Below are 115,343 nucleotides of genomic sequence, written 5' to 3'. Positions count from 1 at the left end.
ACGCTCTCCCCGTCACACATCGGCATTTTCGGAGTTTTGCTCGTTATCTGATGCATATGAAGATGCTAATCTCGATAGACGGGATGCAATGCGACAATGGTCGATACGGACTTGCCCGACCTTCAGTGCAGTCCTGCTTGCGTAGTACATCTTCGAACCACTTAATCGACGCCCCAAAGTGAAGCGGCAACGAAGGATATTCTCATGGTATCACTCACGAGAATCGGTGATCGAGCTTTCTCTCTTGGCCCCCTTAAGCCGACAGGCCAAGTTCGCCTCGGCGACGCGGTAGTAGCCGCAGCGTCGACCGGGGAATGGATCGACAGCGACACGGAAGTGGAAGTCCTAGGACGTGATGGAGACCGGCTAACGGTACGTCCCGTTCGTGACGGCGAACCGCAACTTACAAATCATGGTCAACCGCTGGCCGAGCGGCGGCAAGAATCAAAGGAACCAATAGAGGCTCCGCCCGCATGGGCTGAGAAAATCAACTCGGTCAAGATCGGCTTGGTTATCGGTGCGATCACTGGGTTCGTTGTCTGGCTCCAAGGTGCACCGCTTTCCCTTTCGGCCCTGAGCGTCCCTCTGGCGGGTGCGATTTCCGGTTGGGTATTTCGCCGACTCGTCGCAATCCCAGCCGAGGCTGCGGGACCTCGCAGCGACCATCGTCCCTTTGCAAACGCTGTCGCAGTCGGCGTTGGCTTCACAACGATGGTTGGTGCTTTCATCGGCTTTGGTGTATCGGGCACATTTTTGGGAACGAGCCTTGGCTTGGTTGTCGGAACGGCCGCCGCGGGGATGGTGATCTTTATGCTGTTCGTTTTTGCCCACCTTTGAGACTCAGAATCGTGGAAGCCCAACGATACTGCAAGAATGATGAGCACCCGGCTGGACCGTACGGTTTCTCCACTGACCAAAGATGAAATTAGACAAGCGAAAACTATCCGAATTGGCGGCGCGTGGCAAAGTCCGCTGGACACCGTCGCGGACTGCTGCGTTGGTCGGCAGTTGTATCGGCTTGGTTGTTCCGTTGCTTCACCGTCACACGCGAAAAGATCGGCCCTCTACTGGGAGCAATCGGCTCCGCGATCTTTGTCGCATTTGTTTCCGCTGCGTTGACGCTGCTCGTTGGCGGCATGACCTCGCCTCCCGGCACGGATGAACGTGGATCGGGCATCGGCCCGAATGCCGGTCACGCGATCAGTGTAGTCCTCGTCTACCTGTGCGGCGTGCTTCCCATTTCCATCATTGCGGGTTCAATCTTTGGATGGTTACGACACCGACGCGAAAGCTGCTCATCTCTGCCCGCTCCCCAGGAACCATGGTGAGAGCAACGGCAACCGCGGAAATGTATACTGCTCCGAATGAAGTCCAGCGATAAATCGAATCTGCAACGAAACAATGCTGACCAGTTCGCAACGACACAATGGAGTCTGGTGCTTGCGGCGGGAAATCGGAGTCACGAAGAATCCAATCGCGCGCTAGAGAAGTTGTGTCGAGCCTACTGGCCACCGCTCTATGCCTATGTCCGTCGCCGGGTCAGCGACGTTCACCAGGCACAAGATCTAACGCAAGCCTTCTTTGAGCGGCTTCTGGAAAAGGAGTATCTGGCCGATGCCGACCCCGAGCGAGGGCGATTCCGGTCTTTTCTGATTACTGCATTCAAACGCTTCCTGGCGAAAGAACATGGCAAGGCGACTGCGTATAAACGCGGTGGTGGACAGCGAACGTTCACGGTCGATTTTGAGCCGCAAGACCGAAACTGGGGTGAACGACAAAACTCGCTGACGGCCCAGCAAATCTACGAGCGGCAGTGGGCGGTCACTTTGCTGGACCGCGTCATGACACGCTTACGGCGCGAGATGGAACGTTCAGGTAAATCGCAGCAGTTTCATCTCCTGAAGGTATTCATCGGAGGATCGGAATCGGCAAACTATGCCACGATCGCGCCGGCGCTGGGCCTGAGCGAATCCGCGGCCCGAATGGCTGCCAGCCGGATGCGCAGACGTTACCGCGAGTTGTTGCGGGACGAAATTGCTCAAACGGTGGATTCACAAGAGGATATCGAAAGCGAAGTCCAGCAGCTTTTTGCGACGTTTTCGGAATGAATCCTGTTTTTTTGGTTGCGCATTTTGGAGTTTCCGTAAGAACAAATTGACGACCCAGGAAATAACCATGGTGCAACCAAATGAATGCCCGACATGCGGAAGAAGGCTTCCGCCGGACGCTCCGGCGGGGGTGTGCCCCCGCTGCTTGTTGAAAGCCGGACTGTCCGAATCGGAGCGCGGGACAGTGGACGACGCCACGCTCGCCCACAATGCCATGCACAACGAGGATCAATTCGATGGGCCTGCCACCGAATCTGAAATGAACCGGCAGGGAGTATCTCCTTCGGTCGGCACAGAGGTTCGCTATTTCGGCGAATACGAATTGCTAGATGAGATAGCTCGGGGTGGGATGGGCGTCGTTTTCCGCGCCCGCCAGACGCGTTTGAACCGGATGGTTGCTTTGAAGATGATTCTCAGCGGACGGTTGGCCACTGAGGCCGATGTGCGACGGTTTCAGACCGAAGCGGAAGCCGCAGCGCAGCTCGATCATCCGGGAATCGTTCCGGTCTTCGAAGTCGGTCAGCACGATGGCCATCATTTCTATTCAATGGCTCTAGTCGAAGGAGAATCGCTGGCACATCGCATTGCAGAAGGGCCTCTTGCTCTCAGCGAAGCTGCGGAACTTGTTAAATCCGTGGCCATTGCGGTTCACCATGCTCACGAAAAAGGAGTGATTCACCGCGACTTGAAGCCAGCGAATATCTTGATTGATCGCGATGGGCAAGCCCGTGTTACGGACTTTGGATTGGCTCGACAGAAAGCAACCGAAAGCAGTCTGACGGCCGACGGACAAGTGCTGGGAACGCCTGGCTATTTGTCACCCGAACAGGCAACCGGCAGCTCCGCCCAGGTTAACGAGGCTGCTGACGTCTACTCGCTCGGCGCTGTCTTGTACGCTGCACTCACTGGGCGTCCGCCGTTTCAGGCGGACACTGTAGTTGCAACACTGAAGCAGGTGGCTGAGTGTGATCCCGTCCAGCCATCGTCAATCAACGCCGACATCGACATTGATCTGCAAACAATTGTGCAAAAGTGCCTGGAGAAACGACCGGAAGATCGATATGCGTCGGCCGCAGAGTTGGCAGAGGAATTGGATCGATACCTGATCGGTGTCCCAATTCATGCTCGCCCCGTCGGCTATTCTCAGCGATTGTGGCGTTGGGGACGACGACGCCCTCTGGTTTTGGCGCTGGTTGCATCCGTGTGTGTAGCCATCCTTGCAATTGCAGGGCTGATCTACCAATCCTCAACTGGTAGCGTTTCGGATGACGAACTCACGCCAGCCCTTGCCGGACAACTCGTTTCCGAGGCAGCGTCAATCCGGAACGACGACTGGGCCGACATTGCGAGCGGATCAACGATGCCGTCGGCATCTTCATTCAGTAACCGCTCCTTGTCACTCATACTCTTCAGCCTATTTGGAAAGTCGCTCGACCAACTTGGTCATTCGAATGCCGCTGACGACTTTCATTATGCGGAACCTCGACCGAAGCCGTATCAGATCGCTCAAGCAATCTGGATCAGCAAGGAAAAAGGATACGCGTCCTTCATACAGCCGGAGTACATCACTGATTGTTCGGTTCAACAGGAAGGGGATACAGCTCACGGCACAGTCAGTTTTTCCGTGCATGAACTCTATGCCGGCAGGCTCAGCTATGTTGCCAGACGAATCGACGGCAGTTGGATTGTGGCAGAATTGCACATATCGGGCCTTGGTGTGTCGCTACAACGGGGCGGTGACGGAGATTGGGGGCCGCTGTCTCGCTCCCTCGATGGCGAAACACCCGAACAACAGAATGAACCACGGCAGGTTCCTGTTCCGTGAACAAACCTGAAACGATCAAATCCCCTCCACTGAATTTCAACGAGATCGCTGTGATCGGCGGAGCAGGCATGATTGTGTTGGGAACGCTCCTGCCGGCATTCAAACCTGGCTTCGGATCAGCACAGTCGCTTGCGGAATCCGCTGTCACAGTGACTGTTGCTATCTGGTCAATGGCAGCGGCCTCAATGTGGAAAGTCACGCTGCGACACGTCCATGATGCCGATCGCATTGGATTGCTCTGCCTGCTGTTTCTAGCGGCCTATGGCGTCTTTCTATGGAATGAAGAGGTCCGCGAGCCAGTCGCAACGCTCTTCGGCAATCTGCAATCCAGCTTCAAGCCGACGGCCTGGGTGGTGATCGGAATCGGAGCCGTATTGATCCTGCTTTCCGCACGGAGCGAGGCTCGAATTCACGTTGCATCAAGTGACGTATCAAACGGTCGAAGCCAAATGCAGTCGATCGGGGCCACGCTGGCGGTGCTTGGGTGCCTTCTCGGCCTCGCCATCGTCAATCCGTTTAGCGAGATGTCTCCTGCCGCTTTTAAACGCGGCGTGCTTGCCTGGGAGGACGAGACAAACGCGTTGAGATGGGTGGTTCTGGGTACGACCGCGTTCGCAATCGTTTCTTGTTTTCAATACCCGGCCAAGTCTCCGCTCATCTTGAGGCGTGTGATTCAGGTCTACGCGCTGCTAATTGGCATCTGCCTAATCCTGCTGCCGAGTCTGGCCGGCCTGCTGGCTTGGCACCACAGTGTGGCGGTGGCGATCGTATGGGGAATCACCAGCCTGATTTGCTTCGCGATGAGTCCGTCACAACCGTTGCCCCGTTGGCAGCAGCTCATCGTCTATTCGCCCTTCATCACGTTCTTTCTACTGCTTGTGGTCTCTGGCGAAATCCACGATGGCGCCTTGATGCTCTTTACGGCATTCACCGTCGCAGCGGGATTCGTCATGTGCAGAAACACGACTTACGTCGACGCTGCGACGTTTATCGCAGCGTTCGTGGCCGGACTCCCTGCCGGGCTGATGGCGTTGACGGGAGTGCCAAACGAATTCACAAGAATCGGCGGCATGTCGCATGCAGCATGTCGGGTGATTCTGCTGGCAGTGAGCGTCCTACTCGCGTGGGCTTTGTTTCTTTCGATTCGAGCCAGTGCGGTCACGTCTACCGAACCGGACACAGATACAACGACTGCCGTAACTACTTCGTCGAACCGAGAACATGCATGACGATGCGCTTTGGCCTATTAGTCGAACTCTCGGCGATCATTGCTTTGATCGCGGGAGTACCTGTTCCGATTGCGGGAACCGCCGCATTGATTGCGGCGACACCGACATCTGCAATCGCAATATTCAGGATAGCGAAGTCGGAAAAGACCGCCTCTGGTGCAGTTGATATGGCGTTTCTGTTTCTTACCTGGGGCATGCTTCCCTGCCTGCTCGTGCGGTGCGCGACGGACGGTGTCGGTGAGAACGTATTTCGATTCATCATCGCCGCTCGAGTGTTTGCTGTAGCGAGCATTTGGAGGCATGCTTCGCGGTGGGATAGATCAAACGATGAAATCAGCGAGTAGTGTGAAAATGCGAAAGTACAAGTCACGTGCACGTGATCCAGGTGCACGACCGCTAATACCCGCCAGGCATCCTGGAATTGTCATCCAGAAACTGAATTGTACTTCGATTCGGATTTCGTCTTTTGGCGTACGCATCATGCCGCTTTGTAAACACATCTTCATCACCTGTTGTCGGTTGCTGATTTTGACTGGTTGCGGGCGTTCGAGGGGAGAATCGCCCCAGCCGAGTCCGGAGATCCTCAGGCCGATGGTTGCGTTGGAAATAACGAATGCCAAGCTGAAAGGTACATATGGCCCGTAACGCTTTGCCGCCGAAAACGTCCGTACATTCTTTGTCTTGGTCATGGACAAGCAAGGGAACGCTCATTGGGGCGGTGTCCATTCACTTGGTTCTGTTGATCTGTGCGTGGATCCGGGGTGTCATCTGGGGAACGGTCGGGGATCCCACCGAGGTGCTACCCTGGGCGACTGAAGACACGGTCGAACCCGGTTGGCAAGGCGGCATGAAAAGCGCGAAGGAACTTTTTGGACTTTATGCGTTTTCACTGGGAGCGATTCCCCTCGTTCTCTCGATCATGGGAGCGACAGCAGGATTCGTGCTGGGGTCATCTCTACGTCGGCGAGTTGCGGATGACTCGAAAGTAGTTCCGCCGACCGCAAAGGCCTCCATCATCCGCAGCGTGCTCGTTTGCGCTGCAGCAGCCTACCTGGGGGACTCCTTCGCCAGGGTTCTGATCTTCAGCAGCCTCGGCCCCATGGGTTGGTCCGGCTCCGGCTCATTGCTATGGCTGAGGGAAACACTGGGCGCTCTTGTCTGGGGAACGATCGCCGCTAGTGCGTATATTCGACATCGGAACCGGAAGTCCGGTGCTGCGATCAGTGCTGGTATCGTTGGGATTGGTGTGTCGCTGCTTCTAATGCGTGTCAACTACATCGCGTTACCGCCGGGATTGACGTTAGGCTCGGTGCTGCTGCTTGTTTATGTCGCGGCAACCAATAAAGGCTGGTCCAAGACGACATCCAAGGCGTCTTCGATTTCGAACAACGCAAACAAAGCAGAAAGGCCACCGGTCAAATCGGACGGAGCCAATGGATTGGCCGTGTTTTTGTTCGGAGGTTTTAGCTTCTATGCCGTCGTTTGCTTACTCACTCTGCTTGCCGTCATGGGGAATCGAAATACCGACAACTGGGGCGTCTTTATGCCAATCGTGATCGGAGTTTGGGGGATTCCCATTTTTGGCACGGTCGCCGCAATCCTCCATGCATGGACAGGCCCATGGGAGTGGCTCAGCAACGGTCGAGCGCGGCGGAGTGCATCCTATGCGTTTTTGATCTGCCTTCTGCTCTGGGTACTCATCATCACATCGCAGTGATTTGACAACACGGCCATCATCGCGACGGGTGCACGCAAACTTACTCCAATGCTGTCGATCGAGTGCTGAGAACTAACGATTGCAGAAAGCGTCCGGACCGCTAGCGCGGCGATCGAAGTGATGCGTGTCACCGACTTTGCGGAGCACAAAGTCTGTATCTTAATTTTAGCGTTGTCGCGCAAACACATAGATTGCGGCAACCAAGAGGCCAATCAGAAGCCCGAGCAATGCGGGGACCAGTCCGAACCCTGAATCAAAGAGCAGTTTTCGGATCCAGCTCTCTTGGTTTCGCTTGTTGTCGAATCGCTCGATTGAGTCGCCAAGAAAGTACATGACGGAAGCTGCCAGCGAAAAACCGATTCTCAGTTGAGTCCGATCTGGAATCCGAAGAAGATCTCCCCTAGCGATTAAGACTGTTGGAAATGTAGTGCCAACGGTTTGGGCCCACACCGGAAAAAGCGGTGTTTGTGACGCGAACTGGGGAGGTCGGGCTAAACTGGACCGTCGCTTTTGCCGCCCACTCTCGCTGCGTAGCAGCGACCCGGAATCGCCTAAAGGCTAGACACCAACGGTCGCGGAATCCTCTTTTACTTGTGTCCGTGCCGATCGGTTCGTCAGAACCGGGAGGAAAGACGGCCGATGCGACACTTTAGAATTCGAGTCACCCAGACACTCGTTCTGCGACAATCGAGCTACAATGGGCGGCAGCCTGCCAACTCGCCCGCCTAGTTTCAAAGTGTGATGTCGCGACAAAGACTTTCCCCACTCGGTTGTTTTCTCGTCTGGTTCGCGATTTCGACCGCTGTCGCACAGGATCCCGGTGACGTCCGCCCCGTCGTGGGACTGCGCGAAAACCCGCCGGATCGCGTGTTTTTGAAAGACGCCCGCGTCGTCGTCCGGCCCGGTCAGGTCTTTGAGTCGGCGTCGGTTTCGATCCAGGGGACATCGATCGTCGACGTGGGCACCGGTCTCACACCACCGGCCGGCGCCGAGGTGATCGAATGCACCGGAAAAACGATCTACGCCGGACTGATCGATGCCTACAGCGAAGTTGATGTGCCCGAATCGCCGGCCGCCGGTGGCGGACATTGGAACGGAAACGTCTTGCCACGACGCGCGGCCGCCGCGGCAATTAAGTCGGTCGAGGATGTTGCTGCATCACGGACGCAAGGGGTGACGATGCGACTGATCGCCCCTCGCGGGGGAATCGTCAAAGGGACCAGTTGTTTGGTGATGCTGGACGGAAACCGCAGCGTCAGTGTGATCGACGACGACGTCGCGCAACACTTGCAGCTGACCGTCCCGCGGGACAAACGCCGCGACGGCTATCCGAATTCACCGATGGGCGCGATCGCGCTGTTGCGTCAAACACTTGCCGACGCGGATTGGTACACGCGAGCCTGGCGGGCCTACACCGCCAAGGGCGAATTGCCGCGGCCGACACGCAACGACGACTTGGCCCGGATCGCCGACGACCGCGGCGATGGAACCTTCATCGTTGACGCACCGAACGAGCGAATGGCCTTGCGAGCCGACCAGATCGCCAGTGAGTTTTCGCTCGACGCCATCATTCGCGGCTCGGGACGCGAGTATCGCGATCTCGATGCGATCGCCGACACGGGGAGGGCGTTGCTGATTCCCGTCGACTTTCCCGATGCACCGAACGTCAGCTCCGAGGCGGCTGCCGATGACGTGACGTTGTTGCAGTTGATGCATTGGCACTTTGCGCCCGAAAACCCGGCGTTGCTGGCCGAGTCCGGCGTGACGTTTTGTTTGACCTCCGACGGACTGGATGACCCGAAGACGTTTCTGAAGAACATCCGCGCCGCGGTCGAGCGAGGCTTGCCCGCCGACGCGGCCCTGGCGGCCGTGACCACCACGCCGGCTCGAATGCTGGACGTTGATGCGATCGCTGGTCAAGTCCGCCCCGCAGCGCTCGCCAATCTGGTCGTGACCGATGGTGACTTGTTCGACAAAGACACCAACGTCTTGGAAACCTGGGTCGCCGGGAAACGCTTCCAGCATGACGCCGCCTCCGAGTCGCAGCCCGACGCGTTGATCGGTACCTGGAAAACGAAGCTTGCCGTCAGTGGCTCGAACATCCCGATTCGGTTGGAACTAAAACGGGAAAAGAAGAAGTGGTCGGGCGAGTTCGTCTCTGATCGCGGCGTAAAAAAGAAACCGAAACAGGCAAACTCGACGGACGGCGACGCGGACGACAATGCGGGCGAATCGGACAAACAGGACGACAACGTATCAGCCAAACTCAGCAAGATCGCCCGCGCCGTGGATCGTTTGACCGCGTGGGCGGATCTCGGCAAGGTCGACGATCGGATTCCCCAAGGACCGTCGCGGATCACGATCCTGAGCGTCGCTGAAGGAGAGGACTTGAACGTGTTTTCGACACTCACTCTGCCCGGCGGGGAGACGCAAACACTGCACTGGCAACGCGTGGCGCCAGAGCCGAAAGACAGCGCCGATTCGGATCTCGAAGCGGGACAAGCTCGCGAGGAGGACGAAACCGAGCAGGTTGCCGATTCTGTCCTCGATGAAATCGCCATCAATTATCCGCTCGGCGGTCTCGGCGTGACCGAACCCGTTCCGGTGGCCCCCGCCGTCCTGTTTCGCAGTGCGACGGTGTGGACGTGTGGCGACAATGGCGTGCTGGAGAACACCGATGTGCTGGTCGTTGCTGGCAAGATTGCATCGATCGGTCGGTCTCTGAAACCGCCGCCGGAGTGTGTCATCGTCGATGCTCGTGGCAAACACCTTTCGCCGGGGCTGATCGATTGCCACTCACACATGGCGACCGATGGCGGTGTCAACGAATCGGGACAGGCGGTCACGGCTGAAGTCCGCGTCGGTGACTTCATCGATAACAGCGACATCAACATTTATCGCCAGTTGGCCGGCGGGCTGACGACGTCGAACATTTTGCACGGTTCGGCCAACCCGATCGGCGGGCAGAATCAGGTGATCAAGCTGCGTTGGGGCGACGGCATGCAGGCGATGAAGTTTGCCGAAGCCCCGGCGGGCATCAAGTTTGCCTTGGGAGAAAACGTCAAACGCAGCAACCGCAGCGAGCCAGCGACGCGTTATCCGGCCAGCCGAATGGGCGTCGAGCAACTGTTTCGCGATCGTTTTTTGGCTGCGAAGGAATACGACGAACAATATCGGCGATTCCGTAACGGCACGCACAACGGGTTGCCGCCGCGGGTGGATTATGAACTCCAAGCGATCGCGGAAATCCTCCGCGGCGAGCGTTGGATCCATTGCCACAGTTATCGCCAAGACGAAATCGTCGCGCTGCTGGACTTGCTGGACACGTTTGATGTCACGATCGGAACGTTGCAGCATATTTTGGAAGGCTACAAAGTGGCCGATCGGATGAAGCAACACGGCGCGATGGCCTCGGCGTTCTCCGATTGGTGGGCGTACAAGTTCGAAGTCTACGATGCGATCCCCTACAACGGAGCGATCATGCACGACGTCGGGATCGTCGTTTCCTTCAACAGCGACGATCGCGAGCTGGCACGCCATCTGAACACCGAAGCCGCCAAGGCGGTCAAGTATGGAGGCGTGCCGCCCGAAGAGGCGTTGAAGTTTGTGACGCTCAATCCGGCCAAGCAGCTTCGAATCGACGACCATGTCGGTTCGATCGAACCCGGCAAAGACGCCGACCTGGTGCTTTGGAGCGGTCCGCCGCTGTCAACACTCGCGCGCTGTGAGCAGACTTGGGTGGACGGTCGAATGATGTTTTCACTGGAACAGGATCGCGAGCGGCGGCGGCGTGATGCCCGTTGGCGGTCACTGCTGATCGCAAAGATTCTGGACAAGGACTTTGGAACATCCGGCAAAGCCGACGAAGAGGTCGCCGAGGAGGATCGCTGGCTGCGGTATGACGAATTTTGCCATGGACACGACCACCAGGACGAACAAGACCAACACGCCGGACACAACCACTCGGAGGTGCGATGATGAGCATTCGAAGACGACGATCTAAAGAGCATCAAACGACCTTCCTTCGCTTCGCTCGACCCTCCTACCAGGTATCGCTAGCGAAACAAGTCGCACACATGATTACGGGCTCCCCTTGCCCCGTTTCGGGGAGAGGGGCCGGGGGTGAGGGGCCTTCCACCCAGGGGGCGGAAGCCGATTCCTTGCTTTCATCACGCTGCATGCCCCCTCATCCCCAGCCCTTCTCCCCCGCAAAGCCGGGGGAGAAGGGAGCCAGTTTGAGATATATCGATAGCAATACCGGCCAGGGGGCGATCCTCGGTAGAACGTTGAAATCCGGCGGGCTCCATCGTCTGGCGACTGTAGCCACCTTTGTTGTTTTCATTGCCTCACACGCCACCGCCCACGACCAAATCCCCGGCGTTCCGCAAACCCAGCCGATCGCCTTGGTTGGCGGGACGATTCATCGCGTCGATGCGAAACCGATCGAAAACGGTACGGTCATCTTTGACGGCGGAAAGATCATTGCGGTCGGCAAAAATGTTGCCTTGCCGAAAGAGTGCAAGCGGATCGACACCTCCGGCAAACAGATCTATCCCGGTTTGATGGAATCGTTGTCCAACATCGGCTTGGCGGAAGTCAATGCGGTGCGTTCGACGATCGATACCGACGAAGTGGGAAATGAAAACGGAAACCTCCGGCCCTGGGTCGCGGTCAACGCCGACAGCGAGTGGATCCCCGTCGCCCGCGCCGGTGGCGTCTTGCTGGCCTCGATCGCGCCCAAACGAGGGGGCATCCGCGGCCAATCGGGCGTGATCCAATTGGACGGTTGGACCTATAAAGACATGCTGCTGGAGGGTGACACCGGATTGGTCGTCGATTGGCGTGGATATGATTCGCGTAAAGGTGACGCGGTCGATCGGGCAAAAGACCGCGACGAGCGTTTGAAGGCGTTGTCGGATCGGTTGGAAACGGCGGCCCGTTATGCCATCGCCAGGCAGGCTCGTCCGGACAGCACGCCGACGGATTTGCGTTTGGAAGCGCTGGTGCCGGTGCTTGAAGGGGCCACACCGATGATCATCGACGCTGATTCGCGTCGCGAGATCGAAGCGGCGGTTTCGTTTTGTGTCTCGCGCGGTATCCGGCCGATCATTTATGGCGGGTATGACGCGCCGCTTTGTGCCCCGCTGCTGAAACAGTACGACGTGCCCGTGATCGTGCATGCAACCTATCGCTTGCCCTTGCGGCGTCACGATCCATACGACCATCCCTACACGTTGCCGCGGCGGTTACTGGACGCCGGGATCTCGTTCGCGATCGGCGGTTCGGGCGCCGGCAGCCCTGGCGGTGGTGCGGCGGCCAGAAATCTGCCGTACCACGCCGCGGTCGCGGCAGCGTACGGATTGCCGGCCGACCAAGCGGTCCGCGCGATCACACTCGCGCCGGCCGAGATCATGGGCGTGGCCGACCGCGTCGGTTCAATCACGGTCGGCAAAGATGCAACGCTGATCGTCGTCGACGGCGATGTGTTGCAGACCGAATCAAACGTCACTGCAGCCTACATCGCCGGTGCGGCAGTGGACCTGGGCAGCAAACACAAAACACTCGCCGACAAGTACCGCCGCAAGTACGAACAACCGTGATGCACGGTGGGACAGGCATCTTGCCTGTCATTGAGGGGGAAGGATGGCAGAATGATGCGGGGCAGAATGATGCGGCGGATGGCGGTACCAAGTCGAGAATTAAACCTGCCGACAGGAGGGTCGAGCGCAGCGAGGGGAGGGACGATTGGTGGTGTTTGAGTGCTTTCGAGCCACAACCAACCCTCCCCGCGTCGTCGCTCACTCCTCCGCGACCCTCCCAGAGGGAGGGTTAATTCGACTCAGCGATGAATCGCCCGCTTAACTTGATGCGTATGGGGTCGAGCGTAGCGAGGGGAGGGTCGATTGCATGTGACGAATTTGATCGTCGCGGAGGTCGCCAAGACGTTCGAAAGCTGCGAGCCCTCTCTGGCGTTTGCTCGCTGTGCAAACGCCGTCTCTCCCTGGGGGAGAAGATTTCTGTTGATTGCAGATCAGACAGGCTGGAAGCCTATCCCACTATTTGCGCCAGGGTTCTCGGGCGTTGGCGGTGACTTCGGCGTCGAGTGCTTCCATCCTTGAACGCATCGAAGCGACGAGTTCTGGTTTTTGATCGGCCAGATTCGTTTGCTCGCCGATGTCGTTGGATAGATCGAACAACAGGATTTCCGGCGGCGGAACCTTGGCGTTGGGACGGTTGCGTGGCGGGTTCTTCTTTTTGACCAACAGTTTCCAGTTGCCTTTTCGTAGCCCTTCGATCGCGCCTCGTGACGTGTAGTACAGGTACTCGTCACGCGGCGTTTGGTCCCAAGCTCCGGTCAACAGTCCCGAAACATCCATGCCGTCGATCTTTCGGTCTTTGGCAAGCGGTGAATCGGTGATCGCGGCGATGGTCGGCAGCAAGTCGATCGTGCCGACCAACTGATCGCACTCGGTGCCGGCGGGAATGCGTCCGGGACCCCACATCACGCACGGCACGCGTTGGCCGCCTTCGAACGTCGTGCCCTTGCCGGCTCGCAGCGGTCCGGCCGATCCGCCGTGGTTCTTGAACTGCAACCACGGGCCATTGTCGGACGTGTAGATCACATAGGTGTTGTCGGCCAAGTCCAGTTCGCGGATCGTGTTCATCACCCGTCCGACTTCGGCGTCGATGTGCTCGATCACACAGGTGTACGCGTTTTGCGGATCGGGGTCATAGGCGTCTTCGGGGACGTACAACGGGATGTGCGGCATCGAATGCGGCAGGTACAGAAAAAACGGTTGGTCCTTGTTTGCTTGGATGAATTCGACAGCCCGGTCAGTATAGCGTCGGGTGACGGTGCGTTGATCGACCGGCAGTTCGACGATCTTTTCATTTTCCATCAACGGCGTGTTCCAAAGCGTGACCGCGCTTTCCTGGTTCTTCCACAATTCGTCCGACGGAACTTTCGGCTTGCCCTTGTTGTCGGGATGGTTCATGTCGTTGGAGTACGGGATCCCGTAATACGTGTCGAAGCCGTTTTGCTGCGGCAGCGTTTCGGGGTGGTGCCCCAAGTGCCATTTGCCGAAGCATGCCGTGGCGTAGCCCTGTGCCTTCAGATGATCGGCGATCGTGTGCTCGGTCGGATTCAGGCCTTTGGTCGAAGCGGGGAACAAGACGTGCTGGTGCATGCCGACGCGTTTGGGGTAACAACCGGTCAGCAAGGCGGCTCGCGAGGGAGTGCAGACCGGCGAGGCGACCATGAAGTTGGTGAACTTGCGGCCTTCGGCGGCCATCCGGTCAATGTTCGGCGTTTTGATCTTGGTCGATCCGAAGCACCCCAGGTCACCATAGCCCTGGTCGTCGGCAAAGATGATCACGAAGTTCGGTTTGGCGTCAGCGGCGTCGAGGATACGAGGCAGGAATAGGGCAAGGCTGATCAGCACGAGGCGGATCGCGGTCGCTCGGGGCATGGTTCGCTCTGCAGTAGGCGGGAAGAAGGATGACAGGCACCTTGAATTCAGGGTGCAGGGGAGGGGCCTACTAGGATAGACGAAATCGAGGCCGCGATGTCAGCGCGTGGCGTGCCCCCAATGCCACCTACTTTCGATCACAAACTGAGCCGTCGGCGCTAGCCTCAGGCCTTGCAAGTCTCGAAAAGCAATCCAAGGCCCGCGGCTAGCGCCGTCGGCTCATCGAGTAGGAACCAGTCGGTGTAAGAGGGTGGCGGGCGGTGATGGTGGGGTGAACGCGGGCCGCTCGCTGACGCTTCCCGCTGGCAGGGGATCCGCGTGCGGGAGCGATCGTGTCACCAGATCTCGTTCATCGGGACCCGCACCTCGGGGGCGATCGTCGGGCACAGGGGATCGGCAGCGGGCAGCAATTGATAACCGCCGGATTGCAAGACCCACTGTTCGATCGCGTGTTCGAACGGATCGGCGATCCAGTATTCGGTCACCCCGACTCGCTGATAAAGATCCTTCTTTAGCTTTCGATCGTTGTCCGAGGTCGATGGCGAAATGATCTCAACGATCAGATCCGGTACCCCTTTGATCTTGGTCGGTGTGATCATTTGGGTTTTGGCGCTAAGAATCACCACCAGATCCGGCTGGACGATGTCGTGTGCGGTCAATTGAACGTCCGCGGGAGCATCGAACACGAGCCCTTTTCCCGCTAATTCAAACTGGGTGTAAAGCTGATGCTGCAGTCGCTTGGAGACCGTTTGATGGTAAGTGCTCGGAGCCGGGTTCACGTAGTGGTCTCCATCAATGATTTCGTGACGGCGGCCATCATCGGGAAAGCACACGTAATGTGCGTAGCCCAGCTTGCCGGGGGTTTCCGCTTGAAACGACATTCAGAGATTCCAACGGGTTGCGCTGTTGATCGGATGATCAACGATTTTACTCCCGTCCAGTGACGCTCGCAAACCATCCGAAGACAGATGCGAGCGTGGGAATGCCGTGACAGGCTGGAAGCCGATCCCTCGCTTAGTGCTCAGCGTCGGGGGATTCGACGGTGACGGCCATCACGATCGGCGCGGTGCTGTCGGGGCCTTTGACCAATTCGATCGTTTCGATCACGTCGTGCTTCTTGGGGACGACGGCCAGATAGCGGATCTGCTGGTTCCCCAGGGCGAACGCGAACTCGCTTTCGGGAACATCGACACGACGAATGTAGTCGGCAAAGTGGACTGCGTTGACCAGTTCATGGTCTTCGGCTTCACCATCGGCGTAGTGCAACCGTACGATCATCGACACGGTCTTGCTGCGGTCATAGGGGAAACTCCAGCCGCCCACACCGCTTAGCAAATGAATTGCCTTGGCCGGGCTGTTGCAGGGCAGCGAAACCGACTTGGGCATCTTGGGCGGCAGCGGGCCGCGGGGGCCGTGCAGCAAGATGATGTTCGGCTTGCTTGTACCTTGCGGGTCGGTCAACAGGAACGGAATGCCGTTGTGCGTTTTCGCTTTCCAATCGGAAAACACCATCCGGTCCGGGCCGTTGTCAGAATTGCTGAACAGTCCCTTCGTGCTGATGGCGGTGGCGTGACGATCCAGTGGCAGCGGGACGAACTGGCCACGCTGGGTCAGAAATTCCAGCAAGTCAGCCATCGCATCGATCGAAATTGATTTTTCGAATCCCTCGGGCATGATCGACTTGGTCGACATCCGCAGCTGGTCGATGTCTTCCCTCAGCACGCTCTTCTTCTTGCCTTCGGTATCAACAAGCTCGACGGCGGTCCGCGATTCCGACGCCAGCATGCCGGTCAGCACGATCCCATCGACGCTCAGCAGACTGTACGCCCGAAAGTTGCCTTCCACGTTTCGGCTGGGGTCCAAGATATGGGTCAGCAGTTCCTTTTTGGGGTGCACCGCCATCCCGGTCAGGTTCGGCCCGATCGCGACACCGATGTTTCCGTGGACGTGGCATTTGGAACAATGTTCTTTGAAGATCGCCAGCCCCTTATCCGCGTCGCCCGATTTTTCGGTAGCGACGAGATAGGTGTCCAAAACCTTTTGACGATCCGCGTCGGGCAACGAGCCACCTTGTTCGAACAGCTTTTGGGCCCGACGGCGAAGTTGCCGGTCGGGGTGGGCGGCGAGCGATTGTTTCTGGTCGAGCGCCAATTCGTCCAATGAGACGTCGCCCGATTCCGCAGCGTCCAACAAGGCGGCGGTCGAAGCCGGACGTTTCAGCAATTGAGAAAACGTCGCCTTTTTCAGTGCCGGCGTCATCGTGGCGAGTCGGTCGACCAATTCGATCCCGACCTCGTCCCAACGACTCTTTTCCAGCGCGGCGATGATCCCCAACGAAACCGCCGGCGGCGTTTGCGGCGTGACCTCGTCCAGCAAGTCCAGCACGACGTCCTCGTCGTCTTGCATGAACTCCACCAGTTGTGACGCGGCGGCGATTCGATCCGCCTCGGCCGCGTCCGAATCACGGACCGTTTCCATCATCCCGTCGGCGATCTGTTTGCCATAGCGCGAGAAACGTTTGCTGCCCCAGCGGGTAGCCAATCGAACCAACACGCCTTTGGAACCCGGTGAAATCCGATCGACCAGTTTCTCCAGGTCCGCCTCCGCTTCATCGCCGAGCACGACTTGCTGCTCCGGTTTCCAGCCCTTATTGAACCCTTGCAACACCGCTTCGACGACGGCGGGACTAGCCGCGTTTAATCCGGCCAGCAATTCGGCCGCATCCTCATTGTCGCCGCGCGCATGGTGTTCGCTGACAACGGTGATCATCTGGATGGCTTGATCGGACACGTCGCCGACGGTTGCCAGCGATTCTAAGAATGATGCGCTGTGGTTGGCCGCGGCGCTGGTCAATGCGTCGCGTGTCCAGCGATCGGCCATCAACGCGGGATTGGTCATCACAGCGGTCAGTGCCGGTGCGGCGCCGCCTACGGCTGGCAAATCCGACAGCGCGAGCAAGGCGGCGACACGCACATGCGCGTTTCGGTCGGCCAGCAGGTTGGCGTCCAAGATGGCTTGGACCGAATCGGCGGATTCGGGCAGCACGGCGACGGCGTTGCGGCGAACGCCGGCGGAAGGGTGCCGGAGTGCAGAAACTGCGGACTGATTCGCCGCGTCGTTGTCTCCGTCCAGTAAACCCAGCCCGTGCATCGTCCACAGTGCATGAATCGCGCCGACGTTCAGCCCGATTTCGTCGGTCTGTTTGTCAGCGACAAGTTCCATCAACGCATCGGCGACATCGGTTTGTCCCCGTTCGACCAGCAACCGTTGAGCGTGTTTTCGCACCAGCATGGTGGGGTGCGAAAGCGCGGCGACCAGCCCGGCGGCGTCGGCTTTGGACAAGTCCGGCACCGGGGCTCCGGCGGATCCGTCCGGGACGACCCGATAGATCCGGCCGTGCTTTTTGTCTCGTAATTCGGTTTCGTACGCTCGTCCCTTGCCGGTCTTGAATCCTTCCGGCGTCGGGTTGTGTTGGACGATGTAGTTGTACCAATCGATCACCCAAACCTGACCGTCCGGGCCGACTTCGGCCATGATCGGCGCGCTCCATTCGTCGTCGCTGGCAAGCAGATTAAATGGGCTGGTCGATTCGAAGTCGCTGCCCTGGCTGCGGAGCACGAAGCTGCCGACCAGGTGCCCGGTCGGCCCGTTGACGAAGGCGACGCGGTTCCAATATTCCTGCGGGTACTCGCGGGCCGTGTACAGTGCGTGGCCGGCACCTGCGGTGTATCCGCCGTGATGATCGACTTGACGCACCTTGTCGGTGATCGGTTGGAAATCATTCGTGTCGGCGATCGATTGCAGCGTCAGCGACGGCGTCCAACCGCGGACCCGTTCGTAATAGCGGTTGGCAATCGGCATGAACACACTCGGGCACCCGTTGGCCGTGGATCCGAAGATCAGGCCTTCTTCGCTGATCCCCAATCCCCAAGTGTTGTTGTTGGTCGATCGGATGAATTCGATCGCGCTGCCGTCGGGTCGCATGCGGAAAAAACCCATGCGGAATCGCTCTTTCTGGTCTCCGGCGACCGGCTGGGAATTGTTGTATCCCTGCATCGCCCAGATCCAATTGTCCAGGCCGTATTGAAAGTTGCTGACTCCGCCGTGGGTGTCGCCGAGTTCCCAGCCGGAAATCAGCACCCGGCGCTCGTCCGCCCGGTCGTCGCCGTCGGTGTCTTTCAGGTACAGCGTTTCGACGGCATTCTGGACGATCGCCCCGCCACGATGAAACGCGATGCTGGTCGGGATACTTAAGTCCTCGGCGAACACCGTGAACTTGTCGGCCTTGCCGTCGCCGTCGGTGTCTTCGCAAATCCGAATGCGGTCGCGTCCCTTGCCGGGCGGTTGAAGCTCGTTGGGGTAATCAACGGTCTCGGCGACCCACAGCCGGCCGCGTTCATCCCAGGCCATGCAAATCGGTTTGCCACCGAGTTGCGGCTCGGAAACAAACAGTTCGACGTGAAAGCCCTCGGGGACGACCAGATGCTGCATCGCCGCTTCCGGTTCGAGTGGTTTCTGCATCAGGTTCAGCGGTTTGCCTTGGGTGCCCCACTGAGCCGACGGGGTGTAATTGGGGATCTGGCCGCCGACGTCGACGTAGTCAAAACCTGGCGCGTCGCTGGCGATCTTCGTCATTCCCGGAACCGGAAAGGCTTGGTCGTCAAGAAACGTCCCGGCCGCCGAAGGGTCTTGTTTGGCCGCCCAGCGAATCCCCCGTTCGACCAGGTTCTGGAATCCGGGATTGGTCCAGGTCCGCGAGTCGTGCCCCCAAGCGGTGTAGAACACCCGGCCTTGTCCCTCGGTACGGATCCAAGTCCAAGGCTGGCGACCTTCCTCGTCGACGCGATACTCCAACACCGTGCGGTTCTTGTCGTTGTGCAAGTGATGCACGTAGGTTTCGTCCCAACTTTGAAATCCTCCGTATCCCTGCATCAATTCATGGTTCGGCTGGGCGACCTCGGCTCGAAACACGCCGGTGCCGTGACGCTGGAACTGGGCGCCCATCAAGGCGACGATTTCCGGCGCGTTGCGAAAGCAGTACGACGCACAGTGCAGCGGGACAAAGCCTCCGCCATCGCGGACATAATCTAAAATCGCGTCGGCCCGGTCCGCTGCGATCTCGTCGATGTTGGCGTAAACCGCCAGCACATCGTATTGGTCCAGCTTGGCCACCGTCAGGTCCGAGACCTGGTCGGTGTAGGTCAACTCGATCCCACGCGTCTGCAGCACCGGTTGGAGTTCGCGGAAGCGGACGCCAGGTTGGTGGGGGCCGTTGTCACCGAGGAACAGGACTTGGATGGGATCGTCGCAGCGTGCGTTGCCAGCCAAGAACATGGCGCCGGCGGCGACGAGACAAGCGAAAGACGTCAAAGTTTTCATGGGAGCGCCGGTCAAGCTGCTTAGCGATTCGCAGTGACGGTATCGAAAAAGGGGGGGGAACCGTGGGAGTACATTTAGTGTAGGCTTCGCCGCCGTCGAGGGTATGTGATATCGCGCAATGATTCTGCGATATTTTACACGCGCGAGGTGACGGATTTTCCGGATCACTGCGTCTCAAGCGGTGTGGGGGATTCAAGCCAGCACCGCAAAGTTGAGCGTTGGGGGCGCCAGGATTCGGGTTTTGGTCGCCGGCACCGCCCGCCACCTTCGACTACGATGACCGCTTTGTTGGACTGAAAGACAACACGCCACGGTGGGGCACGATGAAGATGAAACAACGTCAACAAGATGACTTGGGGCGCGATTGCAGCGGTCGCGGCATCGTGTTTTGGGTCGGGATGTTGTCGCTGGCGGTTGCGACCATGCATGCCCCCGCCGTCGCACAAGACGGCTCGCAGCAACGCGATTCCGTTGACCGGCCGGCCGATGAAGGGCAAGACGAAAAGCGATTGAAAAAGCGTGGACGAAGGAAAAGACACGGCAAGCGGCCCAAGCAGGCGACGACTGCGCCCGCCGAGACTCCGATCCGCTTGCAGCTAGACGGTGCGTTCCAGTTGGATCTCGGCTTCGGCAGCACGATCCACGGCAAGGGCAGCATCACGGTTCAACTGGATCGGGCCACCGCCGAGCGACTGGGCGATGAATCAGCCGAGCGGCTTGATGAGGGCGCAAGCGTTGCTGACGAGTTCCTAGGGGTGGTGACGCGGATGCCGGAGATGCTTCGGCAGACGGCGGCGATTTTAGAACTGCTTTCCAAACCCGAGACACAAGAAAACCTCCGCCAGGTCGAACAAGTGTTACGTCTGCTACCCGGTGGTACGGCAACGGACCAAACGCCCTGATTCGGATGATGCAACACCGCCTTCGTAGCGACGTTCGCCAGAGCGTGGAAGTCGGCCTGCGGAGCGTCAAACGCTTCGGGTGGACCACCTTCTGGCAAAGGTAGCTACGTCTGAATGGCGATCGACCGAAATTACAACGGGAAACTCAACCATGCAATTTGACATCACCAGCTTGATCGTGGGTGGATTGATCGGGGCGACCATCGGAGTCGCGTTGGCGGTTCCCAGGGTCGGCCGAATCCTGGCATGCGTGATTTCGGTGGCCCTGTTTGTCACCGGGGCCGGTTTTTTGATCTGGGCGATCTCGGCGATGATCCGCGGCGACGAGCTGCGTCCGCTGGATTGGCATCAGCTCTACATCGCCTCGCCGGCAGAAGCCCTGGGCGTCGGTGGAGGTCTATTGATCGGCGGGATCCTGGTCCTGGTGCTCGCTTTGTCGCTGGGCGGAAAGGGAACGACGCGCAGACTTTAGTGCCCTGTCAGCGTCAAATTATCGGGTGACCGATGCGTTCGGAGAGTCGCCGTGTTCTCCGAACTCGGCGTCCCCAAAAAGCGAAGCTTTGCCCGCGTCGACCTCGGAGAGGACGGTGACTATCCAGGCCAACCCGAACACGAAGCTGCGGTAGAGTACTCGCGCCTACTCGGTCAAGCGTCCAGGACCTCACTCAGCGACGTCGAGCTGTCGGCGAACCGGTCGGCTTCGATTCCAAACTGCTGAAGAATAGTGACGTAAAGGTCCGCTAGGCGGTAACGCGACTCGTCGAAGCGTTTGTGTGATCCATGGTCGAACCCCATCGCTTTGCCACCGGCAAGGATCAGCGGGTAGTTGACGGATTGGTGGGTGCGACTGGTGCTGCACCCGTACAAGACGCAACTGTGATCAAGCAACGAGCCTTGCTGGAACGGATCGGAGGTCGATCGAAGACGCTCAAGGAAGTACGCGAACTGAGTCGTCAGGAATTGATCGTACCGTGCCCAGTTCTCGTAACCGTTTTCTTTGCCGGTTCCATGGCTGAGTGAGTGGTGTCCCGGCAGCCCGATCGCACTGGGAAAACGGTCGCCGATGCCTTTGGCGTCTTCGCTGGTGATCTGGTAGGTGATCGATCGGGTAGAATCGGTGAGAAACGCGACGTACATCAGATCGTAGATCACGCGGATGTACTCCTCGACGTCATCGCGCGGTGTGGCGGAAAGTTCAAAATCAGCCGGATCGATGTTTGGCCGTTGGATGTCTAACCATCGGTCGGAGCTTGTCAATCGCTTTTCAATTTCCCGGACGGATGTGGTGTACTCATCAAGGCGTTGGCGGTCGGCCGCAGATAATCCTTGACTGAGCGTTGCCGTCTCCTCCAAGACGTTGTCGAGGATGCTTTGATCTCGACCGAATTGTCGGCGTTGTTCGGCGAGCGTCTGTTCCTGGACGCCGAACAAACGGTTAAAGATGGCGCGGGGCTTGGAAAGACTCGGGATCGGACGCCCTGATGCGGAGAACGAAAGCGTTTGTGTGCGGCCGGGCGTTCCTACTCCACCGTCACTCGATAGCGTCAACGAAGGAAAACGGGTTTGAGTTCCCAGGTATTTGGCGATCAACTGGTCCAATGAAACACTGTTGGTGTACTCGCGCGACGAATCGGCTCCTGTCAAAAAGCTATCGGCGGTGATATGAGCGATCGACATTCGCATCGCGGGATGGGAAAGCCCGGACAGAATCGTCAGCTCGTCGCGAAGTTTTTTCAAGGGCTCCAGCGGGCGCGTCAGAATGTAGTCGCGGCCCACGCTGTGGGGAAACCAGTGCCAGTCGTCATGGGCTGGATGCCCCGCCGGCGGCAGACTGACTCCATTGGGGAAAAAGATGCAACAAAACCGTTTCGGCGACCGGCGTTGGGTTCCCGGGCTTGCGGATGCCGGTTCCGCTGCTCGCACTTCATGAATGAACGGGATGTCACGCAACGATGCCAACACAGGGAGCGCGATCGTATACCCGGCCGCACGCAGGACCCGGCGTCGTGACAAGCTGGGTTTTGATGTTCGCATTGCTGGTCTTCCAGAAAGTTTATTGCATCCGAAAAAGTTCACTGTCGACGATCGCCAGCACCAGTCCACGCAACGTGTGGCCTGATGCTTTGAAATCCTTTCGGATCGCGTCGATGGCTTGCCGATCGGAAATATCGGGTGAACGTCCCAACGTATACGTTAACAAGTGATGGACCAATGCGTCCGTCAATTGCTCGCTTCGTTGTTGTCGCAGGTACTGTTTCAACGCAACGATGTTCTCGATTCGCTGGCCATCGGGAAGCTCTGTTGCCGAATCAACGATCCGCTGTACCGGCTTGCCGCCCTGCAGCGTTTCCCTCTCGTTTCGCCAACGACCGGTCGCATCAAAGTTTTCAAAGGGGATGCCCCACGGATCGATCTTTGCGTGGCAATTGCGACAGGTTCCCGGTTCTCGATGGCGTTGGATCTTCTCTTTCAGCGACAGGCCTTGTAAATCGGGATCGTCGGCTTCGATTGCGGGAACGTTGGGCGGCGGTGGGGGCGGCGGTGAATGGAGCATCCGGTCCAGCAACCAAACGCCGCGACGGATCGCGTGAGAATCAACACCGTCGGAGTTGAGGGTCAGCACGCTCGCTTGCGTCAGCAATCCGCCTCGCACGGAATCCTGCGGCAGCGTGACCCTTCGCATCTCGCCCGTCGTCAGGGTCGACAGTCCGTAGTGTTCGGCCAACCGATCGTTCACGATCGCATAATCGGAATCGATCAGATCCAGCGCATTCGAATCGCTCTGAAACACCTCAACGAAATACTCAATCGTTTCTCGGATCGACGCTACGGCAAAGTCATCGTCATACGTAGGATAGGTTCGACGATCGACGGCAATGTTGTGGTACCTCTCCAGACGCAACCACTGGCGACAAAAGCTTTCCAGAAATCGGCGAGACCGGGGATCGGCGAGCATCCGTTCCGCTTCATCGTGGAACACGTCGGGCTGCATCAACGAGCCGTCGTTGGCGAGATTCATCAAGCGATCATCTGGAGGCGACAGCCACAACAGGTAGGACAATCGCGACGCCAATTGATACGGGCTGGGCAATCCGGATTGCCGCCCGGTTTGAGACGGAGAACCGATTTCCAAAAACAAAAACGCCGGTGAAATGAGGGTCGCCGCCATGGTCTCGCGGACGCTGTCGTCAAACGAATAGCCCTGCGTCCGCAAGGAGCGGAACAGTTTCAGCTTTTGTGCCACTTCGTCGGCAGTCACCGGCCGGCGGTAAGCTTGACGCATGAACTCGGCGAGCGGTTGCTCTGCGATCGTGGCTTCGTCTTGGTTTGCGGCAACGCCGGGAATCTGCCAACGATAGGAAGGTTTCGATTCGGAATGGCCCGGAAACATCTCGATTTCCATGCAATCGAGCATCAGAAAGTTGACGCCGTCTTGATCCATCGTTCGGATCGCATCGGCGATCCGTTGAGAGCCGATTTCGGGATTGGCATAGCCTCCGCGGCCGAGCGCAAAGACGGCGTGAGGGTCACTCGAGACGTTGGAAATGAAAATCTGGTCCATGTCGAACACGCTTAGCCGATCAAACGTCTCCTCCTGACGCTGCGGACCTTTGGTCGGCACATCTTCCAGGCGAATTCGGAATTCGTAAACTGCCGGGGCGTCACGCGGTGCGGTGACATCCGTCTCGCCGAGCAACCGTTTGTCAATCGAACAACCGTCGCCGAGCGTGATTCCAGCCTCGACGCGCATGCGGGGGAACCGACCGTTGCGGTCAGCGGCTCCGGCGGCCCGCACGCGGACGACCATTTCGCCGGTCGGCAGCCGGCGGGGAATCGCGACGTACTGTTGATTCAATTTGGGAATCGCTGCACGCAGTTTTTCATCGTCCGAATGGGCGCCCGGCCGCTTCGGTCCCAACGGGTCAACGTACGCTGGCGTCTGAGCAAGATTTCGTTCGCGGCGTGCCAGCATGGTTTCTCGATCAATTGCCACGGGCGCACGCTTGCGAGTTCCGTAGCGATCACCGGTTGCATAATACAGGTCCTCAAATTCGATGTGGTATCGGATCACATCGTCTTCGATCGGCCCAGATCGCACATAACGCTGGACCGCGCGGCGGGCGCTGTCCAAATAGGCCTCGACCTGAAGGGACGACAGACCAAGCTGAGAGCGGGCGTTTCGATAGCCCGATTCAGAGATCGGATCCGCCGGAAGCAGGTCAGCGAACTCGGCGTCAACGTCAAAAAGTGCCTTGAGTGTGAAGTTGTACTCTTCAGTCGTCAGACGCCGATGCGGGGCTGGCTCGGGCGAGTGTTTCGCGACCTCCAGGAGCCGGTTCCGGAGCAGGCGGAGCAACTGCCGTCGCGACGAAATCGCCAGAGGCTCGGCGTCCTCGGGCGGCATCTGACCGCTGTCGACTGCGTTGTACACCCTCGCCAACAACTTCCCCACAGCAGAGTGTTCAGTCGAGTCAGGCGCGAGCGAAAAATCCAGATTGTCCAATCGAAGATTGGCTTCCGGGGCGTCAGCGCCGTGGCACTGCTGGCAATGGTGTTCCAGTAGACTGCCAAGTGTGTCATCGGCGACCGATCGCAAGCTTGGCGCTAACGTCAACGCGGTCAACAGCACAGCACGAACCATGGTGAGATCTCTGCAAAACCACCGATCCATGAGAACTCGCTCGCCGGGAGTGTTTCTATTTCTGGGACGATCGCCACGCAAGGACAATCAGTTTCCGCTCGCGATTATCTTACCACGCACGACGCGGAAACTCACAAACCGACCGGCGCGACCGTGTGATGCTAGATTTTGCCGTTGTTTCAGCCAGTAATTGTGGCAGAAAACTCTGCCTGTCATTTGTTCGGGGATTCTGACCCTGGCTTACAAGCGGTTCATCATTCTGCCCCGAATCATTCTGCCCTCCCGCTGCCGAGGTTCACCGAATCGACAGGACAAGACAGCTGGGGGGGAGAGGTAGGAAAATTTTGGAGGTAGGAAAATTGGCGGAATCGCACCTCTAGTGCATTTCATTATTTCCTTACCTCCATCATCTTCTTACCCGCTTTCCGCACCGTCCCGGCGATTGCCCAGGTTTTGATGCAGCGTTAGATCGATACTGTACGATTGAAATCACGACGAGCAATTCGATCAAAGTGAATCCGAGCCGGTGGCAATTTCGACGCCCGACATTCGACTGTAGCCCCATTACATTTCACTCCTACGCCTTGGATCGGGATCGAATCTTCCGACCGACAAAGAACAAGCAAGTGGCAACCACGACGACGCCGAGTAACGTTGCACGAATCGGAAGACTGGATCGCTGGATATGATCGGGCAAATTCCAGTATTCGAGTGAAGCCTTCTGCTTCACCTCGTCTTCGCTGACCAAGCTGACTTCCGAGATGTCCACTTCAAACACCGCGCGGTCACCGCGTTTCCAATTGCCATCAAGACTTCCAGCGACGACATAGTTTCGGGGCACCCAAACGCCCGACAGCCACACATACTTGCTCATCAGAATGTGGTCGACATTCCTCATCCCCATGTTTTTCGGGTAGTCGGCGTTCACCCAAATCAACTTGCGATCCACACGTGTAGGCAACCAGTCCGAGTCTTTTTCAAAGACGACGGTCATGCCCTCTGATTCCAGGTCCGGATCACCGATGTCGCGCGCCGTTTCATTGAGCGGTGTGAACTGTACCTTGATCACGCCCGGCGATCGCGAAAGGATCTCCGATTCGAAAAGATTGTTGAGCGTTGTGTCCTTGAGTCCCTCGGCAACCGGATAATTCGAAAGGCGGGCAAAGCCGAAGTCTTTGGCACGTTTGCTAGGCGGGTGGGATTCTCTCACGCGCCAGGTCGACTGTATACTCGGTCGAGTTGGCTTCCTTCGGTGGGAACATACTCTCCGTGGGTGACCAGATAATCTGGCGGTGCCGCATAGACTTCCATCTGCTTATGATCGATGCCTTGATCCTGCATCTGGATTGCCTTGCGGGTCATCACCAGTTTTAGCGGTGGCAAGTTCAGTCGCCCCTGCTGATTCTCGACCCAGCGATCCCACAACATTTCGGCAGTGATGGACTCGGCGGGCACGTCCTTGAGCGTCTGGGCATTTCCGCGGGGGACGCAGGCAAGAACCAGCAGAGCACAAAGCACGATTCGAGGTGACACGTCAAATGTCAGTAGGCGGATTCGCATGGTGTTTGATTGCGTGGCGGGATCAAGCTGGACGACACATCGCGTGGGCGGAGTGTTTTGCTGCAACAGGGGAGTCACCACCGACGTTGTCCAATACCGAGATCCGGCGAACCGCCGTACCCCGAACGATGCAACACCAATCGAGCCCCTTGCCAAGCATGGAGTATAACGCGCCCCCCCGCCGGATCAAGTGAAGTCATCAGCTCAATCGCCAAGGAAAATTTGCGGAAATTGATTCGGCGCCACTGGAACGACTAAGACAACAAGAACCGATCGGTTGGGCCGGGTATTCGATTCGAATCTTTTCAGCGGCGCAGATCGAACGAGCCTTGTTGGATCGGACCGTTGTACAGTCACTTTGCGACCGACCAGATTCGGAGGTTGCCGCCGACGTCGCCGGTGACCATCCAGCGGGCGTCGTCGCTGAGCGCCAGATCACGAATGCTTACCGGATGACCGCTTTCGACGATCGCCCCGGAACGGCCGGTCACCAGATTGGAAAACGCGATCTGCTGGTCATGGCCGACGGTGATGACTCGCTGGCCGGAAGCTGAAAACGCGAGCGAGCTGATCGGGCCGGTGTGCACCTCGATGGTGCTGGCGACGGCCGACAGGTCACTCGGGTAAAGATGCACCGTTCCGCGGGCGTCACCGATCGCGATCTGGGACGAATCGCCGGACCATGTGACGCAGTGCAATGATTTGCCGAGTTCAACGCGCGCGAGTTCGGTTTGTCCGTCCACGTCGATCAGCGTGGCAACGCCGTTGGCTGACACAGCCACAACGCGCCGCCGGTCGCCTGATAATCGCAATCCGCGAACGACGCCGCCCAGGGCCACGACCCCGGTGCTGGCGTCGGCTTTGGTCAGGTCCCAATGCCGCACGCCACCGTCGAATCCACCCGTCCAGGCGCTCAAGCCGTCCGCGGCCAGTTCAATTTGAGCGATCGACTTGTCGCTCGCGGTGCCGTGCAAGCGAATTTCGCCGGTGTCGGATTCCCACACCAAGATCCGCCCGTCGCTGGTGCCGAAGCCGATCCGCTTCGGGTCTGGCGAACACGCCACGCAGGTCAGAGTCTCCGGCAGGGAGTGATTGCCGGGTGGAGAATCGGTTTCGCCGGGGATCATTCGCAGCGTTCGGCCGGAACCCCGGTGGATTAGGCTGGCCGGCCCTTTCGCATGACAGACCACGATGGACTGATCGACGAGTGCCAGATCCGTGATCGCCCCACGGGCGGATAGAACGACATCGGGCCGGATGCCGTCGACGTTGATCGAGACGACGACGCCATCACCGCCGCCGAGCAACAGTCGATTGGAACCCCGGGCGATGGCAAAGTGCCCGACGCCCTGAATGTAGTGATGGCGCTCTCGGACGGCCAACTCTGGTAGCCGCCAAACGCCCAACTGGCCGAACAGATTGCTCGTGACGACAGCGTCTTTTTCGTCCCAGAATTCGATGTCCATGATGGGACCATGCCTGGTCAGGACCCGCTGAACAGATTCGGGATCATCGACGGTTCCGATCATGAACCGGTTGTCATGCGTCCCCGCGGCAAATCGCGTGGCGTCGGCGCTGGTGTCCAGCGACAGAATCGGAAACGCGTGTTTCGCGATCTCTTCGCAACGCCCCGTCGGAAGGTCACAGCGGATGATTCGCCCGCTTTCATCGCCGGTCAGGATTCCCTCGCGGCCCAGGAAATCGGCGGCAAGGATGGTAGAGGTTGTGACCGAGTGGGCAACGTCCTTGGCTCCGGAATCGGACGTCCAGACAACAACCTTTCCGTTTTCACCGGCCGACAACAGTTTCGAACCGTCGTCGGAAAAGCGGATCACTTCCAGCGGCGATCCGTGGTTCAGGGTTCGCATCGGCGTTGTCGCGGCGCCGATCGTTTTCAAATAGACCCGCCCCAGCTCTCCGCCCCAGGCCAAGCGATGGCTGGATTTGGCGAAATCAACACAGCGGAGTTGTTTTCCTTTTTCGCGGAAACGATATACGATTCGTTTGGTTTCGGTGTCCCACACCAACAGCGTCCGCAGTCCCGTCGCGGCGATCAGCCGCTGGTCGTCGGAGATCGCGATGTCGGTGATCATTTCGATGTGACGCAGGATCTCTACGTAGCGGCTTTCGATGTTTCGCAGCAGGTGAAACTCCACGTCACCGAGTGGACGCAGCACGCTGAGCGATCGCTGTGCCAGACGATGATCACCGGCCGTCATCGATTGGAACGCCAACTTCGATTCGGCATCGTGCAGCATCTGTTTGGAATAGGCGACCTCCTCCTTGAGTTCTTCTCGCGATTGTTCGACTTCTATCCTGGCGATCACTTCCTGGCGCCGATTGTGCTCGGCGCGGCGCCATTGCCATGTCACCCCGGCCAACCCGATTGCGATCGCGGCAATCAATCCGGCCACACTTGCGGTCGTGCCGGGATAGCGGCGGCAGCGTCGAATGAAGTGCTCAAACCCTGACACGGGCCGCGCCAGGATCGGTTCACCGTTGAGGATCCGTTGTAGATCGTCGGCCAGATCCGCAGCAGTCTGATAACGCCGATCGGGGTCTTTTTCCAAACACTTCAAGCAGACGGTTTCCAAGTCCAGGGGGACGCTTTGATTGAGCATCCGCGGGGGCTGTGGATCGGTGTGGATCACATGGTGGATCAACATCCGCGAACTGCCGCGAAACGGTTTTTCGCCCGTCGCCAGTTCGTACAGGATCACGCCCAGGGAATAAATGTCGCTGCGGCGGTCCGCATCGCGCGAGTGCCCTGCGGCTTGTTCGGGCGACATGTAGGCCGGCGTGCCGATGATCGAACTTTCGTTGGAAATCGTCTCGTCGCTGTCGCTGTGTTTGGCGATGCCGAAATCATTGACGTATGGGTTTTCATCCTGGTCCAACAGGATGTTGCCGGGTTTCAGATCACGATGAATGATTCCCTTGCCGTGGGCATAGTCGACCGCCCGGGCGATCGACACCATGATCTCCGCGGTCCACGTGTGATTGGCCGGCCCCGACGTGAGACACTCCTTCAGCGTCACCCCGTCGATCAGTTGCGAGATGATGTACGGTTTGCCGTCCAGGTCGGCCACATCGTAGATCGAAACGATGTTGGGATGATCCAGTGCGGCGGCCGCGCGGCCCTCGTGAATGACGCGTTTGTATTGGCCATCGCGTCCGTCCGAAGAACGTGGCAGCGCGGCTTTGATCGCGACCAATCGTTCCAACCGCACGTCTTCGGCTTTGTAGACGGTCCCGAACCCTCCCGAACCGAGCTTGCTGAGGATGCGGAAGTTGCCCAGCACATGGTCGCCGTCCGCGTTGAGTGTGATGGTTTCTCCGAGCAGCGAATCACTGGCGTGGCTGAGCGTCTCCTGTTGCTGGTCGACATTGCGATGCGTCTGCTTGGTCAGATCAACAAAATCTTCGCTGCTGGAGGGCAGTTCGCTGTCGTGCAAGAAAGTCGATTGACCCTCGACCTCCGGATCGCCGGGATCGCCGGGATCGCCGGGATCGTCGTCGTGGCTCGGTTTAGCTGGCATGGCGGGTTACAGCGGTGGGAGCGGGCATTAGTGCGGAGACGATTCAGTGTAGCCGAATCGATCCCGCAATTCGCCCAAGATGCTTTCGGCGATTTCTCGTACCTGGCGGGTAAAATGCGGCGAATCCCGCCAGACGCCCGGACGGCCGTGGCGGCGAAATGCTCCCGGTCCGGTGTCTTTGTGACGGTCAAAACGAAACCGATCCACCACGCGATCGATTGCATCCACGTTGGCTGGCGTCCCCAAGAAGGAAGCGATCCGAACCAGTTCACCTGCCGTGTCATCGATCATCGATTCGTACCGGACCCGAAGCTTTTGAGAGGGCTCGAATGCGTCAAAGGCGTCGGCCGCGCGGCCGAACGCACCGGCGATGTGCGCCGCCAAATGTTTCGGGTCGCTGGACGCCCGGTCATGGGACGCTCGATTCCAACTGCCGGGCTGACGCATGTCGATGTAGGAGTCCAGGACGTCGAACGGATCGCGGACCAGAAACAACATTCGGCTAAGCGGAAACAGTTCCTCGACCATCGCAAACAATTCAGGCGTGTTGACCTCTTTGACAACTAACGTCTCAACGCCAAACCCCGGATAGCGTTCTCTTGCAACTTCATAGAACGCTGCCCGGATCGCACGCAAGCCGGCTTTCCCGTTGCCATCAAAGAAGAAGGCGGTGGGGCGTTTGCGTTCGTCCGGCCGGTCGGCCAGGTGTTGAACCAAACGGCCGAAATAGGGTTCGTGCCAACCTCGCATCTCGGGCAACGCGTCAAGCATCTCGCACAACCACGTCGATCCGGTTCGACCGCAACCGATCAGCCACGCCAAACGCTCTTCGGCAATTCGACCGGGTTGGATCGTGGCTCCCGATTCGTCAGGACTGTCGGCCGCATCGGGCGTGGCGGAGGTCACGCGAAGAGTCGTCTGCCTTGCCCGCTGGCGCGCCAATAACTTAAGCAGGGTTTCGCTGCGGTGGCGGTACAAGTGTGCCTGGTCGGTGATCGCTTTGGCTTGTGCGACACGGCTGCGACGGTCGGCATCATTGGCGAGCGCTCGATCGACTTGTTGACACAATTCATCGGCGTCGTCGAAGTGATAGACCGAATCGCCGAAGATTCGAGTCACCTCGTCGCGTCGCACCCCGGTCAACAACGCGGGGCCACCGAGCGCGGTGACTTCGAACACGCGAGGGCTGGGTGAGACCGCTTGGTCGGCCGCACGGAACAGGTTCAGCACCAATCTGCTGGCCGCGTACATCCGCCACTTCGCGTCGGGCCGGACCGTTCCGGAGGAAAAATCGACCGCTGGAATCCGTTTGAACTGTGTCGTATCGGCGGGAAAGTTGCCGGCCATGCGAAACCGCAGTCCGCGGCGCTCGCAATGTTCGGCAAGTTTCAACATCGTCGCCACTCGGTCTTCGAACAGCGTGCCGATAAAAACGATATCGCTTTCGGGGTCTTGCCCGACCAGTGAAGAAATTTCCGGCGCCGCTAATGTGGCGGTGGGCAGGTAGGCCTCGGCGTCGGGCTTTTGGTACAGCTCGTTGGTACAAACCAGATGGTACAGCCGCTGTGTGTCGGCGATCGGGCAATACGGGTCGTCGGTCTTGATGACGGCGGTCAGGATGTTCGAATCGCGCAGCGTCGCCGGCACCCATGCCCGCTCGCCGCTGAAGTGCATGCCGTCGATGAACACGACCGCATCGACGCCGTTGCGAACGTCATGGGCTTTGCCAATGATGTCGTTGCCGACCGCTTCGTGGCTGAGCACGCGCAGCATCGAGAACGTCGCGTAGGGAATCACGTTCACGCCGCATTGGGCCAGCCCCGCGCGGTAGCCTTCCCAAACATCACGGGTCGAGAAACCGGCCGAGCCGGCGACCAGCAAAACGGTCTTGGGTGTCATCTAGATGCCGTACGCGTATTCCGCACCCGGCGGCGGGCTGCCAAAGCTCTGCTGGGCCGCCGCATTGGCCGAACGGGCATCGACCGTGCCGTCGACCGTCTCGCTGAAATCGTCCATCACGCGATCCGGTTCCGTCTCGGGGCCTTGCTCCGGCGGCTGACCGGTCTCTTCGTCAGGTGTCTTCATGATATTTCCTCGGATTCATCATCGGGTGCCTCAGCCGAGTCGCCCAGCGTCCAGAGAGAATGATAGGGGGGATCGATGGCGCCTGTCTCGCCAAGCGGTACCGCTTGGGCGGCTGGGTTTTCGGCAACCCAGACTCCGGGCGCACGGCACACCATCACAACCGACGTTCGGTTCTTGTGGTCTTCCGTTCGGGTCGCTTCGATAGAAACCACCCGTTTGACGACCGGGGCGTCGACGACTCCGTTGGTCGGCCTGCCCCCGACCATTTGCACCGGATCAAGTTTCTGAGACTCTCTGATTTGAATCGCGTCACGGCCCTGGCAGGAGATTTTCAGCGTCCCACCATCGACGGTTGGGTTGACCGCGAAAAAGTACTCCAGACCGACGTTCGCCCGAGTGGCCCGAGGCAATGTCAGATTCGTCATCGCATCTGCGTTGACAAAACATTCAAACGCATCTGCGCGCGTCAAGGTTTTCGTGGAAACCGCCTCCGTGCTGAGTGTCGTCAGCGTGGTCACAACGCGAATCCGCGAGCGGACGTCGCCGCGTGAGAGGGCGGCAAATTCGATGTGATCGGCGCCCAACGCGGCTCGGCCAAATTGGAAACGCCGCATCCGCAAGTTGAAGTTGCACATGTTCTGGATCGGGGTGACCGAGACACTCGAGATGAACGTCGCGGCGTTGGGTTTGACGCCGATCAGGTTCGCGCCCCTGGGAACGACGCGGATGACCGTTCGCGTCAGATCTTCCCCCACGCCGACAACGGTCTGCCGCAACCGCTGGCCTCCCCGGTAGTCCGTCGCTAACAACAAGTCACAGGTGGTCGTTGCGGTGCCCTTGATTGGTATGCTCATGCTGCGTCCCCTTGGCTGATTCGATGCTGGTCCACTCTGGAGAGTGGATTAGTCTAGCGTTCGGGGGGTGTGCGATCAAGTCGTCCGGTGAAATGGGACTGATCGAACGTCCATCATGTGGCAGGCCTCCGTAGTGGACGAGGCGAGGAGTCCTTGCAGTTGGCAACCAAGCTGCAGCGGACGATTAATTCCCCAGCGGCAGATAGGCGTAGCCGTCGGATTGAAGATTGACGACGGCGGTCAGCGCGGAGACGGCGGTATCGATGAAGGCAGCGACGTCGTCGGGAGCGGATCCCTTGGAGATCAACGACTGGCCGCAGACATACAGTTCGACCCCCGATTCATGCAGCTGGTGCAACAAATCCAAGTTGGGATTCGATTTCACGTCGAAGGCGTCCGCATAGGCATCGGGATTGAGCACCGCGAGCGTCGCGTCGCCATGAAACACGACGGCGATTTTCACATCGGCCGGTTCCGCGCCGGCTCCGGCATAGATGTTAACGTACTTGGCCACCTTTTCGATCGCCCCATTCAACTTGCCCGGATCACCGCCACGCGTCACATCGACCAGCAACTTGGTTCCCGAACGCGGCTGATGCGCCGCCTGGGGCAGCCGGACGACCGATCCATGCCCTTGGATCGACGGATAGGCCGGCGTTGCTTTGGCGACCTTCCCCTGTCCGGTGCCGCCTTGAGCCAACAAGGGTTCGGCGATGATGAACGAAAGGGCGACGGTGAAGACCAGAAGTGCAGCTCGTTTCATGGGGGGCTCTGGGGGAGAAGGGAGGTTGCGAAGAGGGAAGGGGTCAGGCGTTTCCGTGTTGGTAGCGACACCATAGCGTGTATCCGCCGCTAAGGTTGACCACGTCGAAGCCGTGTTGCAACAGGACGCGGGTTGCCAAATAGCCGCGTTGGCCGACTTTGCAGTAGGCGGCGATCGGGCGGTCGCGGGGGAGCTGGCCGAGACGTTCGCGCAGTTGTTCGATCGGAATGTTGGTGGCATCGGGCACGTGCCCGGCGGCGAATTCACTCTCGCTGCGCACGTCCAACAGGAAGGGGGATTCGCGCGAATCGTCGTGCAACCAATCGACGAGTGAATCGACGTGAAGGATCGGTTGGTCGCCGCGGAGCACTCCGGCGGCGACGAAGCCGGCCATGTTGATCGGATCCTTGGCGTGCCCGAATTGGGGCGCGTAACAAAGCTCGGATTCCTCCAAGTCGTACACCGTCATGTCGGCTTGGATCGCCATGGCGATGATGTCGATGCGTTTCTCGACACCCTTTCCGCCGACGCATTGGGCGCCCAGGATCGCGCCGTCATCGGGATCAAACAACAGCTTCAACGTCATGCCCTCGGCACCGGGATAGTATCCGGCATGATCGGTCGGATGGATGTAGATTTTTTCGTATCGCGAACCGTCACGCAGCAACGCCTTTTCACTCTGTCCGGTCATCGCAGCGACCTTGCCGAACACGCCGACCACCGCGGTGCCCTGGGTGCCGCGATAGGTCGATGGGCGATCAAAGATGTGGTCGGCCGCGATCCTGCCTTGCCGATTCGCGGGACCGGCGAGGGGGATTTGGGCGGGCATTTTGGTGACGAAGTCGGAAACCTGGGTCACGTCGCCGACGGCATAGATGTCGGGATCGTCGGTTTGCATGTGATCGTTGACCACAATGCCCCCGCGTGGCCCGCAAGCGAGCCCGGCCTGGCTGGCGAGTCCACTTTCCGGCCGGACGCCGACGCAAACCACGGCAAAATCCGCATGCAAGGACGCGCCCGACTGCAATCCGATCTCAATCCCGTCGGGCGAATCGATGAACCGCTGGGCCGCTTCGCTCAAATGGACTTGGACGCCCTGATCACGAACGTGGGATTCCAACGGCGCGATCATCTCGCGATCCCAAGGCGACAGCAGTTGATTGTCCAGTTCGATGATCGTTGTCTCGATGCCGCGGCGCACCAAGTTCTCCGCGACTTCGATGCCGATGAAGCCTGCGCCGACGACGACGGCGCGCGTGGCTCCCCCGATCGCGTGCTCACGCATCGCGTCGGCATCGGCCAGATCCCGCAACTTCAACACCCGTGGACCGTCGATGCCTTCGATCGGTGGTCGAACCGGAGACGCCCCGGTCGCGAGGATCAGCTTGTCGTAAGACTCGGTGTACTCGTTGCCCGATTCCAGGTCACGCACCCGCACCCGCTTTTCGCCGCGTTGCAGCTCGATGGCTACCGACCGCGTGCGGATGTCCAACCGATGTCGCTGACGCAGCATTTCGATCGGCGCGACCAGCAGCTTGTCGCGGGACTGGATCTCTCCGCCGACGTAATAGGGCATGCCGCAATTGGCGAACGAAGGGTGATCGCCGCGCTCGAGCACAACGATCTGGGCTTGGTCGGACAGACGTCGGGCGCGGGCGGCCGCCGAGGCGCCTCCGGCAACGCCGCCGATGATGACGATCTTCATGGTTGGGGTTCCGTCGACGGTGAAGAACGAAGAAGCGAAACATCGCGAGTCGACGATGCGTTTCGGGAAAAAAGGGGCCGCTAGCGCCGCTTGCCAGTCGGTTCCAAGAAACGCCCTTCGACACAGGCCATCAATTGTTCCAAGTGCGGTTCGGCGACTTGATAATACACCCGCCGTCCCTCACGTTCACTGTTGAGGAACCCGCAGCGTTTGAGCAACCGCAGGTGTTCCGACGCGACGTTGTCGGGGATCTCGCAATCCTCGGCCAATTCGCCCACGGTGTAGCGACCGTGGAGCAACAGCTGGACGATCCGCAACCGGACCGGGTGGGCGAGTGTTTTCAGGCACTCGGCGGCGTCAGCGAATGCTTGAACGCTGCCGTGGGGTTTGGTCGAACGGTTCGACGTCGATTTGCTGGGCATGACATTTCCTCTGCGGTCGTTGCCTATCATATGTCGCAAGATCGCGAGGTGTCAAGTTCTGAGCTGGCGGCCATCGGACGATGAAACACGCGTGACATCAGCCGACGATCGATTGGTGCAGCAGCGGCCCGGCGGCGCGGACGGCTTTGCTGACGCCATCGGCGTAGGTGACAAAGTTCTTGTGGAACAGCTCCGCCAGTTTCCCCGCGGTGGCGTCATAGGCTGCCGGGTCGCTCCAGGTGTTGCGCGGGATCAACATCTCGTCGGGCACGCCGGGGCACTTGGTGACGACTTCCAAACCGAAGCAGGGCTCGGTTTCGGTCGGGGCGTGTTTGAGGTCACCGGAGTGAATCGCGTTGATGATCGCCCGCGTGTATCCCAGCTTCATCCGGCTGCCTTCGCCATAGGCCCCGCCACTCCAACCGGTATTGATCAGCCAGACGTGGGCCTGGTGCTGCGTGATTCGCTTGGAAAGCAGTTCGGCATACTTGCCGGGATGCCAGACCAGGAACGGGCCGCCGAAGCAGGGCGAAAACGTCGCTTCGGGTTCGGTGACGCCGACTTCGGTACCGGCAACCTTGGCGGTGTAACCGCTGATGAAGTGGTACTCGGCCTGTGCCGGGGACAGCTTGCTCACCGGCGGCAGGACACCGAAGGCGTCGCAGGTCAGGAAAATCACATCGGTCGGGTGCCCGGCGATGCAGGGGATTTTGGCGTTGGAGATGTATTCGATCGGATAGGCACCGCGTGTATTTTCGGTGATGCTGGAGTTGGCGAAATCGACGTGGTGATCGGCTTGATCGTAGACCACGTTTTCCAGCACGGCCCCATACCGTAGCGCGTCAAAGATCTGTGGTTCGGCATCACGGGTCAGGTAAATCGCTTTGGCATAACAACCCCCTTCGATATTAAACACGCCGTCATCGGTCCAGCAGTGTTCGTCGTCGCCGATCAGGTCACGATTGGGATCGGCCGACAACGTCGTCTTGCCGGTGCCGGAGAGTCCGAACAGGACCGAGGATTGTCCGGTCTTGGAATCGGAGGTCGCCGAGCAGTGCATCGGCAGCACATTGCTGCGTGGCATCAGGTAGTTCATCAGCGTGAAGACGGCCTTCTTCATTTCGCCGGCGTACTGCGTGCCCAGGATCACGACCTCGCGACGTTCCAGGCTGAGGTCCACACTGGTCTTGGACGTCATCCCGGTGGTGTAGCGGTTGGCGGGGAAGGCACCGGCATTGAAGATCACACAATCGGGGGTGCCGAAGTCTGCCAATTCCTCGCGGGTCGGCCGGATCAACATGTTGTGCATGAACAGGGCGTGGTAGGGACGCGCGCAGATCACACGGACCTTGATGCGATACTTCGGGTCCCAGCCGGCGAAGGCATCCAGGACATACAGTCGCTGGCGGGTGTTGAGGTAATCGATCGCACGCTCTCGGTTGACGAAAAACGCGTTCTCGTGCAGCCCGATGTTGACGCTGCCCCACCAGACGTCGTCGGAGGACTCGGGGTGTTCGACGATCCGTTTGTCCTTGGGAGAGCGACCGGTCTTGTCGCCCGAATAGGCGATCAACGCGCCGGTGTCGGCCAGCGTGGCCAGGTTCTCGTAGCGTAAGGCTTCCTCGTAAAGCGTCGCGGGGGAAGCGTTGCGGAACACGTTTTGGACATCGATTTGATATTCGGATAGATCAAACATTTTTCTGCTGCTGCACTTTGTTCCTGAGAATCCAAGCCTTGGGAAATGACGTCGTCCCGGAGATCGTCAACGCAACGCTTGACGCCGAAATTAATTTCAACGGCACACCGCGCGCCAAATCTGTGCACCGCATCATTTGTCCTTCGATCCGCCTCTTTGATGCGGTTCCGGCGAAGACTCTGGCAAGGGTTGATGACCTCGCAATCGTACCGCCGTCGGATCGCGCGCGATAGAGCACAGTGGTACGGCGTTGCCGTGCAAAAACCGCGCGCCGAGGCGGGCTGCCCGCCGTCGAGTGACCTGCGATAGACGCAGGCAGATGTGTTGGTCTTGGGCTTTAAGGACCGTCCAGCTTAGGGCTAAGACAAAACGCGACAAATCCGAATGATCTGTCTGATTGGGTAAGAGCTGGGCGGCGGAGGTTGCACGACGTCCTTTCTAGGCCGTCGCGCAGCGCCCCACGGGCGACAGCCCGGAAGGGCCATCGTACCTGGAACGCTGGAAGTGTTTCCGAAATAGACGTCAAGAACCGCGGACCAATCCAGCCGCTTCCTTCACGCCGGCCTCGGGATCGTCGAGCGGCCAGTATTCTAGCCCGACGTATCCGTCGTAGTCTGATTCACGGATCGCACGAAAGATCTCGGCATAATTCAGCTCGCCCTGTGTCAGTTCGTTTCGCCCCGGGTTTCCGGCGGCATGAAAGTGGCCGATCCGGTTGATATTTTCAGTAGCGTTGCGAATCACATTGCCTTCGCTGATCTGCTGGTGATAGATGTCGAAGACGACCTTCACGTTTTCGCTTTCAACCTGATCGACGATCGCAAACGCTTGCTCGCTTCGGACCAGGTAATACCCCACGTGGTCGATCAGGTCGTTGAGCGGTTCAAAGACCAATGTGACGCCGGCCTGCTCCAGCATCGGTGCCGCTTCGCGCAGGCCTTCGACCAAGCAATCGTGTTGGGACTCGTGGGAAGTGTCTGGGCGGAAGTCCCCGACCTGGGAAATCAGCGTCGGGCATCCGAGTCGCTTGGCCGCTTCGATCGACTCGCCCAGCCCGTCCAGGTATTCCGCCCGCGTCGCCGGGTCGACCAAGCTGATGAACTTGGTGCAGCAAGCGGCGATTTTCATTTCGTTTTCGGCCGCGGCGTCCTCGATCAGCTTTAGATCCTTGTCCCACCAGCCCCAAAATTCGAACGCATCGATCCCGCATGCTTTGACGCGGGCGATCGCATCGCGGTGCTCGACGCCTTCGAACACCGCGTCGATGCACACCGAGGGGCGGAGTGTGGATGGTTTGGATTGATCCGTTGTTGTTTCACCGGATAACGTTTCACTGCTCATGACATCACCGAGGCCACGGCCTCGCAAAGGGAGTTCATCTTGGTTTCGTTCATTCCGGCGACGTTGATCCGGCCGCTGCCGACGATGTAAATGCCGTACTTGCTTTTCAGCTCGTCGACTTGCAGCGGGCTGAGTCCGCTGTAGGAGAACATGCCTCGTTGGCGAAGCAGGAATGAAAAGTCGTGGCCGGCACCGGTCGACTTCATGGTTTCGACGAACTGCTCGCGCAGACGCGTGATTCGTGAACGCATCGCGTCGAGTTCTTCTTTCCAAAGCTTCGTCAGATCGCCGTCGGCCAGGATCGTGGCGACGATCGCCCCGCCGTGTCGCGGCGGGTTGCTGTAGTTGGTGCGAACGACCCGCTTGAGTTGGCTGAGTGCCGCGCCGCATTGCGGGGCATCGGCGGCGATCAACGAAACCGCACCGACACGCTCGCTGTACAGGCCAAAATTCTTGGAAAACGAGGTGCAAACGATCGCTTCGTCGACGTGCTGGAGAATGGTTCGCAAGCCGATCGCGTCTTGTTCGATTCCGTCGCCGAAACCCTGGTAGGCGAAATCGATCAGCGGCAACAGGTTCTTTTCGGCGACCACCGCTGCGATCTGTTTCCAATCCTCGGGCGTCGGGTCGATGCCGGTCGGGTTGTGGCAGCACCCGTGCAGCAAGATCGCGTCTCCGGGTTTGGTGTTTTCTTGGAACGCAGCGAGCATGCCGTCCAGGTCCAGCGAGGTGCGATCATCGCCCAGGTAGCGGTAGGTTTCGGTCGGCAGCCCGGACGCTTCAAAAATCGCCGGGTGATTGGCCCAGGTGGGGTTGGGCATCCAGATCCGTGCTGCGGGCAATTGGGTCCGCATGAAATCGGCGGCAACCCGCAATGCCCCGGTGCCGCCGGGGGTTTGCAACACGGCCACGCGATCGGCTGGCAGCGACTGACCGAACACCAGATTGCGGACATCGTCGCGGTACTCGGGCAAACCGTCGATCGACAGATAGCCCTTGGTCGCTTCGGTGTCGAGGATTTTTTGCTCGGCCGCTTTGACCGATTTTAGGATCGGGGTTTGTCCGTTTTCGTCCTTGTAGACACCGACCGACAGGTTCATTTTGTTCGGGTTCGGGTCTGCATTGAAAGCTTCGGTCAGCCCCAGAATCGAATCCGGGGGGGCGGTTTGGATGACGGAAAAACGATGGCTCATGAGGTTGGCTCGCACTCGGGCTAGGCCTGGGGCCTGAAAGGGACAGTGCCTGAAGGGGACAGTGCCGATTTCGGCGAATCGTAGTGCAACGGCGGCATTTCGGCTATCCTTCCCGCCCCCAATGGTATTTTTCTGTGGCGAAGTGGCCCCGCCGTACGGCGCGAATTAGACTCTCTGCTGCGGTCTGACGATGCGCCCCCCCCTTTCTCGGGTGTCGCGTGCGACATGCCGCCGATTCCCCCGCTTCGGTTTCCCGAACTGGCCCAGTGTCCCCCATGTCATTGCCCCCCATGTCATTGCATCTCCACACGTTTGGTCGCCGCTCCGCTCCGGTCTTCTTTGCCGCGGCACTGCTGCTGATTTCCGCCCCGAGTTTTGCCCAAGAACCGACGATCATTCCTGGCAAAGGCCCGGCGTACACGGTGCCGCCGACCGACGAGCCGAATTATCCGTTGATGGGTGAATTTGCCGGGCAAATCCGAGTTCAGGGCGAGAAGAAGAAACAAACCGTGGCGCTGCAGATCCGTCCCGTCGCCGGCGACCAGTTCCACGCGATCGCCTTCTACGGTGCCCTGCCGGGAGAACCCCAGCACGAGAGCGAAGAAATGCGGCTGATCGGGCTGAGGGCTAAAGAGAGCCTGGTACTTTCGGGCGGCCCCTGGGCGATCTTCGTCGACTCCAAAGGCTGCAACCTCGTCAGCTCGAGCGGCAAACTGCTCGGCCGACTTAAACGCGTCCACCGCGTCAGCCCCACCTTGGGTGCAAAAGCGCCCGAGGGGGCCACGGTCTTGTTTGACGGCACAGGCGTCGATCATTTCGTCGGTGCGGAAATGACCGAGGACGGGTTGCTCAAAGAGGGCGCGCTGATTTCTCCGATGTTCCAGGACTTCAACCTGCACGTCGAGTTTCGACTGCCCTACATGCCGCAAGCCGAAGGCCAGCAACGTGGCAATAGCGGGCTGTACCTGCAAAGCCGCTACGAGTGCCAGGTCCTCGATTCATTCGGCACCGAAAAAATGTTTAACGGACTCGGGGCGCTCTACCGCATGAAAGCCCCCGATGTGAACATGGCCTTTCCGCCGCTGGTCTGGCAAACCTATGACGTCCATTTCACCGCGCCACGCTGGGCGTCGGACGGCAAGAAGATTCGCAACGCTCGGGTGACCAGCTGGGTCAACGGCGTCAAAGTCCAAGACGACATCGAACTGCCGAGTAAAACCGGCGCCGGAAAGGCCGAGGAGCCGACGCTGTCGCCGATCAACATCCAAGACCACGGCGACCCGGTCCGGTTCCGCAACATCTGGATCGTCGACCGCGGCATCACCACCGCCAAGTTCCCGGTGATCGCGACAAAGAAACAGCGTCAAGAAGCCGCCAAACTGGAATGGAACGAAAAGCCAGAAGCGGCCAAAGAACAGGCTGAATCGGCCAAGGATTCAGAGCCAGCCAAGCAGTCGGAATCCAAAGCGACGTCCGAGAAAGCAGCGACGTCTGAAAAGAAGGATGATGCGGAATCAAAGCCGGCTGCCGAGAAAAAGGCATCCGAAGCTCCGGCGGCGAAACCCGCCAGCGATCCACAGGAGAAGCCCGCGAAGAAGAACGCTGAGCCACAGCAAAACTAGCGGCCCATGATGCAGAGGTCGTCGCGCGGTGGCTTGCCCACCACAACGACCTTGCCCGGAGATTGATTGGTCAAAAAATTGATTGGTCAAAAAATTGATTGGTCAAAAAATTGATTGGTCAAAAAATGGTGTGGGCTGGATGTTTCATTTTTTGACCACCCCATTTTTTGACCAACCGTTTCACCCCCCTCTGTTTCTCACCGCTGATACCGTTCAGGTCGCCTCCGTGTTCCCCAAGCCAAACTCATCGCCTGGGGGATGATCAACCCGATGGTCATCGCCGCGGCAATCTTCCCCGCTGGGAAAGCATTCAACGGACGTGACGGGGCAACTGCCCTGGAAACCAATTCGAGCGAATCGCCTCGCCAGGGACGGGGATGCAACGGAGTTCAGCGACCACGAGTATGTTAATCGATGCTCCAGCCCCCCGCACCTGTTTCGTCGCTCGGCACGCGATCAACGCCTCCGAATCAAAGTCTCCGATTCGCGTGGCAACAACCAATGCTGAACGTCTGTGTCGAAAGCATTGCTGAAACAGACGGTGTCGATCCGCGCCGCTCCGGCAAGCCGCTACCGAACCCAGGCTTCAAGGTGCAACTGTTGAAAAACCTGGCTGTCCTGCAGGATCGCGCGACGCAAGCTGGGCGGAATGGCATGGGCGCCGTCTGACATCAGCACGGCTTTGGCCTCGCAAACGTCAGCCGGATTCATCGCGATGATGGCGTTGCTCGCATCCTGGATTCTGCCATGCAAAACATTCAGCGCGGGATCCAACAAGAACTGTTCAAACAGTGGCCGACGATCGATCCGGTGGCGAACCGACTCGCCGCGGCGCAACGCGCTCTGGTGATATCGAATCACCTGGGCAGGTGTCTGCTCCTCAGCGATCAGCAGCAACCCCCAGGCTCGCAACCCCTGCCCCAGCGTCACGCTGCTGGCCAGCTTGGCGATCGGAATGGACAACAGCAGTCCGCCGGTCATTGGCGAAAACCATGGCAACAACGACGGCATCGCCCAGGCGATCAAGGCCAGAGAGGTGATGCCAAACAGCGTGAACCCCGCGAACTGCCTTGCAGCCTCACGCCACGTCAACACATGCTCATCTCGCTGCTGTGTCGACCAGCGAACGTTCACGCCCGAAAGGGCGGCAAGGACGAACCAGGAGTGAAAGCACGCCATGATGGGCGACAGCAGGACCGACGCAACGGTTTCGATCAGTACACTCAACGCATGTGCGATCCGGCCGTCGGCCGCGCGTGACGGATGTCGGATCACCAGCAAGACGCTCCATAGTTTCGGCAATAACAGGAACGCCATCGACACTGCGAACAGAGCCAACGCGATCTTGCTTGCGGAACTGAAAACGGTCGTTGCATCGGATGCACTGTGTCGCTCGACCGCGGCACCGACAATGCATAAGAAGGTGAATGCGATCCAAAGGGGAGCGGTGGCGAACGCCAGCACGCCACTGGCAAAGTGAAACCGACTGAGCGCACGGAAACCTTCGGCTGCCACCAACTTGGTGTGCTGAAGATTTCCCTGGCACCAGCGTTGGTCGCGAATGGCATAGTCCGCCAGCGTCGTCGGGCATTCTTCGTAACTGCCGCCCAGGTCGGTCGCCAGTTGCACCTTGTATCCGGCACGCAACATCAAGGCCGCTTCAACGAAATCATGGCTCAGGATCTCACCACCCAGCGGGGCCTTGCCGGGCAAGACCGGAAGATCGCAATGATCCAGGAATGCCTGAACGCGGATGATCGCATTGTGTCCCCAGTAATTCCCTTCATCACCGGCCCACAACGAGAACCCCTGAACATAGATCGGCCCGTAGGCTTGTGCGGCGAACTGTTGTAGCCGCGCGAACAACGAGTTTCTGCCGACCGGGGTGGGAGGAACCTGCAGAATGCCGATTTTGGAATCCTGCGAGATACGCGACACCATTTCGATCATCGTCGACGCGGACATCAGACTGTCGGCATCCAGAACAATCATGAACGGGTAGCCCTGTCCCCAACGCTCACAAAAATCTGCGATGTTGCCTGCCTTGCGGGCAACATTGCGCGGGCGACGTCGATAGAAAACCTTGCCCGTTCCTCCTAGTTCTTCGCTCAATCGCGCCCACGCGACTTCTTCCTGCAACCAGACTTCCGGGTCGGTGGTATCGCTGAGCACGTAAAAGTCGAAGGCGGAAGCCGCGTCGTGATCGGCCAGATCTTGGATCATCGCCTGGATCCCCGCAAAGACACGCTCCGGTGACTCGTTGTAGACGGGCACAAGAACCGCCGTCCGCGCTGTCGTCAAAGACTCACGTTGATGTGATGCCTCCCCACCCCGGTGACCCGCCAGCACAAGACTCGCAGCCCCCACGGTTGCCAGGCAAAACGAAAACGTAATCCAAGCGAACAACAACGCGAACAGCGGAACGGTCAACATTTCGACCCACTGAATCCCGCCCCCGCCGCGAATGACGACGAAGTAGCAGTTCGTCGCGATCACGGTGGCAACCAACGTCACCATGATCACGATACCGCGAAAAAGATGTGTACGGTCCATCACTTATTCGTCCGTGAGAGAGGGGCGGACGGATGCTGCCAGGCGTGTGATGCCACTTTGCTTGAATCGCTGCGTCGCCAACCCGGCCCAGAAGCCCGGTCGCAGCCACCGAACGGCATGGACCGCCTGCGCCTCGGCCATCGTCGTGGGCTTCTCCAGCGGTACCACGCTCGGAAACACAGCCGCTGCAATGGCATCAACCCTCTCGGCGGCCACCCCCAGCGCACTCCGTTTGAATTCGATTGCAGTGACCAACTGGCAATCGCCGAGTCGACGTTCGACGTGCGCAACGACACGCTCCGCTTCTCGATCGATCACGTCCGCCTTCACCGTTCGGCTTTCACGCAAGTAGCGTTGAACCAAACGCAACGTCTCCTCGCGATGCTCCGATCGCACTGCAGGCGTGTTCACCGCAGGTGGACGTGTGGATACAAACGATGAAACCGAGAGATCAGGCGTCCAGACGGGCGCCGTGGAATTGTCCAATGACATGGATACGCTTTTCTGGTTGAGAGAAGGGGCTACACCGCACTCGGTCCGTTACCGACCAAGTGAAAGCGGAGATAGCTTCGGTTGATAAGACGGTTCAAACGCTGTACCGAATCTCTTGGGCAATTCCAGAATTCCGTCGGTCGGATGGAACCAAAATTTGCTGCCAATGACCCCGAATGGGATTAGCGTGAATCGAAGCACCGTTGAAAGACAAGGACGGGGGAAACTTGAGTTCACGCTTCAACACAGCGTTCGGCTCCCGCGGGAGCCTTTTCATGAAAGTCACATGCGCGGTGGAAACAATTGATGTCAACGGCAAGAAAATCGAGCAGCCGTTGCGCGATTTCCGATCAGCATGAATAATCGCGACGAAGTCTTTATCGATTGAGACCCTTTGGGGTGCCGTTTGATCACGTAGTCGGCCGGTGATGTCGGGATGATCGCGATTGAATCAGGGAATCACATTTCCGATGGCACCGAGTCTTTGATGGCACGGAAACTGCAACCGCGCATGCCATCGCCAGCGTACGTACCCCATCGTTTTGCAACGCACGCATTTTTAGTCTGCTGATGGACGTTCCTTCGCTGGCTCGTGTTTCACTTCTTCTCTGGTCGTCTCAATTCCTGCGTAGGAGTCTTTCGGTGGATCTTTCGCAATGTTCCTCATTCGCCCTGGCCGTCGCGGTGATGCTCGGCGGCTTCGCCTGCCGATGCTCCGCACGTGATCCGCTTTCGACGATCCGTTGTTTCGGTGACCTTCAACAACTGGCTCGCCAGCGATCAACTCAACCGGCCCCGCCACGAACCACGTTGCCCGCGGCGCTGGCCGATCTGCCCTACGAGCAGTACGAGCGGATCGCGTACAAGCCCGAACTTGCGATCTGGCGCGAGAGTCGTCGGACTTATTTTGAGACCTTCCATCGGGGGTTTGTCCAGCGCGACAAGGTGCGTGTGTTTGCAATCACACCAGCAGGCAGCGCTGAAGTCCCGTTCCAGAAATCCAACTTCACGTATGGCGAGCAACTCGATCCCACTTTGATTGACGACGATGCGGGACACGCCGGGATCAAGCTGATCAGCATGCTGGACGGCATGCCGGGCGGGCAAGAGTTGTTGACGTTTCTCGGCGCGAGCTACTTTCGGGGCCGGAGTGCCGAGACACGCTACGGTACCTCCGCTCGTGCGTTGGCGATCGACGTGGCGCTCAATAAGGACGAAGAGTTTCCATTCTTCCACGCGTTCTGGGTCATTCAACCGGACTCGCCGGAGTCAAAGGTGCAGGTCCTGGCACTGCTGGAAAGCCCCAGCGTGGTCGGCGCGTACCGGTTCACGTTCACGCCCGATCGCTGGGAGTCTCGGCTGGACGTCCGCAGCACGTTGCATTTTCGCAGGCCCGTGGAAAAGGTCGCCTTGGCTCCGCTGACGAGCATGTGGATGTGGGGCGACGGTCTCGCCGGGCCGCCCAAGGACAAGCGTCCGGCCTGCCACGACGCGGACGGATTGCTGATCCGTCAAGCGAACAAAGACGGACGGTCGGAATGGATCTGGCGCGCTTTCGCGCGGCAGAGCTATCCATCGGTCAGCCGAATTGACGTGGCGCAGCTTCGCGGATTCGGCTTGCTTCAACGCAATCGAGCGTTCTTCCATTTCGACGACCACAACGCCCGCTACGACCTGCGGCCCAGTGTTTGGGTCACGCCGAAAGAAACCTGGCGTGACGGAGTCATCGAATTGCTGGAGCTGCCCGGGGCCCACGAGGGTGTCGATAACATCGGCGCCTATTGGGTGCCGCGCAATCAGCCCCAACCGGGCACTCCGTTCAACCTGGACTACACGGTCGGCTTTTTTGCCGGCGATCATGGGGATCAGACCTACGTCGGCCGGGCCACCAATTTCAGTCTAAAACGTAGTGAATCAAACCATGATGTTGAGATCGCGATTCGTTTCGCTGGCACCGCAGTGGCCCAGATGTCAGCAACCTCCGGTGTCCACGTCGACGTCGAAACGATCCGTGCAACCGTGGTGAAGAAGTCGGCAAAGAGAACCGACACGGGAGATTGGATCGTCACGGTGACGCTGCGATTGACCGAAGACGCACCGGCAGAGATAAGTGTCCGACTACTCGACGCAGGCCGAGCACTCACCGAGCAATTTCGCTACCTCTGTCCGCCACGAACACCCCAGTTCGTCTACCCCGCCGTTTACACGCGTGAAGAATAGTCAGCGTTGGTGTCCACGCTTTAGCCGCCGACTCTCGCTGCTCGGGGCGTCGATTGTGTTTCTCTTGCATTTCACGTCGAGCGGCGTTGCGCGAAACAATTACAACACCAACCGCATCGCGGTTGCACGCCAACGGCGTGGCACAACAAAGCTTGGGGTCGCGGTGGCGCACCCCAAGATCAGACTTCAAGACTCGTCGCCAGCGCGGGCTTTCGTCGTCGTCGGTAGCTGGCGGCGGCGATGCTCACTAGCAGCACGGTGGTGGTGGCCGGCTCGGGGATGGCGGTGACTTGGCCGGACAGAACCAGGTTGTCGATGCCGAAGTCCTGGTCGCTCGTCGCACCTTCGCTGCCGTACAGTCGCAGCGCGATCGTGTTGACTCCGGCCACCGCTTGCACCCCGCTCAAGTCGATCGGACCGGTGTTCCAACGCCCGGTCGAAAAATCCTCGCCGGTTGATTCGGCCTCGGTATCGCCCGCCGCGCCGTGGTCGTGTGCCACGTTGGTAAGAAAGTCGGTGTCGCCGAGCAACCCGTCAACTGCAGGATCGCCGGCCGGATTGACGAACAGGGAATAGGTGACGCGGGCATCGTCGGTGTTCGCCCCACGCGTCTTCAAGGAGTCGAAACTGATCGATTGCAGATTCAGTCGGAATCCGACGTGAACGTTGACGTCGAAGTAAACGACTTGATTGGTGAACTCAAGTGATCGATCGTCATTCTCGTCGGTGCTGAATCCGAGCGCATCGTCGTAATCATCGGCGGCAAAACCAAGTGCCGCGGTGGGATCCAGGTTACGTGAAAATTGCAGGTCACTGACCGTCACCCCCGCGACCGAGGCGTTGTTGGAAAGGTTCAGTCCCGTGTTGAATCCGCTCGGATTGCTCGTCTCGGTGGTGTAGTCGTTGCCTTGAAATTCAAAGCGTGCGATGACATCGGCATCCAGCGCCTGACTCGACCCGAGTAAAAAACAAAACAGACAGGTCGGGAGGAATCGGTTGAGCGTTCGCCGGGATAGACGATTCACGGGACGCGAGTTGCATTGACGCAGCGGCATGACAGTTCCGCAGTACAAATAGGTGCGGTTGGAAAGTAAGGAGTGTCGCAGCGCCCCGGTCGACGTCAGGCACTATAGCGAATGGGAGACGCTTTCGCGCCGGGATGCACAATGGCTCGACACTCGGTGCGACGACCGGGCGCACCTTCCCGGCTGAGCGCTGGTCTCGAAGGTTGGGCACTGAGCCCGTCGATCGATGCGCCCCTCAATCTCTGGTTGCTGGAATGGCGCAAAAGTGAGAACCCACGGATGGCAAAGCGTCCCCACGGATGTCATCCAGCCTGGGATCCGTGGGGACGCTTTGCCATCCGTGGGCCGATTTTCCCAAGCAGCACATTGCAACCCGACGCGCCGGGACATGTGCCTTTACCGCACACGCAACAAAGTCTCTGAGCCGGACTCTCCGCCGCCGGTTTCAGAATCTTTCGCAGTTGAAATGACCACCCCGCTGTCGGAACGCGTCCGTGACAATTAATCTTGTGCGATGGCGCGGCCGGTGAAAACGCTCTGCAATGACGCAGGCCACCGGTTCGCTCGGTTCTTGAATCGAAAAAGTCGATGTCCAAACCAGACTCCCTGCCCGACTATGGACGCACGTTCCCGCTGTACGTGCCGCCGATCGACTGGTTTTTTCTGATCGACGACAGCCCCGAGTACACGATGTCGTTCTTCTTGGACCTGGATTTTTCCGGCCGATTGAACCAAGACATCTTTCAGGCGGCTCTGGACGAGGCGTTGTCACGCCATCCGTTGCTGTTCTGCGTCATCGAATTGGCCAAAAAAAATCGTCTGTGCTGGGTCCTGGCTCCCGACAAAGTCCCGCCGGTCGATTGGGCCGACGGCGACATGCCGATGGAGTTCAAGAACAACGGCTACATCGACATTCGAACCGAAACTGGCCTCCGCATCTGGGTCCGACAGTCGGCCGATTCGGCCCGTGTCACGATGCAATTTCACCATTCGGCCTGTGACGGCACCGGCGCCTACCGCTTCGTCGGCGACCTGCTGGGATGTTACATGAAGCGATTGTCCAGCTGTGAAGGAAAGGTCGAGCTTGGCAATTACGACAGTGCTCTTTTGAAAGTCCGCCGTTCGAAAATGCGCAGCATCCGCATCCATGACAGCGGCTTCAAGAAACTGAAGATCGCTCTCGCCGAAGGCTGGAATCACCTCCGTACGCGAACCGCCCCGCTGCGACCGCCGGCCTCGCCGCCCGACAAATTCGTCTTGCCGGGGATGGTCAAGCAGGAGTTTTCCGCCGGCGACCTGGCGACGCTGCGGACCGCCGCGACCTCCCAAGGCGGCACGCTGAACGACCTGTTCCTGTGCAAGATGTTTCAGGCGGCGCTGAAGTGGAACGGGCCAACGACCGGTTCACGCAAGATCCGGATGCTCGTTCCGGCCGACATGCGCGACGGACAAGACTTTGGGATCCCGGCGTGCAACATGACCGCCTGCACCTTCGTCACCAAGTCGGCCGCCGAGATCGAAGACGACAAGCGGCTGATGGACTCGGTCATCAAAGACACGTTGGCGCTCAAAAACGGCGCGCCCCAATCGGCTTTCGTCAATGCGCTGACGTCGGCCATGGAAGGATCGGTGATGCAAAAGCTGCTCAAGCACGGCGGCTGCCTGGCCACCGGCGTGTTTTCCAATGCCGGGGACCCTTCGCGTCGATTCACCGGCCGACTGCCCAAGCAACGCGGCAAGATCGCTTGTGATGAATTCACGCTCGAAGCGATCACCGGCGTGCCCCCGCTGCGCAAACACACCCGCAGCACGCTGTCGTCCAGCATCTACGGCCGCAAGCTGTGTTTTTCACTCCGCTGTGATCCGTATCTGTTTGGTGAAAGCGATACGAAAGAGCTGCTGGAATTGTTTTGCGACCAGCTCAAGCCGTTGACGCAGAAGGGTGTGGGATAGGCTTCCAGCCTGTCGATGCTGGAATGACAGGCTGGAAGCCTATCCCACTTCCCCCCCACGCTTTACTTCCTCTTCGCTGTTGATTCCCAGCGAATAGGCAAACCGCCCCAGCATGGCGGCGTACAGGAACGCGATGGCGACACAAATCGCTGCACCGACGCCCGCATAAATCGGCTCGGGCGGGGCGAAGAAAAAATACACCAGCGGCACGGTCAACGTCGCTCCGGCGGCAAAGTAAAACAGCCGTGATTCGCGTCGGGAGCGCTGAAAGCCACGAAACACATCCAACGAAACCGGCGCCATCACGGTCTGGTTGTCCAGGATCGACAGCACCACATACGGAAACACCAGGTGTGCCCCCAGCAACATCAAGCCCACCGTGACCAGGGTGTGGGTTGAAAACAACGTCGCCAAAAACAACGCCGGTGTCACCGAGCAAACCAGCGCCGCACCAACGATCAAGCACGACTCCAGCCACGCGTACAAGTCGATCGTCGGCCAGTCTTCCACGGTCCGGCTGCCGTTAGCGACGGCATCGACGATCGCCAATCCGCAGGTCATCGCCAGTGAAAACCCGATCGCCATCACGGGAAAGGTTGCGAATCCGAGTCGCGGCCGTGCGACCGTCGCCGCGACCGAAACCGCCAGCAGCGAAGCGATGGCAACCAGATGAATCACGACACCCGGATCGACGAACACCCTGGCGACCGATTTGATCCAGCTGTTCATCGCGTTTTCGGTGCGGCTAAGATCCTCCGCCTCCTGCTCCACCACCACTTCGGCCGACTTCATCAAGTTGTCGATCACCAGCCCGGCGTTTTCGGTGCGGCGCTCGAAGGGGTGGAGTTCGCTGCTGGGAAACGAATCCGGTAGTGTCGCCGATTGGGAAGCAGACGATGGCGATGTGACAAGCTTCTTCGGCGGCCGAGGGACCCTGACCCTGCTGTGACAATCATTGCAGCGCACCGTGCTGCCGACCTGACGGACGCTGACGTACTTGACGCTCTCGCACTTGGGACAACGCAGGCGAAATTGCTCCGGAACCTGCGACGTCTGCGGCGCGAAGTTCGCATCGGAAGGCGAATCCTCCAGCCCCAGCCAATCTTCGTCCTGATGATCGCCAGCGGAGTTCTCGGCGATCGGCGCGGTCAGAAACGGCTGCGAGCACGCGGGGCATCGCACCCGCCGACCGGCCTGACGTTCACGGACCGAAACACGGGCGTTGCATTTCGGACAGAGAACGATTTGTGCCATGGTCGCCGGTGGTGATCGCGTTCAAGGATGGCTCGCGTCATCCCCATTCACTGCTGCAGGCGTTCATCATACAGCATGATCGAACGGAGGATGGGCAACAGGTTGTCGCTCCGCCGAATCGTCCGCACCCGCTTGCCCGCCCGGTCGTAAATGATCGCCCCGATACCATCGGATTGGCCGTAACGTTCCGTCACACGTGCCTGCGGGTTATCGATCGCGATCGGGAAGTCATTCTTCTCCAACAGTCGTTTTGTCGCCGGGGAACCAGCTTGTTGAGAACTCACGACGCCCACAACGGCCAACCCCTGGTCACCATATATCTGGTGGCAGAGCTGTGTCTCCGTGAACTGTCCCGGGTGCCAGGCAAACGAAATCAAGACGAATTGCCCCCGAAGTGCGTCGACATCAAGACTTCGGCCATCGAACCAGTCGACTTGGCCGAACGGCTGGATCTCCAGAGGTGCCTCGCGATACGAAGAAACGGTTTCGAGCTGGGCGATTAAATCCGGCGACACTTCGATTTCGATAGGCGCGGCAGGCAGATTCGGGACTGTATACCAATCACTGCGTGTGACGGTACGATCACCAAAACGTGCGCGCGAGCTGCCTTCGACCGCCAACCCATATTCCAGTCCTTCACTGAGTCCGGCGAATCGGACAAACCCGTATTCATCGGTAAAATCTCGCAGCAACGTGGTTCGAAAGCTTGCTCTGGCCCGGCTGCCCAGGTTGCCAGAGTGGACACCAAGACCTACCGGGACACCGGATAATGTTTTGCCGGCGCTGTCACGCAGGACGCCGGTGAGGACGCCTTCGGGTGCCAGCCGAATCCGCAGTGTCTCCCCGTCGGTCGGAGCGGCGACGACACGGGAGAGTCGCTGCTGGGGATGAAACGCTTGAATCGTCCGCATCCGTCTGGACGGCTCGAGTTCGAAGTCGCCGTTTTCATCGGCGATGACCGGCGCGTCTCGAAGGCTGGGAACGATGATCGCGCCCGGAACTCCTTCTCCCGATGCGAGCACGACGCGTCCCCGAATCATGGGCTGCGGCTGGACGGACATCGGTTCGATCGAGATCGTTTTCGACGCCACGACGTTGACGGTCACGTCCATCTCGGATGCATTCCACATACCGGAACTCTGGTTGGCAGGTGAAACGAGATACTTGCCTTCGGGAAGTGTGCTTCGATACTGACCGTCGGTGTCCGTTCTGACCTGTCTGATCACGCGGTTGTCCTTGACGAACCCCACGCTGACATCGGGAACACCTTCGCCACTGGTCGGATGGACGACCGTTCCCTCGACGACTCCGGTCCGGTGCAACGTAAACGGCATCTCGGGCTCCGCCGGACGATAGAAATACCACGGCAACCCTTCAAGCGTCGGGTGTGCGATGTTGATTGTGGTGTGTCGGTCGCGCAGCCTCCCTTGCACCACACCGCTTGCATCGACATCGAATGTCAACACGCTGTGGCCGCCATCTTCCGAGACGGTGGCTTCGATCGTCGCCTGGTCGATCAGATCAGGGTCGCTTTCACTGGTAACGACAAAACGCACTTCATCACCTTTTTCAATCACCGCTCGGAGCGGTTCGGATCCGAACTCGACTTTCCATACCGGCGTCGCAGCGTATTGGGGATGTGACAGCCGCAAGTCGTAGTTGCGTGATCGATCGATCGACGGAATGGTCAGTCGCCCCGCGGCATTCGAGCGGGGCGATTCCAGATCGAAGGCTTCCCAGTCTTCTGGAAAGATGTAGAGATTGCTGACGTGATCGCCGTTGGTGTTGATTTTTTCCAGCAAGACATCCGAAACCGGTTCGCCTTGTTCGTTCACGACATCAATCACACAATCGTCCGCAGCCACCAACGACACATCGATGTTCTCCAGTTCGGTGAACGAATCCGGTTGCGAGAGATAGCGAGTCACGTTTTGCTGTCCGATCGCATATCCGGATGCATGGACGCGTATGGAGATGTAAGGCAGTTCAGACGAACCGACCGGCAGATCACCAAACCGATAGCGTCCCGATTTGTCGGTCTTTGAAGTGGTCCGATGGAGTTGGCGGTCTTCGCCGACGCGGTACACCAACAATACCGTCGCGTCGGCGATCGGTTGCCCTTCTGCGTTTTGCACTGTCCCCTGGATCGGCGTATCGGGTTGGGGCGACTCTGTTTTCGTCTCGATTGAATTGGAATCGGCTTCGTCTGTCTCTGCGGAAACGGCTTCGTCGGCCGGCTGATTCGTCGGCGTTTGAGGATTCTCGATCCCCCACGCCATCGACGCCAGACTGCCCAGGCCGACCGCGATGCAGGTCGCCATCGCCACGGCGATCCATCCACGCGTGGAAACCCGCGTCGATCGATTGCGACGGCGATCCAGAAGCGACGCGATGCGATGTTCCAGCTTCCACTGCGATGAAAACAGTCCGGCGACGACCATCGGTGCACCATGTCCGCTGCGTCGCTGGGCAATGCCCAACAAGGTTTGACTGTATTGCACCCCATCGGTGACCGCCAACACATGGTTGTCACAAACGTCCTCGCGGGCCTGGGCAAGCCGCCGATTGACGCGGTGGACCAGGGGATGCCACCAATACAGTGCCGCGGCCAAGTGCTGAAGCATCACGACCATCTGGTCACGCCGCGCGACATGCGCCAGCTCGTGAGTCAAGACCTCCAGCAATTGCTGTCGCGTTGCGTTTTCCGACAATTCAGCAGGCAAAACAATGCACGGACGCAGGATGCCGGTCGCCAAAGGTGTATCAACGCGGTCGGACGTCGAAAGTGCGATTCGGTGCTTGTCCGCGCCCAAGTGCTTGCAGACCTCGGTAAAAACATCCAACGCGCCGGAATCACAGACCGGTCGCGCGCTCTGCAGCAGGAAACGCACACGCAACAAGCTGACCGTCATCCGAATCAGCAAGACCAAGCTGCCAAGACACCACGTCGCCAAGGCAACCGGCGTCAGGGCATACAGCCAGTCCATCCATCGCGATTGAGTTTCAGCTGCCGATGTCACCGACAGCGCGTCGGCTTGTTGCGCTGGCGATGCGGACGGATTCGCTCGGCTTGCATCGTCCCTCAAGTCAGTCCTCTCGGTTGGCGATTCAGCGAGTGCTGCGATGATTGGCGAGTCGTCCGTTTGATCTGTAGCGTTGTCCGGCAAGATTTGATGCGGCGTGGGCTTTGGTTGCGTCGTCACAGCCGGTTCGACCGGTGCCGGTTCAGCCGCAGCCCGGGACGGGCCGGCCCAACTGACACGCAGCCACCCCGAATCCAATCGCTGCAACAACACGATCGAGATCGGCGCGGCCAAGATCAAGGCGATCGCCGCGACGTTGATCCAGTGACGCAGCGCCGCAAGCCGAGCGGCCGCCATGTCGAAACCGATTGCAACGCCCAGAATGACGGTGACGTGCAAAACGAGACCGCCCATCCAAGAAACATCAAAGACGCTCATGATTGTTTTCCCCGTCGTTTGCCGCGTTTGGAAGTTTTGTTTTCGGATTCACTCGGACCATCGCCCGAGTCGCGTTCGGCGTCCTGAATCATCTTTCGGATCCGCTGCGATTCCTCGCTGGTCAGACCGCGATACTCGATCAGCGCGTTCACCATGTCTTCGGGTGAACCGGCAAAGAAACGATCGATCAGCTGTGAAACCTTCACACCGAGCGATCGTTTTCGCTGCCGCACCGCGGAATAGACGAAGGTTCTGCCTTCGCTGCGGTGTTGCAGCCATCCCTTCTCTTCCAGCCGCACGATCATCGTCTGCACGGTGTTGCGGGCGACGGAGCGACCTTGGGCCTCCAATTGCTCACGCACCTGGCTGACGGTGGCTTCCCCGTGCTGCCAGAACACTTCCATCAATTCCCGCTGTACATCGGTCAACGGCGGCGGCTCGGCCCGGTTCATCGGTTCTCTCCTCGATCGGCAAGTTGACTACAGATTGTAGGCATTGTTGCCGACAGCATGTCGGCAATGCAAGAGAAAGTTGGGAAAAAAAGATGCCAGCGGGACGCGTCAGCGAGCGGCCTCCGGTCACTCCACGATGCCCCTTGCTCACGCGACGGGCTGGCAATCGCGACGGGCTGGCATGTTCGGCATGCGAGTTGCGTCCACGCCGTTTCCGATACCGATATCCACGCGCCCTGGCTCCCTTTCATCCACCGCGTCGCGATTCGGTCAAATGCCGACCATTTGAATCAAACCCGTTGATCGAGAAACGACCAATGTCCACGAAACCAACCACAACTGATCCCGTTTGTAACCGGCAGACACCATCATCGCGGCGCTACCGCTGGACCCTCGCGGCTATGGTTTTCGCCGCGATCTTCACTCACGCCAGTCACAAGCCCGCCACTGCCCAGGAAACCATCGTTTCCGACGACCGTGGTTCACGATCGATCGACGCAATCATCATCGAACTGGACCAATTCAAGGCAGATTCGGTTACCGATCCGGTCGATGCGGAGGCGGTCGATGGGAAGCCGGTGCTTGGCGTCTCGCTGGAAGACTCTCCGCTGGGCGTCGAGGTGGTTCGTGTGATCGATGGGATGGCTGGCGACCGAGCGGGTTTGATCGAAGGCGACAAGATCGTGGAGATTGATGAAGCGGAGATCGAGACTCCGGCGGATGCCCAAAGCGCACTCATCAACCATCCCCTGGGCTCGCCTTTGAAACTGGTCTACATCCGCAACAATCGAGAGTACGAACGCGAAATCCGATTTAGCGGAGTCGACGACGCGGAGGGACAGATCCGCCAAGCGACAACGTCTCGTGTCGCCCGTCTGGAACGTGAAGTCGCGATGCTGCGCCGGCAAATGGTTTTGATGCGAGATGCGATTCGGATACTCGCGGCAGAACATCACCACGATGTCACCGAGTAAGCGATCAACATCATTCTGCCTCGTATCATTCTGCGCTTCCCCCGCGGCCAGTGCCCGGTGTCTCATGCTAGCGGGACACGTCAGCGAGCGGCCTCCGGTCAACCGCACCTTGCCCCTTGCTTACGCGGCGGGCTGGCATTCGCGGCAAGCTGGAAGCCTAACCCACGGGTTCACAGCCCGCCTTCGAAACGACTCGGTCGCCCGTCGCCGTTGCGTTCGGCCAGTCGGCGGTACAGTCCGGTCTTCCCCGTGGTGATCGCGACGCCCACGCACAGGCACATCAAACCCGACGCGATCGGCCAGTTGATGCGTCGCAGTTTCCCGGATCGGTGCCCCTGATAGCTGAACGTCCCGCAGAACAACACCGCTTGCAACACCGCGATCGCAAGCCAACCGCGGCGACGGATCAGGAACGCATAGATCAATGACAGGATTGCCATCCCCGCGACCGCATACAGGATCACACCTCGCGGATCTTGCAGGAAGCGGAACACGATCACCGTCGCCGCAAAGCTCATCACGCCGGCGGCCAGGTAGCGCAAGAACACCGCCAGCGGAGTCTTGAAGGTCGCCCCGATCACCAGCATCGCCAGCGTGGCAAGCGCGACTCCCGCGATCAGCCCGTCGGTCTGCCGCCCATACGCATCGCCGACCATCGCGATCGTCGTCGCCGCCATGCCCGCCAACGCCGCCCACAACCAATCGGCATCGACGCGCCGCAGCGTCATCACCAACAGGATCACGCACGCGGCGGCGGGGAACATCCACGACGCCAACCCATAACTCTGGCCGATCTCCGGGATCGGCGCGGCCAGTCCCGTCACCAGCAGCGTCGTCGCGACGGCCAACGAGGCATAGCGTACGCCGCGGAGCGTCATCCACGAATAAACCAAGAAGATCATGCCCAGGGTGACTGTCAGCGAAGATCCGAACCCATAGGCCAAGTCACTTTGGATCGGCAACCAGGTCGCGCCGCCGCGGGTCGACGCGCAAAGCAACAAACCCGACGTCGAAACCATCGCCACGCCTTGTAAAGTTTGGTTGCGCTGGCCCAATCCGGCTTCGGCGACCAACACGATCACGGCGGCCAGAATCGGCAGCAACAAAAACGGTTCAAATTTCCCGGCCACTCCGTAAAAGCCGAACGACATCCAGATCGCGTGGGATCGAATGCCCGCCAACACGACCAAGACCACAAACGCCGACAGCGGATACAGCGGCCAGTTCCAGGGCGTTCCGTTTCCACGCACCGACTGCTGACCACGCCGCACCGCCGGAATCAGCAGCAAGACACTCGCGCCGATTGCCGCCGAAAACAAGACCGATCCCCAGTTGGCCAGCGAGTCGTTGCGCGTCGCGACGGCATTTCCGAGCAAGAGGGGAAATCCGATCAGAACTGCAAAATGGGCGTACAAAGCGGTCCGATACCAGAAACTCAATCGGATCCCACACGACCAGAGCACGCTTTCGACGACCAGCAACACGAGCGCCGCGGCGGCACAAGCAAACGCCCTGGCCATCGGTTGCTCCCCGATACACAGTTCGTCAAAACCCGTGGTAACGGCGACCAAACTGATCACAACGACCAGGAAGATCGACCGCGCGTCATCCCAGACGTTGGCGATTCGCACCACGCCGACACACACCACGGCCATCAGCAGCGTGTAGGCGGCAATCCCTCCGGCCATGGACAGTGACTTGTCGATCAATCCGCCGCCGGAAACGGCGAGACTTTGGCAACCGTAGATGACCAACAAACAGCTGATCAGATAGAACGGATTCTGATTGTACAGAAACCGGGCGAAAGAATCCCGGCCGGGCGGAGCGACGTTGACCGGAGAGGCAAACTCCGGCGTGGCTGCAGAATCCTGGTCACCATCCATCACACCGACCCCCTGCTTGAAAACAATTCAGTCAGGTTCACTCACCAAGCAAGGGAACCGTCAGTCAACGTGAAGAGGTTCTACGACCCTGCGACAAAATGGGTTCGCAACGTGTGCGACGTTTTTTGCCGTCGCCGAATATCGCTACAATAGCTTTTTGCCGACGAAGTTTCGCAGTGGCTGGGGGTTTGGAGTCGAATACTTCGTTCCCATTCAGTGAAACACCATGCCCGACTCAGACGCCACCACCGCAGCACGCGACGAGCCGCACGGCCGCGAGGCGACTTCCGCAGCCGATCGCCGGTCGTTCGTCACCTGGGTGCCACTTCTGGCCGCCGCATCAACTTTTGTGACGGTGCTGCTCTGTGTCTACGTTCTGAACAAGAATTCGACCCGACGGTACCAACATGAAATCCGGGCGCGGACCATACGAGATCTCGCCAACGTGCGTGGGTCCGCCGAAAAGGCGATCAACAAACGGGTCTATCTGACTTCGGGGCTAAAAGCTCATGTCTCCGTGAATCCGGACATGACGCCTCAGGAGTTTGCTGCCATCGCCGAGTTGCTGATGCAGGAATCCGACGGCATCCGCAGTGTCACGTCGATCAAGGGCGACGTGATCAATGACGTGTTTCCCCGGGAGAACAACGAAGATGCCATCGGGTTCGAGTTGCTGGAAGATCCTATTCAGCGTGCCGCAGCGAAACGTGCGATCGAAACAGGCACGCCCTGGTTGTACGGCCCCGTCGAACTGATCCAGGGCGGTGAGGCGTTTGTCTATCGGGCGCCCGTGAAGGAGACCGTTCCCGGCCAACCACCCGGCAGTGGTGACCACTGGGGAATGGTCTCCATTCTGATCGAAAAGCAAAAGCTGTTTGACGAGATTTCGGACAGTGTCCCGGAGGACCTGTTGATCGCCATCCGAGGCCGCAACGATCAGGGAGAACCCGGGGAGATCATTCATGGAGACGACGCGATACTGGGAGCCGACCCGATCGCATCGGAAATCTCGCTCCCGACCGGTATCTGGAACCTGTATGGATTGCCGACCGACGGTTGGCCGACCACGTCACCCGACGCCGCAGCGTTGCACGCCTTGGGTTTGCTGTTGGCGTTGGTCGCCGCCAGCCTGGTGTACCTGGTCGTTCAATCCAACCAGCTTTATCGCGAGTATGCACATCAGTTGGAGGTCGCCCATGTGGCATCGCAGCAAAGCGCCAAAGAGGCGACGTTGGCCAAGCTTGCGGCCGAGGAAGCGAATCGCGCCAAAAGTCAGTTCTTGGCCAGCATGAGCCACGAGATCCGGACGCCGCTAAGCGCGGTGATCGGAATCACCGAACTGCTGCTCGATACGTCGCTGCAAAAAGAACAACGCAACTATCTGAATCTGGTTCACGAATCCGGTGAGTCACTGCTGGCGGTGATCAACGACATTCTGGACTTCTCAAAAATCGAAGCCGGCAAGCTCGACTTGAACCCTGCGGCGTTTGAGATTCGAGAAAGCCTGGGCGACACGATGAAGCCCTTGGGACTACGTGCCGGGGCGAAGCAGGTGGAGTTGACGTTGCGGGTCGCCGCCGACGTGCCGGCGGTGGTCGATGGCGATGCGCACCGATTGAGACAAGTCATGGTCAACCTGGTCGGCAACGCGCTGAAGTTCACCGAACAGGGTGAAATCGCAGTCGACGTGTCGATCGATTCGATGACCGGCAGCGCGTGTGAGCTTCACGTCCAGGTCCGTGACACCGGCATCGGCATCCCCAGCGATAAGCTGTCGCATATCTTTGAGGCATTTGAACAGGCCGAGGGCGGTACCGCGCGGCGTTTTGGTGGCACCGGGTTGGGCCTGGCGATCTGTCGGCGGCTGGTCGAAATGATGGGAGGCCGGATTTGGGTGGACAGCCAACTTGGTGTCGGCAGCACGTTCCACTTCACCGTCGTATTTGGTGTCGCGGATGACACGGACGTCGCCGACCGCGACGACTTCGCAGCCTTGCAAGACTCGCGGATCTTGATCGTCGACGACCTTCCCACCAGCCTCATGATCTTGGACGAAATGGTTCGCGGTTGGGGGATGAATGCGGTCGCGGTATCCAGTGCCGACCAAGCCCTCGCGACGCTGCGTGATGCCCAGGATCGCGACGACGCGTTTCAGCTCGTTCTGACCGACGTCCACATGCCCAACCGCAGCGGATTCGATCTTGTCGGCGAAATCCGCGGCGACGCCAAGCTGAAGGGCCTACCCGTGATCGCCTGCACCGCCTACGACCAACCCGGCGATCACCAACGCTGGGATGAACTCGGCGTCCACCGTTACCTGTTGAAACCGGTCAAGGAGACAGAATTGTTCGATGCGGTTTTGGGCGTGCTGGGAACGGCGACAATGGCGACCGCGGACGAATCGCTTCAAGCAGAGAAACAGGCCGACATTCGCCCCTTGAACATCCTGTTGGCCGAAGACAACCAAGTCAATCAAACCTTGGCGATCTCCCTGCTGCGGAAATGGGGGCACACGGTCAGCTTGGCCAGCGATGGCGCCGAAGCGGTGCAGAAATGCCTGGACGGGGCGTTCGAGCTGGTGCTGATGGATGTGCAAATGCCAGAGATGGACGGCTTGGAAGCGACGCGCAAGATTCGCGAGGCGGAAAAGGAACAGGGCGGCCACGTGCCGATCATCGCCCTGACCGCCCATGCCCTGACCGGAGACCAGGAGAAGTGTCTGGACGCCGGCATGGACGGCTATGTTTCGAAACCGCTGCGCATCAAGGAACTGCGGGAAGCGATCTCACGGTTCTTTGTTGATGATTCGTCAAAGGATCTGTCTTGCGACGAAGGCGGCGCCGATCTCGACGTTCCGGCAAGCTCCGAACCGACGGATTGGTCCGCGGCGTTGGGACTGTGCGCCGGCGACCAAGCACTGCTCGTCGATATCTTGGGCGCGTTCTTGGAAGAGACACCGCGATTGATGGACGAACTGGAACAGGCGCTTGTCGATGTTGACTGCCAGGGCGCCAAACGCACCGCCCACACGCTCAAGGGCGCTTTGAGGGCGCTCGGCTTGGAATCGATGGGCGAACTCGCCTTTCAAATCGAACAGCAGGCCAGCGATGGTTCACTCAGCGACACTGGCCCCATCGCGATCCGGCTTCGCAGGCAGCTCGATGTCGCGGTCGCCGACGCCCGCCGGATGGTTGATGGGGGGCAAGTCGCCAAGTGAATCTCAGGTGCTAGATCGATGTGATGCTGTCTGCCTGGACAACGCCACTTTGACGCAGCGACGCTCGTCAGAGCGTGGGGATCCGCGGCGATCCTGGCATCGCAGTCCGCTGCAGCTTCTTGTTCGGGTTCGTGTCGTAGCGGAAGCCGCCAAGGCTTTCGGCCTCCCAACGCGGCGTCGCCGCGCCGGCGCGAAACTCTTGGCGAGTTCCGCTACTCGAGAACCACGCTGCGGCGGACTACTAAAATCCAACTGAACCAACGCACTAGCGCCAGTCCATCGGAACATAATCGCGTGTCGTCGGCCCGCTGTAGATTTGTCGTGGCCGGTAGATCCGACTGTTGCTGTCGTGCACCTCTTTCCAATGCGCGATCCAGCCCGGCATCCGGCCGATCGCAAACATCACGGTGTACATGTTGACCGGGATCCCGATCGCTCGCAGCAGGATCCCGGAGTAGAAGTCGACGTTGGGATAAAGGTTGCGGCTGACAAAATAGTCATCGCTCAGTGCGATCTCCTCCAGCTCTTTGGCGATTTCTAACAACGGATCGTTGCGTCCCAATTTGCCCAGCACCTTGGGGACGTGGCGACGAAGGATCTCCGCCCGCGGGTCATAGCTTTTGTAGACCCCGTGACCGAACCCGTAAAGTTTCTCCTTCTTTTGCTTCACACGCTCGATTAAATCTTTGACGCTGACGCCGGAACTCTTGATCCGCTTCAGTTGTTCCATCACGGCCACATTGGCTCCCCCGTGCAGCGGCCCCCACAGCGCACAAACGCCAGCGGAACAGGACGCGAACAAGTTTGCCCCCGAGGAGCCCACCATCCGCACCGTCGATGTGCTGCAGTTCTGTTCGTGGTCGGCGTGCAAAATCAGGAACAAGGTCAATGCCCGAACGACGTCGGGATCCGGCTCATAATCCCGATGGGGTGTCGAAAACATCAGGTGCAGGAAGTTACGGCAATAGCTCAGATCCGGCCGCGGATACATCAGCGGCTGACCGAGCGATGTCTTGTAGGCATAGGCGGCGACGGTTCGGATTTTCGAGATCAAGCGGGCTGCCGCGTTTTCGAACGTCGCTTCGTCTTCCATCACCATCACGTCGGTGTTGTAACATGACAGCGTGTTGATCATCGACGACAGAATCGCCATCGGGTGGCCATGAGTCGGGTAACCCAAAAACGAGTTCCGCATCCCTTCATGAATCATCTCGTGCTCGGTCAACAGCGAGCGAAAGTGTGCCAGATGTTCGGCCGAGGGGAGTTCGCCATAGATCAGCAGCAGCGCGGTTTCGATGAAGTTGGATGATTCGGCGAGCTGCTCGATCGGGATCCCGCGGTAACGCAGCACGCCTTCTTCACCGTTGATGAAAGTGATCCCGGACCGGACCGAACCGGTGTTGCGGTAGCCTTCGTCCAGCGTGATCACGCCCGTCTTGCTACGCAGGGTGGAGATGTCGATCGCCCGTTCGTTTTCGGTTCCAGTGACCAGCGGCAATTCGACTCGAGCGTCGCCAAGGTTCAGTTCAGTGGTTTCCGCGGAATCGATGGTTTCTGCACTCATTGGGCCGGCTGGGGATGGTAAGGATCGCGATGGGAGACGAGTGAACGACAACAGAAAGCATCTCCCGTGCCGTTGCTCCGCCGTCCCGCCGGCCTTGCAGCGTGTGCTTTTACGCACACGCGAAAATGCCAGAAAAGACGCCCAGCGGGGTGATCTGCAGCCGCAGCTGAGCAACTGTGGCACACGTGTCGACCATCCGCGTTACCCCACGTCGCCCGAAATCTGTGCAACCGTTGCTGACGGACAAGGCAGATCCAAGCCGCTCGCTAACCGGGCTGTCGATTAAATCAACAGGCCGTAACGCTTCCCGCTGGCATGCCCTCCGCTCGTTCCGAGGCTCCACCCGGGCTGCGCAAAATCGTTCTGCCCCGAATCATTCTGCCATCCTTCTACTTATTCTCACCGGCTCGACAGGACGCCCTCTTTGACGGCTGCCTTTGGCTGAGCGAACAATCGAGCCAATTCGATCCCTTTCCCGGCCAGACGAATCAGCCATGAACTCGAACACTCGCATGCCCCGATTCTCGACGGTTGTCTTCTTCGTCACGGTCGCGGCCCTGGTAGCCGGACTCGGCTGGGTGATCGCCGCCCGCCGTGCACTGGACGATCGTGTCGAAGCGACGAAGGGAGAGCTTGCCGAACTCAATCAACAGAGTCGACTCAACCAGGAACAGGCTCGTCAACATGACCATGACAAGCGAGTGGTGTGGGCCGTGCTTCGGCAATGCCGTTCGGCCGATGATGTCGGGCCCTTGGGTGGCGACCGCATCCTTTCCATTATGAAAGACGGCGACTCCGTCACGTTCTATGTCCCCGAAGGTGGCCATCGATTGACCGTGGACATCTCGTGGACCGTCACGCCCAAGAGAGACCAGACGATCCGGGCACCGGCTTCAGCGGCCAAGGAAAGCGAGATTCAACCGGGCGAGAAAACGTGGTCCGTTCCCCTGCTGGCCGAACACGGTTATCGATTTCAGATTCTGGGTTCATTCTCGGAAGAAGCACCGATGCAATGGGAGCTGTCCAGCGACGCAACCGATTTTGAAACCCACCGCCAGACCGTGCCGCTGTTTCCGTTTCGATCCGTTGGCGGGGCGTGGAGCACCCATCGCAATGCCGTGTTTTCGAATCAAGTCGGGATTTGGCAACTGATCCGCCACCCCGGCGTACCATTCGTTCCAATTCCGCTTCGAATCGCCGCATGGACCAAGCACGGGCTCGGCGAAGATGATAACACCGATATCAAAATCAACTTCGGATTGTCACTCCACTCCGACAACCCACCGGTCCTGTCGGCGAGCGACGTGGAAACCAGTTGGAACCCTCAACGGGGCGACCGTGTCGGCGAATACCGTGTCGGCGAATACCTGGGCGGTGGACGGTATCGTGCCCAGCTGTGACAAGCGGGGCGGCAACGAATCGAACGGGCATCGGTAAAACGGAATGCAGCAACCGTTGGTGTTTAACCTTGAGGCGATTCCCGGTCGCTGGGGCGCAGCGTCCCAGGCGGCTAAAGGGACCGTCCAGCTCGGGGTGACCGTTTTCTGGTATGAGACAGCCCTTTCGGGCCATCGCCGGCAGGTCTCTCCGCCACGACCAACGAAACGAAGACCAACGAAACGAAGTCGAACAATCGTCGGCGCGGTGCGGAATTTCAAGTCGCAGCCTGGCAGCTGTTTTGCCAGCATGGACGTTTTTATGCCACGCCTTACCGGTGCACACCCGTTCTCGAATCGAGACGATTTAGGTGGCGGTGAACGACCTCATGCTGGGGACCGGTGGGAACTTGATGTTGCCCGACTTTCTGCCGGGGCGCGACTTTCGCAGCGAATTTCCTTTGCCGCAAGCGTGTCGGCGGCGAGCGTGCACCAGGTTTTTGATCAGTTTCGATTCTCTCAAATCGAGACGTTCATCGAGGATTGCGACTCGAATAGAATTCAAGACCAGCAAGAAACTGAGCAGAAATAGCGACGCGATCAAAATCCAACCCATGGTGTCCCTCCAGCCCAAGACGTCGTACCGGGAAGCTCCGCAAGGAGGTGCATTTTTTGTGCCAATTGTTAACCTTCCGTCCCTCTGTCCTTACTGAGACGCATCAACGTGTCCTCCATCGACACCCGGACGGCTAGTCGCGCGTTCACCGGTCGGTGCCCCACTGACATCCGGATTGACCATCGGTGAGAATGACGCTGACGCCCGATTCCTTCCGCCCCTTTCCCCCTGTCAATGTCTGAACAAGCTTTGCCCTACGATTCGTTCTTGCTGGTTTCCTTCGGCGGCCCGGAAGGCCCCGAGGATGTCATGCCCTTCCTCGAAAACGTGCTGCGTGGGAAGAACGTGCCACGTCAGCGGATGCTGGAAGTCGCCGAGCACTACAAGAGTTTTGGCGGCGTCAGCCCGATCAACCAACAGAACCGCGAGCTGCTGGCGGCGATCGAGACGGAGTTCGGAGCCAACGGAATCGATTTGCCGGTGTACTGGGGCAATCGGAATTGGCACCCGCTGTTCCCGGATACGCTGCGGCAGATGAAGGCCGACGGGTGCAAACGGGCAATCGCGTTTTTCACCAGCATGTTCAGTTGTTACAGCGGTTGCCGCCAGTACCGCGAAAACATCATCGCGGCTCAGCAAGAGGTCGGTGAGGGGGCGCCGATGGTCGACAAGGTGCGGATGGGGTTCAACCATCCCGACTTCATCAACACCCTGGCGGAGAGTGTTGGCAAGTCGCTGGCGGAATTGGAAGCCGAGCCCGAGGCCGCGACGGTGTTGTTTACCGCGCACAGCATTCCGATGGGGATGGCTGACAATTGTGACTATGTCAAACAACTGACCGAAGCGTCGCGTCTGGTCGCCCAGGCGGCGGGGGTCGACAAGTGGCGTTTGGTCTACCAAAGCCGTAGCGGTCCGCCGCAGCAGCCTTGGTTGGAGCCGGACGTGTGCGACACGATCGCCGCGATGGACGATGCGGGGGACAAGCCACAGTACTTGGTGATCATGCCGATCGGCTTTGTCAGCGACCACATGGAGGTGCTGTACGATTTGGATGACGAAGCTGCATCGCTCTGTCGAGAGCGCGGCATTGCGATGAGCCGTGCCGCAACCCCAGGCACGAGTACCAGTTTTGTTAGCATGATTCGCAAGCTGGTGGAGGAGCGAATCGGGCGCCGCGAGCAGCGGGATGCGGTCGGTGACCTGGGCCCTTGGCACGACGTCTGTCCGGCCGACTGCTGCCTTTACACGCCGCGGCGGCCACCGGTGCGAGCGTAGCGTTCCGTTCCCTTTCGACGTCCGGGGTTCGTGGTTGATTCGCGAGACGGCGTCAGGGCAAGCGGTAGTGGACCACGCGAGGAGTCCCCGCGGTGCGCAATCAGAATGGACCCGTCGCCTCGTCCACTACCCAAAACCGAGCTGCACCCGAAACGCTCTTGACTCGATCGGCCCGGATTTCTTATCGCCTGGGGCATGCTTTCTGATCGTATTTGCCGACTGAAATTTGCCCTGCTGGTGGTGTGTTTCACGCCGCTTTGTGGTTGTCGCATGGGAGCTCCGATTCATGTCTGGGCACCGCCGACGCTGCAATCAACGGTCGGGCATTCGGTGATGGTGCCAAAGATTGTCGGCCCCCGTGAGCTGGCCGATCCGATTCACGAGAAACTGTTGCAGGCGGCGCCGAGCGACACCGGACGATCGACTCGATTGGTTTCTGCCGAACAAGCCAGCCGATCGGCGACGGAGGGCGATTCGGGGATTTCCCTGGTATCCTACTGCGGCGACGACGAGAGTGATTTGGCGCTGGCAAAAACCGCGCAGCAAAGCCACATCGACTTTATCCTGCGCGGCGAGATCCTGCCGGACCCTCGGCCGCGATCGATCACCGAAGCGGGCAAGCGATTGACCGTCTCTTGGCGATTGAGTTCGGTCGGTGCGGACCGACAGGCTCAGTCCGCCGGGCGGCCGCTGGGCCAACCGATCGTCGTGGAATTGGAATCCGCCTTCAAACGCTATCCCGATTTGGCTTTGGCCGCTGATCAGGACGCGGCATTGCAGGCGGCGGTCGTTCGTGACACCCTGCCGTTGATCACCCCGACGGTCTGGCGTGATCGGGTGCAGTTGGAGATCCCCTACTTGCTGCCGGGCACGCAAGGCATTCGCCAGGGCAACGCGTTGGCGGTCGCCGGCCGCTGGGGCGAGGCGGAAGCGAAGTGGCAGGAGGTCCGTGATCGCTATCCGTTCTCCTCGGTCGCAGTCCACAATCTGGCGATCGCCGCGGTCGCCCGCCAAGATTTTGGCCAGGCCCGATCGCTGGCGCGGCGTGCCGTGCGGATGAAGCCGACCAAGCTGCATCAGCAAACCTTGGTCTGGGTCGAGCGCACCCAGCGCGCCTATCACGAAGCCTTCGGCTTGTCCGATCCGCCCGAGGGCTGGTCGGTGACGCGCGAGCCGTGACCTTTCGATCACAAACTGAGCCGTCGGCGCTAGCCTCGGGCCCTGCAAGTCTTGAAGGGCGATCCAAGGCCCGCGGCGAGCGCCGTCGGCTCATCGAGTCATGCACCACCTTCTGGCGAAGGTAGTTACTGTTTACTCGGGCAGATTCAGGCGATGCTTGTTTTGCTCGTAGAACTTGGTGATGTCCAGTGACGCCCGCCGCTCCTCTTCCATCAGTTGGATCCGCGCTTCCAGCCGTTCGATCCGCCGGGCCATTTGTGGAATCAATTCCTGGGTCGTGTCGGCCGGGGCGGGCTTGGGGACGGCGGGGTAACCGAGATGCCGTTGCAGGGCGCTGAACAGATACAGCGGATCTTTGCGGCGATTGGCCAGTGCAATCCGGCCTTCCTTTTGACCGAACAGGAAGGGGCCTTTGTCTTCGGTCGGTTTGCCGGCCGCGTCAAGTTTTTCGCGATAGTCTTCGCTGACCAGAAAGACCAGATCGGCGAAGTCGACCAGCCCGATCTGGGCTCTCAGCCCCAGGATCCAGCGGCTCCAGCGGTCGTCATAGATCGGGTCCCCACTCATCGCCGTCAAACCGCGATCGTAGGAGAGGCGGTTTCGGCACAGCACCTCGAACTGATAAAAGAACATCCCGGCCGGGGTGGCCTTTTCGACCCGGTACTCGGCCTCGGCCTGCATGACCTTGAAGGCGGTGTTCATCATGAACCGCCCGGTATCGAGTTCGCTTTGGTCGATCAGGTAGGTTTGGAACGGCGTGAAGTAGTGGGCCAGTTGCCGCATCGCCGGGCCGAGCAACCCGGAGTGCCGGACCTCGGTCAGCATGTACTCCATCGCCATCGGCAATCGAGTGGTCGCGAGGACCTCATGCCGCAGTTGTTCCAGCAGGTCCTGAATCGGGAATTGGCCGCCGGCTTGTTCGTGTAGCAGGTCGAACAGGTGGGCCTGTTCGATGTATTCCTCGCGATCGAGGATCTGGCCCCGCTCGGGCGGCCGGGTCGGCTGTTTAAGGTTCAGACGTGGCATGCCAATAGGGTAACAACCGATGCGGTGTTCGGGTCACGCCACGCGGTGGCGACGCTCGATGCGAGCGTGGAACTGGGGAACCACCTTCTGGCGAAGGCGGCTACGTTTTACCCGAACGTTAGGCGAGGATCGAAGACTAGCCGTCGAAGCGGCCAACAACGATACAGGCGTTGTGTCCGCCGAACCCGAAGCTGTTGCTCATCGCGATTTTGACGGCCCGCGACTTGGCTTGGTTGGCCGTGTAATCGAGATCGCAATCGGGATCGGGTGTTTCCAGGTTGATGGTCGGCGCGATGGTTTCCGACTCGATGGTTTTGCACAAAATCACCGCCTCGACGCCTCCGCTGGCACCGAGGGAGTGGCCCAGAGCGGACTTGGTGCTGCTGACGCTGACCTGGTAGGCGGCGTCACCGAAGACGCGTTTGATCGCGGTGGTTTCGGCTTTGTCGCCCAGCGGCGTGCTGGTGCCGTGGGCATTGATGTAGTCGACCTGTGCCGGCTGGACACGGGCGTCGGCGAGGGCCGCCGTCATCGCGGCGGCGGCGCCGATGCCGTCGGCGTCGGGGGCGGTGATGTGGCCGGCGTCACTGGTGGTTCCGTACCCGAGCACTTCGCCATAGATCTTGGCACCGCGTTTCTTGGCGTGCTCAAGTTCTTCGAACACCAACACGCCGGCGCCTTCGCCGAGCACGAATCCGTCGCGATCGACGTCAAAGGGTCGACTGGCCTTGGTGGGTTCGTCGTTCCGCGTCGAAAGCGCTTTCATGTTCTGGAAGGCGGCCAATCCCATTCGGGTCAGCGCCGCTTCGCTGCCGCCGGTGATGACCAGATCGGTTTCGTTGAGCCGGATGCTGCGCAGCGCATCGCCCATCGCGTTGGTCGCGCTGGCACAGGCCGTCGCGACGGCATAATTGGGGCCTTTCAGCCCGTAGGTGATCGACAGGTTCCCGCCGGCGGCGTTGACCATCATCTTGGGGACCGTGAACGGGCTGACCCGCGACGGGCCTTTGGTCAACATCCGTTCGATTTGGTTTTCGATTTCGATCAGGCCCCCGATGCCGCTGCCCAGGATGACGCCGCAGCGGGTGCGGTCGAGCGTGGCGAAATCGACCCCTGAATCCGTGACGGCTTGATGGCCGGCGTGGACGGCGAATTGGGTGAAGCGATCCAAACGCTTGGCTTCGCGGGGATCGACCACACCGTCAAGCGTGAAGTTCCAAACCTCGCCCGCAAAGTGGACTTTGTAATCCGACGTGTCCAGCAATTCGATCTTCCCCACGCCGCTTTCTCCGGCGACCAAGCGGTCCCAGGTCGTGGGAACGTCCAGGGCGAGCGGAGTGACGGCGCCGATGCCAGTGATGACCACACGGCGATCACCTCGGAAAACTGGTGGTTGTGACACGGTGTCGGATGAACCCTGGGTCATCGTGAGGCCTTCAAGTGATCAATACTGCGAACGTGCGACAGCGGCGACGTTCGAGGAGTCCGAATGAAAAAATGCCGCCCACGATTGATCGGCAAACGGGCCCGGTGGGCCGGTGTACCATCTGACCATGAGGCGGCAATGCGTATGAACAACGGTGTGCAAACGAGGGCGGAGAGAATCAGGCGTCTTCGCCCTTGGCGTTCTCGATGAAATCCACAGCCTCGCCAACCTTCTGAATCTTTTCTGCAGCTTCGTCAGGAATGCTGATGTTGAATTCCTCTTCAAGCTCCATCACGAGTTCGACGGTATCCAACGAATCGGCACCCAGGTCGTTCACGAAGGACGTTTCGCGGCTGATTTTGTCTTTTTCGACACCAAGTTGTTCAGCAACGATATCGACCACGCGTTCTTCGACGGTAGCCATAAGCAATCTCCAATGGTTTGATCGGCAAAGGGAAGTTATCGAGGGAACGAAACGCCCCTCATCTGTAGGGAGGAACGAGACGGCAAGGGTTGGAGCCCGGAGACGCTTCGTTGATTCGCCGAAAAGATAGGGGAAACAAGCAAAAGACGTCAATATCCCGGGATTCTGCACTCGCCAACTCGGTCGTGTTTTCAGGCGTGACAAGGGCGTCGATCACCGCCGCGACGCCCGCGGACGGGAATCGGGCCGTCGGATCGACCGGTTAGCCGGTGATGCCCCCGTCGACGACAATCGTTTGTCCGGAAATGTAACCGGCGTCGCGAGAGGCCAGGAAAAGCACTGCCGCGGCGACATCTTCGGGGTTTCCGATACGTTTAGCCGGGATCGTTTTGACGACTTCGTCCAAAATCCCGGTCGGAATCGCGTCGGTCATCTCGCTGGCGATGAAGCCCGGGGCGACCGCATTGACGGTGACGCCGCGATTGACCAATTCCTTGCTCATCGTTCGCGTCATGCCGATCATCCCGGCTTTGCTGGCCGAGTAATTCGCTTGGCCTTGGTTGCCCATCAGCCCCGAGATGCTGGCCATGTTGATGATCCGGCCGTATTTCTTCTTGCGCATGATCCCTGCCGCGGCGCGACAGCAGACGAAGCAGCTGGTCAGGTTGGTCGCAATCACACTGTCCCACTCTTCGTCGCTCATTCCACGCATCGTTTTGTCGCGGGTGATGCCGGCGTTGTTGACCAGGATGTCCAGTCGGCCGTGCTCCTTGGCGACCCCTTCGATCGCGGCGGCGGTCGCTTGGCGGTCGGTCACGTCACAGGCCAGTGGGATCCCCTTGCCGCCGGCGGCTTCGATTTCGGCGACCGTCGCGGCCAGCTTTTCGGCGTTTCGCGCCAGGCAGGCGACCGTCGCGCCGTTGGCGCCCAGGGCGACCGCGACGGCTTTGCCCAATCCTTGCGACGCGCCGGTGACGATCGCAACTTGGCCGGACAGGTCGGCTTTGAGTGTCAATTCCATGTTTCTTGGTTTGGGGGGGGAAAGGAATGTCGTGTGGGAGCGGGAAAGAGGCCGCGACGTTTATTCGTCGCCGAAGCCATCGGTGGGGATTTTACGCTGAATTCGCTTGAGCGTGCCCCGCAGCACACGCCCCGTGCCGGCTTCCAAAAAGCCTTCGATCCCGTCGGCGATCATGCGGCGGATGCTGGCCTCCCACATCACCGGCTGGGTGACTTGGCGGCTGAGCAGGTCACGGATCTCGTCGGCCGATTGGTGCGGTGCCGCGTCGACGTTGCTGTAGACCGGGATTCGGGTGTCACGAATGGGGATTTCGGCCAAGGCTTGCTGAAGCGACTGGACCGCCGGTTCCATCAGCGAGGTATGGAACGCGCCGGCGACCGACAGCGGCACCACCTTCATCGCCCCGGCTTCCAATGCGGCCGGTTGCAACCGCTCGATCGCCGTCAGGTGTCCGGACACGGCGATGTTTCCCGGACACAGCAAATTGGCCGGACGCAGCACTTCGTCTGCCTCGCGAACCTCGTCACAGAGCGTTTGCAGTGCCTCCAATTCCATCCCCAGCACGCTGGCCATCCCGCTCTTGACCGCATCGGACGCCGCTTGCATCGCTTGGCCGCGGCGTTGGACCAGTCGTAGGGCATCGGCAAAGTCCAGTCCGTCGGCAAAGCAAACCGCGGTGTACTCGCCCAGGCTCAGTCCCGCGGTCGCCGTGATGTTGCTGATCCGCTCGGGGTGCTCGGCGGCCAAAACGCGTGCCGCCGCGATGCCCACGGTGAACAACGCCGGCTGGCAGAATTCTGTCGCATCGAGCTTTTCCGCGGGGCCGTTCTGGCACAAGTCCGCCAGATCGTAACCGAGTACCTCGCCCGCCTCGGCGAACAAGTCTTTTGCGATCGAATAGTTCTCGCACAGCCATCGGCCCATGCCGACGCCCTGCGCCCCCTGGCCCGGAAATAGAATCCCGGCGGAATTTACGTCCATTGGTAACAGCCGCTCAAAAAGAAAACCGCCGAGCGAGATCGTGCGGCGCATCACAACAGGACACGATGCACCACGGCGCGGCGGAAGGCGTCAAAAAGAATCGATCAAACGCGACGGTCGACTATTCGTCGGTCGGCTCGACAACGGTACGCCCCTGGTAATAACCACATTTGGGGCAGATCGCGTGTGTCGGCACCGAGCTGCTGCACTGCGGGCAATAGGCAATTTGGCGTTTCTTGACGCGATCGTGGCTGCGGCGTTTGCCGGTTCGACTGTTGCTGTGTTTTCGCTTGGGGACAGCCATGGCTGCTTGGGGGGTAAGGATGGAGTGGACGCTAAAATCAATTTTTGGCTCAGCATCGTAGAAACGCCGAGCCAGTTTCGTCAATCCACGATCGGAAAAAAGGGCCGGCGAGAAGAAAAGTAGCCCTCGCGCCGCGATCCGCAGCAGGCCGCAATCCGGGGTCGCCCTGGCATTGATGCATCGATTGCAGAAGCACCCCCTACGGCCTTGCCGCGACCATCATGCCCAGCCCCGCTTCGCTGGCGGCCAGGTAGGTGAATTGGATTTCGCCCAGCCCCGCGGCCAAAAACATTGCTTGGCATTCGCGCAGATCCCGCACCCGGCCCTCGGGGGTCGCCAGGTGGACGGACAATCGCCCCAGCGATTCCTTCAATCCGGCTCGGCTGGGGCCGAGATAGAAGTCCGGTACGGCGATCCGGCCGCCCGGCTTCAAGGCTGTGGCAGCCTTTTGCAGCAGACCGGCGGCCTGGTCATCGGAGTATCCCGACAGCGATTGGGCCAGCACGACGAGGTCAAACTGTTGCTCGCCGACGGTCGCCGCCAGCGGATCGCTTTCGATCGTGCGAAATCGGTCGCTCAGCCCGATCGAATCGGCGGTGCTCAGGGCCGCCTTGAGCGCGGCCGCATCGTCAACGGCCACGACCGTCGCCCCCGCGTCGCGATGGGCAAACGCACAACTCCACACCGCCGAGCCACAGCCCAGGTCCAAAATCCGTGGGCCGGGCGTGGCTGATTCGCCGCCGATGTCCAAAATCTCCGCCGCCTGCATCGCCGCGGCGGTGTGAATCCACTGGGTCGCGGCGATCCGGGCGCGATAGGCGGCGGCGTCCGCCTCCGCCGGACCGCTGTTGTTCAATCGACCGACCAGACGTTCCCAGCGGCTGTCCCCTAGATCGTCGTCGTACTGGCAAAGCAAATGCCCGGCCCGGGCCAGGGCGAAATCCTCTTCATACTGCTCGACAAACCCGATCGCGACCAACCCGTCCAGCAACAGCCTGGTCGTCTCGGCCGACAGCGACAGCGATTGGCAAAGCTCGTCCAGCGTGTGCTGTTTTTCTCGCAGGCGAGCCGTGATCCCGGACTGCCGTGCCGCCCGCATCAAATGCGCCGCCGCGTTCGTCTGCATCCAATTCTCGTACTGCTGGATCGTGCGATCGCCGGCCGCACGGACGGCGGACGCCTGGTTCGCTTGGGCTTGTTCGGGGTTGGGGCTCTCGGGATTGGGGTTCATGGGGTGGATTTGATACTGCGGGGAAGAAACGCGTCACGCCCAACAACGGTAACCGATCAACGGCAGGATGCTCACCCCATGATCCGTAGCGGAAGCCGCCAAGGCTTTCGGCGTGATCCGCCGCGGGTGCGAAACTCTTGGCGAGTTCCGCTACGGGAGATCCCCCTCCCGCCACTCAGCGGACGAATTGCAGCAGCTGGTCGATGTAGACCGTTGGGGGCACACCGAATCCGCCGACGAAGGCATCGTCAAACGACTTGCCATTGTCGAGCAATCGTAACGTGGCATCCAAGCCTTTGCGGCGGTTGCGCTGGAGCATGGACATCGCCAGTGCGGTGCCGAAGGAGTCGGCTTGCTCGGGCGTCAGTTTGTTACTCAGGAAGGCCTTGGCATCTTTGACCGAGGACGCCGCCTCGACCGCCAGTGTCTGCAGCTTTTCTTTCTCGCTGCGGCTCTTGGCGTTTTGTTGCATCGCGGTGGCCGAGCCCAGGCCTTCGGCGAACCAGCGTGGGACGTCGCCGCCGCGGGTGGCGACCGCCAAGCTGACGATCGGTGCCAACAGCCGCGATTCGATCGCCTCTTCGTCTTCGGTTTCCGACGCCACGGTGGCGACGTAGGCATCGATCCCGTCGAATTTCCAGTGAGCCGACCAATCGCCGGGCACGCTGCGTTGTTCGGCCATCTTGGCAAACTCGCTGTAGTCGTATCGGCGTGGCAACACGAAGATCGTCGCGCGGCCGCGGAAGTAGTCTTCGGCGGCTTTGGATGACTGCGGCCGCGCCACCGACTTGGCGATCTTCAGATGTTTCTCGGCCGCCAGGCCGACGACTTTCAAGGTTTCCTGCGAACCGGAGCCGACGACGCGGAAGTGATCGGTTTGGTGCTCGGTCAGCGGGGCCGACGCATTGGCGAGTTTGAAGTTTCGATCGGCCAGTTCGGCCCGCTTGGCGGACATCTCGGCACTCGAGGCGCGGGAGGCCCAAGCCAGCTTGCTGATCACCTTGATCGGTTGTGACTCGCTGGCGTCCAGAGTCGCCCCTTCATCGATCCACTTGGAGATCAATGCAATCGCATCGTCCTTGAGCGGTGGTCTGCCACCGGCCGGCATCCGCTCGCCATCGGTCGCGGTGCCACGCAGTTTTTTCACCAGCAAGCTCGCTTCACCACGTCCCGGTGTGATGATCGCGCCGCTGTCACCGCCGCGCATCAGTTGCACGAACGAATCCATGCGTAATCCGCCGCGGACTTGCATCGCGTCGAGGTGGCAACCGCCGCAGTTTTCGACCAACAGCGGCGCGATGTCGAACGAAAAACTGACGGTTTCGTTGCCGGTCGCCTGGGTGATCACCGGCGGTTTGGTGTCCATGGCCGGAGCCGGCGCTGTGCCGGCGGCGAGCATTCGATTCGGATCGTCGCCATCAAATTTGGCGCCTTGGGTGATCCACTTTTTTAACGTCCCCAATTCGTCGGCGCTGACTTTCGCGCCGTCGCGAGGCATGTCACCGGTTTCGATCGTTTCGATCAGCCGGCTGCCGATGACGTCACCGGCGAACACGACGACGCCTTCCGGTGGCCCTTTCATCAACGCGGCATAGCTTGATGCGCTAAACCCGCCGCGGCGTTCATTGACGTGACAGCGACCACACTTCGCGGTCAAAATCGGCGCCACATCCTTGGTAAAGCTGACCAGGTTGCCGGAGGTGTCAAAGAATGGTGGGGCGGGTGAACCCGAGTCGGGAGTGCCGGAGGCGGACATCGACGGGGTGCCGGTCGGACGCTTGGGGCGTCGAAACGGCGGCAACGTCACGCCCTCGAGCTCCAGCATCGCGTGGGCCCGCGAGATTTTGTCGATGTGGACGGCGATCGCGTCGTACAGCTCGGGGCTCCCCAGATCGACCGCGCGTTCGACCTGCTCCAACGCCTTGCGGATCTCGTTGCCCGACGACTCGTATTTCCCCTCAAAGTAATCCTTGCCGGCCCGCGTGATGGTTGCGCCGATCGTCGAGACGATGGCTTTCTGGCGGCGATCCAGTTCCACCGCCTCGGCCACCCCAGCGCCCGGGATGGCACTCAGGATCACAGCCAACAACACGGCGTAGCGGGGCGGGATGATTCGATTCATCTTCATGGCAATCTTCGGCGGGCGTCGGTCGCGTTCTTGCGACGCTTGGAGGGCTAAAGGGGCGAACGAAGTTCGCGGCCGCAAGAGCCCAAAAATCTTAGTGCGCAGCGTCGGAATAGCCATTTGGGTGGCTTTGGTGCCACTTCCAAGCGGTTTCGACGATGCCTTTGACATCGTTGTACTGGGTCTTCCAGCCCAAGACCTCGGCCGCCAAGCGTGCATCGGCGACCAACTCCGGCGGGTCGCCGGCTCGCCGCGCCCCCATCACTTCGGGGATCGGATGCCCGGTGACCTCGCGACAGGCCTGGATGATCTCGCGGACGCTGGTCCCCCGTCCGGTCCCCAGATTGACGCAGATCCCCGTTCCCGGCTGCAGTTTGTCAAGCGCCGACAAATGGGCCCTGCCAAGGTCGTCGACGTGAATGTAGTCGCGGACACAGGTCCCGTCGGGGGTCGGGTAGTCGTCACCGTACACGGTGATCGATTCGCGTTGGCCGAGCGCCACCTGCAAGACGATCGGGATCAAATGCGATTCCGGCGTGTGGTCTTCGCCGATCGATCCATCCGGCCGCGCCCCGGCGGCGTTGAAGTAACGCAGCGCCGCATAACCAAACCCATATGCCGCCGCATAATCGGCCAGCGCCTGTTCAAAGACCAACTTGGTAAATCCATAGGGATTGATCGGCTGTTGAAGCGTGGTCTCGGCGATCGGAATCACTTCCGGTTCGCCGTAGGTGGCCGTCGTGCTGCTGAAGACGATTTTCTTCACGTCGGCTTCACGCATCGCATCGAGCAATTCGATCGCCGCGACGACGTTATTGCGATAATACAGCGCGGGATCGTTGACCGATTCGTTGACCAACGCAAAGGCCGCAAAGTGCATCACCGCGTCGATCTGTTTCTCTTTCAGCACGCCGACCAGCTTGGCACGGTCGGCCAGCTCGCCTTCGACCAGCATGCCCGGTGGGACGGCCTGGCGATGCCCGCGCGACAGATTGTCGTAAACGGTGACACTGTGACCGGCTTCAGCCAATAAACGCACGGCGTGCGAACCGATGTAACCGGCACCACCGACAACCAAAACATTCATGGAATTCACTTCAGGCAAAGAGGACAACGGGTGTGCCGACGCGGTGTGCCGACCCTAGACGTACGCAATGGTGACTTGAAAACGCCCCTTCAACAACGGAACCAATTGATCAGTGGCCAAACGAAAGACCAAGCTGCAACTGATCCGCGAATCGGGACCGCCTAAAAAACCGTCCCACTCGGCCGCCTCCATCCGAGAGGAATTCTTAAGCTATCTTCGCGGCGAGTGCCATCTGGCCGACAACACGATTCAAGCTTATGGACGCGATCTTAATCGGTTCATCGATTGGCTGGGAGACAAGCGGTTGGATTCCATTCGTGTCGGTGACCTGACGCGGCTGATGGGCACGCTGTCCGAATCAGGCCTCGCCCCGGCATCGGTCTCCCGCGCTGTCGTTGCGATTCGCACGTTTTTCAAATACCTGCAACTCGAAGGGGTGGTCACCGAGAACCCGGCCGAACTGCTGGCGGCGCAAAAGATGTGGCAACGCATGCCGGGCGTGTTGTCGCAGCGGCAAGTCGATGATTTTTTACGTGCCCCACGGCGAACCGATGCGTTCTGGTTGCGCGATGTTGCGATGTTGGAAGTGTTGTACGCGACCGGATGCCGGGCCAGCGAAGTTTGCTCGTTGCGCGTCCGCGACCTGTCGTTGGACCAGAAATACCTTAAATGCACCGGTAAGGGCGGCAAACAGCGCATGGTCCCGATCGGCAGCCAAGCCATCGCTGCGATCGAGCGCTATTGTGAAGAGTTGCGTGGCGAACTGGCGGCCAAGATGCCGCACCCGCCGGACGAACTGTTTCTTTCTCGTAGCGGACGACCGCTGGACCGCATCCAGCTATGGCGTCTGGTCAAACATTATGCCAAACGCGCGGGCATCGATTCGGACATCAGCCCGCACTCGCTAAGACACAGCTTTGCCACGCACCTGCTGGCCGGCGGTGCGGACCTGAGGCAGGTCCAAGAGATGCTCGGGCACGCCAGTATTCAGACGACACAGATCTACACCCACGTCGAGCACTCACGACTGAAACGCGTCCACCAGCAATACCACCCGCGGGCCTAAACCGGCCGCCTGATTCTTCCCCGGGTGCCTCTTCCTCGGGTGCCTGCCGACGCGCACCTCATCATTCTGCCCCGAATCATTCTGCCATCCCTCGCACGCCAACGCGATCACTCGCCGTCCCAATCCGGGTCGGCGATCTTGCGGTGCATTTCCCCCAACCGCGCCTGGACGCCCAACAATCGTTGCCAGGAACTCAGCTTCAACGTCACCGATTGGCTGGATTCGTCGATCTTGGCCGTTTCGACCAGTTTGCAAAGTCGATGTTGTAAAAAGTCCAAGATCTCACAGAGTTGTGCTTTCTGGCCCGGGCTCAAGTTGTCCGGGATCGAAGGGATCTCGCGGACTGAGGCGATGTCCATTTGGAAGGGCGATTTCTCCTGGCTCAGCTCCAACGCGACGGAGCTTTCCGAGGACGACATTTCGCGCGACATGGTCGGGTTTTCGCTCCCCAGTGCCGCCAACCGCTGAGCGATTTCTTCCTCCGAACCGACCAGCATCAAACTGCGGCCGACCGAGATCAAATCGCCGCTGCGAAGAATTTTCAGCGGATACTCCACTCCGTTGACCTTCGTCCCGTTGGTACTGTCCAAATCGGTCAGCACCAATCGGTCGTTGTCGCGCTGAATTTTAAAGTGGCATCGGCTGACACGTTCGTCGTTGAGCTGGATGTCATTGACTTCTTCTCGCCCCACCGTGAATGGTGGAATGAGATCGCCGAACACTTTGCCGCGATCAGCGCCGTGCAGAACTTTCAACGTCACACCCGACATGGGCAGACCCCGAGATGATGAGGATCGAGAGAGAGAATCGTCGTGATGCATTAATATATCTGGTTGTTTGACGTCCGTCTGCCAGAAATCTACGCCACTTGGGCGATCACACATTTTAAGTAGTCACTTTCCGGGCAACCCACGGCCAGCGGGTGATCCGGGGCGGGGCCCCGATTCTCCAAAATGATCAGATCGCGACGTCCGCGACGCCCCACGTCGACCAACATGTTTAAAAACTCACTGCGGGAAACTCGACCGCTGCAGCTGCACGTGACCAGGATTCCCCCCGCTGGAAGCAGTGCGACGGCCAGGCTGTTCAATCGCCGGTAAGCCCGCAGCGCCTGGTCGACCTGATGCCGCGAGCCGGCAAATCGCGGGGGATCCAAGATCACCGCGTCAAATTTCTGCCCCTCGTCACCAAGCCGTTTCAACGCGTCGAAGCAATCTTCCTGCAAAAAGGACATCCGCTCGGCCACGCCGTTGCGCTGGGCCGATTCGGTCGCCGCGGCGATCGCCGCAGCACTCGAATCGATTCCGATCACCTGATCGGCACCCTGCCGTGCGGCCACCAAGCCGAATCCGCCCGTGTAACAGCACACATCTAAGACGCGTTTTCCGCGCAAGTAACCCGCCGCCGCTTGATGGTTAAGCCGCTGGTCCAAGTAGCCGCCGGTCTTTTGGCCGCCGACCAAGTCGACTGTCAAATCCAGCCCGTTTTGACGGTAGCCGACCGGGGCGGTCAATTCGGCACCGGGGATCGCCAGCGTGGCCGGTTCGGGATCCAACCCCTCGTGCTTGGCCGTTTTCTCATCCACCCGGACCACGATTTGGCGGCACCCGGTGACCTGTTGCAGGTGTTCCAGGATCGTCGCACGCCATTTCATCAGCGCCCCGGCGGTGAACTGGACGCCCAAACAATCCGCGTAGCGGTCGACGATCAAACCGCTGATCAGGTCCGATTCGCTGAACACCAGCCGCTCGGCTTCGTCGTTTTCCGCCGCCCGCGTCAGCCGACGCCTGGCGATCGCCGCGTCAATCCGCTGCCGCCACAATCCGTCGTCGATCGGGGTCGTGCTCCCATAGGTGTACAGACGCACTCTTAGGCGGCTGTGGGGATTGACCAGGCCTCGGCCCAGGAAATTGCCGTCCATGTCAACCAGATCCACGACATCGCCGCGTTGCATGTCGCTGCCGTTGCTGAATCGACTGCCGTCACTGATCAACGCATGGGCGTGAACCCACGGGTGCCGAGAGAGAAACGGAAACTGACGCCCCGGTTTGACGCGGAGCTGTTGGGGGGTGGAGGAAGACACGGCGGGCCGGGGTGCGAGTCGAAAGGGGAGACGAGTCGATGGTTCGGGTTAGAATCTGGGCAGAATGACCGATCGTTGCCCGGTTGCACAGGTTGGGGTGCAGCCAATTGCTTGTCCGACCGATATATTGGTCAGAGACTGTTTCTTGAGTGGTTCCCGTAACGAAAGGTTTTTGAACATGGCTCACATCGTCGCCGAACCCTGCTCGGGTTGCAAATACACCGATTGCGTCGTCGTTTGCCCGGTGGAGTGCTTCTACGAAGGCGAACAAATGCTGTACATCCACCCCGAAGAGTGCATCGATTGCGAAGCCTGCGTGCCGGAATGTCCGGTCGAGGCGATCTTCCACGAAGACAATCTGCCTGAGGAGTGGAAAAGCTACATCGAACTCAATGCCAAGATGTCCGAAGAGTGCGAGGTGATCACGGAAAAGAAGGAACCGCTGGCAGACGATTGATCGGGACCGGATGGCCGACCAAGGTTGTTTGGCCAATCGGGGGCGACCGATTCAAGACGGCCGCGTTCCAATGCAGAAAGCCCAATGCAAGAAGCCTCGCCGGTGTTTCACCGACGAGGCTTTTTTTGGGTTTCCGCACCGATGTTGCCGGGCAGAACGATTCGTTCAATGGTCGATCGGTTCGATCAGCCGACTGCCGGCAGAAAGGTCTTCCAGCAATCGTAGCGTGGGTCATCGACCGAATGCGTCACCAGCGGGTTGAACCGCGGCTTGGACGGCGTGGTCCGCAATTTCATCCCCGCCTGCTTGGGCGTCCGTCCGCCTTTGCGGCTGTTGCAACGCAGGCAGCACGCGACGATGTTTTCCCACGTCGTCGGCCCCCCTTGGCTGCGCGGGACGACGTGATCCAGACTCAGCTTGTGCGTCGGGTAATCCTTGCCGCAATACTGGCAGGTGTGTTCGTCGCGGGCGAACAGGTTCTTGCGATTGAAGCGAACCGTTTGCAACGGCATTCGATCAAAACGCGTCAAACGTGCGATCCGCGGCACCTGCATCTCAAAGCCGACCGCCTGGATGAAATCATCACCGGGTTGCTTTTCGATCGCGTTGAGCTGGCTCATTTCACACCAGCTGTCGAAGTCATAGCTGATGAACTGGCCCGCCTCGTGACTGATCACTTCGGCACACTGGCGATACAACAGCGTCAACGTTCGCCGGACATCGACCACCCGGATGGCCATGTAGAACCGGTTCAAGATCAAAACGTGACTGTCAAGCAAACTCTGACTCATCTCAGCGAAATCCTTACACTTGTTGCAAGGCCCTGGGGCCATGCCGGGTGACACGGTCGGGATGATGTTGTGCGCTATCAGCATCCACATTCTAGTCAACGCGTCCGCGGTGATGGGCCCCCAATTGAGCATCAATCACGCTCTGAATCGCGGAGTTTTGCCAAACCTTCATTTCCAACGTCGGCTTTCGGCGGTGCCGCAGCACATCGGTGTGCCAGCGAGACACTTGGTGTCCCCATCCGGGTTCGCAGCCGAGCCCCCGGTTTCGCGGGATCTTTCAAGGGTCGTGCTTCGGCGTAGGGCTGTCGGTGCGTGCGGAGAGTCGCCGTGTTCTCCGAACTCGGCGCCCCGAAAGCGAAGCATTGCCCCGAGCCGACCTCGGAGAGCATGGCGACGGTCCCGCAAGGCCGGACACCAACATTGACCCCAGCCCGCGGTTTTTCGTAGTCAGTCGAGTTTGCAGCGGATTCCGGGACGCCCATCCCGGTCTCCATTGGAACGCGGCCTGGGCAATTGCTAGCGCCGCGGTGGCATCCGAACGATTCGACCGCCCCCCCTTCATGTCTCAACTTCGTCGAACCAATGATCGTCGGCGACGCGTGCTCTACCACTCGCACGTGTCCCCGCACACACCGTCGACGCCGGCGACACGCCGTGCCGCGGCGGAGTTGCGCGCCGCCCGGCAACCGGCGCAACCCTTCGGATCTCGCGTGCACCAGCATCTGCGGGGCCGTTGGTTTTCATTGGTCCCGGTTTCACGGTTGGCGATGACGACCTCGGCGGTGATCATCGCGTCGGTTTCAATCCTGCTGACATCGCTCCATCATCTGGCGTTTGCATGGCCGGCGCTCGCATTTCGCCAAGATCTCGCCCGCCCCTTGCTGATCAATCGACCGGACGGCTTTGCCGCCTGGTGGACGACGATGTTGTTGCTGTTGGCCGCCGGTGCCACGCGATTGATCTTTGTGCTTCGTCGGCATCGGCGCGATGACTATCGCGGTCACTATCAATTGTGGCAGTGGACGCTGATCGTGTTGTTGGCCGCGAGTGTTCATTCGACCGTCGACCTGGTCGGCTGGTTGGGCGCATCGTTGGACCTGTTGGTCGGTAATCGGGCGGTGCTTTCGGGTGCCAATTGGCTGCGAATCGTGTTGGACGTCGGCGGCATCATCCTGGCGATGCGGTTGATCGCCGAACTCTCGCGCTGTCGACCGGCCTTGGTCGCGCTGATCCTGGCGGCCGCATGGATCGGTTTTTCCGAACTCGCACACTGGCAGATCGTCGTCGTCGATGGCCCCGTGACGGCAACCTTGGTCATCGCCGCGCCGATGCTCGGTTGGACATGTTTCCTGGTGGCCGCCACGCTCTACCTGCGTTCGATGTACCGCCAGATCCGCAACATCCCCGATGCCGTTCCGATCCGCCAACGCATCACCGAGTGGATCGCCGAGCGGCGAAACGGCGATGCCGATTTCACGTCCGAGTTTTTCGATGCACAAGACGCACCGCGTCCGGCGGTCGCAAACGCCACCACCAAACGCGCCGCTGCCTCGAAGTCCAAGCCGAACGCAAAGCCAAGACCTGCCGCCAAGCCCGTGCGGACAACCGCTGCCGATCACAGTGAAACCGAGGAAGACGAAGCGGCCATCGACGACGCGACCACACAGGACCGACCGGGATGGTTGGCCCGGCTGAAACGCCGTCTTCGAAAACCCAAGCCTGAATCCGAAACCGAATCGAGCGAGTCAACCTCAGCCGACACGTCCGATCAAGACTCGGGCGATGATGACGCCTCGCCCGACCACGACGGTTCGGGCACTGACAAACCCAAACGGCGTTGGTTCGGCCTGCGCGCGGAACGCCGGATCGATCCGGGGGACGCCGACGCCGACGCCGACGGCGATTGCGACTCCGACGAAGAACTTGAGAACGATGCCGGCGAAACAGCGGAATCTCCGCCGAGAAAGAAACGCTGGTTCTCGCTGCGGTTGAAGCCCCAACCGGCCGGCGACGAAACTGCCGATCAGGAGGCGGACGTGACGCCCGAAGAGACTGAAGACGACGTCGACGAAGCAGACGCCGTGGCGAAGAAATCCTGGTTCAGCCGACTGCTTCGACGAAAGCACGCCGACCAATCCGACGAATCCGAGTCGCAAGGCTCGGACGAGTCTGCGGATTCGGGGCCCTCGCCCGCCGCATCCTCCCACCGGCGGTCCAGTCCAAACGCCGAGAAACCTCCGGCAAGATCTCAAGGGCCGCTCCATACCGCCACGCGGGACCGGCAATCTTCGTCGGCCCAATCCGCTGGAAACCCGTCGGCTGGAAAACCACGCATCACTCCGGCCGAGGTCGCCGCCGGCGAGATCGATCCGGACGACATCGACTGGGAATCGATGACCAAAGCCGAACGGCGGCGGATGCGAAAGACGCTCAAACGCGCCGGCCGAGCCGCCTGATACGTCCCCACGCGTACGCTGGCCCTTCCGGGTTGTCGTCGTGAACGACTCTCCGCGACGACCTAGAAAGGACGTCGCACAACAATCCGCCGCGGGCGTCTCTCCCTTCGTTTCCGCCGCGGGCGTCTCTCCCTTCGTTTCCGCCGCGGGCGCCCCTCCCTTCGTTTCCGCCGCGGGCGCCCCTCCCTTCGTTTCCGCCGCGGGCGCCCCTCCCTTCGTTTCCGCCGCGGGCGCTGATATCGTGTCGCCATTCCCATCCACACGTTTTTTCCCAGATTCCATGATTCGAACCCGTTTTGCGCCCAGTCCGACCGGTTACCTGCACATCGGCGGCGTCCGTACGGCCCTGTTTAACTGGTTGTTGGCCAAACAATCCGGCGGCCAATTCATCTTGCGGATTGACGACACCGACGCGGGACGCAACGTGACCGAGGCCCTGCAACCGATCCTGGAGGGGTTCAAGTGGTTGGGCATCGACTGGGACGAAGGCCCGGAGATCGGCGGCCCCAGCGGCCCGTATTACCAGTCCCAGCGGATCGAGCTTCACAAAGCCGCCGTCGCCCAGCTGCTCGCCAGCGGCCACGCCTATCGCGATTACGCGTTGCCCGAGGAGTTGGCGGCCGAGCGTGAAGCGGCGGAAAAACGCGGCGAACGGTTCTTTTACGATCGACGCTGGATGGCGGCCGACGACGCGGAGGCGGAGGCGTACGAAGCGGAAGGACGCCAAGCGACCATTCGGCTGAAGATGCCCCGCGAAGGCGATTGCGTGATCGAAGACTTGGTTCGTGGGACCGTGACGGTCGCTTGGCAGACCGAACAAGACCACGTGATCGCTCGAACCGACGGCAGCCCGCTGTATCACTTGGCCAGCGTCATCGACGACCATGCGTTTGGAATCACGCACGTCGTTCGCGCCGAAGAACACCTGCCCAACACGCCGCGTCAGATCTATATCCTCGAGTCGCTCGGCTACCCGCGGCCCCAATACGCCCACCTGCCCTACGTCGCCGAACCCGGCGGATCGGCCAAGCTGAGCAAGAGAAAGCTGAACAAGTATCTGAAGAACAAAGACTTCGCCGACCTGCTGGAACACGGCAATCGGATCGCAGCACGTTGCAACGTGGCGACCAGTGACGACACCTTCAATCCGGTCATCGTCGACTTTTATCGCGACATCGGTTTTTCCGCCGATGCGTTGTTGAACTACCTGCTGCTGTTGGGCTGGTCGCTCGACGGGGAGCGGGAGACGTTTTCGGTTGATGAGATGATCAAGTTGTTCTCGCTCCAGCGCGTCACCAAGTCACCGGCCTCGTTCGATCCGCAGAAACTGATGGCGTTCCAAGCCGATCACTTCGCCGCCCTGCCGGCCCAGGTACGCTTGGACGCGGTCGCGCCCTTTGCGATCGCGGCCGGATTGGTCGAATCAAAGGACGATCCGCGTCTGGCCGCCGTCGTCGCCGCCGCCGGGGACCGGCTGAAAGTCGCCGGGGACATCATCGATTTCGACTACTGTTTTGTCGATTCGATCGAGTACGACCCCAAGGCATTCAAAAAACGGATCAGCAAACCGGCAGACGCCTGCGACCTGCTGTCCGGCTTCCGCGACGTCGTGCTGGCGGCCGACACGTTTGACGCCGCCGCGGCGGAATCCCTGCTGAAAGGCTATTGCGAATCCGCCGAAATCCAGATCGGACAGATCATTCACGCGGTTCGAGTCGCCGTGACCGGGACCGCGGTCGGATTCGGAATGTTTGACACCCTGGCGATTCTCGGTAAAGAGAAGGTGGCCGAGCGAATCGAAAAGGCGTGCAAAAAAGCCGCAGAAGCTTGATTCAACGCCGCAAATGGCGCAGGTTACAGAATCCGGCCATCCGCCGATTGTCGGCTCCCCCCCGATTTCCGCTTCCCGTCGAAATCCCATGAAAAACATCACCCTGTTCGCACTGACCGTCTTTCTCCTGGCCGGATGCAGCCGAGAAAAAGCCGAATACACCGCCCAGTTTGAACCGAATCTGGTCCACGCGATGAAGTACCAGATCAAGGAGGGGATTCCGATGGAAGAAGCCCTCAAGGATGCCAACTGGATCATCGACGGCATGTTCGGAACCCCCGACGAGCCGACGTTGCCCGAGGTGTTGCTCGAGGACGACTTTTCCGACCTGATCTCGCTGGACCGAATCAAACGCGCCGCCGGTCCGATCGGTGAAAACAGCGGGCTGTACCGCAAGCACTGCGTCAGCTGCCACGGCGTCACGGGGAACGGACGCGGCGAAAATTCCGCGATCCTGGATCCCTACCCGCGTGACTACCGACACGGGATTTTTAAATTCAAATCGACCAAACGCGGTTCGAAACCGGTCCGCGAAGATCTGGCGCGGTCGATTCGCGACGGCATCGACGGCACCGCGATGAAAAAGATTCCAGAACTGACCGAAGAAGACATCCAAGCCCTGGTCGATTACGTGATCTACTTGTCCATCCGCGGTGAACTGGAACGCACGCTGATTGACGACGCGATCTTTGAACTGGATCTGGAAGGCGGCGACCGGATCGTGGATCGACAGCTCGGCGAAACCATCGCCGCCGGTGGCCGCGAACAGCTGGAAAAACAAGTCGAGGCGTGGGAACAGGCCGGCGAGCCCGAGGGGGAACGGGGCGAGGAGATCGCCGAGCGTTTGGACAACTTTGACGAGTCGATGGAAATCGCCCAGGAGATGCTCGAGGATATCGCGTTCGATTGGCTGGATGCCGAAGAAGACGTCGTCGAAGTCCCCGAGCCGCCCGCCGACATCCCCGTGGCCGACAGCTACGAAGAATTCATCGAGCTTTCCGAAGGCGACCAAGCCGACGCGCTGGCGGCGTCGATCAAACGCGGCCAAGAAATCTTTACCGGGAAAGTCGCCTCGTGCAGTAAATGCCATGGCGAAAAAGGACACGGCGATGGTCAGAACAAGGACTACGACGACTGGACCAAGGACTGGACCACCCGCGCCGGGCTGAAACCCGAAGACACCGACGCACTGATTCCGTTGATGGCCCGCGGCGCGATGCCGCCCAAGAACGCGCTGCCCCGGAATTTCTCCGAAGGTGTCTTTCGTGGCGGAGCAGCCGCCGAAGACCTGTACCGCCGCATCCTGCAAGGCATCGAAGGTTCTCCGATGCCCGCTTCGACGTTCGTCCCCGGCGAGTACGAGAAGGACGACATCTGGCACCTGATCAACTTCGTCCGTTCGGTCAAGAAACCCGAACCGGAGACGTCCGAAGCAATTTAGGCATTGCCTGGGCGGAATGGATCGGGCATAAGTGTTGGTGAATCCCGTTTTTCTTGTGCCCGAGCGATTCGGGGCACTCCGCTTTTATTCCTTGCATAGCCGACACCATGACAGACAGCCCCAGCGAGACCGGTGCCGATTCGTCACGCCCGACCAAACACTTTATCGAGCAGGCGATCGACGCGGACTTGGCCGCCGGCAAGGCGAAGGGCGTGTTCACCCGGTTCCCTCCCGAACCCAATGGTTACCTGCACATCGGGCATGCCAAAAGCATCTGCCTGAACTTCGGCCTGGCCAACACCTACGGCGGAACCTGTAACCTGCGATTCGACGACACCAACCCGTCGAAAGAGGAAACCGAATACGTCGAATCGATCATGGACGACGTCCGTTGGCTGGGGTTTCAGTGGGACTCGCTGCACTACGCCAGCGACTACTTCGGGCAACTTTACCAGTGGGCGGAAAAACTGATCCAAGACGGACACGCCTATGTCTGTGACTTGAATGCCGAACAAACCCGCGAGTACCGCGGCTCGCTGACCGAACCGGGAAAGAACAGCCCCTACCGCGATCGCAGCGCCGCCGAAAACTTGGAACTGTTTCGCAAGATGAAAGCGGGCGAGTTCCCCGACGGAAGCCGCACCCTGCGGGCCAAAATCGACATGGCCTCGCCGAACTTGAATCTGCGCGATCCGGTGATGTATCGGATCATGCACGCCCATCATCACCGCACCGGTGACGAGTGGTGCATCTATCCGATGTACGACTGGGCCCACGGGCAAAGTGATTCGATCGAAGGGATCACGTTCTCCATCTGTACGCTGGAGTTCGAAAACCATCGTCCGCTTTACAACTGGTATTGTGAATCGTTGGGCATCCATCACCCGCGGCAGATCGAGTTCGCGCGGTTGAACATGACGTACACCGTGATGAGCAAGCGCAAACTGTTGCAGCTCGTCAAAGAAAACCACGTCAGCGGTTGGGATGACCCTCGCATGCCGACGATCAGCGGGTTGCGGCGACGCGGTTACACCCCCGAATCGATCCGCAACTTTGCGACCGATGTCGGCGTGGCAAAGTTCAACAGCACGATCGATGTCGTGCGGCTGGAAAACGCCGTGCGAGAACACCTCAATCGTGTCGCGCCGCGTCGCATGGTGGTGTTCGATCCGATCAAGCTGACGATCACCAATTGGCCCGAAGGCAAGGTCGAGATGGTTGATGCGATCAATAACCCCGAGGACGAATCGGCCGGCACCCGTTCGGTTCCGTTCAGCGGGACCCTGTACATCGGCGCCGATGATTTCCGCGAACAGGCACCTCGCAAGTTTTTTCGGCTCAAAAAGGGCGGCGCCGTCCGGCTCCGCAGCGGCTACATCATCGATTGTCACGACGTCGTCAAAGACGATGACGGCAACATCGTGGAAATCCTGTGCACGTACGACCCCGAGACGAAATCCGGACAAGACAATTCGGGCCGCAAGGTTAAAGGCACCATCCACTGGGTCAGCGCCGAACAAGCGATCCCCATCGAGGTCCGCAACTATGACCGGCTGTTCGCCGTCGAGAACCCCAACCAAACCGACGAAGGCCAGACGTTCCTGGATCACCTGAACCCCGATTCGTTGTCGGTGACCGAAGCCTACGCCGAACCCGAACTGGCGACCGCCGGTGCGGAGGATCGGTTCCAGTTCGAACGACTGGGGTATTACGTCGTCGATCCCGACTCGACCGACAAAAAACTCGTTTTCAATCGAATTGTCCCGCTGAGAGACAGCTGGGGTAATATGGTTGCAAAGGGAAAGACGAACTAGCAGCGACCTGCCGCCGAGGCTGTGTGATGCATCGAATCAATCGTCATCGACGAACCAGCCTCACACGATCGCTGGCGTTCCAGGCGGTTGAACCACGTCGCGTCCTGGCCGCCATGGCGATGGAAATCTATGCCTTGTCGGTCGTCAATCAAATGCGTGCCGACCCACCGGCCTTCGGCAATTCGCTGCAGGGGATGATCGACCAAACCGTTGATTCCGCCCACGGTTATGCGTCCAGCGATCCCGTTTGGACGGACCTTCGCGATGCGATCGATGTTTCGCTGACGCCATCCAACGTCACCGCGGCGATCGATCTACTGCAATCGACCGAGCCGCTTCCGCCATTGACCTGGGAAGACTCGCTGCAGGCCAAATCGGCCGTTCACAACGACTGGATGCAAAACCATTGTTTCACCCACAGCACGCCGGCCGGTGCGTCGGCGCTGCCCTGTTTTGCCGCGTTGCCGGGGCTGACGTATGACCCGCAGGGCGCCGCGGCGAACCCGGACATCATCAGCGCCGAAACCATGGGGCCGTGGAGCAGCGGCAGTTACAGCGAAAACATCGGCTACCAATCCGGCCCCAGCATGCCCGCCACACGGGCGGCACATGCCGTCGGCAGCGACGGTCATCGTCAGCGCCAGGCGTATTACGACATCGTCAACTTTGTGCTGGAATTCAATTCATCCAGCCTGGGCCATTTAGAGGCTTTGCTTCAGGACCGCCGCGACGCGATCGGGATCGATTATGCCTTGTTGGACGGGTTCAGCAACACTTCGTCGGCGACGAACTTTTTGGCCACCCACACGCTCTCGCGGAACAAAGCGTTTGGCGCGTACCTGACCGGTTTGGCCTACACCGATTCAAACCAAAACGGACTGTACGATATCGGGGAGCACACCGGCGGTTGTGTCTCTGTGCTGGACCTCGCGGCGGGAACATCGACCGAACACTGTGTCGCCGCGGGGGCCTATGGGCGGCTGTCCGTGTTTCTTCCGGCCGGACAATACCAGGTGACCGGCGGGGCGACGACGATTGCGGTCGACATCGGCTATGTGTCGGACAATCAGAACGTTGATGTCACCGCTGCGCTCAACGACACCACCGTCATCGACGTGCCGCTGGATCTGGCCGGATACCAACCGCTTTTCGCGTCCTCGGTGGTCGGGACGCATCAGGTGTCCGGGGACGAATTATACCATGTCCTGATGTTTGACGCCGATCGTGACGCGACGCTCAGCGTTCAGCCCACGCCGGCCGGTGCGACGCCGGCGTCGCAAGAAATCTTTGTGATCGACGAGGCGTTTTTTGACATCGCCACGACTGACGTCGCGGGCGTCACCGCCGACGTCGTCGCAGGCGGGCGATACGCGATCGTTTTTCTGGGGAATGCCCAGGTCCGAACGTTTGACGTTTCAGTCTCACCGGGCGACGGCGTGCGGCCGAGCATGACCAACCTGATTGATTTTGCGGACGTCAACGGCGACGGTGACGCGAGTCCGCTGGATGCGCTCAACGTGATTAACGAATTGGCGCGACGGCAAGGCCCGTCGCCACCGGACTCGTCGTTCTTTTACGACGTCAACCGAGACGGCGAGGTGACGCCGCGTGACGCATTGAACGTTATCAACGAAATTGCTCGACGTCCCAGTCCCGCTGAGGCAGAATCCACGGCCGTGCCTCAATCACTCGTCCCGCCGCTGTCTCGGCGACAAGCAAGTTTCAGTGACGGGATCGACCACTTGATGACCGAGATCGGTCGCCTGTTTTGATCAACCGCTTTCTGGTGAAACTGTAGACCGCGATGTGGGATGATCTGAACGAAAACCTGGACAGCTTGCGGAGCCAGGGGCGGCTGCGTCAATTGCAGCCGCGCCGCATCGAGGGGGTTCATCTGATCGACCAGGCGGGGCGTCGATTGATCAATTTCGGATCCAACGATTACCTGGGTCTGGCATCGTTTTTGGCATCCAAGACGATCGATGTTGATTCGGTCGGGGCGCGTGCGAGCGGGCTGGTTTGCGGTTGGACCGATCGGCACCAGTTGCTGGCGGAAAAAATCGCCGCGTTTGAGAGAACAGAAGCCGCGATCGTTTTCCCTTCCGGTTTTGCCGCCTGTTCGGGAACCGTTTCGGCGCTCTGCCGACAAGGCGACTTGATCCTGAGCGACGCGCTGAACCATGCGTCCCTGATCGATGGTTGCCGGCTGTCCAAAGCCGACCGCATCGTTTACCCCCACCGCGATGTCAAGGCGGTCGCCCGGTTGCTGGCACAGCACCGCACGCAGTACCGGCGTGTCTGGATTGTGACCGATTCGGTTTTCAGCATGGACGGCCACGTCGCGCCGCTGCGTGAATTGTGTGGCGTAGCGTCCGATCACGATGCAACGTTGATCGTTGATGAAGCTCATGGGACCGGGATCCTGGGGGACCACGTTTCGGGGGCCTGCGAATCATTGGGCGTGAAGGATCAAGTCCCGATCCGCATCGGAACGCTCAGCAAAGCGCTCGGCGGCCAGGGCGGTTTCGTCGCCTGCCCGCGTGTGGTTGCGGAGTTTTTGGTCAACCACTGCCGTCCGTTGATCTACAGCACCGCGTTGTCGATGCCGGCGGTCGAGTCGGCGATCGTCGCGTTGGAACATCCGGATGAACTGCGGCGGCGACGTGAATTGGTTTGCGCGTTGTCGCGGCAATTGCGATCGCAGTTGGGACTCTCAGGCGTAACGGCGATCGAGTCTGGGATCCCGATCATACCGATCCCGATCGGATCGGACGCCGAGGCGGTCGCGGCATCGCAACGGTTGTATGAATCGGGGATGTTTGTCCCGGCAATTCGGCCGCCGACGGTCCCCGAAGGCCAGGCGCGACTGCGGGTTTCTCTCTCGGCCGACCATCGTGCCGAAATGCTGGGGCGATTGATCGAGGGTTTGCCGTCTTTCTGATTGACGGACACTTTTCACGGTTTTGCTTGACTCTCTCGTGGAGTGACCAACCCTTCACCAGAACGACCCGGTGTTCTCGTCGAGATTCAAGGCGAGTCCACGGAGCGTTTATCGATCGATGATTCCGTGTCGTCACGGGGCATTCGAGAGAGGCGTGCGGCCGCAAAACGGCGCTCGCGAAAAAGGCAAGCCGGCCGCGAGGCCGAGCACGCAAAGTGACGGGTCTCTGTCGAGATGGCCGCACTACCGAACGAAACAACCCCACGTCTTCGCCCGCGACAGCCCCGTCGCAGGCATGCCGGAGTCAATTGATGACTGCTACGAAACCGACCCCCGGTGCTGCCGTTCGTGTCGGATCCACGTCCACCTCGTCGGCTCGAACGATTCTTGTCGCCGACGACAGTCGGACCGTCTTGCGACTTGTCGAACGCACCCTTCGCGAAGCCGGCTATCACGTCGCCTTGGCAGCCGATGGACGCCAGGCGGTCGACGTGGCGATGGAAGCCGAACCGGACTTGATCATCCTGGACATCAACATGCCGGTCCTGGACGGTTATGGCGTCTGCCATGAACTGCTGGCCGACAAGGCATGGGACGGGGCGACTCCGGTGATCTTTCTGACCAGCGCCGATGCACCCCACTTGGAAACACTCGGCAATCAGCTCGGCGCGTTTCTGTCCAAGCCGACCGAGCCCGATTTGTTGCTGGCGACCGTCGAATCGTTGCTCGCCCGCGTCGCTTGACGGTGCCAGGAAACGTTACCGAATCAATGCTTCTCTCTGTTCCGATTCCACTGCCCTGATGTGTTTGCGATGAGCACCGGCCCTGAATTATCGACCAACGACGATTTCGAACTGAGTCTGGAAACCCTGGACCAATGGGAAACCGAACTCGACCAGTTCGCCGCCGGCATCATGAAACGGCTGTCCGACGCCAGCGGAAAGACGATCGACGTCAGCGGACTGATCCCCCAACACCAACCCGCCGATCAGAACCGAGCCGCCAATCAGGATGGAGCACTGCAAGCCGATGAGAACAGCGAGGCGTTGCGTTTGCTGAAGTCCTTGCGTGACATGAGCCAATAACCCGATCCATTTTCAGCCCCTAGAAGTTTCGATGGAAAGCGTGATTTCCAACCAATCGCGAATCGCCAATCTGAGCGACAAGCATTGCATCTTCCGATGCGGTGACGTGATGTTCTCGCTGCCGGCAACCGCCGTCCGCGAGGTCACGATCATGCCGACCGTGGTCCCGGTGCCGCTGAGCCATCCGTCGCTGGCGGGAATCGGAAACCTCCGCAGCGAATTCCTGCCCGTCATCGATCTGGAACCACTGATCGGAAACCAGGCCCGATTGGTTGCCGACACCAAGCAACTGTTGGTGATCCAGTGCCCGCTCGGATCGTGGGCCATCGCGATCGACAAGGTGGTCGCGATCGACGGCATCGAAACACACATCGACGCCGGCTGGCGCAATGAAAACGCGATGTCGGTCTTGATGGGTACCGCGACCTATGACGGCAAAGTCATCAGCGTCTTGGACGTCAACGGGCTGCAACGCATCGCACAACAGACGCTTGAGGACCAATGGCATGGGTCCGGACCTGCGTTTCCCTCCACCGTCCCCACCACATCGTCCGCTTCCAAGTGGAACGCCGTATGAAAACCAACCTCACCTTTTTGACAAGTCACTCCCTGGTCGCGGTCGTCGCAACGGCCGCCGCCATGGCCGGTTCCTCGCTCTCGACGCAATACCAATGGGCGGTCGTCATGGTCGCCGCGTTGGCGGCCGCCGGCGCCGCTTCGCTGCTGCTGGCACACAAGGTCAGCAAAGGCATCGGGCAGTTAAAGAAAATGCTGGTCGAGCGGCAACAGACGATCGTCTCCAGTGGGATTCGCGAAATCGACGAACTCGGATCCACCGTCATGCAAACCTCGTTGCGGTACGACGAAATCGAAGTCGCCAGCCGACAAAGCGCTCGCGAGTTGCAATCCATGTTGTCCCGACTGTCGCGTCGCGAAGGTTTCGATTCGGCCGACATGGGTGAATTCAAGTCCGCGCTCGGCGGCGTCGGCCGATCGCTTAGCGAACTGATGGGCCAGATCGAGAAAGACGTCGTGGAAATCAGCCGTTGCAATGCCGACATCAACAGCGCCAAACAATCCGAGGCGACCTACCGAACGACCGCGCTGCTGCAAAATCTGACCAACGGCGTCGAACGCGTCGCCGACCGATGTGCCCAGTTGCAACAACAAATCGGTTCGGCCGAAAAAGCCGTCGCCAAAGCGATCGAAAAGACCAACGTGTTGACCGAAGGGGTGCACCGCATTCGCAGTTGCAGCGAGACGAGCAAAAAGAAACTTCGCTCGCTCGGCGACCCGACTCGCCAAATCGGCAACATCGTCGGCACGATCACCGATATCGCCGCCCGCACGGAAATGTTGGCCCTGAACGCTTCGATCGAATCGATCCGCGCAGGCGAGCACGGACGGGGGTTCGCCGTGGTGGCCGACGAAGTCCGAAAACTGGCCGAGCAAACCTCACACTCCGCTCGCGAAATCGGCGTGCTGGCCGAATCCCTGGAGATGCAGACCACCGATTCCCTGGCCGTGCTCAGCCGAGAACAAAACGAGGTCGAATCCGATATCGCCGTGGTCGAGGCGATTCGGGAAACGCTCAACGAGCTTTCGCAGGTCACCGCCGCCGGGATGTTCGTCGTGTCGGATCTGTCACAACAGGGCGACCAACAACAAAACCTGGTGCAAGGGCTGGCCGGTGGCATCGATTCGATCGCCTCGGCCCATCAAGCCGACCGCAAACGGGCCGACCACGCGTCCTGGGCGATCAAGTCGCTCGCGAAAACCGCCATCGACCTCGATTCCAACATCCATCGGCTCCGCGGCTGTACCAATCCCAATCTGGACGTCACCCCCGCCGAACGGCGACAGTTGCTCGAACTGGCCAACCAAACTCGGGCCGAAGCGACGCCCGATGCGGCCGGTCGCCAGCAATCCGGCGGTCGACAGGAAGCCGGCCGACATGAAAACACCCGCGTCACGGAGGAGGCCAAATGAGTACCGATGAAACCTCCTCGGGCGCATTCACCGACCACGTTTTCTCGCGGGAAAGCGGGACGGGCGATGCACCGAAACCGGACAACTCCGGCCGCATGGCGGACTTTTCCACCGCGGTCGACTTGCTCCACGAGTTGACCCATGCCGGTCTGGAAGACATCGACGTGTGTTTGCAAGACACCGTCGAAAAACTTGGCCGGCTGGCCGACAACGTCGAACACTCACTCTCGGGCTTCAATGATGATGACCCCGACGTCTTGGAGTTGGTCGATTTCGTCGTCCAAAGCAGTCACTCCGTCCGCTCGGTCGCACTCGGAGATCAATCCGGCGATCTGGACCGAGAACAACTGGACTTGTTGAAAGAAGCGGTCGAGCTGCGACTCGAATCCTGTGACACGAGCAGCGATTTCGACGGCAGCGATTTCGACGGCAGCGATTTTCAAGACGATGACGACGCGCGCTGCGAAACCGACGGTGACTGGGACGGCGGCGACGCAAATTCCACTCCGGAACCCGATGTCGTCGCGCCGACTCAAGCCGAAATCGCCGAACTGCTGCGCAGCCTGAGCGCCCAGACGAGTGCAATCACGCCCGATGACGCCGGCGCCGACGTGGATCCTGCGATCGATCCGCACGTCCCGGACCTACCGGCCGAATCACCCAGCGACCAGTCATCCGACGATGATGTCCACGTCGCACCAATTCCGACCAGTTCGATCAAAGTCGGCGGCAGCGACATCGCGATGCCGGCGATCGACGAGATCGACATCGATGACGAACTGCGCGAAGCCTTCATGGACGACGCGACACGCGGGCTCGAGTCGATGGAGCAGGCGTTGCTGGATCTGGAATCCGATCCGAACGACGAAGGCCCGATCAAGACGATCAGCCGCGAACTGCACACCATCAAGGGCGCTTCGGCCAGCATCGGCATGTCCAATCTGGCCGACTACATCCACGAAGTCGAGGAGCTGATTCGCCAAACGCAAGATGCCGGTCGGCCGGTCACACCGGAGTTGTTGTTGCCCCATGTCGATCTGATTCGCGCACGCGTCGATGGGGATGATGCGGAAGCGACGACGGAACCCCTGGCCGCCGTTTCCGCTGCGCCGTCCGACGCCGCAAGGGCAAACAGCTCGCCGGCAAGCAGCTCTCCCGCCCCCAACGCTCCGGCAACCAGTCAGCCCGCCCCGGCCGCGCGACCGGCAAAGAAGAACACGCTGGCGGACAGCCACGGCGACGACGAAACCGTCCGCGTCAAAGCGTCCCAGCTGAATCGGCTGATGGACATGCTGAGCGAACTGGTGATGCTGCGAAACCAACGTGACACGGAGATCTCGGAACTCAAAGGCATTCATGACGAATTGATCCACAGCGTCACCCGGATCCGCATGCTCAGCCACGAAGGCGAGGCGTTGTTGGCCGGTGACAGCTTGGCCAACCCGGTCCTGGCCGAGGACGGCGTTTCGTTCTCGCACCTCAACGAAGTCGCCAACGACGTCTTGGAATCGGCCCAGCGGTTGCGTGACTGTTATCGCCCGGTCGCCGACGGCAATCAGGCGGTGTCACAATTCATTCGCAACTTTCGACTGGAGTTGGTCCAACTGCGACGGATGCCGGTTTCCGGTTTGTTCCGTCGACTTCACCGTGCGATCAGCGACGCGGCACGTACCGAACAAAAACAGGTGCGTGTGGAATTGGTCGGTGAAAACACCGGCATCGAACGTTCGCTGCAAGAAAGAATCTTTGAGCCGCTGTTGCACATCGTCCGCAACTCGGTCAGTCACGGCATCGAAACACCCGGGGAACGCGCCACGGCGGGCAAAACGCCCCAGGGCGTGGTCCGGCTGCATGCCCACTCGGGACCGGACCTGTTGGTGATCGAAGTCAGTGACGACGGCCGCGGGTTGGATTTTGATGCGATCCGCCGACGCGGAATCGAGCGGGGCCTGATCGATGGCGATAAATCGGTCAGCCATGCCGAGCTGTCGCGGCTGATTTTCAACCCCGGCTTCTCCACTCGCGAAGCCGCCAACCAACTCTCCGGCCGCGGCGTCGGGATGGACGTCGTCGCGTCGACACTGGAGCGGATGCGCGGCTGGGTCGAAGTCGATTCGGAGCACGGGACCGGGTCGACGATCCGATTGTCGCTGCCGCTGCCGTCGATGATTCAACACGCGATGGTGTTCCGATCGGCGGGACAGCTGTTCGCCTTGCCCGCTCAGTCGGTTCGCCGCACCGGCGAATTTGACCCCGAGTATTCGCCGATCGACCTGAATGAAATCCTGTCGCTGCCGGTTCACGATCGCCTTGCCCAGGGCGATTACTCGCGCCGCGCCATCATTGAACTCGCCAGCGGAGCGGCTTCGGTCGAGGGCGAAACGGGCGGTGATTTTGCGTTGTTGGTCGATCGCGTCCTGGGACCGGAGGAAGTCGTCGTGCGGCCGATGCCTCCGATGCTCAAATCACATCCGCTGTGCATCGGTGCGACGCTTTCCGGGATGGGAGAGGTCGTGCTGCTGCTGGACCCGCGTGGATTGGCCGAAGCCTCCAAGGGCAGCCGTCAAGTGGTTCTGCCGGTGCCCACCGAAAAGCGACCCGCCGACAAAGATTTGCCAAAAATCTTGGTGGTCGACGATTCAAAAAGTGCAAGGCTTCGAGTGACACGTGCACTGGCCAAATATCCGGTCAATGTCATCCAGGTTGAAGACGGACAAGCCGCGGTCGAGATGCTGTCCAAAGACAACTTTGCAACCGTGTTCAGCGACATCGACATGCCGCGAATGAGCGGGCTGGAGTTGCTGCAAACGATCAAGGGCGATCCGAAATTGGCATCGACCCCTGTCATCGTGATCAGCAGCCGCAGTCTTGAAACGGCGGGCAAGCAGGCCCGCCAATTCGGTGCAATGGAGTACATCCAAAAACCACTCACGCCCGAACGTTTCGACGACGTTGTCGAATCACTCGATTGGGCAGCCCTATCCCCCGAACACCCCTAAAGCTCTTCCGACCGCGGCGCGTTGCCCGATTCGAAGACCCTAATCCACCCTCGTTCATTTTCCGTCACAGAGGAATCAGTTTCATGGCCGAAAAAAAAGTCCTGGTCATTGATGACAGTGCCACCATTCGCAAGTTGGTCGATACACACCTCAGTCCGGCCGGCTATGCGGTCACGTTGGCGCCGACGGCCGAAGACGGTTTGCAACTGGCCGAGGAAATTCGCCCGGATCTGATTTTGTTGGACCACCAACTGCCCGGAACCACCGGCTTTGAAGTCTGCCAACAACTGGCCGCTTCCTCGACGCTCAAAACGATCCCCGTCGTGGTCAGCTCGACGCTGCGGAAAAAGGCCTACGTGGAGTATGCCGATCTGGACAACGTGGTCGACATGTTGCCCAAGCCGTACACCGAAAACCTGCTGCGGACCACCGTCGAAAACGCAATCGAAACCGCCGCGATGATTGTCGAATCCCAGACCAAGGGATCCGCCGTACCGGAGATCATCGGCGAGACGTCCGAGCCCGATCTGGCCGGCCGATTCTCGGTGTTCGGGATCCGCGAAGTCGTCGACTTTCTCAACAACGGCCACAAACAGGGCGTGCTGGAAATCGAAGCCGAACGCCTTCGATTGTGGATCTATCTCGACCGTGGACGCGTCCAGGGAATCAGCGCCACCGGGCTGCAACCCGAAGAGACGCAGATGGTCGTCGATCGGCTGCCCGATTCGCTGCAAAGCCTGGCCGAAGTCTTGCGGCTGACCATCGCCGGACGTGGAACCGCCGAGTTCGACGGGTTCGTGCAATTGATGGACAAACGCGTTCTGGACCCTCGTTTGACGGCAAAACTGTTGCGTTTTCAAGCCGCAATGCTGATCGGATTGGCCATGAAACGGCCGCTGAAGGGTTACCAATTTCGTGTGACGTCCAACTTCCCCTCGCTGCAACGTGATCTGCCACTGGAAGTCAGCTTGATGGGATTGCTGGTCGAACACGCCCTCCACTGCGATGTGTCGGAGATCCAGGCCGACGATTCGGCACTGCGTTATGTCCGCCGCGCCATCCGTGGACAGAACTTGGACCGCGCCGGTTTGTCGGCCAAGCACATGAAGGTCATGAATCTGTTGAGCGAGCCACGTTCGGTCGATGAGTTGCAGAAACGACTCGGATGGGACCGCGAGGAAGTTCGACGCGTCCTGTCCGGATTCGTCGCCGCAGACATCTTGGAGTCGCGTCGCGATGAAAGCGAAGGCAAGTACATCGCCTATGAGACCAACGCCGTTGCCGCCGCACAGCTCCGCGGTGGACTGAAACAAGCGTCCGGCAAATTCGTCGGCAAGATCGTCCGCGACACGCTGACGTTGCAATTGCTGGTCAAGCGAACCAAACCCGATGCGGTCTTCTTCGGCATCGACACACCGCAAGGCTGTGACGCCATTCGTGAAGCCTACACGTCGGCACGCGAGGCATTTGGAGACGCTCGGAAAATCGTGTTGGCCCCGGCCAAGGTCGTCGACGACCCCAACGTCCCCTGGAAAAAACTGCTGGGATTCACCCCCGATCGGCTGCTCCGTTCTCCTTACACCTGCGACACGCTGATTCAAACGATGAACGAACTGGATTCCATCGCGGTCGTCGATTCGCCCAGCGATGATGCCCCGCAAGACGCATCGCACGCGGCCACTGGCCCGGCCGTGGTCGCGACCGATCTTGAGACCCCTGTCGCGGAGACCCTGTCATGATTCGATCGACTCAAGCAACCCTGGCCGGATTCAAAATTCGGCTGAACCGACAAAGCGCCTCGCCGATCGACCATGCCCTGGAAGAAGGCCGCAGCGTCTTTATCGGGCAAAGCTCCTCCTGTGGTATCCAAATCAAAGGCGACAAGGTGGCCGAAATCCACTGCCTGGTCGACGTCAATGACGATGTGGTGTCGATCCAAGACTGGGCATCGGAGGCCGGAACAAAGATCAACGGCGTGGCGATTGATGACAAGACCGAGATTCAGGTCGGGGATTCGATCGTCGTCGGATCGGTCACCCTGGAATTGGTCGGTGGCCCCAGTGGTGAAAAAGACGCCCAACGCAAGGCGCAGGAACTGGCTGCGAAAGCCGCCGAGGAAGCACGCGAAGAATCGGTCGGCATGGAAACCTTGGGCTACGATGATCCGCCCCGCGACACGGCGCCCACGCCGGTGCCGACGCAGACTGCGACGCCGATCGTCCCGCCAGCCGGCGGGCGACTCAGCGACGCCTTCGTCGAACCCACCGGCGGACCGCGTGAGGAAGATTTCAACCAAGCGTTGGTCGATACGGTCCAGCTGGACAGGCCCGAACAGGACAGGCCGGCCGTGGACATTTCCGACACGACAAAGTCAGACACGCCTGCCGTCGATCCGCCCGCGGCCACGTCGAACATCGACGTCCCCGTGGAATCCGAGGACCCGTCGATGGACGACGATTTCGCGCCGAACCATTTCACCGCCGAAGATCTCGACTGGGACCCTTCTGCGTTTGAAGACGATCAAGTGGATGCCGAAATCGTCCAACTGCTGAAATCCGAAATCGAAGATCTGCGGATTCAGTTGGCCGAACGCGACGAGCAATTAGCCGCGTTGGAAGGGCTGGGGGCCGACGACGATGGTGCCGCCGCGACGTCCAAATCCGGTTCGACCGACGATGATTTCGGCGGCAACGAATTGGTCGGCCGCGTCGATGACCTGCTGGCCGAATTGGCCGAGCACGACGAACGCGTCGCAACACTGCAAGAACTGTTGCAAACCGCCGAAATCCAGAACCAAGCCGAACGCGAAGAACGCAGCTGTCTGGAAAACTGGGTCGGCGAAATCGAACAGCGGATCGGCGAACGTGAATCCGAATGGCGAGCCGAACAGGATGCACTGCGTGATCGCTTGGAGGCGGCCAACCAGGAACGGGATGAGATCCAACAGCAGTTGCACGTCGCTGCCAAACGCTACGGACAGGCATCGGTCGGCGAAGTCGTCCCGGATGAAACGCTGCAAAAACTGCAGAAACAGAACGCCGAACTGCAAACCGCGCTCGAAGAATCGCAAAAGCAGTGCGTCAGTTTGAATCGCCAGATCGAACGTCTGCAATCCGAAGAACCGGAATCGCTCCAGGAACTGCGCGCCGAGTTGGCTCAGGAAAAGGCGTCGGTTTCACGCATGCGGTTCCAGCTGTCCAAACAGCTCCAGGAAATCGACTCCGACACCGAGGCTCCGAATCAACCGGACGGTGAGTTCACGTATAAGTTGCAGGCACTGCGACAGCATCTTCGAGAGATTCACGAAGAAGAAAAGATCGAACGCGAACAGAAGGGAGAATCGCTGTTGGGGCGAATCTCCAATCTCTGGAAACGTGTCGATGACGAGTATTGATCCGCTCCTGCTGGCTTCGTCGTACTAATCTCAAACCCTGAATCGATATGACCGATCGAAACGACATGTTTGCTCCGTCGGGTCTGGCAGTCGGAAACGACTCGCCGGATGCGGGCCAACCTCATTCGAGTGCGCCCATGGATCACTCGCAAGCCGAAGCGATCGGTTCCATCGTCTTTGACGTAGAACATTTCGCCAGGGGATGGATCGGCCGCATTCGTCGTTTGATCCATCGGTCCAGTCAGTTGATCGAACGCGAGTCGTTACTGGCCGGCGCGATCGCGCGATTGGACCAGCAGAAAACGGAATGGAGCAAGCGGACCGCGGCCAAAGAGGAAGGGTTGCGGGATCAGTCCAAACGGCTGACCGAAGCCTGGTTGGAGGTCGAATCCGAACGCCGCAAGGCGATTCAAGGCGCCCGTGCCGCGGCGACCGGGGGAAGCAATTCGGGCGTCGCTACCCCCGTCGCTGCCGTCGCCGGCGTGCCGGTCAATCCGCCTTCGCCGATCGCCCCGACAACCAACATCGCCCCGACAACCAACATCGCCCCCGCCGGAACATCGCAAGCGTGCGTGCAACCGCCGCCCCCCGGACAGGGCCAGATGCCCGCGGCTCCTCCGCCGGTCAGTGTCAACGTTCCGGTGTGCGCACCAAAAAACGCACTTGCCGGCGATGGCACCGCAACCGCTCGCGTGATGCCCGTCGGAAATGCCCCGGTCTTGCCCAACCAACCCGTCGTCGGCCAGCCCCATGCTGCCGATCACCAAGACCGCAGTCAAGCCGCGAGTGACCAGGCTGCCAACGAGCGTGCTGCCATGGAAAAGGCTGCCATGGAAAAGGCTGCCATGGAAAAGGCTGCCATGGAAAAGGCTGCCATGGAAAGGGCCGAAGCGGAGCGGCGACAAAGGATTGAACAATTCAAACGCATGCAACGCACCATCCAATCAAACCGTAACCGTTCAAACTAATTGCTGGAGACCATCGTGTCATTCGCCACCCTTTTCAGCCGGCCACTGAGTGTGTTTCGTGCATCGTTCTCCGCCGCGAAGCCCGATGGCTCGGCCGCCCCGCCGCCGACACTTGACTTTCCCGACGCTCCGCCGGACATCCGAAAACTGGTGCGTCAGCGGCAATACGCCCACATCGTTCGCCCGATCGATGGCATCGCCTTTGACCCGGACTCGTTACGCTACGCCTGGAAAGCGATCGATCACGATATGGCCTATGTGCCCGGCGGCGAGGTCACGTTGCACGGCGAATATGCGACGACGTCCGACGAAGGGTTCGTGCTCGTCCCCCAAGTGATCGGGACCAGCCGCACCGAAGCGATCTACTTAGACCGTTGGTGCGTGACCAACGCCGACTACCAACGATTTGTCGACGACGGTGGCTACGAAAACATCTCTCTGTGGCCCGAACAGATCCTTGAATCGGTGCTTCGATTTGTCGACCGGACCGGTCGCCCCGGACCCGCACAGTGGGAAAAAGGCGCGCCCGTCAAAGGCACCCTCGCCCATCCGGTCGTCGGCGTCTCGTGGTACGAAGCCAACGCGTACGCACAGTGGGTCGGGAAACGGTTGCCGACCAGCGCCGAATGGCAGCGGGCCGGGACCTGGGGAACGACCAGCAGCGACACGCTGAAAGAACCCAAGTACCCCTGGGGCAATTCATTCGACCCTCACTATGCCAACACCTGGGCATCGGGACGACACCGCACGGTCTCGATCCACGAGTGCCAAGGCGGCAATACTCCCAACGGGATTCGGCAGTTGATCGGCAACGTGTGGGAATGGATGAACACGCAATACTTGTTGGCGGCGACCGAAGAAATCACGGTTCACATGACCGACCCGATGGCGGAGATCCGCGGCGGTGCGTTTGACAGCTACTTCCATTCGCACACCAGTTGCCAATGCCGCAGTGCTCAGTCGCTCCTCTCGCGAAAAAACAACGTCGGATTCCGATGTTGTTTCTCCGCCGAAGGCCTCGACCCGTCCAGCGAGGATGATTCGCCGTCGATCGATGGCTGATTCCATCCCGATCCCAACACTGACCCTGCACCGCTTCACCCGACTTCATCTTGTCCCCGACATGCGTCTTGATGACGAAGAACAATCATGAGTAACAGCGAAAGCTACAACACGGCGTTGTGTTACCAGGACGCCCCTCCATGCGTCTGTTGCGATTCGCAAATGACCAGCATGGACGACTATTGCGAAGAATGCCAAACCCCGGCAGAAATCACGCATTCGGTTTCCCAACGCCGCGCGCGGCCACACTTTATTTCCGTCGTCGGCCCCAGCAACGCCGGCAAGACGGTCTATCTTGGCCTGCTGTTGGACATGCTCTGTGGCGGAGCGAAGGATTTGAAGGGCGTTCCCAACGGCGCCTTTTCGATCAAGCTGCAGGAACAGGTCGTTTCCGCATTGGAAGAACGGCGGTTCCCGGAAAAGACGCCCAATGAATCCGACCTCTGGAAATGGCTGCACTGTGTCGTCACCGACTCGTCACAGCGAAAGGAAAAAACGGTCGACTTTGTCGCGCCGGATTTCGCCGGTGAAGCCATCGCGACCGAATTGGAACAACCGGGCACGTATCCCGCCGTCGGCCACATCGTGCAACGGACGTCGGCGTTCTTGCTGCTGTGCGATTCCGCCGAGGTCCGTGACAACGGCGCTCGGGAAGACCTGTTTGCGATGAAACTGGGCTCGTACATCTCGCAGCAACAATCGCTCTCCGAATTGGGCAAGTCGCGTGATCTGACTCCGGCCATCGCGGTCGTCTTCACCAAGTCGGACACCTGCCCCGAAGCGGCCGCCGATCCGCAGCGATTCATGGCCAACAACATGCCCCGCTTTCTGGATTATTGCCAACACAACTTCCCACGCCACGCGGTCTTTAGCGCCAGCGTCGTCGGATCGTCGGCCCTGCTCAGCAACGACGTCGGTGGGGTGGCCCGCGTGCCGTTTCATATCCAGCCTCGCGGCGTGATCGAACCCTTGCATTGGGCCATCCAGAACAGCTAAGTGAAATGCAAGTCGAACAAATCAGCTACGGTTCGCTCAAGCGGCGGCGGATGAAGGGGTACCAGATCATCGGCAAATCGCCCGGTGTCGATGCGACAGTGTCGAGCGAATTTTGCAAGTGGGCGCCGTCACACAATTCGCTCGAGGTGGCCGGCGATGCCGCCGCCCAGGATGCCTGGGGATTGAGCTTTTTTCCCCTGTCGGACTACTTCTACGCGGTCGCCCGCAGCGTTCATGGCGGCCCGGAATACAGCGGACGCGGCGGGCTGGCCGTTGTCACCAGTGCACTGCTGATGACCCGAAAACAACTCGTCGCCTACGAGTTCCATGCCGTCGATACCGCCCGCACGGCGCTGGCGCTGGGGAACCTGATCCTGAGGATGGACCAGGACGAAACGCTGCCTACGGTGACGCTGACCGCACGGCCGTTGTCGTTGCAGCAACCGACCAGCGATTTCACCGATTCCAAACCGGCTCGTTTGCCGGGACACGCCGTCAACTGGATCGCCCGCGAAACCGTCAGCCTGCTGCGTGACAATCGCAAGGTGATGATCGTCGGAAAGTGTGATCCGTTGCCGATCTTGACCCTGATGCTCGATCAATTGACGCCGACCGAACGCAGCGAAACCAGTTTCGCCTGTGGCCTGAAACCGTCCAGCCGACGTGACTTTCGCGTGCAAGTGACTCAGGACCCGATGTCACCCAAACTGCAAAAGGAACTGGACCGATCCGGGATCGCCCCGATCGACGTCGCTCGCGTTCTGGTCGAGACCAGGTGACGCGCTCGCGGTGTTCATGACTTAGAACGGCAACGTCGTTAGCAACCGCTGGCCGAATCGGCCGTAGTCTTGGCCATCGACGTCGCCATCGCCGTCTTCGTCAAACCAGGGATCGAATCGGTCGCTGGTCGCCGATCGCAGAAACGTCTGTCCGAACCGCCCGTAATCTTGTCCATCGACATCACGGTCGCCGTCGCGGTCGCCGAACAATCGAAACAACGCGTCGACCGCCCGATCGCCGAACAGGTAATCGTCCAGCATCGGGTGACCGCCGGCGGTGGTGGTGACCGCCGATGCGATGACACGCAACGTGTAATTGCCGTCGACCAGCGAGTGCGTCCCGATCGTCTGACGCGGACGCACCGAGTTGCCGGGCAGGAATCTCATGTCGGCGACCGTGCCGGTCGACGTCGTCGACGTCGTGACCTCCAACGCAATCGGCTGCTGCGTCTGGCGATTCGACAGAACAAACGAGGAGGCGGAGACATCGACGAAGGTGTCAAACGTGACCTGGATCGACGTTACCAGCGAACGACTCGGATCGCCACCATTGATTTGGACGCTTTGCACCTGAGGTGGCGACTGGACCTGCACCGTCCAGTGGATCGTTTGCTCCAGTTTCGATGTTTGATGCCGCACCCAATCGGTCGGATCATAAACCCGCGCCGAAACGTCATAGTTGCCGGGTGCGAATCCGGCCTCACGCAAGTTGAAGGTTTCGTCCGTCGCGCCGACCACCTCAACGCCGTCAACGGACCATTGAATGTCCTGAACGTCCAAATCGATCGCCTTCACCCAGACCTCCGGTGCAATGCCTTGGATCGTTTGAGTGTTGTCCAGCCAATCGTCGACGGGATCCACCAAGTCGTAAATGTCCAGGATGATCTTCTCGCGGCTGACCGCATCAAAAGGCCGTCCCAGGCTGCGCATCTTTGAATTGTTCGACGGACGAAAGATGCCTTGGTTGAAGTATCGGGCTCCCTCGTAGGCGTCGATCGTGCCGATGCCGGGCTGGTCGTATCCCAGCCAACGTTGCCACTTACTCCCTTGCGGATCCGTCGTGACATTGACCTCGGAAGGCTCCGACCCGGTGTAGTTTGCGGAACCACCGTATTCATCGGCCAAATTGTTGAACGAGTGCGCGACCTCATGCAATGCCAGCTCGTTGGCCGAACTGTTGGCACCGGCAAACACGGCGTAGCTGCCGCCGCTGCCGCCGTACTTGGAATCGTTGACCGAAACGAACTGCATTTCGGCGCTGAATCCCGCGCCGGCGAGCGCCGTGTTCTTGGCCTCATTGGCTTTCGTGTTGTTGATACAAATCAAACGCTCGATGTTGCCACAAAAGTAATAGGCATCAAACGCCGTGTCGACGAAGATCCCATTGGGGGGCTGGTCCGCGCCGGATTCGTTGGAAACCGTGTTGATCCGATGGGCATTAAAGAAGTTCGCATAGCGGGGGTAGGGATCCTGTCCCGCATTGAACAGGTACTCCAGCATTCCACCCACGTGGTCGGCATAGACCGTGTCGATCTGTGACGCCGTGTAGCCGTCACCGAGAATCACGATGTCCACGCGATTTTCCGACGGGCCAGTTTCAAGCACGGTTTCGAAACCCGTCGTTTGCGCCGCTGACGCATCGACCGCGAGTGCATTCAATTGCACCTGAGGTTCAAACGGTCCGATCCTCCAGCCGTCCGCACCGGCAGCCTGGGCCTCCATCGGTGGCGCGGTCGCCGGATCCATTGGGGCGGCGGAGGAGATTTCAGCAGCCAATAACCGCCGCGTTTCGAGCGGTTCAAAACGCAATCGAAATCGACTTGTTCGTTGACGATGCACTGCGATCGGTCGGCGAGAGGAACGTGACACGGGCGGAAAACACATCGGGGAATCCTTGACGACATCCTAGTTAGCTCGATTCGCGATTGGGGAATCGTCCCAACAAAACCACTCCGACAGACAGACATCGCGGGGACCATTTGTGACTCTCCGGACACTGCGTCTCCGATGGTGTACCTCTCCGACGGCTTGAGGGGCAACACCACTCCCGTTGCGGGGCACGCAGTCACCAGGGAGTCGCGGCAACGATCGGTCCCGCCAACTCCGCCTCAATTTCGAACACCGGTCGTGGCAGGGGCATGCCGGCACCGGGCGATGTCCTGGGGGGCATCGCACTGGGATTTCGGTGTTTCGCGCGGTAAACTTGAAAATTCGATGACCGAAATCGCTTTTCTGACCGCTGGAACCTCCCATGCTCGACGCCTTTACCAATCGGGTCCTTGCTGTCGTTCAACGCGAGTTTCCGACCCGTGGGTTTCGGCTCGGCGAGGAATTGGGCGTCATCACCAACGGATCGGCAAAGTTCGGGATGAGCAACCTGTGGGCGCAATTCCAACAATCCCCCATGCCCGATGAAGAGTTCGACCGGGTGATCGTCGAGAACTTCGCCGGCGCGTTGAAATTAATCGACGGTGCGGTCGACGCGATTCCACAGGCATGGGAAGACGCCAGACCGCGGCTGCGAGTCCAATTGGTCAGTGCGAAAGTCACCGATGTCGGTCGCGCGATCACGTTTCCGTTCGCCGACGACGTGCACTCCAGTTTGGTCAGTGATTGTGACACCGGCTATGCCTACATCAGCAACGAAGACCTCGAGCGATGGGGGCAATCGGCGCTCGACGCGATCGAAATCGGAAAGATGAACATCGTCGCGTCCAGTCCGACGTTGCCGATGACGGTGATGCCCGGCCCGGCACCGCTGGTGGCCATCCAAACCGGTGACGGTTACGACGCCGCCAGAATTCTGATCCCGGAGATCCGCGCCCGAATCATTTCCGAGTTGACCGGTGACGAAGAGGGCGAAGTTTATGCCGGGGTCCCCAACCGCGACTTCTTGGTCGCCTGGCCGATGACGCTTGTCCCCGATCTCCACCAACAGCTCAGCCAGACCGTCGCGATGGACGCCCGCCGTCAATCACACCCCTTGAGCGAACGCGTCCTCCGTGTGACCAAAGAGAAAATCGCGATCGCCTGACGAATACCGTCTACCGCGCGCATGCGTGTTGGTGCCTCGCCTTTTCGCTACATCTCCAAGCCGCGGACGTTGTCGTTGGTGCTGGATCCGAAGTGATCGATTTCCAAGCCCATGCGTCGGGCCAGCGGAACGAATAGATTTGCAAGCGGCGTGTTGTCCGTGGCGTCATGCGCGACGTAGTGACCGTGTCGGTAACCTCCACCGGCCAGCAGAATCGGCAAGTTGTGCCAGTCGTGCGCCGACGCATTGCCGAGGTTAGATCCGAACAGCACCGCGGTGTGATCGAGCAAGTTCTGGTCATTCTCGCCGACCGCCTTCAAGTCGGCCAAGAATCCCGAAAACGCTTCAAACTCGGCTTCTTCGATCAGACGGAGCTCCGCGATCTTCGCTTCATCTTTGCCGTGATGCGAAAGATTGTGCCAGTCCGTGTTCACCCCGGGAATATTGCTCGGGACCGCGTTCATGCCTCCCAACGATAACGTGATCACGCGCGTCGAATCGGTCTGCAGTGCCAACCGTATGATGTCGTACATCAATCGCTGCCGGGCGATGATATCCTGCTTGTCGGAGATGTCTTTCGGCGGCGGATCGTCCACGTGCGGCTTGGGACGCTGGGCCCACTGCCGCGCTTGCCCGATGCGCGTTTCCAGATCGCGAATGGATGAGTAGTACTCGTCCAGTTTTTGAACGTCTTTCGGTCCCAGCGATCGCTGCAGTTTTTGGGCGTCGCCGCGGACGGTATCCAGGATACTGCGGCCCCGTTGGAGTTCGCGCATCTGGGACCGGACATCTGATTCAGAACCGTTGACGAACAGTTGCTCGAACACCTTCGCCGGTGAAGATTCCGCGGGAATGTTCACGCCGCCGGAGGTCCATGACAACGAACCACCGCCGTTGGACAGACACAGGTAGGGAAAACGTGTCGCACCGCCCAGGTGGGCGGCGATCTGCTGGTCCAGCGAGATCGTGTTCTTGAACCCCGCCAGCCCGGGACGTTGGGCCGACGTCAGCCACGTCATGCTGGAGGCATGCCCGTTGTTCCCGTTCTGATTCGGATGCGACAAGCCCGAAAAAAGCGTGAGGTCGTCGCGATGCTCTTGAAGTTTCTCCAAATACGGCGTCAGCTGATAATCGCGTCCCGGCTGGTCGGGAAACAAAAACGGGGCGTGAAATCCCAGCCCACCACAGATCGCAATGAACCGCGGCAAAGCGGGGTCACGCGAATCACCAAGAGCCGGCTGCATCGCGCTGAGCAGCGGCAAAGCCACCCCCGCCCCGGATCCCCGAAGAAAGTGGCGCCGAGACAATGCGAGGTTTCGAAAGGGTGGCTGGTTCACGATCTTTCTCGTCAATCGATGACAAAAGAGTATTTACTTCGACAGGAAGATTTTGCTCGCCACCGCGGCGTGAAGCAGGTCTCGGGCGCGGTAGTGATTCTCCGCAGCAGCGGTGACGATCCGATTGATCTCCGGTCGATCGGAAAACCCAAGTTCACGCCCGGTCGCAAACGTCAACAGTTTGACCACAAATGTCTTGGCCAACATGCGCTCCTGGCCGGCCAGGGTATGGCGAAACTGGCGGAAGCCGGCAAACGCAGTTCCGTCGAATTCGCCTGAGGCATCGACGGCCGGCCCGAGTCGGTAGCGGACCTTGCGCCCATTGACTTCGGTGTCCACGCGATCGCCCTCGCCGAGCGATCGATAGCGATCCCGATAGCCTCCGATCGGGTTGAAGCACTCCAGCGCAAATCCGGGAGGATCGATCTTGGCGTGGCACGAGCGACAACTTTCCGAATCGCGGTGCCTGTCCAGCAACTCACGTAACGTCGTCGCCCCGCGGATGTCCGGTTCAACTCCCGGGATCCCCGGTGGCGGAGGTGACGGCGTGACCCCTTGGATGCGTTCCATCACCCACGCCCCGCGCGTCACCGGTGACGTATTGGTGCCGTTGGCCGTGACTTTCAATAGGCTCGCTTGGCTGAGCAATCCGCCGCGAATCGAATCGGCGGGCAGGGAAACCTTGCGAATCGCAACGCCATCGACCGGCGGCAACGCATAATGCTCCGCCAGACGACTGTTGAGCATCGCAAAGTCGGATTCGATTAAATTGCGGATCGGCAGGTTCGATTCGATCATCTCACGCAGGAATGCCAACGTTTCACGCGGCATCGAATCGCGAAGAAACGGGTCGAACTCGGGAAAGAGTGTTTGATCCGGGGCGGTGAAGTCCATTTCACGAAGGTCCAGCCAACTATCGGCAAAGTCGACCAGAAAGCGTTGGAAACGTTCGTGCCGGATCAATCGATCGGTTTGGGAACGCAGCCCCGCGGCAGCGGTCAGTTGGCCGGCTCCGGCCGCGTCCATCAACATTCCGTCGGGCAGCGTCCGATGCAGAAAGTATGACAATCGGCTTGCCAGGGCATAGTCGTCAAGCGCGCCGGCCGGTTCTTGCAGGTACAGAAATCGAGGCGAACAGAGGATCGCGGTGACCGCCGTCCGAAGAGCGTCTTCGAACGATTCACCTTGATCGACTTGCTGGGAAAAAAGCGAGACATACGGCGCCAAGTCATCGTCGGAGACCGGTCGTCGCAAGGTGGCTTCGGCGACACGGCGCAGGGACGTCGTTGCGGCGGCGACCGGGTCCGACGGTTCGATCGAGAACTTCGGAACGTACCAGGGCTTGCTGCGGTCTCGCGGATTCCGCGGCGGGATTTCGATGCGATCCAGGCCGTCAAAGATCAGGTGATGCCCAGGCGACGGGTATTGATCGACCAGCGGCCCCTCGACGGTCACTTCACCGATTGCCAACCCCGGGCCGTTGTATTGATCAATCGAATCTCGTTTGTACCGCCCTGGGTCGTGAATTCCGTAAGGCTCAATCGCCAACATGTAGCGTGGCTCGATCCAAGTTTCGAACTCAAACGTCGTCGGCTGGTTCGGTCGGGCTTCAAAAAACGCATAGATCGGCTTGTCACTGCCGGCGGCGAAACTGGTTCCACCGACCGAAAACGTGATCGGTTCTTCGGATTGATAGGCGTACCCGGTGACCCGGACGCGGTAGCGTCCCGCTTCGTTGACGCCGCTGCCGCGAAGCATCCCGGTCGGATAACCGCCGCCGGCAAAGCGGACGACGAAACCGTCATCGAGCAGTTTCCATGCTTTGCCGACATGCTGTTTGGCTTCGCGTGTGTCCTTGTACCACGCGGTCAGCGTTTTCGGCTCTGGTGCAGCGGTCTGTTTCGCGATCGCCGTCTCCAGCACCAACTTGGCGGCATCCATGTAGCGTTGCAGGTGGACCATCGACAAGCCGAGGGCTTCTCCGACGGTGTCAAATTCGTGCGACCGGGCATCTTCGGGCAGCATCGATTGCAGCTCCAGATTTGTCCCGAAGACATCATTGAGCGTGTTTTGGTATTCGCGACGGTTCAGCCGCCGCAGCACGGTCGACTTGCTTGCCGCATGGACCTCGGTCAGCGGTTTGGAAAGCAACGCGGCGAAGGTGTCGACGTCCGCGGGGAGTGGCTGATCGGCATCGGCCGGCGGCATCTCTCCGCCCCTGACACGGTCATAGACCTGTTCCCAACGCGCGAACGTGGCCGGATCGGTTAAGTCGGCGCGCAACCGCTCCGTTTCAAATCCCCCCTCGTCGGCGCCCCCGGCGTGACAGTCGTTACAGTACTTGGAAAAAAATGTTCGCAGCGGTTTGTCGAAACCGGCGTGGTCCTGGATGGCAACTTCGATTCGATCTGTATCCGGTTCGGCGGAAAACGCGGTCGTTGCGGACAACTCTAGATGCAACCAAACGATGGCCGCGCAAAAGACGGCTCGCACGGCGGCGCGAAGCCAATCGGAGGTGGTGAAAATCGGTAGAGGCACGGGGGAATCTTCCAATCAGATTGCCGATGGATCAAAACAGATCGGCCAGGCGAACGGTCACGGTACAGGTGTCGCACAGCGTGATCTGAAACGAGTCGACGACCGACTCGGGCGACCACTTGCCGTCGTCTCCACGGCGGTAGATCTGGACCGTCTTGAGTGTCGGGTCCAGGATCGCGTAAATCGGGACACCCTGTTCCTCATACAGGTCGCGTTTGAAGGTGCGATCACGCTCCGACGTCGATTCTGACAAGACCTCGGCGACAAATCCGGGAGTCGTTTCAATGTGCTTTTCGGGAACATCGCCGCACAACACCACGACGTCCGGTCGAACCACGGTGTCGCGCGAAACGATCCAGTCGATTTCGCCCAGCACGACCGCATCACAATCCTGGGCCAGTAACTGCGTTCGGAGTTCTGCCGCGAGATTGAACAGCACCAGTTGATGGACTCCAAACGGGCTGGGGCTCATCGACACGGCGATCCCGTCCCAAAGCTCCCAGTCGCCTTCCCAGGTCGCGTAGTCATCAACGGTGTATCGCGGAATGTACTTCGGAACGGCGGACATTGGAACAACGAGGCGAGCGGGCGATTGACGGATGCGATTGTAAATATACCACGCGTGCACCCAACGCAAATGAATCTGCTGATCCGCTTTCGCAGACGATGCCCCCTTGCGCATCAAACGACGGCAGCACACTCCCCGGCAGAGCATTGGCGACGACAGAACTCAGTTTTCAGGTTCGTGTCGTAGCGGAAGCCGCCAAGGCTTTCGGTCTTCCGGTGCGGCGTCGCCGCGCCGAGCGAAACTCTTGGCGAGTTCCGCTACCCGGAGACCAAGCAGCGGCGAGTTACTAGAATGACGCGGATCCCCCTTTTCTCCCACCCGTCGACCGAGACCACTGATGCTTCGTTTGTTGATTCCAATTGCCGTTCTGCTCGGCGGACCACTTCTTTCAGCGGCCGCTGAAAAACAGCCCGACATCATCCTGGTCATGGCCGACGATGTCGGGATCGAGGGGCTGGGATGCTACGGCGGTGTGTCCTATCGCACTCCGAATCTGGACCAAATGGCGTCCGCTGGGGTTCGCTTCACGCACGCCTACTCCCAACCGCTGTGCACGCCGACGCGAGTGGAGTTGATGACGGGCAAGGACAATCATCGCAACTGGACTTACTTCGGAATCCTGGATCCGCGTGAACGGACGTTCGGCCACGCGATGACCGATGCCGGCTACGCGACCGCCATCTTCGGCAAGTGGCAACTGCAATCCTACGATCCGCCCGACCTGCCCGGTGCCGAGCAGCGGCGCGGCAAAGGCATGCACCCCAAAGACGCGGGATTCGACCAGTACGCGTTGTTTCACGCGCTGCACACCGAAGACAAAGGATCGCGTTACGCCAACCCGACGATGCTGGAAGGCACACGAGGCAGCGAAGGCACACTCAAAACGTACGACGGTCGATACGGCGAAGACGTTTGGGTCGAAAAGATCCTGGCGTTCCTGGACCAGCAAACCGACAAACCACGGTTCGTGTATTACCCGATGGCGCTGCCTCACTGGCCGTTCGTGCCGACACCCAACTCCGCGGATTGGGATCCCGGCAAACCGCAGGAAGAACATCTACGCTACGCGAGCGACATGATCGAGTACATGGACACGACGATGGGAAACCTGATGCGTGGCTTGCGCCAGCGGAATCTTGATCGCGAAACGATCGTCATCTTCTACAGCGACAACGGCACGCACCTGAAGGTCACCTCCAAGATGAGCGATGGCCGATCGATCCCCGGTGGCAAAGCGATGCCCACCCAAACCGGAATCCATGTGCCGCTGATCGTGCATTGCCCCGGCCGCTACAACCCCGCCGTGGCCGATGGCATCGTCGAAGCGTCGGATTTTTATCCGACCCTGTTGGAATTGACAGGAGCGGAAAAGCAGAGCGGAAAACATACCGACGGCATCAGCTTCGTGCCTCAATTGACCGGCCGGCCGACGCCACGACGCGAGGCCGCATTCTTTTGGTACGACCCGCGACCGGGCTGGGACAAAGAAAAATTCAGCCGCCACGTCTTCGCGCTCAACAAGACGCACAAGTTATTCCGCGACGGCCGACTGTTTCGGATCGGGGAACTGCCGCTGGAAGAAACGTTCGTGCAGCAAGAAACCGAACACGACCGCGCTGCGCGAGCCGAATTGCAAGCGGTGATCGATCGAGCGATGGAGGGTGTCAGCGAGCCGCCGTTGGTCGACTCGCACGGAAATCCGCTGGAATTGTGAGCTTTGCCGACGCTTGGTCGAGCAGCCCTGACGTAGCTGCCGTCGCCAGACGGCGGTCCTCGCGCGGCGGTCGCATCCAACCCGAACACGCGTTCTGTAAGCAATTTTTTTCGCCGCCGGAGTGCAACCCCACCCGCTTGCCGGGGTTAGAAAGCCGAACCGACTCTGCAACCGAACACTCCTTCCAGCAACGTGAGCCTCCGATGGCCCGACAAAAGTACACTGCCGCGATCTGCTGCGTGATCCTCCTGGCATGCAGCCGCGTTTCCGCCCAAACAAATGATTCTCTAAAACCATCTCGTGTCGAATCCGCGGAAACCGACCCGGTGTCGGTCGTGGATTCGGTCGAAGCGGCCTATCGCGAGCTGATTTGTTCACGTGCCGCTGATGAGACAGACGCCAATCAAGACCAGGCGATCGACTTGGCGTTGCAACAACGTTTTGTTGATGCCCGCTTTGACGCGATCATCCGTCAGTCGATGCAGAACGCGCCCAACCCCCAGCGGTGGAACGTGGAAGAACTCTCACAAGCCGTCAAGCTGCTGCCGCTGTGCACGCTCGACCCCGTCGAACAGGCGGAGCTGGTTTTCCGATGTTACCTGGAGTGTGGCGATTCGAAAGCAGACTACAGCCTGCGGAAAGAATTGAGACAGGTGCTCCGAAGACATCCGAATCCAACCAGCCGGTTGGTCAACGAACGGCTGCAGCAAGGCGATGATCCGAAAAGTGTGTTGCCGCTGGTGGACATCGTCGGAGATTCCACCGAAGCCACCTTGCCGCTGCTGATGGACTACGCCAAAAGCGATGAACCTGAAATCGCAGCCTGGGCG

General features: G+C 59.8%; 85 protein-coding genes and 1 riboswitch (1 of these 86 only partly in view). Of the genes, 41 read left to right on the top strand and 44 right to left on the bottom strand.

The window, feature by feature from the left end; translation table 11 throughout:
• The first annotated feature begins 204 nt into the window (after positions 1–204).
• From H1B37_RS05325 to H1B37_RS05305, 5 genes are all read left to right on the top strand, one after another.
• A complete protein-coding gene (locus H1B37_RS05325) occupies positions 205–837 on the top strand; it encodes an NfeD family protein (protein WP_182865595.1) in 633 nt (210 codons plus the stop codon).
• Between the two features lie 527 nt (positions 838–1,364).
• Positions 1,365–2,108 carry an RNA polymerase sigma factor gene (locus H1B37_RS05320; RefSeq protein ID WP_182865594.1) on the top strand — a complete coding sequence of 248 codons (744 nt, stop codon included), beginning with the start codon at positions 1,365–1,367 and terminating at the stop codon, positions 2,106–2,108.
• Positions 2,109–2,292: 184 nt separating this feature from the next.
• The gene (locus H1B37_RS05315; protein WP_182865593.1) at positions 2,293–3,933 is read left to right on the top strand and encodes a serine/threonine-protein kinase; all 1,641 of its coding nucleotides are present in this window, start codon (positions 2,293–2,295) and stop codon (positions 3,931–3,933) included.
• Positions 3,930–5,162, top strand: a complete 1,233-nt coding sequence (locus tag H1B37_RS05310; protein WP_182865592.1) for a hypothetical protein — start codon at positions 3,930–3,932, stop codon at positions 5,160–5,162. Before H1B37_RS05315 ends, H1B37_RS05310 begins: the two co-directional genes overlap by 4 nt.
• Positions 5,159–5,506, top strand: coding sequence for a hypothetical protein (locus H1B37_RS05305; RefSeq protein WP_182865591.1), 348 nt, complete (start codon positions 5,159–5,161; stop codon positions 5,504–5,506). The genes H1B37_RS05310 and H1B37_RS05305 overlap by 4 nt, the downstream gene beginning before the upstream one ends.
• Here H1B37_RS05305 and H1B37_RS05300 read toward each other — a convergent pair.
• Positions 5,483–5,851: a hypothetical protein gene (locus H1B37_RS05300; RefSeq protein WP_182865590.1), complete on the bottom strand. Its 369-nt coding sequence runs from the start codon at positions 5,849–5,851 to the stop codon at positions 5,483–5,485. The genes H1B37_RS05305 and H1B37_RS05300 overlap by 24 nt on opposite strands.
• 29 nt (positions 5,852–5,880) lie before the next feature.
• Between H1B37_RS05300 and H1B37_RS05295 the strand changes: the two genes are divergently transcribed.
• The 3 genes from H1B37_RS05295 to H1B37_RS05285 all read left to right on the top strand — a co-directional run bounded on the left by H1B37_RS05295 (position 5,881) and on the right by H1B37_RS05285 (position 12,479).
• Entirely contained in the window at positions 5,881–6,879 is a 999-nt protein-coding gene (locus tag H1B37_RS05295) for a hypothetical protein (RefSeq protein WP_182865589.1), read from the top strand.
• A gap of 741 nt (positions 6,880–7,620) precedes the next feature.
• The gene (locus H1B37_RS05290; protein ID WP_182865588.1) at positions 7,621–10,857 is read left to right on the top strand and encodes an amidohydrolase family protein; all 3,237 of its coding nucleotides are present in this window, start codon (positions 7,621–7,623) and stop codon (positions 10,855–10,857) included.
• A gap of 257 nt (positions 10,858–11,114) precedes the next feature.
• Positions 11,115–12,479 carry an amidohydrolase family protein gene (locus H1B37_RS05285; protein WP_286177416.1) on the top strand — a complete coding sequence of 455 codons (1,365 nt, stop codon included), beginning with the start codon at positions 11,115–11,117 and terminating at the stop codon, positions 12,477–12,479.
• 456 nt (positions 12,480–12,935) lie between these two features.
• Here the strand turns inward: H1B37_RS05285 and H1B37_RS05280 are convergent, their stop codons facing one another.
• The 3 genes from H1B37_RS05280 to H1B37_RS05270 form a co-directional block, all read right to left on the bottom strand.
• Positions 12,936–14,348, bottom strand: coding sequence for a sulfatase family protein (locus H1B37_RS05280; protein WP_182865586.1), 1,413 nt, complete (start codon positions 14,346–14,348; stop codon positions 12,936–12,938).
• A gap of 335 nt (positions 14,349–14,683) precedes the next feature.
• Complete coding sequence (locus tag H1B37_RS05275) at positions 14,684–15,229, bottom strand: Uma2 family endonuclease (RefSeq protein WP_182865585.1); 546 nt, start codon at positions 15,227–15,229, stop codon at positions 14,684–14,686.
• Between the two features lie 133 nt (positions 15,230–15,362).
• Positions 15,363–19,727: a PVC-type heme-binding CxxCH protein gene (locus H1B37_RS05270; protein WP_182865584.1), complete on the bottom strand. Its 4,365-nt coding sequence runs from the start codon at positions 19,725–19,727 to the stop codon at positions 15,363–15,365.
• Positions 19,728–20,056: 329 nt separating this feature from the next.
• Between H1B37_RS05270 and H1B37_RS05265 the strand changes: the two genes are divergently transcribed.
• Both H1B37_RS05265 and H1B37_RS05260 read left to right on the top strand, forming a co-directional pair.
• Positions 20,057–20,629 carry a hypothetical protein gene (locus H1B37_RS05265; protein ID WP_182865697.1) on the top strand — a complete coding sequence of 191 codons (573 nt, stop codon included), beginning with the start codon at positions 20,057–20,059 and terminating at the stop codon, positions 20,627–20,629.
• 151 nt (positions 20,630–20,780) lie between these two features.
• Positions 20,781–21,101: a hypothetical protein gene (locus H1B37_RS05260; protein ID WP_182865583.1), complete on the top strand. Its 321-nt coding sequence runs from the start codon at positions 20,781–20,783 to the stop codon at positions 21,099–21,101.
• Between the two features lie 173 nt (positions 21,102–21,274).
• Here the strand turns inward: H1B37_RS05260 and H1B37_RS05255 are convergent, their stop codons facing one another.
• The 13 genes from H1B37_RS05255 to pckA all read right to left on the bottom strand — a co-directional run bounded on the left by H1B37_RS05255 (position 21,275) and on the right by pckA (position 37,895).
• Positions 21,275–22,663: a DUF1552 domain-containing protein gene (locus H1B37_RS05255; protein WP_182865582.1), complete on the bottom strand. Its 1,389-nt coding sequence runs from the start codon at positions 22,661–22,663 to the stop codon at positions 21,275–21,277.
• Positions 22,664–22,682: 19 nt separating this feature from the next.
• Positions 22,683–25,271 (bottom strand): DUF1592 domain-containing protein, encoded by a 2,589-nt coding sequence (locus tag H1B37_RS05250; RefSeq protein ID WP_182865581.1) that lies wholly within the window; start codon positions 25,269–25,271, stop codon positions 22,683–22,685.
• A gap of 406 nt (positions 25,272–25,677) precedes the next feature.
• Positions 25,678–25,836, bottom strand: a complete 159-nt coding sequence (locus H1B37_RS34300) for a type II secretion system protein (protein WP_353620782.1) — start codon at positions 25,834–25,836, stop codon at positions 25,678–25,680.
• Between the two features lie 12 nt (positions 25,837–25,848).
• Positions 25,849–26,481 (bottom strand): hypothetical protein, encoded by a 633-nt coding sequence (locus H1B37_RS05240; RefSeq protein ID WP_182865579.1) that lies wholly within the window; start codon positions 26,479–26,481, stop codon positions 25,849–25,851.
• Positions 26,478–26,831, bottom strand: a complete 354-nt coding sequence (locus H1B37_RS05235) for a hypothetical protein (RefSeq protein ID WP_182865578.1) — start codon at positions 26,829–26,831, stop codon at positions 26,478–26,480. The genes H1B37_RS05240 and H1B37_RS05235 overlap by 4 nt, the downstream gene beginning before the upstream one ends.
• Positions 26,832–27,184: 353 nt before the next feature.
• Positions 27,185–30,370, bottom strand: coding sequence for a WD40 repeat domain-containing serine/threonine-protein kinase (locus tag H1B37_RS05230; RefSeq protein ID WP_182865684.1), 3,186 nt, complete (start codon positions 30,368–30,370; stop codon positions 27,185–27,187).
• Between the two features lie 27 nt (positions 30,371–30,397).
• On the bottom strand, positions 30,398–32,269 hold the full coding sequence (locus H1B37_RS05225) for a glycosyltransferase family protein (protein WP_182865577.1): 1,872 nt from the start codon (positions 32,267–32,269) through the stop codon (positions 30,398–30,400).
• A complete protein-coding gene (locus H1B37_RS05220; RefSeq protein WP_182865576.1) occupies positions 32,270–32,455 on the bottom strand; it encodes a hypothetical protein in 186 nt (61 codons plus the stop codon).
• Positions 32,452–33,309 (bottom strand): hypothetical protein, encoded by an 858-nt coding sequence (locus H1B37_RS05215; protein WP_182865575.1) that lies wholly within the window; start codon positions 33,307–33,309, stop codon positions 32,452–32,454. Before H1B37_RS05215 ends, H1B37_RS05220 begins: the two co-directional genes overlap by 4 nt.
• Positions 33,310–33,493: 184 nt before the next feature.
• Positions 33,494–34,072, bottom strand: coding sequence for a DsrE family protein (locus H1B37_RS05210; RefSeq protein WP_182865574.1), 579 nt, complete (start codon positions 34,070–34,072; stop codon positions 33,494–33,496).
• 43 nt (positions 34,073–34,115) lie between these two features.
• A complete protein-coding gene (locus H1B37_RS05205; protein ID WP_182865573.1) occupies positions 34,116–35,777 on the bottom strand; it encodes an FAD-dependent oxidoreductase in 1,662 nt (553 codons plus the stop codon).
• An 80-nt stretch (positions 35,778–35,857) separates the two neighbouring features.
• Positions 35,858–36,199, bottom strand: coding sequence for an ArsR/SmtB family transcription factor (locus H1B37_RS05200; protein ID WP_182865572.1), 342 nt, complete (start codon positions 36,197–36,199; stop codon positions 35,858–35,860).
• 97 nt (positions 36,200–36,296) lie between these two features.
• On the bottom strand, positions 36,297–37,895 hold the full coding sequence (gene pckA / locus H1B37_RS05195) for a phosphoenolpyruvate carboxykinase (ATP) (protein ID WP_182865571.1): 1,599 nt from the start codon (positions 37,893–37,895) through the stop codon (positions 36,297–36,299).
• 38 nt (positions 37,896–37,933) lie between these two features.
• Here pckA and H1B37_RS05190 point away from each other — a divergent pair, with 38 nt between their 5' ends.
• Entirely contained in the window at positions 37,934–38,128 is a 195-nt protein-coding gene (locus H1B37_RS05190; protein ID WP_182865570.1) for a hypothetical protein, read from the top strand.
• A 289-nt stretch (positions 38,129–38,417) separates the two neighbouring features.
• Here the strand turns inward: H1B37_RS05190 and H1B37_RS05185 are convergent, their stop codons facing one another.
• Both H1B37_RS05185 and H1B37_RS05180 read right to left on the bottom strand, forming a co-directional pair.
• Positions 38,418–39,236, bottom strand: a complete 819-nt coding sequence (locus H1B37_RS05185) for a hydroxypyruvate isomerase family protein (RefSeq protein ID WP_182865569.1) — start codon at positions 39,234–39,236, stop codon at positions 38,418–38,420.
• Positions 39,233–40,429: an amino acid aminotransferase gene (locus H1B37_RS05180; RefSeq protein WP_182865568.1), complete on the bottom strand. Its 1,197-nt coding sequence runs from the start codon at positions 40,427–40,429 to the stop codon at positions 39,233–39,235. The genes H1B37_RS05185 and H1B37_RS05180 overlap by 4 nt, the downstream gene beginning before the upstream one ends.
• 290 nt (positions 40,430–40,719) lie before the next feature.
• On the opposite strand from H1B37_RS05180, the gene H1B37_RS05175 reads away from it, so the two are divergent.
• A complete protein-coding gene (locus tag H1B37_RS05175) occupies positions 40,720–42,051 on the top strand; it encodes a 3-keto-disaccharide hydrolase (protein WP_182865567.1) in 1,332 nt (443 codons plus the stop codon).
• 570 nt (positions 42,052–42,621) lie between these two features.
• On the opposite strand, the gene mdoH is transcribed toward H1B37_RS05175, so the two are convergent.
• Positions 42,622–44,604, bottom strand: coding sequence for a glucans biosynthesis glucosyltransferase MdoH (gene mdoH / locus H1B37_RS05170; protein ID WP_182865565.1), 1,983 nt, complete (start codon positions 44,602–44,604; stop codon positions 42,622–42,624).
• Between the two features lie 3 nt (positions 44,605–44,607).
• Positions 44,608–45,015: a hypothetical protein gene (locus tag H1B37_RS05165; protein WP_182865562.1), complete on the bottom strand. Its 408-nt coding sequence runs from the start codon at positions 45,013–45,015 to the stop codon at positions 44,608–44,610.
• A gap of 723 nt (positions 45,016–45,738) precedes the next feature.
• On the opposite strand from H1B37_RS05165, the gene H1B37_RS05160 reads away from it, so the two are divergent.
• The gene (locus tag H1B37_RS05160) at positions 45,739–47,316 is read left to right on the top strand and encodes a glucan biosynthesis protein (protein ID WP_182865560.1); all 1,578 of its coding nucleotides are present in this window, start codon (positions 45,739–45,741) and stop codon (positions 47,314–47,316) included.
• A gap of 179 nt (positions 47,317–47,495) precedes the next feature.
• Here the strand turns inward: H1B37_RS05160 and H1B37_RS05155 are convergent, their stop codons facing one another.
• The gene (locus H1B37_RS05155) at positions 47,496–48,341 is read right to left on the bottom strand and encodes a hypothetical protein (protein WP_182865559.1); all 846 of its coding nucleotides are present in this window, start codon (positions 48,339–48,341) and stop codon (positions 47,496–47,498) included.
• Positions 48,342–48,929: 588 nt separating this feature from the next.
• On the opposite strand from H1B37_RS05155, the gene H1B37_RS05150 reads away from it, so the two are divergent.
• Positions 48,930–50,294 (top strand): hypothetical protein, encoded by a 1,365-nt coding sequence (locus tag H1B37_RS05150; protein WP_182865558.1) that lies wholly within the window; start codon positions 48,930–48,932, stop codon positions 50,292–50,294.
• A gap of 39 nt (positions 50,295–50,333) precedes the next feature.
• Here the strand turns inward: H1B37_RS05150 and H1B37_RS05145 are convergent, their stop codons facing one another.
• The 3 genes from H1B37_RS05145 to H1B37_RS05135 are packed head-to-tail and all read right to left on the bottom strand — an operon-like array spanning position 50,334 to position 55,461.
• Positions 50,334–51,548 (bottom strand): hypothetical protein, encoded by a 1,215-nt coding sequence (locus H1B37_RS05145; protein ID WP_182865557.1) that lies wholly within the window; start codon positions 51,546–51,548, stop codon positions 50,334–50,336.
• Positions 51,549–51,595: 47 nt separating this feature from the next.
• Complete coding sequence (locus H1B37_RS05140; RefSeq protein ID WP_182865556.1) at positions 51,596–55,009, bottom strand: M56 family metallopeptidase; 3,414 nt, start codon at positions 55,007–55,009, stop codon at positions 51,596–51,598.
• Entirely contained in the window at positions 55,006–55,461 is a 456-nt protein-coding gene (locus H1B37_RS05135) for a BlaI/MecI/CopY family transcriptional regulator (RefSeq protein ID WP_182865555.1), read from the bottom strand. The genes H1B37_RS05140 and H1B37_RS05135 overlap by 4 nt, the downstream gene beginning before the upstream one ends.
• Positions 55,462–55,778: 317 nt before the next feature.
• Between H1B37_RS05135 and H1B37_RS05130 the strand changes: the two genes are divergently transcribed.
• Positions 55,779–56,435 (top strand): PDZ domain-containing protein, encoded by a 657-nt coding sequence (locus tag H1B37_RS05130; protein WP_182865554.1) that lies wholly within the window; start codon positions 55,779–55,781, stop codon positions 56,433–56,435.
• A gap of 170 nt (positions 56,436–56,605) precedes the next feature.
• On the opposite strand, the gene H1B37_RS05125 is transcribed toward H1B37_RS05130, so the two are convergent.
• Positions 56,606–58,318, bottom strand: a complete 1,713-nt coding sequence (locus tag H1B37_RS05125; RefSeq protein ID WP_182865553.1) for a hypothetical protein — start codon at positions 58,316–58,318, stop codon at positions 56,606–56,608.
• A gap of 226 nt (positions 58,319–58,544) precedes the next feature.
• Here H1B37_RS05125 and H1B37_RS05120 point away from each other — a divergent pair, with 226 nt between their 5' ends.
• Complete coding sequence (locus H1B37_RS05120; RefSeq protein ID WP_182865552.1) at positions 58,545–61,535, top strand: response regulator; 2,991 nt, start codon at positions 58,545–58,547, stop codon at positions 61,533–61,535.
• A 265-nt stretch (positions 61,536–61,800) separates the two neighbouring features.
• Here the strand turns inward: H1B37_RS05120 and H1B37_RS05115 are convergent, their stop codons facing one another.
• Positions 61,801–63,099 (bottom strand): citrate synthase, encoded by a 1,299-nt coding sequence (locus tag H1B37_RS05115; protein ID WP_182865550.1) that lies wholly within the window; start codon positions 63,097–63,099, stop codon positions 61,801–61,803.
• 512 nt (positions 63,100–63,611) lie between these two features.
• Between H1B37_RS05115 and H1B37_RS05110 the strand changes: the two genes are divergently transcribed.
• The 3 genes from H1B37_RS05110 (at position 63,612) to H1B37_RS05100 (ending at position 67,545) form a co-directional block, all read left to right on the top strand.
• On the top strand, positions 63,612–64,499 hold the full coding sequence (locus H1B37_RS05110) for a hypothetical protein (protein ID WP_182865548.1): 888 nt from the start codon (positions 63,612–63,614) through the stop codon (positions 64,497–64,499).
• 826 nt (positions 64,500–65,325) lie between these two features.
• Positions 65,326–66,366 carry a ferrochelatase gene (locus tag H1B37_RS05105; RefSeq protein WP_182865547.1) on the top strand — a complete coding sequence of 347 codons (1,041 nt, stop codon included), beginning with the start codon at positions 65,326–65,328 and terminating at the stop codon, positions 66,364–66,366.
• A gap of 270 nt (positions 66,367–66,636) precedes the next feature.
• A complete protein-coding gene (locus H1B37_RS05100) occupies positions 66,637–67,545 on the top strand; it encodes a tetratricopeptide repeat protein (protein ID WP_182865546.1) in 909 nt (302 codons plus the stop codon).
• A 132-nt stretch (positions 67,546–67,677) separates the two neighbouring features.
• On the opposite strand, the gene H1B37_RS05095 is transcribed toward H1B37_RS05100, so the two are convergent.
• From H1B37_RS05095 to galE, 9 genes are all read right to left on the bottom strand, one after another.
• Complete coding sequence (locus H1B37_RS05095; protein WP_220498049.1) at positions 67,678–68,571, bottom strand: hypothetical protein; 894 nt, start codon at positions 68,569–68,571, stop codon at positions 67,678–67,680.
• Positions 68,572–68,707: 136 nt separating this feature from the next.
• The gene (fabF, locus tag H1B37_RS05090) at positions 68,708–69,973 is read right to left on the bottom strand and encodes a beta-ketoacyl-ACP synthase II (RefSeq protein WP_353620781.1); all 1,266 of its coding nucleotides are present in this window, start codon (positions 69,971–69,973) and stop codon (positions 68,708–68,710) included.
• A gap of 202 nt (positions 69,974–70,175) precedes the next feature.
• Positions 70,176–70,421, bottom strand: a complete 246-nt coding sequence (locus tag H1B37_RS05085) for an acyl carrier protein (protein WP_095739641.1) — start codon at positions 70,419–70,421, stop codon at positions 70,176–70,178.
• Between the two features lie 262 nt (positions 70,422–70,683).
• Entirely contained in the window at positions 70,684–71,442 is a 759-nt protein-coding gene (gene fabG / locus H1B37_RS05080; RefSeq protein WP_182865543.1) for a 3-oxoacyl-[acyl-carrier-protein] reductase, read from the bottom strand.
• 60 nt (positions 71,443–71,502) lie between these two features.
• Positions 71,503–72,423 carry an ACP S-malonyltransferase gene (gene fabD, locus H1B37_RS05075; RefSeq protein WP_182865542.1) on the bottom strand — a complete coding sequence of 307 codons (921 nt, stop codon included), beginning with the start codon at positions 72,421–72,423 and terminating at the stop codon, positions 71,503–71,505.
• Between the two features lie 121 nt (positions 72,424–72,544).
• Positions 72,545–72,727 carry a 50S ribosomal protein L32 gene (rpmF, locus tag H1B37_RS05070; protein ID WP_147866187.1) on the bottom strand — a complete coding sequence of 61 codons (183 nt, stop codon included), beginning with the start codon at positions 72,725–72,727 and terminating at the stop codon, positions 72,545–72,547.
• Between the two features lie 199 nt (positions 72,728–72,926).
• Complete coding sequence (locus H1B37_RS05065; protein WP_182865540.1) at positions 72,927–73,958, bottom strand: class I SAM-dependent methyltransferase; 1,032 nt, start codon at positions 73,956–73,958, stop codon at positions 72,927–72,929.
• A 175-nt stretch (positions 73,959–74,133) separates the two neighbouring features.
• Entirely contained in the window at positions 74,134–76,086 is a 1,953-nt protein-coding gene (locus H1B37_RS05060) for a c-type cytochrome domain-containing protein (protein ID WP_182865538.1), read from the bottom strand.
• Between the two features lie 91 nt (positions 76,087–76,177).
• Entirely contained in the window at positions 76,178–77,170 is a 993-nt protein-coding gene (gene galE / locus H1B37_RS05055) for a UDP-glucose 4-epimerase GalE (protein WP_182865536.1), read from the bottom strand.
• Positions 77,171–77,282: 112 nt separating this feature from the next.
• Here galE and xerD point away from each other — a divergent pair, with 112 nt between their 5' ends.
• The gene (gene xerD, locus H1B37_RS05050; RefSeq protein ID WP_182865535.1) at positions 77,283–78,236 is read left to right on the top strand and encodes a site-specific tyrosine recombinase XerD; all 954 of its coding nucleotides are present in this window, start codon (positions 77,283–77,285) and stop codon (positions 78,234–78,236) included.
• A gap of 107 nt (positions 78,237–78,343) precedes the next feature.
• Here xerD and H1B37_RS05045 read toward each other — a convergent pair whose 3' ends face one another.
• Both H1B37_RS05045 and H1B37_RS34295 read right to left on the bottom strand, forming a co-directional pair.
• Entirely contained in the window at positions 78,344–79,006 is a 663-nt protein-coding gene (locus H1B37_RS05045) for an FHA domain-containing protein (RefSeq protein ID WP_182865533.1), read from the bottom strand.
• 89 nt (positions 79,007–79,095) lie between these two features.
• Positions 79,096–80,319 carry a class I SAM-dependent rRNA methyltransferase gene (locus H1B37_RS34295; protein WP_182865532.1) on the bottom strand — a complete coding sequence of 408 codons (1,224 nt, stop codon included), beginning with the start codon at positions 80,317–80,319 and terminating at the stop codon, positions 79,096–79,098.
• Between the two features lie 178 nt (positions 80,320–80,497).
• On the opposite strand from H1B37_RS34295, the gene H1B37_RS05035 reads away from it, so the two are divergent.
• Positions 80,498–80,776 carry a ferredoxin family protein gene (locus tag H1B37_RS05035; RefSeq protein ID WP_182865530.1) on the top strand — a complete coding sequence of 93 codons (279 nt, stop codon included), beginning with the start codon at positions 80,498–80,500 and terminating at the stop codon, positions 80,774–80,776.
• Positions 80,777–80,961: 185 nt separating this feature from the next.
• Here H1B37_RS05035 and H1B37_RS05030 read toward each other — a convergent pair whose 3' ends face one another.
• Together H1B37_RS05030 and H1B37_RS33645 are read right to left on the bottom strand one after the other, a co-directional pair.
• Positions 80,962–81,567, bottom strand: a complete 606-nt coding sequence (locus H1B37_RS05030) for an HNH endonuclease (RefSeq protein WP_182865529.1) — start codon at positions 81,565–81,567, stop codon at positions 80,962–80,964.
• Positions 81,568–81,658: 91 nt separating this feature from the next.
• Positions 81,659–81,793 carry a hypothetical protein gene (locus H1B37_RS33645; protein ID WP_286177415.1) on the bottom strand — a complete coding sequence of 45 codons (135 nt, stop codon included), beginning with the start codon at positions 81,791–81,793 and terminating at the stop codon, positions 81,659–81,661.
• Positions 81,794–82,127: 334 nt separating this feature from the next.
• Here H1B37_RS33645 and H1B37_RS05025 point away from each other — a divergent pair, with 334 nt between their 5' ends.
• The 17 genes from H1B37_RS05025 (at position 82,128) to H1B37_RS04945 (ending at position 105,322) form a co-directional block, all read left to right on the top strand.
• On the top strand, positions 82,128–84,023 hold the full coding sequence (locus H1B37_RS05025) for a hypothetical protein (protein ID WP_182865528.1): 1,896 nt from the start codon (positions 82,128–82,130) through the stop codon (positions 84,021–84,023).
• A 280-nt stretch (positions 84,024–84,303) separates the two neighbouring features.
• Positions 84,304–85,854, top strand: a complete 1,551-nt coding sequence (gltX, locus tag H1B37_RS05020) for a glutamate--tRNA ligase (RefSeq protein ID WP_182865526.1) — start codon at positions 84,304–84,306, stop codon at positions 85,852–85,854.
• An 88-nt stretch (positions 85,855–85,942) separates the two neighbouring features.
• Positions 85,943–87,295 (top strand): cytochrome c, encoded by a 1,353-nt coding sequence (locus H1B37_RS05015; RefSeq protein WP_286177414.1) that lies wholly within the window; start codon positions 85,943–85,945, stop codon positions 87,293–87,295.
• Between the two features lie 107 nt (positions 87,296–87,402).
• Entirely contained in the window at positions 87,403–89,109 is a 1,707-nt protein-coding gene (locus H1B37_RS05010; protein ID WP_182865523.1) for a glutamine--tRNA ligase/YqeY domain fusion protein, read from the top strand.
• Between the two features lie 26 nt (positions 89,110–89,135).
• Entirely contained in the window at positions 89,136–90,881 is a 1,746-nt protein-coding gene (locus H1B37_RS05005) for a dockerin type I domain-containing protein (protein ID WP_182865522.1), read from the top strand.
• A gap of 32 nt (positions 90,882–90,913) precedes the next feature.
• Positions 90,914–92,050 (top strand): aminotransferase class I/II-fold pyridoxal phosphate-dependent enzyme, encoded by a 1,137-nt coding sequence (locus tag H1B37_RS05000; protein ID WP_182865521.1) that lies wholly within the window; start codon positions 90,914–90,916, stop codon positions 92,048–92,050.
• A 174-nt stretch (positions 92,051–92,224) separates the two neighbouring features.
• A riboswitch (cyclic di-GMP riboswitch) is annotated at positions 92,225–92,301 on the top strand.
• 60 nt (positions 92,302–92,361) lie between these two features.
• On the top strand, positions 92,362–92,793 hold the full coding sequence (locus tag H1B37_RS04995; protein WP_182865520.1) for a response regulator transcription factor: 432 nt from the start codon (positions 92,362–92,364) through the stop codon (positions 92,791–92,793).
• 69 nt (positions 92,794–92,862) lie between these two features.
• Positions 92,863–93,135: a hypothetical protein gene (locus H1B37_RS04990; RefSeq protein ID WP_182865519.1), complete on the top strand. Its 273-nt coding sequence runs from the start codon at positions 92,863–92,865 to the stop codon at positions 93,133–93,135.
• Positions 93,136–93,166: 31 nt separating this feature from the next.
• A complete protein-coding gene (locus tag H1B37_RS04985) occupies positions 93,167–93,712 on the top strand; it encodes a chemotaxis protein CheW (RefSeq protein WP_220498048.1) in 546 nt (181 codons plus the stop codon).
• On the top strand, positions 93,709–95,124 hold the full coding sequence (locus H1B37_RS04980) for a methyl-accepting chemotaxis protein (protein ID WP_220498047.1): 1,416 nt from the start codon (positions 93,709–93,711) through the stop codon (positions 95,122–95,124). The genes H1B37_RS04985 and H1B37_RS04980 overlap by 4 nt, the downstream gene beginning before the upstream one ends.
• Positions 95,121–98,123 carry a hybrid sensor histidine kinase/response regulator gene (locus H1B37_RS04975; RefSeq protein ID WP_182865516.1) on the top strand — a complete coding sequence of 1,001 codons (3,003 nt, stop codon included), beginning with the start codon at positions 95,121–95,123 and terminating at the stop codon, positions 98,121–98,123. Before H1B37_RS04980 ends, H1B37_RS04975 begins: the two co-directional genes overlap by 4 nt.
• An 83-nt stretch (positions 98,124–98,206) precedes the next feature.
• Positions 98,207–99,862: a response regulator gene (locus H1B37_RS04970; RefSeq protein WP_182865515.1), complete on the top strand. Its 1,656-nt coding sequence runs from the start codon at positions 98,207–98,209 to the stop codon at positions 99,860–99,862.
• Positions 99,859–101,517 carry an FHA domain-containing protein gene (locus H1B37_RS04965; RefSeq protein WP_182865514.1) on the top strand — a complete coding sequence of 553 codons (1,659 nt, stop codon included), beginning with the start codon at positions 99,859–99,861 and terminating at the stop codon, positions 101,515–101,517. Before H1B37_RS04970 ends, H1B37_RS04965 begins: the two co-directional genes overlap by 4 nt.
• 137 nt (positions 101,518–101,654) lie before the next feature.
• The gene (locus tag H1B37_RS04960) at positions 101,655–102,485 is read left to right on the top strand and encodes a hypothetical protein (protein ID WP_182865513.1); all 831 of its coding nucleotides are present in this window, start codon (positions 101,655–101,657) and stop codon (positions 102,483–102,485) included.
• Positions 102,486–102,500: 15 nt separating this feature from the next.
• Positions 102,501–103,547, top strand: a complete 1,047-nt coding sequence (locus tag H1B37_RS04955) for a formylglycine-generating enzyme family protein (protein WP_182865512.1) — start codon at positions 102,501–102,503, stop codon at positions 103,545–103,547.
• Between the two features lie 87 nt (positions 103,548–103,634).
• Positions 103,635–104,543, top strand: a complete 909-nt coding sequence (locus tag H1B37_RS04950) for a TRAFAC clade GTPase domain-containing protein (RefSeq protein ID WP_182865511.1) — start codon at positions 103,635–103,637, stop codon at positions 104,541–104,543.
• Positions 104,544–104,548: 5 nt separating this feature from the next.
• Positions 104,549–105,322: a GAP1-N2 domain-containing protein gene (locus H1B37_RS04945; protein ID WP_182865510.1), complete on the top strand. Its 774-nt coding sequence runs from the start codon at positions 104,549–104,551 to the stop codon at positions 105,320–105,322.
• A gap of 21 nt (positions 105,323–105,343) precedes the next feature.
• Here H1B37_RS04945 and H1B37_RS04940 read toward each other — a convergent pair whose 3' ends face one another.
• Positions 105,344–107,131, bottom strand: a complete 1,788-nt coding sequence (locus H1B37_RS04940) for a M64 family metallopeptidase (protein WP_182865509.1) — start codon at positions 107,129–107,131, stop codon at positions 105,344–105,346.
• A gap of 442 nt (positions 107,132–107,573) precedes the next feature.
• On the opposite strand from H1B37_RS04940, the gene H1B37_RS04935 reads away from it, so the two are divergent.
• The gene (locus H1B37_RS04935) at positions 107,574–108,356 is read left to right on the top strand and encodes a DUF1444 domain-containing protein (RefSeq protein WP_182865508.1); all 783 of its coding nucleotides are present in this window, start codon (positions 107,574–107,576) and stop codon (positions 108,354–108,356) included.
• A gap of 47 nt (positions 108,357–108,403) precedes the next feature.
• Here the strand turns inward: H1B37_RS04935 and H1B37_RS04930 are convergent, their stop codons facing one another.
• From H1B37_RS04930 to H1B37_RS04920, 3 genes are all read right to left on the bottom strand, one after another.
• Positions 108,404–109,624, bottom strand: a complete 1,221-nt coding sequence (locus H1B37_RS04930; RefSeq protein WP_353620780.1) for a DUF1552 domain-containing protein — start codon at positions 109,622–109,624, stop codon at positions 108,404–108,406.
• Positions 109,625–109,726: 102 nt separating this feature from the next.
• On the bottom strand, positions 109,727–112,231 hold the full coding sequence (locus H1B37_RS04925; protein ID WP_182865507.1) for a DUF1592 domain-containing protein: 2,505 nt from the start codon (positions 112,229–112,231) through the stop codon (positions 109,727–109,729).
• A gap of 31 nt (positions 112,232–112,262) precedes the next feature.
• Entirely contained in the window at positions 112,263–112,799 is a 537-nt protein-coding gene (locus H1B37_RS04920; protein WP_182865506.1) for a Uma2 family endonuclease, read from the bottom strand.
• 337 nt (positions 112,800–113,136) lie between these two features.
• Here H1B37_RS04920 and H1B37_RS04915 point away from each other — a divergent pair, with 337 nt between their 5' ends.
• Complete coding sequence (locus tag H1B37_RS04915; protein WP_182865505.1) at positions 113,137–114,513, top strand: sulfatase family protein; 1,377 nt, start codon at positions 113,137–113,139, stop codon at positions 114,511–114,513.
• Positions 114,514–114,716: 203 nt separating this feature from the next.
• Positions 114,717–115,343 carry the 5' portion of an EF-hand domain-containing protein gene (locus tag H1B37_RS04910; protein ID WP_182865504.1) on the top strand. 288 nt of this gene lie beyond the right edge of the window, so 627 of the gene's 915 nt are visible here — the first part of the coding sequence; its start codon is at positions 114,717–114,719; its stop codon lies off the right edge, out of view.

This window comes from Stieleria mannarensis, assembly GCF_014154935.1.
Classification (GTDB): domain Bacteria; phylum Planctomycetota; class Planctomycetia; order Pirellulales; family Pirellulaceae; genus Stieleria; species Stieleria mannarensis.
Note: the sequence above shows the minus strand (reverse complement) of the source record. Positions and strands in the feature narration are given on the sequence as shown.

What these genes read in the sequence shown, in the direction of transcription:
- H1B37_RS05325 (WP_182865595.1), top strand. Translation starts at nt 205, where the DNA reads ATGGTATCACTCACGAGAATCGGTGATCGAGCTTTCTCTCTTGGCCCC.
- H1B37_RS05320 (WP_182865594.1), top strand. Translation starts at nt 1,365, where the DNA reads ATGAAGTCCAGCGATAAATCGAATCTGCAACGAAACAATGCTGACCAG.
- H1B37_RS05305 (WP_182865591.1), top strand. Translation starts at nt 5,159, where the DNA reads ATGACGATGCGCTTTGGCCTATTAGTCGAACTCTCGGCGATCATTGCT.
- H1B37_RS05300 (WP_182865590.1), bottom strand. Translation starts at nt 5,851, where the DNA reads ATGACCAAGACAAAGAATGTACGGACGTTTTCGGCGGCAAAGCGTTAC.
- H1B37_RS05290 (WP_182865588.1), top strand. Translation starts at nt 7,621, where the DNA reads ATGTCGCGACAAAGACTTTCCCCACTCGGTTGTTTTCTCGTCTGGTTC.
- H1B37_RS05280 (WP_182865586.1), bottom strand. Translation starts at nt 14,348, where the DNA reads ATGCCCCGAGCGACCGCGATCCGCCTCGTGCTGATCAGCCTTGCCCTA.
- H1B37_RS05275 (WP_182865585.1), bottom strand. Translation starts at nt 15,229, where the DNA reads ATGTCGTTTCAAGCGGAAACCCCCGGCAAGCTGGGCTACGCACATTAC.
- H1B37_RS05270 (WP_182865584.1), bottom strand. Translation starts at nt 19,727, where the DNA reads ATGAAAACTTTGACGTCTTTCGCTTGTCTCGTCGCCGCCGGCGCCATG.
- H1B37_RS05265 (WP_182865697.1), top strand. Translation starts at nt 20,057, where the DNA reads ATGAAACAACGTCAACAAGATGACTTGGGGCGCGATTGCAGCGGTCGC.
- H1B37_RS05260 (WP_182865583.1), top strand. Translation starts at nt 20,781, where the DNA reads ATGCAATTTGACATCACCAGCTTGATCGTGGGTGGATTGATCGGGGCG.
- H1B37_RS05255 (WP_182865582.1), bottom strand. Translation starts at nt 22,663, where the DNA reads ATGCGAACATCAAAACCCAGCTTGTCACGACGCCGGGTCCTGCGTGCG.
- H1B37_RS05250 (WP_182865581.1), bottom strand. Translation starts at nt 25,271, where the DNA reads ATGGTTCGTGCTGTGCTGTTGACCGCGTTGACGTTAGCGCCAAGCTTG.
- H1B37_RS34300 (WP_353620782.1), bottom strand. Translation starts at nt 25,836, where the DNA reads ATGGGGCTACAGTCGAATGTCGGGCGTCGAAATTGCCACCGGCTCGGA.
- H1B37_RS05235 (WP_182865578.1), bottom strand. Translation starts at nt 26,831, where the DNA reads ATGCGAATCCGCCTACTGACATTTGACGTGTCACCTCGAATCGTGCTT.
- H1B37_RS05230 (WP_182865684.1), bottom strand. Translation starts at nt 30,370, where the DNA reads ATGCCAGCTAAACCGAGCCACGACGACGATCCCGGCGATCCCGGCGAT.
- H1B37_RS05225 (WP_182865577.1), bottom strand. Translation starts at nt 32,269, where the DNA reads ATGACACCCAAGACCGTTTTGCTGGTCGCCGGCTCGGCCGGTTTCTCG.
- H1B37_RS05220 (WP_182865576.1), bottom strand. Translation starts at nt 32,455, where the DNA reads ATGAAGACACCTGACGAAGAGACCGGTCAGCCGCCGGAGCAAGGCCCC.
- H1B37_RS05215 (WP_182865575.1), bottom strand. Translation starts at nt 33,309, where the DNA reads ATGAGCATACCAATCAAGGGCACCGCAACGACCACCTGTGACTTGTTG.
- H1B37_RS05210 (WP_182865574.1), bottom strand. Translation starts at nt 34,072, where the DNA reads ATGAAACGAGCTGCACTTCTGGTCTTCACCGTCGCCCTTTCGTTCATC.
- H1B37_RS05205 (WP_182865573.1), bottom strand. Translation starts at nt 35,777, where the DNA reads ATGAAGATCGTCATCATCGGCGGCGTTGCCGGAGGCGCCTCGGCGGCC.
- H1B37_RS05200 (WP_182865572.1), bottom strand. Translation starts at nt 36,199, where the DNA reads ATGCCCAGCAAATCGACGTCGAACCGTTCGACCAAACCCCACGGCAGC.
- pckA (WP_182865571.1), bottom strand. Translation starts at nt 37,895, where the DNA reads ATGTTTGATCTATCCGAATATCAAATCGATGTCCAAAACGTGTTCCGC.
- H1B37_RS05185 (WP_182865569.1), bottom strand. Translation starts at nt 39,236, where the DNA reads ATGAGCAGTGAAACGTTATCCGGTGAAACAACAACGGATCAATCCAAA.
- H1B37_RS05180 (WP_182865568.1), bottom strand. Translation starts at nt 40,429, where the DNA reads ATGAGCCATCGTTTTTCCGTCATCCAAACCGCCCCCCCGGATTCGATT.
- H1B37_RS05175 (WP_182865567.1), top strand. Translation starts at nt 40,720, where the DNA reads ATGTCATTGCATCTCCACACGTTTGGTCGCCGCTCCGCTCCGGTCTTC.
- mdoH (WP_182865565.1), bottom strand. Translation starts at nt 44,604, where the DNA reads ATGGACCGTACACATCTTTTTCGCGGTATCGTGATCATGGTGACGTTG.
- H1B37_RS05150 (WP_182865558.1), top strand. Translation starts at nt 48,930, where the DNA reads ATGTCCAAACCAGACTCCCTGCCCGACTATGGACGCACGTTCCCGCTG.
- H1B37_RS05145 (WP_182865557.1), bottom strand. Translation starts at nt 51,548, where the DNA reads ATGGCACAAATCGTTCTCTGTCCGAAATGCAACGCCCGTGTTTCGGTC.
- H1B37_RS05140 (WP_182865556.1), bottom strand. Translation starts at nt 55,009, where the DNA reads ATGAGCGTCTTTGATGTTTCTTGGATGGGCGGTCTCGTTTTGCACGTC.
- H1B37_RS05135 (WP_182865555.1), bottom strand. Translation starts at nt 55,461, where the DNA reads ATGAACCGGGCCGAGCCGCCGCCGTTGACCGATGTACAGCGGGAATTG.
- H1B37_RS05130 (WP_182865554.1), top strand. Translation starts at nt 55,779, where the DNA reads ATGTCCACGAAACCAACCACAACTGATCCCGTTTGTAACCGGCAGACA.
- H1B37_RS05125 (WP_182865553.1), bottom strand. Translation starts at nt 58,318, where the DNA reads ATGGATGGTGACCAGGATTCTGCAGCCACGCCGGAGTTTGCCTCTCCG.
- H1B37_RS05120 (WP_182865552.1), top strand. Translation starts at nt 58,545, where the DNA reads ATGCCCGACTCAGACGCCACCACCGCAGCACGCGACGAGCCGCACGGC.
- H1B37_RS05115 (WP_182865550.1), bottom strand. Translation starts at nt 63,099, where the DNA reads ATGAGTGCAGAAACCATCGATTCCGCGGAAACCACTGAACTGAACCTT.
- H1B37_RS05110 (WP_182865548.1), top strand. Translation starts at nt 63,612, where the DNA reads ATGCCCCGATTCTCGACGGTTGTCTTCTTCGTCACGGTCGCGGCCCTG.
- H1B37_RS05105 (WP_182865547.1), top strand. Translation starts at nt 65,326, where the DNA reads ATGTCTGAACAAGCTTTGCCCTACGATTCGTTCTTGCTGGTTTCCTTC.
- H1B37_RS05100 (WP_182865546.1), top strand. Translation starts at nt 66,637, where the DNA reads ATGGGAGCTCCGATTCATGTCTGGGCACCGCCGACGCTGCAATCAACG.
- H1B37_RS05095 (WP_220498049.1), bottom strand. Translation starts at nt 68,571, where the DNA reads ATGCCACGTCTGAACCTTAAACAGCCGACCCGGCCGCCCGAGCGGGGC.
- H1B37_RS05085 (WP_095739641.1), bottom strand. Translation starts at nt 70,421, where the DNA reads ATGGCTACCGTCGAAGAACGCGTGGTCGATATCGTTGCTGAACAACTT.
- fabG (WP_182865543.1), bottom strand. Translation starts at nt 71,442, where the DNA reads ATGGAATTGACACTCAAAGCCGACCTGTCCGGCCAAGTTGCGATCGTC.
- fabD (WP_182865542.1), bottom strand. Translation starts at nt 72,423, where the DNA reads ATGGACGTAAATTCCGCCGGGATTCTATTTCCGGGCCAGGGGGCGCAG.
- rpmF (WP_147866187.1), bottom strand. Translation starts at nt 72,727, where the DNA reads ATGGCTGTCCCCAAGCGAAAACACAGCAACAGTCGAACCGGCAAACGC.
- H1B37_RS05065 (WP_182865540.1), bottom strand. Translation starts at nt 73,958, where the DNA reads ATGAACCCCAATCCCGAGAGCCCCAACCCCGAACAAGCCCAAGCGAAC.
- H1B37_RS05060 (WP_182865538.1), bottom strand. Translation starts at nt 76,086, where the DNA reads ATGAAGATGAATCGAATCATCCCGCCCCGCTACGCCGTGTTGTTGGCT.
- galE (WP_182865536.1), bottom strand. Translation starts at nt 77,170, where the DNA reads ATGAATGTTTTGGTTGTCGGTGGTGCCGGTTACATCGGTTCGCACGCC.
- H1B37_RS05045 (WP_182865533.1), bottom strand. Translation starts at nt 79,006, where the DNA reads ATGTCGGGTGTGACGTTGAAAGTTCTGCACGGCGCTGATCGCGGCAAA.
- H1B37_RS05035 (WP_182865530.1), top strand. Translation starts at nt 80,498, where the DNA reads ATGGCTCACATCGTCGCCGAACCCTGCTCGGGTTGCAAATACACCGAT.
- H1B37_RS05030 (WP_182865529.1), bottom strand. Translation starts at nt 81,567, where the DNA reads ATGAGTCAGAGTTTGCTTGACAGTCACGTTTTGATCTTGAACCGGTTC.
- H1B37_RS05025 (WP_182865528.1), top strand. Translation starts at nt 82,128, where the DNA reads ATGTCTCAACTTCGTCGAACCAATGATCGTCGGCGACGCGTGCTCTAC.
- gltX (WP_182865526.1), top strand. Translation starts at nt 84,304, where the DNA reads ATGATTCGAACCCGTTTTGCGCCCAGTCCGACCGGTTACCTGCACATC.
- H1B37_RS05015 (WP_286177414.1), top strand. Translation starts at nt 85,943, where the DNA reads ATGAAAAACATCACCCTGTTCGCACTGACCGTCTTTCTCCTGGCCGGA.
- H1B37_RS05010 (WP_182865523.1), top strand. Translation starts at nt 87,403, where the DNA reads ATGACAGACAGCCCCAGCGAGACCGGTGCCGATTCGTCACGCCCGACC.
- H1B37_RS05005 (WP_182865522.1), top strand. Translation starts at nt 89,136, where the DNA reads ATGCATCGAATCAATCGTCATCGACGAACCAGCCTCACACGATCGCTG.
- H1B37_RS05000 (WP_182865521.1), top strand. Translation starts at nt 90,914, where the DNA reads ATGTGGGATGATCTGAACGAAAACCTGGACAGCTTGCGGAGCCAGGGG.
- H1B37_RS04995 (WP_182865520.1), top strand. Translation starts at nt 92,362, where the DNA reads ATGACTGCTACGAAACCGACCCCCGGTGCTGCCGTTCGTGTCGGATCC.
- H1B37_RS04990 (WP_182865519.1), top strand. Translation starts at nt 92,863, where the DNA reads ATGAGCACCGGCCCTGAATTATCGACCAACGACGATTTCGAACTGAGT.
- H1B37_RS04985 (WP_220498048.1), top strand. Translation starts at nt 93,167, where the DNA reads ATGGAAAGCGTGATTTCCAACCAATCGCGAATCGCCAATCTGAGCGAC.
- H1B37_RS04980 (WP_220498047.1), top strand. Translation starts at nt 93,709, where the DNA reads ATGAAAACCAACCTCACCTTTTTGACAAGTCACTCCCTGGTCGCGGTC.
- H1B37_RS04975 (WP_182865516.1), top strand. Translation starts at nt 95,121, where the DNA reads ATGAGTACCGATGAAACCTCCTCGGGCGCATTCACCGACCACGTTTTC.
- H1B37_RS04970 (WP_182865515.1), top strand. Translation starts at nt 98,207, where the DNA reads ATGGCCGAAAAAAAAGTCCTGGTCATTGATGACAGTGCCACCATTCGC.
- H1B37_RS04965 (WP_182865514.1), top strand. Translation starts at nt 99,859, where the DNA reads ATGATTCGATCGACTCAAGCAACCCTGGCCGGATTCAAAATTCGGCTG.
- H1B37_RS04960 (WP_182865513.1), top strand. Translation starts at nt 101,655, where the DNA reads ATGGATCACTCGCAAGCCGAAGCGATCGGTTCCATCGTCTTTGACGTA.
- H1B37_RS04950 (WP_182865511.1), top strand. Translation starts at nt 103,635, where the DNA reads ATGAGTAACAGCGAAAGCTACAACACGGCGTTGTGTTACCAGGACGCC.
- H1B37_RS04945 (WP_182865510.1), top strand. Translation starts at nt 104,549, where the DNA reads ATGCAAGTCGAACAAATCAGCTACGGTTCGCTCAAGCGGCGGCGGATG.
- H1B37_RS04935 (WP_182865508.1), top strand. Translation starts at nt 107,574, where the DNA reads ATGCTCGACGCCTTTACCAATCGGGTCCTTGCTGTCGTTCAACGCGAG.
- H1B37_RS04920 (WP_182865506.1), bottom strand. Translation starts at nt 112,799, where the DNA reads ATGTCCGCCGTTCCGAAGTACATTCCGCGATACACCGTTGATGACTAC.
- H1B37_RS04915 (WP_182865505.1), top strand. Translation starts at nt 113,137, where the DNA reads ATGCTTCGTTTGTTGATTCCAATTGCCGTTCTGCTCGGCGGACCACTT.